The sequence below is a fragment of the Hymenobacter coalescens genome, from assembly GCF_054783195.1.
On sequence record NZ_BAAGRA010000001.1, the window covers coordinates 112001 to 224007 of the forward strand.

A 112007-nucleotide genomic window follows, 5' to 3' on the forward strand; every position below is an offset into this window, starting at 1 on the left:
GTCTTGAGCCCGCCGAAGAGCACTTCGGCGGTTTTGCCCTTCAGGCTCACCAACTCGCCGTAGCCTTCCTGCCCGATCAGGGCCACCTTATCGCCGGGCCGCAGGGCCTTCGGGTCGATGGTTTCGCGCTGGCCACGGGGCTTCGGCAGCTCTTCCTTCAGCTCGCGCTGCACGAAGGCGTCGAGCTGCTGGCGAGCCGCTTTGGTTTGCTCCTTTTCGGCGCCGGCCGTGCGAATCTGGCTGATGGTGGCCTCGATCTGCGCGTTGGTGTCCTTGAGCAGCAGCTTGGCTTTCTGCTTGGCCTCGCGCAGCACGTCCTGCTTGGTTTCCTCCAGGTGATTTTTCAGGTCCTGGTACTCCTGCGCCACCTTTTTCATGCGCCGCTCGTTCTTTTCGGCTTCGGCGGTGCGCTTTTCAAGCTGGGCCTTTTCGGCTTCCAGCTCTTCGAGTAGGCGGTCGTAGCGCACTTTTTCCTTGCCCACGAGCTGGGAAGCGCGCTCCACGATGTTCTTCGGCAGGCCGATCTTGCGGGCAATTTCCAGCGCGAACGAGGAGCCAGGCTTGCCTGTTTCGAGGCGGTAGAGCGGCTGCAGGTGCTTCGGGTCGTAGCGCATGGCGCCGTTGACGAGGCCCGGCGTACGCTCGGCAAGGTTTTTCAGGTTGGTGTAGTGCGTGGTGATGACGCCGAAGGCCCGCACGCGGTTCAGCTCCGACAGCACAGCCTCGGCAATGGCGCCGCCCAGCGCGGGCTCGGTACCGGTGCCGAATTCGTCGATGAGCACGAGGCTGCGCTTGTTGGCCAAGAGCAGGAACTGCTTCATGTGCGTCAGGTGCGAGGAATACGTGCTCAGGTCGTTTTCCAGGCTCTGCTCGTCGCCGATGTCCAGGAAAATATCGTCGAACACGCCCGCTTCGGAGTCGTCGCGCACGGGAATGAGCAGGCCGCACTGCAGCATGTACTGCACCAGGCCCACCGTCTTCATGGCCACCGACTTACCGCCGGCGTTTGGCCCCGAAATGACCAGGATGCGCTGCTCGGCGTGCAAGACCACGTCAAGGGGCACCACCTCGCGGCCCTGCTCCTTGAAGTTCAGGTACAGCAGCGGGTGGCGGGCCTGCGTCCACTGAATGAGCGGACGAGCCAGGAGCTTGGGCATCACCGCTTCCATCTGCCGGGCAAACCGGGCCTTGGCGCGGATAAAGTCGAGCAGGCCCAGGAACTGGTAGGCGCGGCGCAAATCCGGGATGTGCGGGCGCAGCTGATCGGTCAGGCTGATCAGGATGCGCACCAGCTCGCGGTGCCAGGCGTTTTCGAGGTCCTTGATGTCGTTGTTGAGCTCGAACACGGCCTCCGGCTCGATGTACACCGTCTGGCCCGTAGCCGATTCGTCGTGGATCAGGCCCTTGATGCGGCGCTTGTGCTCGGCCACGATGGGCAGCACCAGGCGGCCGCCGCGGATGGTGGGCTCGGCGCCCTCGGGCGTCCAGCCCTCGGAGCGCGCCTTGCGCAGCACATCGGCAATCTGCCGGCGCAGGATGCCCTGGCGGTTGATCAGCTCCTGGCGCAGCTGCCGCAGCAAGGGCGAGGCGTCGTCGCGCACGTGGCCGTCGTCGTCCACCAGCTTGTCCAGGCCGGCCAGCAGGTTGCGGTCGGCCTGCACGCCGATGCCGAGCAGGCGCAGCGTGGGGTACAGGCCCTCGGGGGCCTGGGTGAAAAAGGTCAGCGCCTCGCGGATAGTGCGCAAGGACATCTTGATTTCGTAGAAGGCGGCCACTTCCAGGTACGCGCCCGGCAGCTGCGCCCGCAGCAGGTGCGGGTGCACGTCGTGGTAGTACTGGCTGGGGAAGTCGGCGCCGGAGTTGAGCAGCTGGCTGAACTCGTCGGTCTGCTGCAGCAGCTTGCGCAGCTCGTCGGCGCGGGGCTGAAACTGCATTTTCTGCACGTAATGGCGGCCCAGCTGGCTCAGGCACAGCTCAGCCAGCCGCTCACGCACTTGCTGGAAGCCGATTTTCTGCTCGAAGGTGTTGGGGTAAATCAAAAGGGTATCGGGGACTGAAGTAATCGGGAGTGGGAACAAGGGCGGGCCCCGGAGGGCTGCGTCAGCCTTCTTTAACAGCCGCTCGGGCCGAAAGATTCAGGCAAAGCTATACGCGGGCGGATGAAGGCCGAAAAAATGCTGGTGGGCCGGCGGCTGCATATTGCTATACAAATATGCCTCATTACTTTTGGCGGTGTTAGACAAATCCCATTGCATGAGAAAACTTCTACCACTATCTTCTTTCGACCTATTTCCTGCGCCGCGCCCGTGGCCGGCCCTTATTCCCTAACTACCCGGCGGCCCCTGTTACCAGCCCGGGCGCCCCGCTAGTCCGCATCCTATCCCCGGCCTCCGGCCTTTCCTTACATGATTTCCAGATTCTGGTTGACCGCGGCCCTGCTGGCCGTTGGGCCGCTGGCCGCGCACGCGCAGGTCAGCAAGTTTAGCTACACCTTCGGCGTCGGCGCGAAGCTGTTTCGGGCGGCGCCCTCGCTTTCCACCACCCAGCCCAGCCCCGGGCGCCAAAACATTCCCCTCTTCTCCCTGGGCCTGAGCTTCGACGCGCCGCTGCGCAGCTTCGGCCCGGAACGGGCCCTGGGCCTCGTGGTGAACCCCCAGGGCGGCATTTTCACCGACCAGAGCGTGCAGAACGGGCAGGAGGGCTTCACGGCCGACGTGCCGCTGTACCTGACCTGGCGCTACGGGGCCAAGGCCACCAAGAAATCCGCCAAAACCTGCGGCGTGGGCCTGGGCGGCGGGCTGCGGTCGGGCTTTGTGTTCTGGGGGGCCGCCGACCACCCCATGCAGCAGTTCTACGCCTCGCCCAGCCTGATGCTGGAGGGCGTGTACAGCACTGCGCGCCGCGACTACTACCTGCGCCTGAGCGGCGACGTGGTCAAGCACCGCTTCTCCGATTTCCGCTACGTCGACAGCGACGTGGCGCAGCCGGCTTCGCTGCAGACGGTGCAGCTGCAAGCCGGCCTGAGCCTGTAGCGCCCCGCTTTTGTATTCCGCTTCCCCTGTACTCTTATCCCGCATGAAAGCTTCCCTCTTCCTGGCCCTGCTCGGGTTGGGCACCTCCCTGCTGGGCTCGGCCCCGGCCCCCGACAAGCCCGCGCAGACACTGCAGCTCAGCAAATCGGAAAAACTCGACGGTACCATCACGCTGGCCAACCGCCACACCCTGCTTTTCATCCCCGACGGGGCGTCGAAGAACGTGCGGGTGGTGGCCGTGAGCCCCAGCGGGCAAACCGCCTGGCAGGCCACCGTGGAACGCCAGCAATACAAAGATTCCGGCCTGAATCTGTGGAAGTCTTTGGCCGATAAAGCCGACGTGGAGCTGAGCAGCCGCCTGTACCCGCTGCAGGTGTTCAGCGCCGGCAACACGGTGTACCTCTACGAGGTCATCCGCGAAACCGACAACAAGCTCGGCGTGGAGGCCAACCAGGTGCTGGTGCAGCAGATCGACGCGCAGGGCAAGGTGCGGCGCCACACGTTCGCGGCGCCCGAGCTGAGCAAGAAAGTAGAACGCGGCGTGCTCGGCGCTTACGCCGACGAGGACGCGCTCTACCTGGTGACCAAGCTCACCAACCCGCGCGAGGAAACCGAGAAGTACTTTTTGGAGCGCTATGACCCGGCCGGCAAGAAAATGCAGCAGCAGCCGCTGGATCTGCCCCAACCCTACGCGACCAAGCAGGAAGACGTGTCGTACCACGACTGGGTGCTGGCCGGGCGCCGCGCGGGCAAGACCTACTTCTACCGCGCCCTGCGCGGCACCAGCAAGAAGGACAACCCCAACAAGGTGCCGGTGGAATACGAATTCCGCCTCTACAACAGCGCCGGCCGGCCCGCGGGCCAGTTCACCACCGACCTGCACCAGAAGCTCGACAACACCTTCGTGAACTACTCCGGGCCGATGTCGCACTTCCCCTCGCAGGGTCACGTGGCGCGCCTGGTGACCAAGACCAGCTCCAGCGGCCGCTCGACCCGCAGCTACACCTACGACACCTACGACGTGTCGACTTCCGGCCTGGGCGAAATCTACCTCGACCCCACCTCGGAGGACTGCTTCATCGCCGGCGAGTACGGCGGGCGCACCTACGACCCGACCGGCGCCCAGGACATCCGCGGCACGTTTATCTACAAGGTAAAGGCCGATGGCACGGGCAGCACCCTGGTGAAGAACGCCTACCCGGCCGAGGTGAAGAACGACTACAAGTTTCTGGTTTCGCTCTACGGCGACAACCGCCTGGCCGGGCTGTTCGTCAACCCGGTCACGCGCGAAATGGGGCTGCAATTCGAGCAGCACAACCGCAACGTGGTGGTGACCTACGACGCCAACCTGAAGCTGGTGAGCCAGCAAAACCTGGCGTACAAGGAGCAGGCAACCCACCTGTTCTGGCAGATCGGCGACTCCTACACTTCGTCCGGCTCCTTCGGGGCCTCCCAGATGGAGCTGCCGCGGCAGTACGTGGCCCGCGCCCAGGATGGCTACTGCCAAAAGCTGCAGGGCGTGATGGAGCGCTCCAAGCCGGCCGCCAAAGCCAAGCCCGAAGACCAGCCGTACTACGAGTACGCGCCTCAGCCGGACGGCAGTGTGCTGGTGGTACGCCACTACAATAAGCTCGGCAGCCCGGTGTACATCTACGCCCTGTAAGCCGGCGCGTCCCGTTCGCCCAACTCTTATTCCTAATGCCGATGCGTCGGCCCTAAACATGGTCGAGGGGCGCATTTTGCTCCCTTTGCCGTATTACCCTGCTGCATGAACATTCTGACTACCGGGCTGCTCAGCACCTTGCTGGCTACCACCGCGCTGGCCCAGGCGCCCGTCCAATCCATTCCGCTGGCCAAAGAAGAGGCCCTCATAGGCACCGTTACGCTGCCTAACCACCACACCCTGCTGCTGCTAGGCACTGACAACAACCCGCAAATGCGGGTACTCAGCCTGACGCCCACGGGCCAGACGGCTTGGACATCGAAGGTTGCCCATCCAGCCGAGTACGTTTCCTCGCAGCTGTACCAGCGCTTTTTCAGCAACAGCGACGGCAACAGCCTGCTGCTCGGGGCGCTGTTTGCCGACGACAACGCCGCCCTCGGTATGAAGAAGAACCAGCTGATGGTGCAGCGCGTGGACGAGCAGGGCCAAGTGACGCGCGCCAACTTTTCGCTAAACCTTTCTGACGACAAGAAAATGGAGCACACGTCCTTCGGCTCGTTTGCCGACCAGGGCGCCCTGTATCTGGTAACTAAGGAAACCAATCACCGCTTAGAAACGGTCGCATTTCTGCTGGAACGCTATGACCCGCAAACCAAGAAGGCCCAGCAGCTGCCCCTGGCCTTGCCCAAGGCGCCGGAAGTGAAGGCCAAGCCAGCGGAGTTGTTCACCGACTGGGTGTACGCTGGCTTCCGCCGCGGCAAGGTGTACTTCTACCGCCCTATCAAGGGCCAGAGCCGGGAGGACGTGCCCGAGAAAGTCCCGACCGAATACGAAGTGCGGGTGTTCGACGTGACGGGCCAGGCGGCTGGCGGCTTCACCACGGCCCTTCACCAGCAGTTCCAGCCCAGCACCTACGTGTATTCGTCGGGTTCCCTGCCGCACTATGGCCAGGGGCACGTGCCCTACGCGATGAACCAGTACAGCAGTCAGGGCAACGTTACCATTGACCCGTTCGACCAAACATCGGGCTCGACTGGCGCCCTGTACCTGGACCCCAACTCCGAGGATTGCATCTTCCTGGGCGAGTACAACAATGTCATCTTCGGGCGCCTGGCAGGCGGGCAACCACTGCTGGGTGGCTTTGTGGCCCGCTACAGCTCCAGCGGCCAGCTGCTGAAGCTGGTACAGGAGCCCTACGGCCCCGAATTGAAATCCGAGAAGCTGCTGATGAGCGCCGCCGGCCGCCGCACCGCCACCTACCTGTTCGACCCCTATTCCGGCCACCTGCTGTGGGAAGGCAACTGCGACCTGACGGCCCGCGGCCAGGAGGGCCCTTCGGCTCACCTGCGCTTCGAGTATGACGAGCAGTGGAAGGTGCTCCGGCAATCGGCCTGGACGCTCACGCCCAAGAGCACCCCGGCCGCTCAGCGGGCCCGCGTGTACTACAGCGGCCCGGATACCCAGCTGCCCGGCCGGCTAATCAGCACCCTGATTAGCTACTCAGGGCTGCTTCAGCCCAATTTCTACTTGCCCACCCTGGCCCTGACGCAGGCCCCGGTGTACACCAAGCTGGAGCAGCTGGCCGGCCAAGAAAAGAACCCGGAAGCCAAGTACGTGCTCAGCCCCAGCGGCAGCGGTACGGCTACGGTTATCAAGTATGGCACCGGCGGACCGCTGACCGTTTACGCCCTGTAGCAGCCGCGCTTACGCGCGGTCCGGAATATCGGGGCGGCCAACCGGGTTCGGCCGGGTTTAGCTTCGGCCGAACCCGGCCGTTTTTGTACCTATCTTGGTCGGACGCTCACCACTTCTCGTCGATGCCCAGCCCGAACAGGGCAAAGTCGTACTTCACCGGATCGTGCGAGTCGAACTGGCGCAGCTTGTCGGTCAGCTCCGTGGCGGCCTGCCAGTCGGTTTGCTTGCGGGTAAGCAAGCCCAGGCGCCGGGCCACGCGCTCCACGTGCACGTCGAGGGGGCATACGAGGTCGGCAGGCGAGAGGCGCTGCCACAGGCCGAAATCGACGCCGTGCGCGTCGCGGCGTACCATCCAGCGCAGGTACATGTTTACGCGCTTGCAGGCCGAGTTGCGCGCGGGCGTGGCCACGTGCTTGCGGGTGCGCTCGGGGGCGTCGGGCAGGCTGAAAAACAGGTGGTGAAAGTTCTCAAGTCGCTCGCGCTGGGTCTGGCCGTTCAGAAAGGCGTCTTCCAGCGTGTCGTGCTGCTCGTAGTACCAGCGCAGCCAGTGCACGAAGTACAGCAGGTCGGTGTCGCAAAAGGTGCGGTGGCAGAAGCGCTCCAGGCGGCGCAGGTCGTCGTCTTGGTGGTGCAGGATGAACTCGTGCGGGGCGTTGTCCATGCGCGCGAGCAGTTCGTCCATCTTCTTGAGGATGATGCTGCGCTTGCCCCAGGCCAGCAGGGCCGCGAACAGGCCGCTGATTTCGATGTCGGCGCGCTGCGTGAAGCGGTGCGGCAGGCTGATGGGGTCCGGGGCAATAAAGGCGGGCTGGTCGTAGCGGCGGTACCGGTCGTCGAGCAGGACCTGGATTTCGGCGTGGGTCACTGGATGTGAGCGTGCTTAGCCAAATTATGCCGAGCACAGAGCAGTTGAATGTTATCAGCCGTTAAAGAAGAACCGCCTTTCGAGAATGGGATAACGTGGTCGAAATGCAAGTTATCGGTGCTCCCGCACGATACGCAACGCCCTTTGTCGCGCTTCCAAACGGCTTGTTTTACTACAGCCGGAATTAATCGATTATGCGTCAGATCCGGTAATACCTCTTGAGCCGGGTGCTCTTCGTCGCTTAGCAAGTGTAGCTCAAATTTGAAGACCTGGCGCAGACCATCTGATTGCCGCCAAGCATCGACCAGCGCAAAGACGCCATTATACACCCATATGCCGTCCTTGATCTTTTCATACACCCGGATATGGTCAGGAGCCAAAGTGCCGGCCTTTGCCGCCAAAGCTGCTTGGAGAAACTTCCCATTCTCCGTAGGCTTGCCGCTGGGCAGAAATTCAGGCTGATCTACAATTTTCGGGTTGGAAGCGAGGTTGCGAGCTGCATCATGCCCTTCGTAAATAAGCACACGGCCGGCATTACGCAACTCGTCCGCATAAGGGGCTCCGGGGCGCACCGACATCAAAATGACCGAGTGCCGCCCGTGCAAGCGGAAGTTCATTCCGCGCTGCAAGCTAGTATTCTCCACCCAGCACGTTTCCGCGTGGGTCAGCACGTCACCGGCCTGAATATCAGCTCGTGGCGTTACTCTCATTACTCCGGCAGGTAGGAAGTTTCGACGCGGAAGCGCTGATCGGGCGTGTTCAACTTGGCCACGGCCTTTTTGGACAAGCGAATGAGCACCGCGGCGTTGTCGCCGGTGTCGGGCAGCTTGCCGATGACGCGCACGTACACCACCTGCCCGTTCATGATGTTGCGCACCATCATGATGGTGCCCACCGGCGCGGTTTTGTGCAGGGCGAGGTACTTCTCGGAGTTGCCACCCTCGATGACGGCCGCGAGGCCGCTTTCCGTCACTTTGCGTACCACTTCACTGGCGCGCGTCGGCTCCTTTTCCTCTTCGGCGGGGCTGGCCGGCGTGGAGGTGCCCGCTACCGGGCTGCTGGCGGCCGGCGTTTCGCGGATGGCTTCGCGCTCCGCTTCCCGCTCTTTGGCCCGCTCCTTTTCGGCTTCGTCGTCGCGCTCGGGCCGGGCGGTGGGCGGGGCAGCGGGCTTGGGCGCGGCAGCCACCGGCTCGGAGGCCGGGCTAGCGGCAGCTCCGGCAGCGGGCACGATGATGAGCGTCTGGCCCACGCGCACGCCGCCGCCGGCGGGCAGCTTGTTGTAGCGCTGCAGGTTGGCCGGGCTCACGCCAAACTTGCGCGAAATGGCAAACAGCGTCTGGCCGGCCTGCACTTTGTACACCTTGTTGCCGGCCGCGTCGGTGGCGAGGCCGCGGGCAGTGGCCGAAGCCGGAGCGGCCGCGGCTTTCGGGGTGGCCGCAGCGCCGGAAGTGGCGGGCAGCACGGCGCGTACCCGCGGAATCAGCACTTCCTGGCCCGACACGAGCGCGCCTTTGATGCTGGGGTTGGCTTCCATGATCTGCTCCACCGAGACGCGGTAGCGCCGGGCCAGCCCGTAGAGGGTTTCGCCGGGCGCTACGCGGTGGCGCACGAAGGTTTTGTTTTGCCGCACCACCACGCCCACCGAATCGGGCGGGGCGGGCAACTTATGAGCTGCAGCGGCAAGGGGCAGCAGGAAAAGGCAGAGGGCGGAGAGAGTCAGCGGAATTCGGGGCATACGAAGGGGAGCGTACGGCGCAGGGCGCGGCGTCGTTCGACGCAGGTTGGGACAACACCGCCGCCGCGCTACATCGGCGAAAGATACGGAAAGTTGCCTGCGGCGCAGGATTTTGACTAGTATCGTGCCAATTTTGCCCGGCTTAGTCCAACCACTCCGCAACGGCTCTGCCCAGTCGACCTGTTCCGGATTTTCCCTTTTCCGCCTCATGCTCAGCATCGGTATCATCCCCGCCCGCTACGCCTCTACCCGCCTGCCAGGCAAGCCGCTCATCGACCTCGGCGGCAAAACCATGATCCAGCGCGTGGTGGAACAGGCCCGGCAGGCCGCGCTCAGCCGCGTGGTGGTGGCCACCGACGACGAGCGGATTCTGCGCCACGTGCAGGACTTCGGCGGCGAGGCCGTCATGACCCGCCCCGAGCACCCCAGCGGCACCGACCGGGTGTGGGAGGCCTACGACCAGCTCGGCGTGACGGCCGACTGCGTGGTGAACATCCAGGGCGACGAGCCTTTCGTGCAGCCGGCCCAGATCGACGCGCTGCTGGCCCTTTTTGCCGACGCCGGCACGCAGATCGGCACATTGGTCAAGCCGGTGGTGAGCCAGGAAGAGCTGCTCAGCCCGCACTTGCCCAAGGTAGTGCTCGGTGCGCAGGGCGAAGCACTGTACTTCAGCCGCCAACCCATCCCCTACCTGCGCCAGTACCCCGAAGTAGAGTGGCTGCAGCACCACTGTTACCTGCGCCACCTCGGGCTGTACGCCTACCGTCCCGCCGTGCTCGAACAGCTCACGCGCCTGGCCCCGGCCCCGCTGGAGCTGGCCGAGTCGCTGGAGCAGCTCCGCTGGCTCACCCACGGCTACCAGATCCGCACGGCCGAAACCGAGCTGGCCACCATCGGCATCGACACCCCGGAAGATGTGACGCGGGCATTGCGGGAACTCGACGCGCGGGCCGGGCGCTAACGAAAGCCGATCAGGGAAGCAGCGCGCCCCTCGTCAGGCCGGGCGGTTAGGCCCTTCGCCATCTGCTTTGGCTTGCACGGCCTCTTCGGCCATGGAGGCCTGCTCCTCCTTCATTTCCCGCGAGAGAAAGAAGTTCAGGGCCGTGCGGATTACGGCAATAGCGCCGAGCTGCCCGATCTGGGCCCAGCTGGGCGCTATGGCGGTCGAGAGGATATCGGCGCCGAGCTGAAACTCCAGCGCCAGGGCTAGGTAGCGGGCCAGCGAGAGGCGCACGGCGGTGAAGTTGGCGGGCTTGCGGCGCAGCAGCATGGGCAGTAGCTGTACCAGGGCCGTCAGAATGCCCACCCCGATGACACCCGCGCCCACGGCTTCTACGCCCAGCTTCAGCCACTGCACCAGCCCCCGCACCGAGCCTTCCACGAGCTCAAATCGGCTAATCATTTCGGCGGGTTGAACAGTGGGCATGGCAAGGAATGTGGCCGGTATACGGCCGAAGCTGCCTCTTTGGCTGAGGTGTTCCGCACCGCGTAAAATTCCGCGTTAGCCCCCCGCCTTTTTGGCTTTGTAGCCCAGCTTGAGCAGCTCCGCCAGCACTTTTTCGCGGAAGTCGCCCTGGATCAGGATTTCCCCGTCTTTGGCGTTGCCGCCCACGCCGCACTTGGTTTTGAGGGTTTTGCCCAACGCCTGCAGGTCTTCGTCGCGGCCCACGAAGCCGGTTATCAGCGTCACCTGCTTGCCGCCGCGCTGCTTTTTATCGAGCTGCACGCGCAGCTGCTGCTGCTGCGGGGGCAGCGTGGCGGCGGTGGGCTCGTCGTTGTTTTGGTATTCGAAGTCGGGATTGGTGGAGTACACCACCCCGGTACGGTTCTGCTTGCTCATCTAGGGGAATGGTTAAATTATCTGATGATTAAAGGGTTGATTGTTCTGGCAGGTCGATTCGCTTACGTTGGCGGATTCGGCAGCAGGTCGCCGGCGCCAAGCCGGCCGCCTACCCGTCGACCACCGCTACAGGCGGGCTCCGCACCCGTCAACGGCCCTGGTTCGGGCTACTAGAACGACCAGCCATTTAGCCATGCAGCCCTTTAGCAATCAAACTTACTTAAACGCCGCGCCGACCACCACGGGCAGGGCTAGGGGCTCTACGTCGACCGTTACTTCGCGGGCCTCCCCGGCAAAGTCGCCGTCGAGGTGAAAGCCCAGCGGCTCGGGCGTGCTCACACGCACGCTCCGGGCCGTGTGGTACACCACCGCCCCGGAGGTCGGCAAGTCGCCTACGGCCAAGCCGTAGGCCACGCGCAGCGCCCGCGCCAGCGGCAGCTGGTCGATCAGGCACACGTCGAGCAACCCGTCGCGGATGTCGGCCAGCGGGGCGATGTAGGCGTTGTTGCCGTACTGGGCGGCGTTGGCGAAGGCCAGCACGTAGCAGTGCGAGCTAAACCGGTGCTCCCCGCCCAATTCGATTTCCACCGGCGTGGGCTGGTAGCGGCCGTACTCGCGCAGCGCCACGCGCACATAAGTGGCCAGTCCGCGGGTACCCGCTTCGGCAAAGCAGCGGCTCACGTGGGCATCGAAGCCCAAGCCCGCCGTGCAGAAAAATGGCCGCCCGTTCAGCCGCCCCACGTCGATGGGCACCACCCGCGGCTGCCGCAGCAGGGCCACGGCCGCGGCCGGCGCCAGCGGAATGCTTAGGTGGCGGGCCAGGCCGTTGCCGGAGCCGCGCGGCAGTACTGCCAGCGCTGCGCCGGTGCCTAGCAGCCCGCGCCCCACCTCGTTTACCGTGCCGTCGCCGCCCACCGCCACCACGATGCCGAAGCCCTCGGCCGCGGCCGCGCGGGCCAGCTCCTCGGCGTGGCCGGCGTACTGGGTGGCGCGCACTTCGTAGTGCAGAGCGTAGCTTTTGCCCAGTTCGCGGTGCAGCAGGCCGGGCAGGTCGAAGCGCCGGTTGGTACCCGAAATCGGGTTAAAGATGAAGCACAGGCGCGACAGGTTGGCGGGCATAGGGCGGCAAAGATAGATTGGCGACGAGAACGGATAGCTAACGGGTGGCATCGGATGCGGCCCGGCCGATGGTCCGGACAAGCAACACGAGGCCACAACGGCCAGAGCGGCCGTTGTGGCCGATTACGCGCAATAAAAAAGCCAGCCCCGCCGAAACGGAACTGGCTTTTCTATGGAATCAGCCGCAGCTTACTTCACCATGTTGCCGAGCTTCTCGATCAGGTCGGCGGTGCGGGTGGAGTAGCCGGTTTCGTTGTCGTACCAGCCCACTACTTTCACCAGCGTACCGTTGGCCGAGGTCAGCTCCGAGTCGAAGATGCAGGAGTGCGGGTTGCCCACGATGTCGATGCTCACCAGCGGGTCGGTCGAGTACTCCAGGATGCCTTTCAGCTCGCCTTCGGCGGCTTTCTTCACGGCCTCGTTGATCTGCTCCTTGGTTACTTCCTTTTTCAGGACCACGGTCAGGTCGGTCGTCGAGCCATCCGGAATGGGCACGCGCATGGCCACGCCGTCGAGCTTGCCCTTCAGGTGGGGCAGCACCAGGCCCACGGCCTTGGCGGCACCCGTCGAGGTCGGGATGATGCTGTAGGCAGCGGCGCGGGCGCGACGCAGGTCCTTGTGGGGCGCATCCTGCAGGTTCTGGTCGGAGGTGTAGGCGTGCACCGTGGTGATGTAGCCTTTCTCGATGCCGAACGCGTCATCCAGCACCTTGGCCATCGGGGCCAGGCAGTTGGTGGTGCACGAGGCGTTGGAGAGGATGGTCTCGTCGCCGGTCAGGATGTTTTCGTTCACGCCCAGTACTACCGTGGGAATGTTGCCGGTAGCCGGAGCCGAAATCACGACCTTTTTGGCACCGGCGGTCAGGTGCTGGCCTGCGCCGGCTTCGTCGGTGAAGCGGCCGGTCGATTCGAGCACCACGTCCACGCCCATGTCGCCCCAAGGCAGCAGCTTCGGGTCGCGCTCGGCGAGAGCGGCGATGCGCTGGCCGTTCACGGTCAGGCTGTTCTCGTCGTAGGTCACGGTGCCGTCGAAGCGGCCGTGCACGGAGTCATACTTGAGCAGGTGCGCCAGCGTCTTGTTATCCGTCAGGTCGTTGATGGCGACAACCTCCACGTTGGGGCGGCTCAGCAGCGACTTGAACGTCAGGCGGCCAATGCGGCCGAAGCCGTTGATGGCAACTTTGATTTTAGCCATAAGGGGAAAGGAAACTGTTAGGGCCCCAAGCTCCGGGCCGATGGAGAGAATGCGCGGCGAAGGTACACGCCTCTGGGAGAAATGCCAACACGGCGCCCGGGCGGCGCGAGTTGGCGGCCCGTTTGCCGTCGGGCGGTACAACTGCCCGGCAGGGTGGAAGGTTGCCCGGGGCGGCCGCATCAAGACTAACAAATGTTTGTTAGAAGCTAAAAAGGCGGTAAATTAGCCCCGCGCGCCCTTCCTCCCATGTTCCCCACCCGCAAGCCCAACCGCCGTCAGCTCATCCTCGACGAAGCCGCCAAGCTGTTCAAACAGAAGGGCTTCGGCGGCACGTCCATGCGCGATTTGGCGCGCGAGGTAGGTATGGAAGCGGCCAGCATGTACAACCACATCAAGTCAAAGGACGAAATCCTGGATCTGATCTGCACGCGCATCGCCGGCATCTACATTTCGCAGCTGGCCGACATCGAGCAGACCGAGGCTTTGTACGCCGACAAGGTGAAGGCGCTGATTCGGCTGCACATCCGCCTGATGGTGGAGGACGGCGCGGCCGTTTCGGTGGCCAACAACGACTGGAAGTACCTGCCGGAGCCGCAGCTGACGGCTTTCAAGGAGGCGCGTAACAGCTACGAGAAGGGCTTTGCGCGCCTGATCGAGCAGGGCATTGCCGCCGGCGAGTTTCAGCCGGTCAACGTGTCGGTGGCCCTGTTCACCATTCTCTCGGCCGTGCGCTGGGTGGAGCTGTGGTACCGCCCGGGGCGTGAGCTGTCGGCCGAAGAGCTCGAAGACCACATCATCACCATGCTGCTGACCGGATTAGCCAAATGAGTGGTTGCTGATTGTTGATTGCTGGTTGTTGGACGTTCAGACGCGCCAAAACCAACTAACAATCAACCATTAACAATCAACAATTAAACACACATGAGCCGTTTTCATAAAGTCCGCATCAAGAGCATCGTCCGCGAAACGCCGGACTGCGTGAGCGTAGCCCTGGACGTGCCCGCCGACCTGCAGGACGCGTTTCGCTTTACCCAGGGCCAGTACCTCACGTTTCGCCGCGAGCTGAACGGCGAGGAGCTGCGCCGCTCCTACTCCATCTGCTCCTCGCCCCTCGACGGCGAGTGGCGCGTGGCCATCAAGCAGGTACCCGAGGGCCGTTTTTCTTCGCACGCCGTGCAGCAGTTGCGCGTGGGCGAAGAGCTGGAGGTGATGCCGCCCATGGGCCGCTTTTACACCGAGCTGCACCCCGCGCACCAGAAGCTGTACGTGGCCTTCGCGGCCGGCTCGGGCATCACGCCGGTTATGTCCATCGTGAAGACGGTGCTACTGACGGAGCCCAACAGCCAGGTGTACCTGATTTACGGCAACCGCGGGCGCAACTCCATCATCTTCAAGGAGCAGATTGAGGCGCTCAAGAACAAGTTCGTGGACCGTTTGAGCGTGTACCACATCCTGAGCCGGGAACACGGCGACGCGGACCTGTTTTTCGGCCGTATCGACAAGCAGAAAACCCAGCAGTTCCTCTCCAAGATCATCCCGCCGCAGGAAATCGACGAGGCCTTCATCTGCGGCCCGGAGGAAATGATTCTGGGCGTGAAAGAGGCTCTGACCGAGGCCGGCGTGGCCGCGGAGAAGATTCATTTCGAGATGTTTACGGCGGCCGACGGGGGCAAGCGTGCCGCGGAGCGGCAGGCCCAGCGCCCGGCGGGCGAAGACGACAAGCACAGCCGCGTGACGGTGCAGCTAGAAGGCACGAAGCACCCGCTGGAAATGTCGTACTACGGCGACACGATTCTGGACGCGCTGCTGGAGCGCGGCATTGACGCGCCGTATTCGTGCAAGAACGGCATGTGCAGCACCTGCCGCTGCCGCGTAACGGAAGGCACGGTGGAAATGGACGTAAACTATTCCCTCTCCGAAACCGAAATAGCCAAGGGCTACGTGCTCAGCTGCCAGGCCCGCCCGACGTCGGAAAAGGTCAGCGTGGATTTCGACCAGTAAGCGCCGCGCGGGCTGGCGGCCCCGGTGATGACCAAAAGCGACCTGCCCGGCGGCTCGTCTCGACCCGACATGGCGCGCAAGGAGCCCGAAGGCGTCCCGCCCGCAAAATTTTTCTACTTTCAACTAACGCCTGTTAGTTACTCTTTGTTAAGGAGGCATGGAAACCCTGGAAGTCAACCTCGAAGAACAGTTTCAGACCCGCATCGACGCCGACGTGCGCATCGAGCCCAAGGACTGGATGCCCGAAGCCTACCGCAAGACGCTGATCCGGCAGATTTCGCAGCACGCGCACTCCGAGCTGGTGGGCATGCTGCCGGAGGGCAACTGGATTACGCGGGCTCCTTCGCTGAAGCGCAAGGCCATCTTGCTGGCCAAGGTGCAGGACGAAGCCGGCCACGGCCTCTACTTGTACTCGGCCGCCGAAACGCTGGGTGCCTCCCGCGACCAGATGCTGGCCGACCTGCACTCGGGCAAAGCCAAGTACTCGAGCATCTTCAACTACCCCACGCTGAGCTGGGCCGACATGGGCACCATCGGCTGGCTGGTGGACGGGGCGGCTATCCTGAACCAGGTGCCGCTGTGCCGCACCTCCTACGGCCCCTACGCCCGCGCCATGGTGCGCGTGTGCAAGGAGGAGAGCTTCCACCAGCGCCAGGGCTTCGAAATCATGCAGACCCTGTGCGAAGGCGCGCCCGAGCAGAAAGCCATGGCCCAGGATGCCCTGAACCGCTGGTGGTGGCCCACGCTGATGATGTTCGGCCCCAAGGACGCTGACTCGCCCAACACCGAGCAGTCGATGAAGTGGCGCATCAAGCGCTTCACCAACGACGAGCTGCGCCAGAAGTTCGTGGACATGATGGTGCCCCAGGCCGAGTTTCTGGGCCTGACCGTGCCCGACCCCGAGTTGAAATGGAACGAAGCCAAGCAGGGCTACGACTTCGGCGACGTGAACTGGCAGGAGTTCTGGGACGTGGTGAAGGGCAACGGCCCCTGCAACCGGGAGCGGCTGCAGGCCCGCGTGCAGGCCCACGAAGCCGGCGCCTGGGTGCGCGATGCTGCCCTGGCCCACGCCGAGAAGCGCGCCCAACGCGAACAATCGGCCAAGGCAGTAGCCTAACGCCAACGGGCGTTCCAGCGGAGCTTGCTGAAGCTTCGCTGGAACGCCGCCATTACCCAACGATTCTGCATTCCCCCTCTCAACATGACTCAGAAAGAATGGCCCCTGTGGGAAGTATTCATCCGCAGCAAGCAGGGCCTCGACCATAAGCACGTGGGCAGCCTGCACGCCGCCGACGCCGAAATGGCCATCCAGAACGCCCGCGACGTGTACACGCGCCGTTTGGAGGGCGTGAGCATCTGGGTGGTAGAAAGCAAGCACGTGCACGCTTCCAATCCCGATGATTCGGCGGCTTTCTACGAGCCGGCCAACGACAAAATCTACCGCCACCCCACGTTCTACACGGTGCCGGACTCCATCAAGCACATGTAACCCGGCGCCGCCATGTACGCATCCACCGATAGCATTACCCTGCCCGACGTGACGCCGGAACTGCGCCAGCAGCTGTTTCAGTACGTGCTGCAGCTGGCCGACACCAGCCTGATCCTGGCCCACCGCCTGTCGGAGTGGTGCGGGCACGGGCCCATCTTGGAGCAGGACCTGGCCATGGCCAACATCTCGCTCGATTTGCTGGGCGAGGCACGCAGCTACTTTCAGTACGCCGCCGAGCTTGAGGGCCAGGGCCGTACCGAGGACGACCTGGCGTACCTGCGCGCGGCCGTGGAGTACAAAAACCCGCTGCTGGTGGAGCAGCCCAACGGCGACTTTGCCCACACCATCGTGCGGCAGTTTCTCTACGACTGCTTCCACTACCACCTGCTGCTGCATTTGCAGCAAGGCCCCGACCGTCACTTGGCCGCCATTGCCGAAAAATCGGTAAAGGAAGCGGCCTACCACCTCAAGTGGAGCTCCGAGTGGGTGATTCGCCTCGGCGACGGCACCGACGAGAGCCGCCGCCGCCTCGAAAAGGCCTTGGACGGCCTCTGGCGCTACCGCGGCGAGCTGACCGCGCCTACCGCCACCGAGCAGGCCCTGCAGGCCGCCGGTTTCGTGCCCGATTACGCGGCCATCGGGCAGCAGGTCGAGGCGCACGTGGCGCGGGTGTTTGAGGAGGCTACGCTGGCGGTGCCGCAGGGCGTGTTCATGCAGAAGGGCGGCAAAGACGGCCGGCACTCCGAGCACTTGGGCTACCTGCTGGCCGAGCTCCAGTACGTGCAGCGCGCATACCCCGGCATGAAATGGTAGAACCGGCCACGGCCCCGACTGAGGAGCGCATCTGGCAGCTGCTGGAGGAGGTTTCCGACCCTGAGGTGCCGGTGCTCAGCATCCTGGACCTGGGCATCGTGCGCGGGGTGCGGGTGGAGGACCAGCAGGTCCACGTCACCATCACGCCCACCTACGCCGGCTGCCCGGCCATGAACACCATTGCCACCGACATCCGGCTGCGGCTGCTGGCCGAGGGCATCACCCAGGTGCAGATTCACAACCAGCTCAGCCCGGCCTGGACCACGGCCTGGATGTCGGAAGCCGGCAAGCGCAAGCTGGAGGCCTACGGCATTGCCCCGCCCCTGGAAGCGACTGGCCACGTGCTGAACCTGTTTGGGCAGGCCGAGGCCATCCGGTGCCCGCATTGCCGCTCCGCCCACACCAAGCTCGTCAGCCAGTTCGGCTCCACCGCCTGCAAGGCCCATTACCAGTGCCTCGACTGCTTGGAGCCGTTTGATTACTTTAAGTGTCACTAACTCCCCGCATGGACAAGATTACCATCGGCATCATCGGCAGCGGCGCCATGGGCGCGGGCATTGCCCAGGTGGTGGCCCAGGCCGGCCACCCCGTCTGCCTGTTTGATCTGAACGCCGCCGCCCTGCAGCGCGCCACCGCCGGCCTGAGCACCAACCTGCGCAAGCTGGCCGAGAAGGGCAAGCTTGCTCCGAGCGAGTGCGAAGCCGCCATTGGCCGCGTGCGCTACTGCAACGACTTGCGCACCTTTGCCGACTGCGGCCTGGTTATCGAAGCCATTGTGGAGGACCTGGCCGTGAAGCAGGCCGTGTTCCGCGACGTGGAAGCCATCGTGTCGGCCGACTGCGTGCTGGCCAGCAACACTTCGTCGCTTTCTATTGCCTCCATTGCCGCCGCCTGCCAGCGGCCGGAGCGCTTTATCGGCATTCACTTCTTCAACCCGGCCCCGCTGATGCAGCTGGTGGAAGTCATTTCGGCGGTGCAAACGCGCGCCGGCTTGGCCGAGCAAACGCGTGAACTGGTGCAGAGCTGGGGCAAGCTGCCGGTACTGGCCAAGGACACGCCGGGCTTTATCGTCAACCGCGTGGCCCGCCCCTACTACGGCGAGGCCCTGCGCCTCTACGAAGAAGGCGTGGCCGACCTGGCCACCATCGACTGGGCCATGACCGAGCTGGGCAGCTTCCGCATGGGTCCGTTCGCGCTGATGGACTTTATCGGCCACGACGTGAACTACCGCGTGACCGAGTCAGTGTTCACCTCGTTTTTCTTCGACCCGCGCTACAAGCCGTCCTTTACCCAGAAGCGGCTGTTCGAGGCCGGCTACTACGGCCGCAAATCGGGCCGCGGCTTCTACGATTACCGCGAAGGCGCCGAGCTGCCCGAGCCCACCCGCGACGCCGCGCTGGGCCAGCAGATTCTGCGCCGCATCCTGGCGATGCTCATCAACGAGGCCGTGGACGCGCTGGCGCTGAACGTGGCCTCCCGGGAGGACCTAGAGCTGGCCATGACCAAGGGCGTTAACTACCCCAAAGGCCTGTTGGCCTGGGCCGATGAGCTGGGCCTGCCTGCGGTGCTCGAAACGCTTGACGCGCTCTACGAGGAATACCACGAGGACCGGTACCGCGCCAGCCCGCTGCTGCGCCGCCTCGTGAAAGCCAACCAGACCTTTTTCCCGCGCGAAACACCCGCCGCTGCCGTCCACTAAAGCCCGCCCCGGCCGGGTCGCAACTATTGATCTGAGGCTGCGGACAGGTTTCGGCGCGTGTTGCTCCTGGACTGAATGGGCCCTACCTCGGCTGCTACCTGATTCGTTCGGCTCGGTGATTTCTCATTTGGCTGCGTCCGCAGGCTGCAGTCAGGCGCTGCCGGAAAGTCAGGACGCGAGCCTACGTCAGTTGCTTCGCGGCTACGTGCTTTCATCGTCCTGAACCCACCTTATTTCTCCTTCCATTTCTCCTCCCATGAACCAAGCATACCTGGTCGACGGCATTCGCACTCCCATTGGCAACTTCGGCGGCTCGCTCGCCCCCGTCCGCCCCGACGACATGGCCGCGCTGGTCATCGAGGAACTGCTGCGGCGCAATGCCTCGGTGGACCCGGCCGCCATTGCCGACGTGATTCTGGGCTGCGCCAACCAGGCCGGCGAGGACAACCGCAACGTGGCCCGCATGGCCCTGCTGTTGGCCGGCCTGCCGGTATCGGTGCCCGGCGAAACGGTGAACCGCCTGTGTGCATCGGGGCTCTCGGCCGCCATTGCCGCCGCCCGCGGCATTCAGTCCGGCGACGGCGACCTGTTCGTGGCCGGCGGGGTGGAAAACATGACCCGCGGGCCGCTGGTCATCAGCAAGGCCAGCACCGCCTTCGGCCGCGACTCCGAAATGGTGGATTCCAGCTTCGGCTGGCGCTTCGTCAACCCCCGCATGAAGCTGCAGTACGGCATCGACGCCATGGGCGAGACGGCCGAAAACCTGGCCGAATGCGACCAGATCAGCCGCGAAGACCAGGACCGGTTTGCTTACACCTCACACCAGCGCGCCACCCAGGCTCGCGACAACGGCCGCTTTGCCGCGGAAATCGTGCCGGTGCCCATTCCGCAGCGCAAGGGCGAGCCGCTGCTCTTCGCGCAGGACGAGTTCATCAAGTCCAATACCACGCTCGAAGGGCTGGCCAAGCTGCGCCCGGCCTTTCGCCCGGGCGGCACCGTCACGGCCGGCAACTCGTCGGGCCTGAACGACGGCGCGGCGGCCCTGCTGCTCGCTTCCGAAGACGGCCTGAAGCGCCACGGCCTCACCCCGCGGGCCCGCATCGTAGCCATGGGCGTGGCCGGCGTCGAGCCGCGCTACATGGGCATCGGGCCGGTGCCAGCCTCGCAGCAGGCGCTGAAGAAAGCCGGCCTGACGCTGGACCAGATGGAGCTGATCGAGTTCAACGAAGCCTTTGCCGCGCAGGTGCTGGCCTGCACGCGGGCCCTGGGCCTGGCCGACGACGACCCGCGCATCAACCCCAACGGCGGCGCCATTTCGCTGGGCCACCCGCTGGGCATGAGCGGCGCGCGCATCCTGAACACGGCCGCGCTGGAGCTGCACCGCCAGCACAAGCGCTACGCCCTCGTGACGATGTGCATCGGGGTGGGCCAGGGCTACGCCGCCATCATCGAACGGGTATGATCTACGCGTTCAACGGCTTTATCCCGGTCGTGCACGAATCGGCCTTCGTGCACCCGCAGGCCACCGTGACGGGCAACGTCATCATCGGCCGCCACGTGTACATCGGGCCCGGGGCCGCCATCCGCGGCGACTGGGGGCAGATCATCATTGAGGACAACTGCAACGTGCAGGAAAACTGCACCCTGCACATGTTTCCGGGCACCACCGTGCGGCTGCGGGAAATGGCCCACATCGGCCACGGCGCCATCATCCACGGGGCCACCGTGGGCCGCAACGTGCTGGTGGGCATGAACGCCGTCATCATGGACCGGGTGGACATCGGCGACGAGTGCATCATCGGCGCGTTGAGCTTCATCAAAGCCGATGAGGTGATTCCGCCGCGCAGCCTGGTGGTGGGCAACCCGCACAAGATCATCCGGCAGGTGAGCGACGAAATGCTGGCTTGGAAAACCGAGGGCACCCGCGTGTACATGCAGCTGCCCGCCGACCTGCACGCCACGCTGCAGCCCTGCGAGCCGCTGCGCGAAGTGCCCGCCGACCGGGCCGTGCAGCCGGGCAGCTACCGCACCTGGGCCGAGCAGAAAGGCACGTAAACCAGCCGGCAAAATCGAGGCTAAAACAAAAGGCCGCCCAGCTAAGCTGAGCGGCCTTGTTGTAGTCCGTAGGGGAATCGAACCCCTGTTGGCAGAATGAAAATCTGCAGTCCTAACCCCTAGACGAACGGACCAGGTACAAACGGCATCGGAGTAGTCCGTAGGGGAATCGAACCCCTGTTGGCAGAATGAAAATCTGCAGTCCTAACCCCTAGACGAACGGACCAGATTACGAGGCCGTTGCCGTTTGATGGTGCAAAGATAGTAGGCGCAGCTTTCAGCGCAATGCCTGGGGCCGAAAAAAAGGCCACTCCGCGAAAATACGGCTGATTTTCAGGCTAAAAATTTTCAAACGCCGCCAGAATCCCCGGTTTTGCACGGCGCCGGCCCTGGCCCTGCAGGCGAAGCCTAATCCTTTTGCCAGCCGCCTGCGTAGTGCTTTGGCCCGGAACTGCCTGCGTGGTTTCGGCCCGTTCCTGCTCTTCACGCTCTGCCCCTTCCCACCCCATGGACGTTTACCACGAAATCCTGCCCGACCGCTACGTGCTGCTCCTGGCCGACAGCCCCACGCCGGCTCCCGGCACGGCGGCCGACACGCTGGCCCGCTGCCTGTTGCAGGCCTGCCGCAGCGGCAAAACCAGCGTGTGGATCGACTGCAGCCGCCTGCACCACCTGCCCACCGCCGCCCGCGACCTGCTGCTGCGCTACCAGAAGCGCCTGGGGCGGCGCGCCGTGCGCCTGGTGCTGAGCCCGGCGTCGGCCGCCGTGCACGCCGCTTTCGCCGACGTAGCGCCGGAGGCTCGGCCGGAAATGGCCAGCGAAGAGCCCGCCTAGCCCCGCCGGTGGCGCGGCAAAACTTCTTGCGGAGCGCGCGGTTGTTCGGGGTCCTTCCTCCCCTACCTTCCCTCCATGAAATTGCTGTTCGGTTACCTGCGCCAGTACTGGGGCCTATTGGCGTTGGCCTTGCTGCTGGCGGCCATCAACCAAGTCTTTTCCCTGCTGGACCCTTACATCTTCCGGCAGATCATCGACCGGTACGTGGCGCCCGCGCTGCGCAGCCCGGAGCGGCCGGGCCTGACGGCTTTTCTGACGGGCGGCGCGGGCCTGCTCATTCTGCAGGCCATGGGCGTGGCCATGGTGTCGCGCATCGCCAAAAACTTCCAGGATTACTACGTTAACGTCATCACGCAGCGCCTGGGGGCCCAGCTGTATTCCGACGGGCTCAGCCACTCGCTCGACCTGCCTTACCAAGTGTTTGAGGATCAGCGCTCCGGCGAAACACTCGGCAAGCTGCAGAAGGTGCGCTCCGACGTGGAGAAGCTGATCCAGAACTTCGTCAACGTACTGTTTACCTCGCTGGTCGGCATCATCTTCGTGATGTGGTACGCGGCGTCGGTGTACTGGCCCATTGCGCCCGCGTACTTCCTGACGATTCCGCTGCTGGGCTTCGTCAGCTCGCTGCTCAGCAAGAAGATCAAGACGGTTCAGAAAACCATCGTGGCCGAAACCACGGCCCTGGCGGGCGCCACCACCGAGAGCCTGCGCAACATCGAGCTGGTGAAAAGCCTGGGGCTGGCCCAGCAGGAAACCCAGCGCCTGAACGGCACCACCGACCGCATTCTGAAGCTGGAGCTCAAGAAGGTGCGCTACATCCGCTCCCTCTCGTTTGTGCAGGGCACCTTCGTGAACCTGCTGCGCAACGCCATCCTGCTGATGATGCTGTTTCTGGTAGTGCAGCACAAGATTACCATGGGCGAGTTTTTCTCGCTGTTCATTTACTCCTTCGCCATCTTCGGCCCGCTGCAGGAACTGGGCAACATCATCAACATCTACCGCGAAACGGAAGCCTCGCTGGCCAACTTCCAGCAGATCCTTGATACCCCGCGCGACGTGAAGCCCGCCGCGCCCAAGGCCATCGGGGAGCTGCAGACGCTGGCCTTTGACGACGTACACTTTCGCCACCTCACGGCCAACACGGCGGCGCTGGACGGCATTTCGTTCCGCACCGAGCTGGGCCAGACGGTTGCCTTCGTGGGCCCCTCGGGCTCGGGCAAAACGACCCTGGTCAAGCTGCTGGTGGGCCTGTACCCGCCAGCCCAGGGCCGTATTCTGTACAACGACGTGCCCGGCGACCAACTGGACCTCGACGCGCTGCGCGAGCAGATCGGCTTCGTGACCCAGGACCCGCAGCTGTTTGCCGGCACCATCCGCGACAACCTGCTCTTCGTAGCGCCCCAGGCCACCGACGAGGAATGCCTGCGCGCCCTGCACGAAGCGGCCGCCGACTCGCTGCTGCGCCGCGCCCCGCTGGGCCTGGACACGGTTATCGGCGAAGGCGGCGTGAAGGTATCGGGCGGCGAAAAGCAGCGCCTGAGCATTGCCCGTGCCCTGCTGCGGCGCCCCACCCTGCTGGTCTTCGACGAGGCTACCTCCGCGCTGGATTCGCTTACGGAAGAGGAAATCAGCCGCACGGTGCGGGATTTGTCGGCCACGCGGCGCCACCTCACCATCCTGATTGCCCACCGCCTGAGCACCATTCTGCACGCCGACTGCATCTACGTGCTGGAGCGCGGCCGCATTGTGGAGGCCGGCCGGCACCAGGAGCTGCTGGAGCGCAAAGGCCTGTACTACGCCATGTGGCGCCAGCAGATCGGCGAGCGGCAGCGCCCGACGGCCTTAGCTGCGGCGCCAAACGGCGCGCCGCAACACGCCGGGCAGCCGGCATAGGCCGCGCAACCTCGGCGGTAGGTAATACAATGTAAACTCCCCTCAATGAAAACGTCCTGCCCGGATAATTCCAGACAGGACGTTTTCGACGTTGCTAACTGCGCTTCTGGCTGCAGCGCACCTTGAACTTCAACCCGTTTGGTGCTTCCGCTTAGTGCTGCACCAAGACGCGCTGGCGCAGCACGCTACCGTTGCCAGCCTGCCACTGCACCAGGTACACGCCGTTACGCAAATCGGCGACGGGCACTTCGACGACGGATGTCGCGGCGGGCAGCGGCAGCGTACGCACGACGCGCCCCGCCGCATCCAGCAGCCGCACCTGCCCCGGCGCGCCGTTGTCCACCACCGGACCGCGCAGCCGCAGCACGTCATTGGCCGGGTTGGGAAAAGCCTGTAACTCGGTCTCGGCAGCCGAACCGCTCACGGCGACAGGTTCGGAAAAGTGCTCCGGCCCGTCGATGTCCACCTGGCGCAGCCGGTAATAGCGCACCTGAGCGGCCGCGAGGGCCCGGGCGTCGGTGGCGGTGTATTGACGGCGCACAGTGCTCTGGCCGGCGGCGGCTACGCGGGCTACTTCCCGCCAGCGGCCAGCCGTGGTGGGGTCATCCGAGGCTTCCACCGCAAAATAGGCGCTGCGCTGCTCACTGGCCGTTTCCCAGCGCAGTTGCACGCCCGGCAGCGCCGGTTCGTAGCGCCCCGCGAAGCTCAGCAGCTCAACCGGGAGCACCGTGCTCGGCAGCAACTGCAGCAACGACGCCCCGCAAGGATTGGTACTATTCAAACTGAAGTCAATCACGGCCAAGCCGGCGGCCACGTCGCTTTCGAGGCTCAGCGTGCGCGACTGTTGGCCGTTGGCAATGGCGTAGTGCATCACGGCGCCGGGCCGGATGATGTGGCCCAGTTGATGCGCGTGGCCTTGCTCGTGCAGCGCCACGCTCTCAAAATCGTACTGCCCGGATGCCGGGGCCGCCGCCGCGAAGTTCCAGTTGGTGGTGTTGCTGAAGATGTAGTCCATTTCGACCACCGACCAATACGTGACGCCGCCGGTGATGCAGCCGCGGTAGCGCGAAGTGGTGCGCCCCAGCACGTTGGCCGGCAGCTCGCTACCGGTGTCGAAGCGCACAATGTTCACCTCGTCGTCGGCCACGGTGCTGGTGCTGGCCGTGGCCCCCACACGCAAGTTCAGCCGGGTGGTGCCCTTCCAGGTGGTCAGGGCCCGCTCAAACGCGCCCCGCGCGGCCGTGTTAGCTGCGAAGTTGGCGTCGTATTGCAGGGTGTAGCCGCCTTGCGCGTCGTCGTTGACGAGGCGGGCCCGCACCGCCGGCGTGCCGATGTTGGAGTACGAATACACCACGCTCAGCGCGGCGGGGCTACTCGCGGTCAGGCCGTTGGCATCGGTTACCCGAAACACGCCGGAGCCGGCGCCGCCGCCGGTGGCTTTGGAGGGCACCCGCACCTGAATCTGGGTGTCGCTCCAGAGCACGTAGTCAACCGCGTTGGCGGCCACGTAGGATTGCCCGCCCTGGTCGGCATTCAGAAACTCCACCTTGCTGCTGCCCCCCTGCGTGCCGAACCCCGAGCCGGTGATGGTGAGCACGCTGCCGGTTCCGGCGCTTATCGTGGCGGGCAGAAATGCACTGATGATCGGAGCATTGCCGCGCGCGGCGGTGGCTTTGGCGGCGCTGGCGACGGCCTCCAGCTGCGCGTTGGTCTTTACCTGACGCAGCCGCTGCCCGGTGCTGCGCTCCACGGCCGGGTACAGCTCTTCTTCGATGGAACGGTAGCGAGCAAAAGGCTCGGCAGCCGTCAGCGAACCGGCTTCGTAACGCACAAACCCCTGCGGGCCGGCTACCAGTCGGTAAGCCTGTCGGTCGGGCCCGGCGGGATTGGGCTCCAGGAAAAACACCCCCTGCTGCCCCACACTCAGCTCCGCAGTGCCTGTTACTTCTTCGCGGCGCAACCCGAGGGTGCCGCCGGGCTCGGCCAGCCGCACCCCCGCAGCGGGCAACTGGCCCGCAAACACTTTGTACACCTCCAGCTCGCTCAGGGTAAAGATATTGCCGCGGGCATCAGCTACGGCCTGTTGTCCGGCCACGCGGGCTTCCACCACCACGGCGGCAGCGGCAGCGCGCTGGCTCAGCGACGCCGGCACCAGCATGCAGGAAGCATCCTGCGCATGAGCTGAAGTAGCCACAAGGGCCCGCAGGCAAAGGAACGCGGCGAAAAGTTGGCGCTTAATCATGGGCTCGGCTTTGTACTTGTCCGGGAACAGGCCCGCTCGTTACTGGGGCTTGGCGTTGAACAACTACGCGCCAAAGAGAATTCAAATTAACAGTTATTCTACGAAACAGTAAACGAAAACACCAGCTCCTTGCGTTATACCCCTGATGCCCGTACGCGCCCAGCGTGCGTATTTCTGGCAGCATAATTGCAAATACAGCATTCAAACCAAAAGGATTTTTTCATGAACCACGCCCGCACTTTCCGCCGCCTGCTGGCCAGCTCGCTCCTCGCGTTGGGGCTGCTGACGGGCGGCTCGGCTTCGGCCGCTCAGCCGGCTCCGCAGCGCGATGTGCTGCGTGAAATTACCGATGTCGTAGGCCTGAAGCCCCGTTTTCAGCTCCGCGCCACCACTCAAGTCGAAAACGCGGCGGCCGTGGTGTACGGCGGCCAGCGCTTTCTGCTCTACAACCCCAACTTTGTGGCGGCCGTGAACCGCGCCAGCCGTACCGACTGGGCCGGCGTGAGCATTCTGGCGCACGAAATGGGCCACCACCTGAACGGCCACACCCTGCAGGGCGGCGGTTCCAATCCCTCGGACGAGCTGGAAGCCGATGAGTTTTCGGGCTTCGTGCTCCGCAAGATGGGCGCCAGCCTGGCGGAGTCGCAGAAGGCCATGGCCCTCGTGTCGCAGGACTACGACTCGCCCACGCACCCGGGCCGCCCGTCCCGCCTCGCCGCCATCGGCCGGGGCTGGCAGCAGGCCAATGGGCAAATCGTGGCCAGCGCCCGCACCAGCGCTCCGTCGGCCCAGCCGGTCGCCATTGCGCCGCGCCCGGTGGCCCAGCCCGCCGCTTCCAACATCAGCTTTGTGGGCAAGCTCACCTTCCGCGACAATCCCGCCGAGCCGCTGTACGTGACCAAAGGCCTGAACGTGGTGCGCCTCGACCGCGACGACCGCACCGCCGCCGTGGTGGGCCGCCTGACCCGCTCCAGCAGCTCGGACTTTCCCTTCGTGCTCATCGACGGGCAGCAGCGCCGCCTGTTTGTCAGCGCCCAGGGCGGCATTTACACGCCGCAGGGCCAGCAGGTCGGCCGCTTGTCGGATCCTTCGTAACGATTCAGGCTTCCGCCGCCATGGAACGCCCGCTGCCGCATTTGGCAGCGGGCGTTTTGGCTTAGTAGGAGGTGCTTATGCGGCCGGCCGGCCCGGGCCGGTGCATGCTTGGGCGCCGATGCCTTTATTTGCCGACCGATACTCCCGTTTTCATGCCTACTACCTACCCTTTCCTGCTGGTCGACGCTTTCACGCAGCAGCCGCTGGGCGGCAACCCCTGCGCCGTGGTGCTCGATGCCGAAGACCTGACAGACGAGCAGATGCAGCGCCTCGCGCGCGAGTTCAACCAGTCGGAAACCGTGTTTGTGCGCCGCCCGGCCCAGGGCGGCGACGTGGCCGTGCGCTACTTCACGCCCGCCGAAGAAATCCCTCTGGCTGGTCACCCCACCATTGCCACCGCCGTTGCGCTGGTGCACGCCGGTCGGGTGTCGGTCAGCAACGGGCCACGGGAGCTGCAGTTTGAGCTGCGCGAAGGGCCCATTCGCGTGGGCATCGAGCCGGCCACGGCCACCGCGCCGCTGCAGGTGACCATGACGCAGCGCCAGCCCGTGTTCGGCACCGTGCACGACGCAGCGGCGGTGATGCCCCTTTTCGGCCTTACGCCCGACGACGTGCTGCCCGGCGCGCCTATCCAGACGGTGAGCACCGGCACGCCCCAGCTGATGGTGCTGCTGCGCGACCATGACGCGCTGCGCCGCGCCCGCACGCCCGAGGTAGCCGCCTACAGCCGTTACCGCGCCGCCAGCGACTTTTTCAGCCCGCACCTCTTCTGCCTCGGTGGCGCCACCGCGGCGGGCAGCACCTTTGCCCGGCACTTCGGTACGCCGCCCGACATCATGGAAGACCCCGTTACGGGCTCGGCCACGGGCGCCATGGCGGCTTACCTGCACCAGCACGGCTACCTCACTCAGCCCGAATACGTGGCGGAGCAGGGCCACTGGCTGGGCCGCCCGGGCACCGTGCAGGTGCGCGTGGCCGCAGCCGCCGGCGCCATTCACACCGTGCAGATCGGCGGTACGGGCGTGGTGCTGGTGGAAGGCGCCCTGACGCTCTGAGCCGCCAACAGAGGCCGAGCGCCGGGCGGGGCCGGCAGGCAACTCTAAGCTCGGCAATGGGGTTATGAAGAGCGTCGCGGGAGAGCCTGCGGCGCTCTTCACTTTTCTACTGCTTTAGCCGTGCCCGAATTACCCGAAGTCGAAACCTACCGCCGCTTTCTCGACGACCTGCTGCTCCAGCAGACCATTGCGCACTTCGAAGTGCTCGACGCGCACGTGCTGGCCGCGCCCGAAGCGGTCCTGCGCGCAGCCACGGTGGGCGCGACCGTCACTGGGACGCGCCGGCTGGGCAAGAACTGCTTTCTGGAGCTTTCCACCGGGCAGGTTCTAGCCCTACACTTCGGCATGACCGGCGACGTGGGCGCCTACCGCGACGACCACGACCGCCCGCGCTTTACCCGGGTGGCGCTGCACCTGGCCGACGGACTGCGCATCGCCTTCATCGATCCGCGCAAGTTTGGGCGCATCCGCCTGGCGGGCAGCGTGGCGGAGTACCAGCGCCTCAAGAAGCTGGGCCCCGACGCCCTCGAGCTGACAGCGGCCGAGTTGAGCGCTGCGCTGGCCCGCAAGAAAACGCTGCTCAAACCCTTGCTGCTCGATCAGCGCCTCACGGCCGGGCTCGGCAACTGGATTGTGGACGAGGTACTGTTCCAAGCCGGGCTGCACCCCGAGCGCGTGGCCGGCTCCCTCACACCTTCCGAAGTGCAGGCGCTGCACGCCGCCATTGCTTTGGTGCTCACGACGGCTATCGAGCAGGAAGCCAACTACCGCCAGTTTCCCACAACCTTTCTGATCCACGCCCGCGAGTGGGACGCCTACCCGGTGCCCGGATCGGACTCTTATAAGTATTGCCCCAAAGACCAGGAGGCAATTGTAAAAAAGTATGTCGGTGGGCGTGCTACTTACTACTGCCCTACTTGCCAGAAAGAACAATAAGCAGTAGCTTTCCTAATTAACACTAAGCAAAAGCCGCTCTGCGAGTTACGCAGGCGGCTTTTGCATTCTACCTACATTCGAAAGTACAATTGCAAATTGCATTGAATTTTACAGATATAATGTTTGAATTATTGACTTTTTCCGCGAAAAGCCGAACCATATCTAGTAGCTTAGCATTGTGACGCCAACGCAAGGCCAGCCACCGTGGCCTTTGGCGTGAAGTTGGAATGTGTAATGAAAGGCAAAAACGCCGAGTGAGCCGCAAGGCTCAAACTTCTTCACCAAACCCCTTACCTGTTTTCATGAAGAAACTGCCCGTTTACCTGAGCCTGGCGCTGGCCGTAGTTGGTCTGGCATCGTGTGAGAAAGAACTAGAGGAAGTAGCCCAGCCGTCGATCAAGACGGAGGCCGCAGCTCAGCAAACCCCGCAGCAACTCCTGGCCGCCGGCCAGTGGCACATGACGGAGCTGACGACGACCAGCCAGCCCGCTGACGCCGCCCAACCCATCACCACCAGCATCTACGGTCAGCTGAAGTCGTCGATGCGCGACAACCTGACCCAGTTTACCGCCGATGGCCGCTACGTGCAGGACGAAGGCGCGACCAAAATCAACCCGGCCATGCCTCAGCAGAAGTCGGGCTCCTTTCAGCTGAGCGAAGACGCCAAAACGCTGACCGTGAAGCTGCCCGACAGCGAGCGGACGTTCTCGGTGGAAGAAATTTCGGCCAGCACGCTGCGCCTGAAGACGACCTCCGGCGAAGGCGCAGCTGCCGTGACCTACGTGAGCACCTTTAAGCACTAAGCGGCTCTCCAATTTCCAAAGTCCCGCTGGCTCCACCCAGTGGGTACGCCCGGCCGCCCTGCGGTCGGGCGTTTTGGCGTTGGGGCCCGCGCGGCAGCCGGGCGCAAGCGGCCCAACGCCAAAACGCCCGTCCGCCTCACCAGAAACGTAGGTGAGGCGGACGGTGCGTTGTTGACCAGAAGGAAATCAGCAGCAGGCTATCAGAGGGCAGCCGCGGCAATGCCTGCTCGCAGCCGGCGCTGTACCTGCGGCAGGGCGCCGTGAAGCTGATCCAGGGAATCAATGACGAAGTAATCGGTCTGGAACACATCCTTGCGGAAGGCCATGTCTAGGACCGCCTCGGTGCTGAAGGCGTGGCGGCGGGGCTCCGTGCTCAGGCTGTAGCGCGTTTCGCCAGCCGAGGAGAGGATGCCGGCACCGTAGATGCGCGCCTGCTGGCTGCCGGCGTCGCGGATCAGGCCGAACTCTACCGTGAACCAGTACAGGCGGGCCAGCAGCTCCACGGCGGCCGGGTCGGAGGCGTGCAGGGTGCCGATGTGACCGAGCTGGTGCAGGAAGCGGCAAAAGGCCGCGTTGGTGAGCAGCGGCACGTGGCCAAAGACGTCGTGGAACATGTCGGGCTCCTCCAGGTAATCCAGTTCCGAGAGCTTGCGCAGCCACGTGGTGGCGGGAAACTTGCGGGCGGCCAGCAGGCCGAAAAACACCGCGTCGTCGACGATGCCGGGCACGGCCACTAGTTCCCAGCCGGTGAGGCGGCGCAGCACCTGGTTGGTGTGGCGAAAGTCCGGAATGCAGTCGGCGGTGAAGCCGATGCGGGCCAGGCCTTCCATGAATTCCGGCGCGGCGCGGCCGGGCAAAGCTTGGAGCTGGCGCTCGAAGAGCAGCTGCCACACGTGGCGGTCTTCGGCGGTGTACTGGTCGTAGTGCTGTTGGAGGGGAGTCGTCATGGCTGACAAAAAGTAGAAAGGGGTGAAAACAAAAAGCCCCTCTCCGGCTATCGGAGAGGGGCGGGTATGAAGCGGTTCCTGGGGAGACGTTACGTCGTCTGCTCGGGTGCCGTCGCGCATACACGACCACTGCCGAAGCCGGTGGGCTGGCAGGTCGGGTAATAATAATACGGCGACGCGAGGCGGGTGAGCATAGGGCAAAGATGCGAAAGTTTCGGCAAGAAGCAACGGCCGGGGCAGGGCTGCCGGGATTATCAGGCTGGGTACGGCGGGTGGTTTTGCTCCTGGTTGTTTTCGCGCTCGGCCTTGCGGGTAAGCGTAGTAATCCACGACTCGGTCACGGCCGATTCGCTTTCGAAGCCGCGGCGGCGGGCGTCGCCGGCCGGGCCGGTGGCGTCGGGCAGGGCGCGGTTGACCCAGCTCATCAGGTTGGCCACGGTACCGGGCGCCACGCCGTGCAGCAGGGCAATCAGCTTGGCCGGCACCCCCAGAATCAGCTCGGCGTCGCCGCGACGGGCGGCATTCCATATCTGCCGGGCGGCGTAGCCGGCACTGACGGTGAGGGCCGGTAGCGAATCGGACACCATAAACCAGGCAAACTCGAGCACGTGCTGCCCTTTCACCACCGCGTGGCGGGCCGAGCCGGTGCGCATCAGGCCCGGGCACACGGTGGTCACGTACACGCCGTAGCGCAGCAGCTCGGCCCGGAAGCCCTCGGAAAGGCCCACCAGGGCAAATTTGCTGGCGCAGTAGGGCGCCAGGTGCGGCACCGATACCTTGCCGCCAATGGAGGCGATGTTGATGATGCGGCCCTCACGGCGTTTTTTCATCTCGGGCAGCACCGCGTACATGGCGTGCAGCGCGGCCCAGAAGTGGATGTCCATCGTCTCCTGGTAGTCGCGCACGTCCATGTGCTCCAGCGGGCCGCCGGTGATGATGCCCGCGTTGTTGATGAGCACGTCGATGGGGCCCAGCTGCTGGCGCACTTCGGCCACCAGGGTGCGCACGGTGGTTTCGTCGCTCAGGTCGCGCGCGAAGGTGAGCACGGTGCCGTCGGCGGCCAGCTCCTGGCGCGCGCGCTCCAGCTCGTCGGCGTCGCGGGCGCAAATAGCCACTTTGGCGCCTTCGGCCACGGCCTGCCGGGCCAGCACCAGACCCAGGCCGCGCGAGCCGCCGGTGATGAGGACCACGCGGCCGCGCAGGTCGTAGGAGCCGCGGCGGTTGGCCCAGAGCGCGGCGGCGGCCACGGCGGCGCCGATGCCGGCGGCCTTCAGCCAAGTAGTTCGGGAGGAGGGCTGCTTCATGCCTTCTTCTATTGCGGCCGGGCCGGAAAGGTTACACGCATTCCGCGAAATGCCGGGCGGCCGGGGAATATTCCCGCTTCCGGCGGCGTTAGGGCACCACGGAGCAGACTGGCACGCTATTTTCGTGCGGCCGCTGACCGGCGCTGCCCCGCGGGCGGCGCTTTCGCTGAATTCCCCGACATGAACACTCTTCCCAAAACCTTTGTGCTGGCCGGCTTGCTGCTGGCCGCGCCCGCTGCCTGGGCCCAGACGACCACCGTCAAAACCAAAATCAAGACGAATGCGCCCGCCGCTGCGGGCAAACCCCAGGCGGCCGCGCCCGAAGTAAAAATCGACGAGGCCAAGATTCAGGCCCAGGCCGTGAGCTTGACCCAGAACCTGAAGCAGGCCCTGGGCCTGACGCCCCAGCAGGAGGTGAAAGTCCTGGAAATCAACCAGCGCAGCATCCGGCAGGTAGAAGTGGCCCGCCAGCAGCACCGCACCGATCTGCGCAAGCTCAACGGCATCGTGGAGGAAATCGGCCAGGCCCGCCTCACGTTCCTCAAGGATGTACTGTCGCCGGCCCAGTTCAACAAGTACCAGCAGGCCCGCGAGAAGAAGATGGGCGTGCCGAATGTGCAGGGCAATCAGGGCAACGCCGTGCCCGGCCTGCCGCCCGGCCGCGGCGAGGAATAAGCTGGGAGGCAGTGCTGCCGGGGGCGGCGGGCCAACTGACCGTCTCAAAACGCGAACCAGTTCGGGTCGGGCCCGAACTGGTTCGCGTTTTTGGGTACTGAGGTAGCTGGTCCGGCCACCGGGTTCGGCCCGTCGGCAGCCGCGTGGGCCGGGCCGGCTACTGGGTTCAGCGCGGAGGCTGCCGCGCCAGCCACCCTGGTCATCTGGTTTGGTGGGGTGGTCCGGCCGGCGGGTACCACAGCGGCCCCGCCGGCCGGACCACCCCGCCGCTCATGCCCGCAGCGTCTCGTAGCCCAGCTTCAGGATGATGCCGCCGACCACCACCAGAAACAGCCCCCGCACAAAGCCCACGCCCTGCTTTAGGGCCAGGCGGGCGCCTAGCGTGGAGCCGACCATGTTGCAGGCGGCCATGGGCAGGGCCACCTGCCAGAGAATGTGGCCGGTGTAGGCGAAATAGGCCAGCGCCGTCAGGTTGGTAGCCACGTTGACCACCTTGGCCGAGGCCGAGGCGCTCAGGAAGTCGTAGCCGAACAGCCCCACGAAGGCGAAGAGCAGAAACGAGCCGGTGCCGGGCCCGAAAAAGCCGTCGTAGAAACCGATGATCAGGCCGATAAGCGCGCCGTAGACGGGTTCCTTCTGCTCGGAAAGGCGCGGGGCGTGCAGGGAGCCGAAATCCTTGCGCCAGAACGTGTAGATGGCAATGACCACCAGCAGCCCGAGCACCAGCGGCCGCAGCAGCTCGGCGGGCAGCAGGCTGACCACCCGGGCCCCCAGAAACGAAAATACCCCGGCCGTGACGGCCGCCGCGCCCACAGCCGGCCAGCGGATGGGCACCTGCCCCAGGTAGCGCCGCAGCGCCGCGGCCGTGCCCGCCACCGAGGACACCTTGCCCGTGCCGAGCACCGTGGGCACCGGCACGCCCTTGAGCAGCAGCAGCATGGCCGGCAGCTGAATCAGCCCGCCGCCGCCCACGATGGCGTCCACAAAACCGGCCAGAAAAGCAAAGGCGCAGAGCAGCGCCAGCGTCGCGTCGAGAAACTCCATAAGCACCGCAAAGCTACCCCGCCGCGACCAATACGGGATAACCTTCGAGGCGCAGGCCCGCGGCCGGGCGCAACTTTGGCTGCTTATTTTTCCGCCGCCCGGGCCCGCTTCTGCGTTAGCGGGTAGCGCGGCTGCGCCGTTTTGCCCCGGTCCCTTATCTGCCTCGATGACGCCCCCCCTCACCCACCGCGAACGACTGCTCACCCTGGCCGGCGTGCTGCTGGCCATGTTTCTCGGCGCCCTCGACCAAACCATCGTCTCCACCGCGCTGCCGCGCATCGTGCGCGATTTGCAGGGGCTGGAGCGCTTCACCTGGGTGGCCACGGCCTACCTGGCGGCCAGCACGGCGCTGGTGCCCATCTACGGCAAGCTGGCCGATACTTACCCGCGGCGCAGCATCGAAATCGGGGCCGTATCGGTATTTCTGCTCGGCTCGGTGCTGTGCGGGCTGGCCGGCGAGTTTGGCCCGCTGCCGCTGCTCGGCGACGGGATGAGCCAGCTCATCATTTTCCGGGCCGTGCAGGGAGTGGGCGGCGCGGGCCTCTTTGCCCTGGCCTTCATCATCATTGCTGATTTATTTCCGCCCGCCGAGCGCGGCCGCTACCAGGGCTTCGTGGGGGCGGTGTTCGGCATATCCTCGGTGCTCGGGCCCTTCCTGGGCGGCCTGCTCACCGACCTGGGCGACAACCTGATTCCGGGCGTGGCGGGCTGGCGGCTGGTGTTTTACGTGAACGTGCCGCTGGGCGCGCTGGCCCTGTGGTTTATCCTCACCAGCATGCCGCCGCTGCGCCCCGCCACCCGCGGCGCCCGCCTCGACTGGCTTTCGGCCGCGCTGCTGGTGGGCGGCGTGGGGGCGCTGGTGGTAGCCCTGCAGCTCAACAAAACCGCCTACCCCTGGACCTCCGCCCCCACCCTGGGGCTGCTGGCTGGGGCGCTGGCGCTGCTGGGCCTGTTCGTGCACCGCTCCCTGCGCATCGAGCACCCCGTCCTGGACTTTGCGCTGTTCCGCAACCCCGTGTTTCGGGCCGCCAACGCCGCGCTGTTTCTGCTCGGCGGCACCTTCCTGAGCCTGATCATCTTCGAGCCGTTGTTCATGGTGAACGTGCTCGGCACCTCGGCCACCCGCGCCGGCATGAGCCTGATTCCGCTGTCCTTGGGCGTGGTGGCGGGCTCCAACGTGGCCGGACAGCTCGTGTCGCGGCGGGGCGGGCGCTACCGCCGCTGGATGCTGCTGGGCGGGGCCGTGCTGCTGCTGGGCCTGGGGCTGATGACCACGCTCTCGGCCACCACCTCCTACGGGCAGGTGCTGCTGTACCTGTTTGTGTGCGGGCTGGGGCTGGGGCCCAGCATGCCGCTCTACACCCTGGCCGTGCAGAACGCCACCGAGCCGCGGCTGCTGGGGCAGGCCACCTCGGCCAGTCAGTTTTTCCGGCAGGTGGGCGGCGTGGTGGCCGCGGCCCTGCTTGGGACCATTCTTACCCTGAGCCTGGCGCGGGCCCTGCCCACGACCGGGCCGGCGGCCGCGCCGGCGGTAGTGGGCGAAGGCCCGGCGCTGCCGGCCGCCGTGGCGGCCGGCGGCCGGCCCAGCCCGGCGGTGCAGCAGGCCTTTATCAGCGCCATCACGCGCATTTACCTGCTGACCATGGGGCTGGTGGTGCTCGGGCTGGGGGCCACCGCACTCATTCCGGAGCTGCCGCTGCGCAAAACCAACGCCGCGGGCCCACCCGTACTGGCCGAGTAAGCTGATGTCACGCTGACCGGGGCGCCCTCGAAGCATAGCGAATCAGGCAAAAATCAGGTAAGATGCCTCCAGCGCTACTCCACCAGCAGACGCTGGGTGCGGCCGGCGGCGCGCACCAGGTACACGCCGGCGGGCAAGGTAGCGGGCAGCGCCAAGCGCAGCACCCCGCCGCCGGCCGGTGCCGCGCCCGCGGCCACGGCCCGGCCCAGCGCGTCGTACACTTGCACGGTCGAGCCCGGCGGCAAGCCGCTGAGGTCCACGTAGGCGCGGGCCGGGTTGGGGAATACGGCAAAGGCGCGGGCACGCGTGGCGCCGGCCGCGGCCAGCGCCGCCGGGCCCAGCCGGGCCAGAAAGCCCGTGCCGATGGCCAGGCTGCCGCTGGCCCGCGGGTTGCCCGGCAGGTTGAACGGACCGAAGTCGGCCGTGGCCTCGGTGAAGGTGCCGCCCAGGTAGAGGCGCTCCGCCCCGTCGTCCAGCAGGGCGTTGGCACTGCCCCCGGCGCGCAGCACCCACTGCCAGGCGCCGTTAGTGTCGAAGCGGACCAGGGCCGTGTTGCGCCCGCCGGCGCTGCTCAGGCTGGTGGGGCCGAACGCGGCCGTGCGCTCGAAGGTGACGGCCGCCGTGACATGGCCGAAGCCGTCGACGGCCAGCGCGCCGGCCCCGTCGTTGCCCGGGCCGCTGCTTTGGTGGGCCCAGCGCCAGGCGCCGAGCGAGTCGAGCTGGGCCACGAACCCGTCGCCGGGCAGGTAGCCGTCCAGGTCGGCCGGGCCGGTGGCACCCAGCGAGGCCACGGCGCCGAAGCGCAGGTCGGGGCTAACAAAAGTTCCGGCGATGGTCACGCGTCCCTGCCCGTCCACGACGATGGCGCCGCCACTGGCCCCGCCGCGAATGTTGCGACCGGCGTCGCCCGCCGTGGCCCAGCGCCAGGTGCGGTTCGGCGCCAGCTTGGCCACGAAAGGCTTGCTCATGCTACCCGGTGCCGACAGCGTGAGGGAACCGAATGCGCTGGAAGTGCCATCGTACATTCCGGTCAAATAAAGGGCTCCTTGTGAGTCACACGTCATGTCAGACACGTTGTCGTTGCCCAGTCCACCCGCTTTCATGACGTCCAGCCAAGCCCCCGTAGATGCGTCAATGCGGGCTAGGAATATGTCGGTCAGAAAGTCACTTCGGGTGTAGTAGTTGGTCAGCGTCGCGGGGCCGAAGTCGGCCGTGACGCTGGCGAACGTGCCGGCGGCGTGCAGCGTGGTGCCCACCAGGGCCAGGCCCGTCACGTACTCGCCGCCGGTGCCGCCGGCGCGGCGGGCCCAGAGCCAGTTTCCATTGGCGTCGAGCTTGGCCACGAAGGCCTCGGGCTGGTTGCTGGAGTTGTTGAGCGTGCGCGGGCCCAGCTGCAGCTGCGCGCTGCGGAACCAGCCGCCCACGTACGCGTGGCCGGCCGCGTCCACCTGCAGGCTCAGCGCCCCGTCCTCGCCCGCGCCGCCGGCCGGCGCCGCCCACAGCCAGGTGCCGTTGGCGTCGAGGCAGCCCACATACGCGTCCTGGCCGCCGGCGCTGGTGAGCGTCGTGGGGCCGAACTGCACGGTGCCGCTGAACGTGCCGGCCACGTACTGCCGGCCCTGCGCGCCCAGCACCAGGGCGCGCACGCTGCTGTTGCCCAGCCCCGCCGGGGCCGCCCCGATGACCTGCGCCCGCTCAAACACGGGCGGCGCCTGCCCTTGCGCGACCAGCGGCAGCCCGCCCAGCAGCGGCGCGGCCAGAAAACGGATAGCAAGCCGGCGAAAACGCGGGTACAGAATTGGGGTACGCATAGCAGCCGTTCTAGAATTCAATACGGAGTTGTGTGGCGCGGCCGGTAAGTCACTGTTCAGGCCAGGCACGGGGTATGGGCCCAAGGGCATCAGGCCGCCTATTGACCGCCGACGGCGGTTTCCAGCTTCTGCAGGCGCTGCCGCAGCTGCTCCTTGTCTTTTTCCAGCGCAATCAGGTGCAGGGTCAGCTCTTCCACCTTCTGCAGCAGCACCGCGTTCAGGCTGGCCAGCTCCACGCCGTGCTGCTGCACCTGCGCGGCCGAGGGCACGCCCGGCAGGTGGCGGTAGCGGCGCACAAACTGCTCGGTGTCGCGTAGGGAGGGCAGCCGGTAGCCCGGCGCAAACACGTAATCGGGCCAGGGAGCGGCCTGGGCGCGCACCCACACGCCCCGGGCGCCGATGTCGCCTTCCACGGCCAGCTTCAGGGCCCCCATCTCGCCCAGCGGCACCCCGATGGCCAGCCGGCTGGGCACGCGCAGGGTGCCGTTGTGGGTAAACTGGAAGCTTTGCGTAAAATCCCAAGGGTTGCCGTTCAAGCTCGACTGCGCCACCGGAACCGTCAGGACTTGGTAGGCGGGGGCCAAGTAGAGTGTGCGGCGCTGCTCCTGGGTGGCAGCGTCGGGGTCATCGGGGGTGTGCAGAATCCAGGCGTTTTCGCCGGGGCTCACCACGTCGCCGTGGGTGGTGCCTGCCGCGCCTTTGTTGGGATTCGGCGGACTCAGGGGCGGCAACGGCGTTTGGGCCCGCGCGGCGGCAGTCCAACAGAGCAATGCGGATAGTAGGAGTTTTTGCATAAAGACAGCACGGATTGGAATAGGGCTGGAAGCTAGCTGATTCCTGCACCATTCCAAAAAAGCATTTGGCCAGCAGCCCGGCGCCCAACGACGGCCCGGGCCCACGGCCGCCGTCGGGCGGGTTTGTGCGTATGCGGAGCGTTTGCGTTGTTTACGCCGCCCTATGCCGCCCTCCTCCCCCGCTTCCTCCGGCCGCCTCGCGGCCCTGCTCGGCCGCGCCGGCCTCGACTGGTTTTTCTTCGGCCTGCTGGGCGTGGTGGCCTTGGCCTACCTCGCCCCCGGCCTCGGCAGCGACGCCAGCCCCGTGCCCTGGGGCCCGATAACCACCCTGGGCGTGGCCCTGATTTTCTTTCTCTACGGCCTGCGCCTAAGCCCCGACAAGCTGAAGGCCGGCCTGCGCAACTGGCGCCTGCACGCCCTGGTGCAGCTCACCACCTTCGGGGTATTTCCGCTGCTGGCCCTGGCCGTGCGGCCCTGGTTTCAGGGCGCGGCCCACGACACGCTCTGGGCCAGCGTGTTCTTTTTGTGCGTGCTGCCGAGCACGGTGTCCACCTCGGTGGTGATGGTGAGCATGGCGGGCGGCAACCTGCCCGCGGCCATCTTCAACGCCAGCATCTCCAGCTTGCTGGGCATCGTGCTCACGCCGCTGTGGGTGAGCGTGGTGCTGCACACGGGCGGCAGCGGGCGCCTCGGCGGGCTGGCCGTGGATCTGGCGCTGCAGGTGTTGCTGCCGGTGGTGCTGGGGGTGCTGCTGCACCGGCGCTTCGGGGCCTGGGCCGAGCGCCACAAGGCCGGCCTGCGGGTGTTCGACCAAAGCATCATCCTGCTGATGGTGTACGCCTCGTTCTGCGAGTCGTTTGCGCAGGGCGTGTTCCGGGGCTACGGCGCCGGCACGCTGGCCGTGCTGGCGCTGGGCATGGTGGCGCTGTTCGCGGTGATTTACGGGGTCATCCTCCTGAGCAGCCGCCTGCTCGGTTTCGGCCCCGAAGACCAGATTACGGCCCTGTTCTGCGGGTCGAAAAAGTCGCTGGTGCACGGCACCGTCATGGCCAAGCTGCTCTTCGCGGGCGCGGCGGCCTCGGGCGTGCTGCTGCTGCCTACTATGCTTTACCACGCGCTGCAGATTCTGCTGGCCAGCATCATTGCCCAGGCCATCGGCCGGCGCCGGCCGGTGGGCGCCCCGGCGGCTCGGGGCTGAGCCGGCGCGGGCCCGTGGCCGGCATCGGGCCGGGGTCACATGTACATGCTATTTGGCGGGACAGCGGGCGGCGGTAGGTTTGCGCAATCAAACCCCTGACCTACAATGCCACTCACCTCACATCTTTGCCGGCCCGCAGCGCTCCGGCTCGGCTGGCTACTGCTGCTGCTGGCCCTGGCCCCGGCGGCGCCGGCCCAGCGCTTCTGGCTGACCACCCCGGCCTACCCCGGCGGCCCCAAAGCCGGGCTCCTCGCCTCGGGCGACTCCACACTGCTCACAACCGTAGCGGCGGGCCTGCTGCACTCCACCAACCGGGGCCGCAGCTGGCGCCTGGCCCTGCGTACGCGCTCGGCCCAGCAGCTCTTCGGCACCCGCGCCGGCCTGCTGCTGGCGGGGGGGCGCGGCCAGGTGTTCCGCAGCGCCGACGGCGGCCTGAGCTGGGACTCCGTCGCCCTGCCCACCGTCCACCCCGTAGTGGCCTTCACCGAAACGGGCGGCGGCGGGCTGCTGGCGGGCACAGGCGAGTACGTGGGACCGGGCCAGGAGGTGGGCGACGGGGTGTTCTTTTCGGCCGACCAGGGCCGCACCTGGACGGCACGCAGCAACGGCTTCGGCGCGGGCCGCTTCGTGAACCAGCTGGCCGCCGACCGGCACGGGCGCCTCTACGCCGCCGTGGCCAGCGAAGATCTCGGCCACCAGGCGGGCCTGTACACTTCCGACGACGCGGGCCTGAGCTGGCAGTGGAAGCCCATGCGCATCAACGGCCGCGGGCAGATTTACGATGACATCCTCACCTACGAAGTGTCTACCCTCAGCCTCACACCCCAGGATTCGCTGCTGTGCACCGTCGTCGGCTCGTCGGCGCGGCAGGGCGTGATACTGCGCCTGACCAAGCACCTGCGCGACGTGCCCGACGCCACCCGGCGCTGGACGGTGCGCAAGACCACCGCCGGCGCCATCTGGTGGTACGGCCCAATCACCGGTCCCGTGCACTTCGCCCGCAACGGCGACTGGTACAGCTCGCGCTTCGGCTCGCCCGCCTCGGGCGGCACCCTGCTCTCGCGCGACCAGGGCAGCACCTGGCAGCTCGTGCGCGATGGGCTGGGCCTGAGCGACCAGAACCTGCGCGAGTTCCAGCACTTCGCGGAGTTTGCCGACGGGCGCGTGTTCATGGTACAGTTCATGGATGAGCGCGTGTACCGCACCGAGGCCAGCGTGGTGACGGCCGCCCGGACGGGCCGCCGCCCCGGTGACCCGGTGCTGCAGGTATACCCCAATCCCGCTACCCATATGGTGCAACTGCTCAGCCTCGGCGGGGCCGCCATCCGCGCCGTCCAGGTTACCGACCCGCGCGGCCGCCTCGTGCACGCGTCGGCTCCGCGTGGCACGCCGGGCGAGGCCACTACCCTGAGTCTGGCAGGTGCGGCCGCCGGGGTGTACCTGGTCCACGTCACGCTGGCCGACGGAAGCGTGCTGCGGCAGCGCTTACTGAAGCACTAAGTACCCCGACTGAGCAGACGGCCAGCCACCGTTCACTGCCGACGGCAGCTCAGACCAAGTGACGGACCCGGGCAAAGGTTTCTACTGAAAACAAGGCAGTTACCCAACCACACCGCCCGCCTACTTGCCGACGTCGGCGCTGTTTGGTATTTTTACGGTCCTACCCTTGGCTACTTTCGGTTGCAGATGAAAAAATACCTTCTCCTGTTCGCCCTGCTTCTGGGCCTGGCCGGCGCGGCCGCGGCGCAGGCCCCGAACAAGGATTTGTTTAAGGCCGTGATGAAAAACGACGCCGCAGCCGTGGAAACCCTGCTCGGCGGCGGGGCCGACGCCAACGCCCCCATCGAGGTGATGCCCGGCTTCCGGACGACCTACCTCATCACGGCGGCCACCAACGGCAATTTGAACATTGTCAAGTCGCTGGTGCAGCACAAGGCCCAGGTAAACGCCAAAGACGCCGGCCAGGAAACTGCTCTGGTAGCGGCCGCCACCCAGGGCCACAAGGCCATCGTGGAGTTTCTGCTGCAGAGCGGCGCCGACGTAAAAGCCGCCGACGGCCAGGGCGCCACGCTGCTGGCCGCCGCCAAAGCCAGCGGCAACAAGGAAATCGTTGCCCTGATCGAGCAGAAGCTGAAAGGCTGATCCTCTACGGCAGCAAATCAACCGCGAACGGCCGGGCCAGCAGCCCGGCCGTTTTAGTGGGCCGATACCGCTGCCTGCCGGGATTGGCGGGCAGTACCCCCAAAGCAACCAGCGTTGGCCAACGCTACGGGCAACTGCCGGGCCTCTGCCTGCTACACTTTTCCGCGCTGAACAAAAAAATGTAGCATGACGGACCGCTACAACATTCTGCCTGCTGCAAAACAATGTAGCATTCCGCCATGCTACAAAACCGAGGAACTATGCTAAACTTGTAGCAAGCGCATGGGTCACTAACGGCCGGTGGGCCGGTGGCGTGTCCGACTTTATTCGTAACCACTTTGGAATAACGCAGGAGCGGTTGGCTTCGTGGCTGGGCGTCAACCGGGTGGCGGTGGCGCAGGCCGAAAGCGGGCAGCGCTCCTTGCCGCTGAAACACGGCCTGCAGGAAGCCCGCCTTGCCCTGGCCGCGATGGGGCAGCTGCTGAACCCCGACGGCACCGCCCAGCCCGCCCCGCCCGCGCTGCCGCCCCCGGCCCCCGACCCGGAGCCGCTGCAGCGCCGCCTCGCCGAGTGCCGCTACCAGGCCCGGCGCCTGGAGCGGGAGCTGGCCGGCATGCGGCAGCGGGCCACCCGCCTGGAGCACCGCCTGGCAGCCCTGCCCGCGCTGCGGGCCTACACCGGCACCGTCCGGAACCCCGCCCGCGAGGCCGGCTGGCTGGCCCTGTTCGAAGGCGAAGCCGTGGACGGTCTGCGCGACGACTGCGGCGCGGGCCCCCAGCGCCTGCTGGCGGCGCGCCTGGCCGGCCTGCAGCGGGAAGCCGAACTCCTGCAGGAACTGCTCGACGCGCCGCCACAGCCGTAGCGGGCCGCCACCCAGGGCTTGCCGGCGCCGCCGCGCGGCGCCTTCCGCTTGGGCAAGGTGCTGCTCAGGAAGCCCGCGGTCCGGCCCTTTACCGCCGCAGGTACTGCCCCAGCTCCGAGAGCGAGCGGATGCGCAGGGCCTCGGCCTGCTGGCGGCGCATCAGCAGCGCGTAGGTGTTGTTGAAGCCCAGCGGCGGCAGCCACTGCAGCCCGTAGCGACGCCGGAACTCGCGCTGCACGTACTGAAAGACTGCCGCGGGCCGCCCGCCCAGCGAATCCACGGCGGCGGGCGCGGGCTGCAACAGCACCTGCAGGCCCGTGCCGGTGTACTCCGGGTACATGTCGATGGCACCCGAACGCAGCGCCTCAAAGCAGATGGTGGTGCCGCCCAGGCCCGTCTTGGTTTGCACCGCCAGCGGGGTAGCGCCGCGAATCAGGGCCGCGTACATCTCCACCAGAATGTACTGCTCGGCGAAGATCTTGGAGCCCAGGCGCACCGTGGCGGCCCCGGGCGCTACCGGGCGCGGCGCCCGCCACAGGCCGCGCCGCCGCAAGAAGGCCTCCGCCACGGCGCGGGGCTCCTGGTGCAGGTAGTCCACGCGGTAGTTCAGCTCGGTCATGGCCGAATCGGAAAGCTGGCCGGCCAGCTGATTGAACACCGCCAGCAGCTCGGGGTGGGCCCGCAGCAGCGCCGGCCGCACCACCGGGGCCGCGTAGTAGGGCGGAAACACGCGCCGGTCGTCGCGCAGCACCTGCAGGCCGTAGGCCCGAATGCGCCCGTCGGTGGAGTACCCGTCGATGACGTCCACGTCGCCGTGGCGGGCGGCCTCGTAGACCAGCGCCGGGGCCAGCACCACGCTGGGCAGGCGGCGCAGGCCGTAAGCGCGCTGCAGGCCGGGCAGGCCGTCGGCGCGGCCCACAAACTCGGGGCTGAAGCCGGCCCGCAGCCGCCCGGCCGCCCGCGGCAGCAGGTAGAGGGCCCCCAGCAGCGGCAAGGCCAGCAGCAGGGCCGCCCCCACCCGCTGCAGCCGCCGGGCGCTCAGCCGCTGCAGCCCGGCCAGCATGGCATCGAAGGCCAAGGCCAGCGCAGCGGTGGGCAACGCCCCGGCCAGAATCATGGCGGGGTTGTTCAGGGCAATGCCGCCGAAGATGAACTCGCCCAACCCGCCCGCGGCCACATAGGCCGCCAACGTGGCCACCCCCACCCCGATAACGGTGGCCGTGCGGATGCCGGCAAACAGCACCGGCAGCGCCAGCGGCAGCTCCACGCGGCGCAGCACCTGCCCGTCGGTGAGGCCCAGGCCGCGGGCGGCTTCCACCACGGCCGGGCTCACGCCCTGAATGCCCGCCACGGTGTTGCGGATGATGGGCAGCAGCGAATACAGCAGCAGAGCCACGATGGCCGGCACCGGGCCAATGCCGAGCACGGGAATCAGGAAGCCGAGCAGGGCAATGCTGGGCACCGTTTGCAGCGCCCCGGCCACGCCCAGCACGGCGGGCGCCCAGCGCGGGCGCCGCGTCAGCCACAGGCCCAGCGGCACGCCGAGCAGCACGGCCAGCAAGAGCGCGGCGGCCGTCAGCCCGATGTGCTGCAGGGTTTGCTCGGCCAGCTTACCGGCCTGCAGCTCCCAGAAGGCCCATAGTTCGCTCAGTGTCTTCATCATATGACCAGGTGGTGCAGGACCTGCGCGAAGGCAGTCATCAACAGGCCCGCGTCCTTGCTTTCGTCGGATACGCGTCCGGCGGTGAGGCTTTCCAGCACCTGCTGCACCGGCGTGCCGGCCGGCAGCGTCCCAAAGGCACCGGGTGCGGGCAGAAACGGGCGCAGGTCGGCCAGCGTGAGGGTGCGCAGCTGCAGGGCCAGGCGCTCGGCCGCGAAAAAGTCGCGCACAAACTCGTTGGTGGGCCGAAACAGCAATTCCCGGGGGGTGCCCAGCTGCTGCACGCGGCCGGCGTGGAGCAGCAGGACGCGGTCGGCCAGTTCGAAGGCTTCCGCCACGTCGTGGGTAACGAGCACCACGGTTTTGCCGCGCAGCTCCTCCAGCTCGCGGAACTCGCGGCGGATGCCGGCGCGAATGACGGGGTCGAGGGCGCCGAAGGGTTCGTCGAGCAGCACGATGGGCGGATCGGCGGCCAGGGCGCGGGCCAGCCCCACGCGCTGCTGCTGCCCGCCCGACAATTCGTGCGGAAAGCGCGCCGCGTACTGGGCCGGCGGCAGGTGCAGGCGCTCCAGCAGCTGCCGGGTGCGGGCCTCGACGGTGGCGGGCGCGTGGCCGAGCAGGCGCGGCACCACAGCCACGTTGTCGGCCACGGAGTAGTGCGGCAGCAGGCCCACCTGCTGAATCACGTAGCCCATGCCGCGGCGCAGCGCCTCGGGCCGCTGCCGGCGCACGTCCTGTCCGTTGACTTCCACCCGCCCGGCGTCGGGCTCCACCAAGCGGTTGAGCATCTTGAGCAGGGTGGTTTTGCCGCAGCCGCTCGGGCCCAGCAGCACCAGTGTGTCGCCGACCGGCAGCTCGAAGGACACGTCGTGCACCACGGCGTGGGCGCCGTAGCGCTTCGTCAGGCCGCTGACGCGGATGGCCGGTGGGGAATCAAGGGTAGGCATAGGGCAGGCGGCAAGGTACGGGCGCGGCGGCACTCGCCCGCCATCGAATCCGGTGGGCTTCGGGCCACCCTCCCAGCCCGAAGCGCACCTGTTTCCGCGGCGGTTGGGTAGTATTGCACCTCGCCGCCTATGAGCGTCCACCGGCCTCAACCCTGGAGAGACGCTCTTAGCCCGGCCCCTATCCACCCCAGCTGTTCTTTCGTCTGATGCCCGTTCTTATTCGTTTTGCCTGGCTTCCGCTGCTGCTGCCGGCCCTGGGCAGCTTGCCTTTCCACGACGCCGGCAGCCCGGCTTCCCGCCAAGCACCGGCCGCCAACGGCAACAACATTACCCTGCTGGCCCTGAACCAGCCGCCCTGCGCCACGCCGTCGCGGCAGGCGGTGCTGGTGGCGAAGCTGGCGTACCGCATTGCCGCCGCCGAGCAATCGGAGCAGGGCTTTGCCGTTTCCATCAAGTTTCAGACGACTGAGGCTGGCCGCACGTTCTCCTCGGGGCCGCAGGGGCATGTTTTCGTGGCCCAGGGCAGCGACACGCTCACGCTGCGCTACCCGGTGGCGGCCGTGTGGAACCACCCGCGGCTGAAGCGCCCCCTCACCTGCTACTTCTACCTGCACCGCTACACGGCACCCGGCCGCAGCACCGTCATTGCGCAAACGCCGGCCGTCGTATTCGCCGAGTGCCAGTAGCCCGCGCCATCCCGCCTTACCCAGGCGGGCATTCGGGGTGGCCTAGCCGCCACTCCGGACACGGCCACCGTCGGCCGTACCGGGTACTGCGCTAGGTTTCACGCGGCCGCCTGCTTCAAATACCTAAGCGACAAAGCCATTACCGCGGCTGCGCCCCTGAAACGGCCCTACTATGCCCACCGCCCTGCAGAGCGCGCCCGCCCGATGGAAACAACGGTGAGCGGGTAGAGCGGTAGCGTGGCTGAACTGGCCCCAGCCGGCTTCACGCGGCAGCGAACTACTCCACCACCTGGTTTTCCAGCTTGCGGCTCACCGCGCCGCCGATGGGTAGCAAGGGCTGCATCAGGCGGATGACGAGGCCCGTCCAGCCGGTCTGGTGGCTGGCGCCGAGGCCGTGGCCGTCGTCGCCGTGAAAGTACTCGTGGAAGAGCAGGTAGTCGCGGAAGTGCGGGTCGCGCTGCAGCAGCTCGTACTGGCCGAAGGCGGGCCGGCGGCCGGCTGCGTCGCGGCGGAAGATGGCAGTGAGGCGCCCGGCCAAGGCATTGGCCACTTCGTTCAGCGTCAGGCGCTTGCCTGAGCCGGTGGGGTATTCTATCGTGAACGAGTCGCCGTAGTAGTTGTGGAAGCGCTGCAACGACTCGATGATGAGGTAGTTGATGGGAAACCACACCGGGCCGCGCCAGTTGCTGTTGCCGCCGAACAGGTCCGACTCCGACTCGCCCGGCTCGTAGCGCACCGTGAAATCCGCCTCGGGCGTGTTGTACACGTAAGGGTGCTCCAGGTGGTGGCGCGAGAGGGCGCGGATGCCGTAATCGGAAAGGAATTCCGATTCGTCGAGCATGCGGCTGAGCAGTTTTTCCAGGCGGTGGCGGCGCAGCAGGCTCAGCAGGTGCCGCTCGCCCTTGCCCGGCTCCTGCCAGCGCGACACCAGGGCCGCCAGGTGCGGGCGGTGCTCCAGAAACCAGCGCAGCCGGCGCGAAAAGTCGGGCATGGCCGCCAGCAGCTCGTCGTCGAGCACTTCCACGGCGAAGAGGGGAATCAGGCCCACGATGGAACGTACCTTGAGCATGATGCGCTCATCGTCGGGCAAGTGGAGCACGTCGTAGAAGAACTGATCTTCTTCGTCCCAGAGGTTGAACGACCCGTCGCCGGCCTTGGTCATGGCCTCCACGATGTAGAGGAAGTGTTCGAAAAACTTGCCGGCAATGTCCTGGTACACCGGGTTGGTTTTGGCCAGCTCCAGGGCCATGCGCATCAGGTTCAGCGCGTACATGGCCATCCAGCTCGTGCCGTCGGCCTGCTCGATGTAGCCGCCGGTGGGCAGCGGCGAGGAGCGGTCGAACACGCCGATGTTGTCCAGGCCCAGGAAGCCGCCCTCGAAGATGTTGTGGTTGTTGCGGTCCTTGCGGTTCACCCACCAGGTGAAGTTCAGCATCAGCCGGTGAAACACGGATTCCAAAAAGGCCGTGTCGCCCTGCCCGCCCTGCAGCTTTTTGTCCATCTGGAACACGCGCCAGGTGGCCCAGGCGTGCACGGGCGGGTTCACGTCGGAGAAGTTCCACTCGTAGGCCGGCAGCTGCCCGTTCGGGTGCATGTAGGAGTCGCGGGTAAGCAGCCGGAGCTGGTTTTTGGCGAATTCCGCGTCCACCACGGCCAGCGGCACGCAGTGGAAGGCTAGGTCCCAGGCCGCGTACCAGGGGTACTCCCACTTGTCCGGCATCGAAACGATGTCGGCGTTGTGCAGGTGGCGCCAGTGGGCGTTGCGCGCCTGCCGGCGCTCGGCCGGCGGCGTAAACACGCCCGGGTCGCCCTGCAGCCACTGGGCCACGTCGTAGTGGTAGAACTGCTTGCTCCAAAGCATGCCCGCCAGCGCCTGCCGGTGAATGTTGCGCGTGTCGGCATCGGGCAGTTGGTCCTGCAGGCAGTCGTAGAAGTCGTCGGCTTCGGCCAAGCGCCGGGCAAACACTTCGTCGAAGTCGGCGAAGGGCTCGGCCAGCTCGGCCAGGCTCAGGCGCAGGCACACCTGCTGCGCGGCGCCGGGGGCCAGCGCCAGGGCGTAGCGGGCGGCGGCCTTGGTGCCGCGCTGGGCGGGGTTCACGGCCTGGCGGTCATCCAGCACCACGCAATCATTGATGCCGTCCTTGAAAAACTGGTCCGGGGCGGCCTCGAGCTCGTAGAGCACGGTGCCGTTGGTGTCGTTGTCGCAGAAGAGCAGCTCCGGGTTGTCGGCGCAGTACAGGTGGTAGCGGCCCAGGTCGCGGTGCTCGGCCTGCACCACGCCGGGCGCGGCGGCGCGCAGCTCGGGGCGGTAGGCGTCGTAGCCCCAGCTCCAAGTGTTGCGAAACCACAGCTGCGGCAGCAGCTGCAGGCGCGCCGTTTTGGGCCCGCGGTTGTGCACCGTGATGCGGATCAGCAGGTCGTCGGGGCCGGCCTTGGCGTATTCCATGAACACGTCGAAGTAGCGGCCCTGGTTGAAAATGCCCGTGTCCAGCAGCTCGTACTCCGGCTCCTGCCGGGTGCGCTTGGCGCTTTCCTGCACCAGCCGCTGGTACGGAAACGCCCGCTGAGGGTACTTGTAGAGCATTTTCATGTACGAGTGCGTGGGCGTGCTGTCCAGGTAGTAGTAGCACTCCTTCACGTCCTCGCCGTGGTTGCCCTGCCCGTTGGTGAGGCCGAACAGGCGCTCCTTCAGGAAGGGGTCGTTGCCGTTCCAGAGGGCCACGCCGAAGCACAGCAGCTGCCGGTCGTCGGAGATGCCGCCCAGGCCTTCCTCGCCCCAGCGGTAGGCGTAGCTGCGGGCCATGTGGTGCGAGACGAAATTCCAGGCGTCGCCGCCAGCGCTGTAGTCTTCGCGCACGGTGCCCCACTGGCGTTCGGTGAGGTAAGGGCCGAATTTCTGCCAAGCCGCGGTTTGTGCTTTGGTTTCAGCCAGGCGTAATTGTTCCTGCGTCATGTATGGTATGGCAAAGCACCGGCCGGCGCCGGCGCCGAAGCATCGAAGTGAAGAAAAGTGACGCGCCGCGGTAGTAGTTGTGAAATCCCATTTTCAGAGTCCCGGAATTTTTTCCGCTTGCGCGCCTGTGAAGGCCTTATACGAGAGCCACCACCCAGATTGTTAGGCCACTACGTGGCCCCGACTACCCCGCCGAGTTGCGCAAACGTTTGCAACGCGCAGCTTTCCGGAGTACCAAGGCGCCACCAAAACCGGGCCAGCCCCTTGCCCCCGCCGGCCAGCCCCCCGGTCAAACCGCTAATAGGCAAAGCGTAAGCCCCGGGAGGCGTGCCCGAGGTGCGCGAGTGGGTGGCCCGCGCACCGGGGGCGAACCACCGTAATGGCCGAAACGAATAATTAAGTATTTACCGCGCTGAAACTTTTGGAACTATAGCACGATAAAATATGCTTGTTCAGCCAAACATTCTTGTACTACTATGCTTGATGTGCAGTTGGCCAACGCAGGGTTCTACGAAATTTCCTGGCCCGAAGCACCCGGAGTCACCTATGTGCGGCCCGGCGTCCGCGAATCGGTGCGGGTGTTCCTGCCCGAGGATTCGCCGGAGGTAGAAGTGTACGCCGGCGACCTGAAAAACGGCCGCCTCGTGTACCGCGGCCCCGCCGACCGCGCCACCCAGCTTCGCTGGCTGGCCGAGCGCCAAAACTAACTGCCCTACCCACCCCTCTCTTCCACAACCAACCCGCTTACCCTCTCCACAAGAAAGCCCGCGCAGGTATCCTGCGCGGGCTCTTTGCTACATACACCGGCGGGTGTTGTTTCCGGCCGTAGCGGTTGCGGCGGCCGGTTACGCGTTGGCCGCTGTAAGAGCCGCTGGTTGAGTGGCGCCCTCGGGCAGCATTTCGGCCACGGGCGCCACCGTCACCACCACCCACTTGGAAGTTGGCTGGTTGCTCACGTCGGCCACGCTGGCCACGGGCACCAGCACGTTCATCTCGGGGAAGTAGGCGGCGCAGTTGCCGCGCGGCACATCGTAGGGCACGGCAATGAAGCGCTCAGCGTAGCGCTGCTGCCCCTCGAAGTAACTGGTGATGTTCACCAGCTGCCGCTCCCGGATGCCGCGCGCCTGCATGTCCTCGGGGTTCAGGAAGATGACGCGCCGCTCGCCGTACACGCCGCGGTACCGGTCGTTGTAGTCGTAGATGATGGTGTTGAACTGGTCGTGGCTGCGCAGGCTGAAGAGCACCAGCTGCCCCGGCTGCAGCTCGTGCTTCTTGAACTCGGTGACGGTGAAGTTGGCCTTGCCGTTCGAGGTGGTGAATTTTCGTTCGCGCGGGCCGTTGGGCAGGTAGAAGCCGCCGGGGTGGCGCACTTTCTGGTTGAAGTGCTCGAAGCCCGGAATGGTGCGCGCGATATGGTCGCGGACGATGTCGTAGTTTTCCAGCATGGCCACCCAGTCGGTGCGGGTCCGCTCGCCCAGGGTGGCAATGGCCATGCCGCACACGATGGCCGTTTCGCTGAGCATCTGGCCCACCAGCGGCGGCAGCACGCCCTTCGACATCTCCACCACGCCCATGCTGTTTTCGCAGGTCACGAACTGCGGCCCCGCGCGCTGCACGTCCACTTCGGCCCGCACCAGGCAGGGCAGCAGCAGCGAGGTCTGGCCCGTGACGAGGTGGCCGCGGTTGAGCTTGGGCGCCACGAACACCGTCAGGCGCTGCCGACGCATGCCTTCGGCAATGAACTCCGTGTCGGGCATGGCCGAGAGGAAGTTGCCGCCCATGCTCACGAATACCTTGATGCGCCCGTCGTGCATGGCCTTGGCCGTTTCCACCGAGTCGAGGCCGTGCGCGTAGGGCGGCGTGAAGCCGAACTCGGCGCGGAGCGCGTCCAGAAACTGTTTGTGCGGCCGCTCCCAGATGCCCATGGTCCGGTCGCCCTGCACGTTCGAGTGCCCGCGCACCGGGCACAGGCCCGCCCCCGGAATGCCGATGGCGCCTTTCATCAGGTGCAGGTTCACGATTTCGCCGATGCTGTACACGGCGTTTTTCTGCTGCGTGAGGCCCATGGCCCAGCAGGTGATGATTTTCTTGTTGGAGCCGATGAGGTTGGCCGCTTCCAGCAGCTGCGCGCGCGGCACCCCGCTCATCTGCTCGATGTCCTCCCAGCTGGTGTTGTGCAGCTCGGTGAGCACCTCCTCGTAGTGGGCGGTATACTGGCGGATGAAGTCGTGGTCGATGACCATGCCGGGGTTGCGCTCCTCGGCCTCCAGCAGGTACTTCATGATGCCGCGCAGCACAGCCATGTCGCCGTTCACTTTCACCTGCAGCCACAGGTCAGTTATCGGCGTGCCGTCGCCGAGCAGGGCCCCAGCCGCCCGCAGCGGGTTCAGAAAGTCCTGCGGGTTGCGGAAGTGATTCAGGCCCGCCTCCAGCAGCGGGTTCACGCTGATGATGCGGGCGCCGTTGCGCTTGGCTTTCTGCAGGGCCGTGAGCATGCGCGGGTGGTTGGTGCCCGGATTTTGGCCCATGATGAGGATGACCTCGGCCTCGTACAGGTCGTTGAGCGTCACGGAGCCCTTGCCCAGCCCCACGGTGTTGGTCAGGGCCGAGCCGCTCGACTCGTGGCACATGTTGGAGCAGTCAGGCAGGTTGTTGGTGCCGAACTCGCGCACGAACAGCTGGTAGCAGTAGGCCGGCTCGTTGGGCACCTTGCCGGAGGTGTAAAACGCCGCCTCGTCGGGCGAGCCGAGCGCGTTCAGCTCCGCCCCGATCAGCTGAAAGGCCTCCGCCCAGCCGATGGGCGCGTAGTGCGTGGCGCCAGGCCGGAGCACCAGCGGGTGCGTGATGCGGCCGGCGCTGTTCAGGTCGCGGTCGGTCAGGCGCGAGAGGTCGGCCAGGCTGTGCCGGGCGAAGAATTCGGGGTCGATGGTCTGGTGGTCGGTGTCGGAGGCCGTGGCCTTGGCGCCGTTTTCGCAGAACTCGGCCACCGAGCGGTGCTCGTCGGGGTCGGGCCAGGCGCAGCTGCTGCAGTCGAAGCCGTCCTTCTGGTTGAGCTTGAGCAGGGCCTGGGTGCCGCGCTTCAGCCCGGCTTCGCCCCAGCTGAACTCCAGGGACTTGAGGACGGCCGTCAGGCCCGCGGCCACCTTGCTGGGCTGGCCGAGCCGCAGGCCGGTGAAGTCTGCGGGGGGTTGGGCCAGCACCGGGAATTTGTGCTTGGCGCCGAGCGTATCGGGGGCTTGCATGGGGCGGGTATCGGCGTCGGGCTTGCCGCCGTTGTCGTAGTGGTCGTGGGTGGGCGCCGCGCCCTGGCTGGGCCGCTCGCCGCTGCGCGGCACGTTGGAAGCGGCCGTCTGCTCGTGGGTTTTGCCGGCCTGGCTCGGGTCTTGGGCGGGTGATTTTTCCATCGGTAGGTCCTGCTCGGCGGGTGGGCGGCGGGGCGGGCTTTGGCAAGCCAGAGCCCGGCGACGAAGGCAAGCCCGCGGGAGGTTGCGGTTAGGTGGGTGGAATCGGTTGGGAGCCGGGCAGCGCTTAGTGGCGGCAGCCCAGGTCTTTCTCGACTAGTATACGCAGGTGCTGCCCATCGGCCACGTCGACGGTGCCTACCAAGCTCACCTGGTCGGGCTGCAGCCAGGCCTGGGCCAGCGTGGCGGGCACCAGCACCGACAAGGCCCCGGGGCTGTAGGCGACGCGCAGGGTCTGTGCGGCGGCCGTCGAGTCGTCGTCGGTTTGCTGCAGGGCGTAGGTGAGCTGGCCTTCGGGCCCGGGGGCCAAGGGCACGGCGGTGGCCAGCCGGCCGGCGGCGGCAAACCGGGCCACTTCTTCCTCGGAGAGGCGCAGGCGCAGGGAGTTGTCTTCGATGCGGAGTTTCATGAGGGCTGGGGCGCAGACGTTCACACGCCGTTAGGCTATACGCCAGGGGTGCGAGTAGATGTTGTAGCGCTGCTGGCGCACGAAGCCGAGCAGCGTCATGCCGAAGTTTTCGGCCGCCTGCACGGCCAGGGAGCTGGGCGCGCCCACGGCGGCCAGTACGGCAATGCCGGCCACCGCGGCCTTTTGCACCAGCTCGAAGGAGGCGCGGCCGCTCACCAGCAGCACGTGCCGGTGCAGCGGCAGCTGCTCGTCGAGCAGGGCCGCGCCGATGAGCTTGTCCAGGGCGTTGTGGCGGCCCACGTCTTCGCGCAGCAGCAGCAGCTCGCCCTCGTGTGAAAACAGGGCCGCCGCGTGCAGCCCGCCGGTTTGCTCGAACACGGCTTGCGCGGCGCGCTGCCGCTCGGGCAGCGCATGAATCACCTGCGCGGCCACCAGCGGCCCGTCGGCGGGAAGCACCGGGCAGGCCGCGGCGTGCACGGCTTCGATGCTGGTTTTGCCGCACACGCCGCAGCTGCTGCTGGTGTAAAAGTGTCGCTCCAGCCGAGGCAAATCCAGCGCCACGGAATCGGCCAGCTCGGCGCGCACCACGTTGCCCTGCTCCTCGGGCTTCTGCACGTCGGGGCAGTGCAGCAGGCCCAGCAAGTCCGGGCGCTGGCGGATGAGCCCTTCAGTCAGCAGGAAGCCGGCGGCCAGCTCCAGGTCGTGGCCGGGCGTGCGCATGGTCACGGCCAGGGTGCGGTGCGTGCGCTGCCCGGCCGGGCCGTACCCAATGCGGATTTCGAGCGGCTCCTCGGCGGCCAGCACATCGGAAGCTTCGCGGCGCGCGTCGCCACTCACCTTGTGCACGGTGGCGTATTCGTAGCTGGTCGGGGGCAAAAAAACGGGAGCGGGCATGGGCGTGGAGCAAACGGGTGCTGGTATAACCCCGGCGACGGAAGCCGGGTTTGGCCGCCGTCCGCGAAATACGACGCGGCGGGCGGCACGCAGGCGCAGCAACCGGCCTCCAGAAAATCGGAATGCACCTTATCCAGCAGCCGAAAAAACAGCGCGGGCCGGGCCGCGGTGGGACCTTTCCGAAGCGCGGCGCTAGTGCAAGTTCGGCGTCGGCCCCAACTTTTCTTCGGGGCCGGCAGTTTGAGGAGACGGCCGGCCCCGTCGGCGGCCTCCCCTGCTGCTCATTCCACGCCTTCACCTGCCGTGCTTACCCCCGCCGAACGCCAGCGCTACCGCCGCCATTTGCAGCTTGCCGAAATCGGCGAAGAAGGCCAGCTGAAGCTGCGCCGGGCCCGCGTGCTGGTGGTGGGCGCCGGCGGCCTGGGCTGCCCGGTGCTGCAGTACCTGGCCGCCGCCGGCGTGGGCACCCTCGGCATTGCCGATGCCGACCAGGTGGAGCTGAGCAACCTGCAGCGCCAGATTCTCTACGGCCCCGCCGACCTGGGCCAGCCCAAAGCCGCCACCGCCGCCCGGCAGGTGCAGCGCCTCAACCCGCTGGTGACCTGCCAGGTGCACGCCGTGCGCGTGGGCCCGGCCAACGTGCGGGAGCTGGTGGAGGCTTATGACGTGGTGGTGGACGGCACCGACAACTTCGCCACCCGCTACCTGCTCAACGACGCTTGTGTGCTGCTCGGCAAGCCGCTGGTATCGGGGGCCATCCACAAGTTTGAGGGACAGGTGTCGGTGTTCAACTACCGCGGCGGCCCCACGTACCGCTGCCTGTTTCCGACGCCGCCCGGCCCGGCCGAAGCGCCCAATTGCGACGCCACCGGCGTGCTGGGCGTGCTGCCCGGCCTGGTGGGCACGGCCCAGGCCACCGAGGCGCTCAAGGTGGTGCTGGGCCTGGGCGAGGTGCTCAGCGGCCGCCTCTGGCTGCTCGACGCGCTGACGTTTCAGACGCGCACGCTGCGCTTTCCGCGCCACCCCGAGCGCAGCCAGGTGACGCTGCTGACCGCCGACCCCGCCGATTACCGCGACCCTGGCTGCGAGGCCGCGCCGCGCAGCATCACGGCCGCGGAGCTGCGGCGGCAGCTGCAGTCGGCCGCGCCGCCCTTCCTGCTCGACGTGCGCGAGCCGGCCGAGTTTGCCGCCGAGCACCTGCCCGGCGCGACCCTGCTGCCGCTGGGCCAGCTGGCCGAACAGGCCACGCTGATTCCCCGGCACGCGCCCGTAGTGGTGTACTGCCGCTCCGGCGCCCGCAGTGCCCGCGCCGTGCAGCAGCTCGAAACGACGCTGGGTTTCACCAACCTGCTGAACCTGGAAGGCGGCATCCTGGCCTGGACCGCGTAACCCCTGGCCGCTGCGTAGCTCGCCCCGCACTTTTCTCTTCCAGCCGCGGCCGCCGTTTTGCCGGACCTCGCGCTACTTTCGCCCCGTATGCCCCAAACCAGTACGCCCCCGGCTCCCCCACGCCTTCGCTTCGACCGCAACGAGCTGGCCGGCGCCTTCGGGGACTTGGGTACCGACCTGCCCCTGCTCATCGGCATCATTGCCGCTTCCGGCGCCGACAGCGCGAGCATTCTGGTCATGTTCGGGCTGATGCAGGTGTTTTCGGGGCTGTGGTACGGGCTGCCGATGCCGGTGCAGCCGCTCAAGGCCTTCGCCGCGCTGGTCATCGCGCAGAAGCTTCCCGGGCGCATCATTTTCGGCGGCGGCCTGGCCATCGGCGTGAGCATGCTCGTGCTGACGGCCACCGGGCTGATCGACGCGCTGGCCCGGCTGGTGCCCAAGCCGGTGGTGCGCGGCATTCAGTTCGGGCTGGCCCTGCAGCTTACTACCCTGGCCCTGAAGGAGTACGTGCCCGCCGACGGCCTCGGCGGCTACGCGCTGGCCGCCGCCGGCTTTCTGATTACGGTGGTGCTGCTCGGCAACCGCCGCGTGCCGGCGGCCCTGCTCGTCATTGCGCTCGGGGTGGTCTACGGGCTGGTGTTCAAGCTCGACCTGGCCACCGCGCAGCGCGCCCTCGGCCTGCGCCTGCCCGCCTGGCACGTGCCCGCCCCGGCCGACGTGCTGACCGGCGCCGTGCTGCTGGCCCTGCCGCAAATTCCACTTTCCCTCGGCAACTCCATCCTGGCCACCCGGCAGGTGCTCCACGACCACTTTCCGGCCCGGGGCATCACCGTGCGCCAGATCAGCCTGACCTACGCCTTGATGAACCTCGTAAACCCCTTCCTGGGCGGCTTCCCGGTGTGTCACGGCTCGGGCGGGCTGGTGGGCCACTACGCGTTTGGGGCGCGCACGGGCGGGTCGGTGGTGCTGTACGGGGCCCTGTTTCTCACGCTGGGGCTGTTCTTCAGCCAGGGTTTTCAGCAGGTCGTGCACATCTTTCCGCTGCCCATTCTGGGCGTGCTGCTGCTATTCGAGGCCCTCACGCTGGCCGCCCTGCTGCGCGACACCGCCGACTCACGGGCGGGCCTGCTGTTGGCGCTGCTGGTGAGTTTGCTGTGCTGGGGGCTGCCCTACGGCTACCTGATCGGGCTGCTCACGGGCACGGGCCTGCACTACGCCATGCAGCGCGGCTGGGTGGGCCTGGGCCGCTGATGGCAGTTCCGTACAGCCGGCCCCGCACCCGGTTCCAAGCCTCTGCCGCCGTAAAACCGTAATTTGCCGTTTATCTACCCCGGCTTCGCCCGCGGAAGGCCGCGTGCGCTTGGCGCTTCGCGGCTCCTGCGGGCAGGCTTCACCCACCGCCGCATGCTTTCACACATCATTTACATGAGCCGGGCCGTACGCCCCTTATCCGACACCGACCTACAGGAGCTGTTGGTACAGTGCCGCCGCGACAATGCCCGCCTGCACGTCACGGGCGTGCTGTTCTACAGTCACGGCAACATTGCCCAGTTGATCGAAGGCGAATCGGAGGTGCTGGAAGCCCTATACGCCAAAATCTCCCAGGACCTGCGGCACTCCAACGTGACCAAAATGTCGGACAAAAGCATCAGCCGGCGCAGCTTTGCCGATTGGTCGATGGCCTTCCAGCCACTCGACCCGTCGGCTTTTTCCACCTTGGAAGGCTTCTTCCGCCCCGAACAGCTGCGCGCCGTGCCGGCTGGCCTGGACGCGGCCGATGCCTTGCTGCTCAACCTCGTACGTGAGGCGGTGGTAAATCCCAAAAGCTAATTTACCACCGCCCTATTTCCCACGCTACGAAGCGCTTGGCCGGCCGTTCGGTTACACCCGGAACTACTAGGGCCGCCCAGGACCTTTAGCTTTGTTCATCCGTCTGTTCACTGCATGCCCGACCGCCCGGATTTTGCTTTCCTGTTTGCGGCCCAGCCACACCCGGCGCTGGCGCTTAGCGCCGACGGGGCTATTCTGGCCGTTTCCGACGCCCTGCTCGCCCTGAGCGGGGCCGATGCCGCGCAGCTCGTCGGGCAACCGCTGACCACGGTCCCACTAGCGTCGCTGGGGGCGGCCTGGGCCGCCGGCGCGCAGGCCGCGCTGCGGGCGTACCCGGCCTCGCCGCCGCCGGCTACCCCGGTCTTTTACCCACTGCCGCCCGGCTACGGAGCCGAGCACTTACCGTGGTGGCAGGTCCAGTTTCGGGTGGCTCCGGATGGCAGCAGCGTGCTGTGCAGCGCACTGCCGGTGCTCGCCGAGCCCGCGTCCTCGGCCTTGGTGTCGCCGCTGGCCCCGCGGCTGGCTCAGCTGCAGTTTCTGCTGGATCAGCTGCCGGGCTACTTGGCGGCCTTCTTCGGGCCCGTGCACATTCCGGCCTACATCGGTACCGCACTGGCACGCCTCCTGCCGGAGCAGTTGCGCCTAGACCTGCCGGTAGCCGAAACGCTGACCCAGCCGCACCCGCTTACCGAAGCCCTGGTGCAGCGCCTCGACGACGTGTACCGCTCTGGCCAGCCGCTAGCCCTGCCCGACGTGGCCGTGCCTGCCCCTGACGACGACGCCGTAGTCCGTTATTTCGACCTCTATTTCAGCCCTCTGCGCGAGGGCACCGACCGGGCCGCCGGCGTGCTGCTTTACGCCACCGACGTAACCGAGCGGGCACGGGCCAGCCAGCGCGCCGCTACCCTGGGCGTGGCCGTCCGGCAGCGCGACCAACAGGTGCGCATGCTCACCGAGAGCTTGCCGCTTATCACGTACAGCAACGACGCGGCGGGCCGTGCCACCTACCTCTCGCCGCAGTGGTACGCTTACACCGGGCAGGCAGAGGAGGATGCCCTGGGCATGGGCTACCTGCAAGCGCTGCACCCCGACGACCAACCCGCCTTCCTCGAGGCCCTGGCCGCGGCAGCCGCCTCCGGCCGCAGTTGGGAACAGGAGTACCGCCTGCGCCGCCTCGACGGACAGTACCGCTGGCACCAAGCCCGCCTCGTGCCGGTGCACGACGCGCAGGGACAGCTGCAGCAGTGGTACGGCTCCACCACCGACATCCACGCGGCCCGGCTGCTGGATGAGCAGCTGCGCGCCACCGACCGGCAGCTGCAGGAAATCCTGAGCGAAGTACCGGCCTGCATTGCTACCCTGCTGGGCCCCGAGCTGCGCTACGAGTTCGTGAATGAGCCCATGCAGGCGCTGCTGGGCGGGCACGCGCCGTCGGGGCAGCCCGCGGCCGACTACCTCGACTTCCACGCCCACGACCTGCTGGCCGTGATGCACGAGGTATACCGCTCCGACCGCACTTTCGTGGCCAAGGCCTACCGCCTGCTGCTGCCCCAGGCCGGCGCCGCCGAGCCCTCCACGCTGTACTTCGACATGACGCTGCGCCCCCTGCACGACGTGCAGGGCCGGGTGCGGGGCCTGCTGGTCTTTGCCGTGGACGTGACGCGGCAGGAGGAAGCCCGGCAGCGCGCCAACGAGCTGGCCTTTGAGACGCGTCGCCAGGACGCCCGCCTGCGGGTGCTCACCGAAACGGTACCCCAAATCACCTTTACCATCGACGCGCACGGCACGGTGCAGTACGTGAGCCCGCAATGGTTTCACTTTACCGGCCTAGCCCCCAACGCCGACGTGGGCGCCATGTGGCCCGCGCTCATTCACCCCGACGACCGCCTGCGCGTGCAAGCCCAATCAGAGGCGGCGCGTGCCTCGGGCGTGGGCTGGAACTACGAGTACCGCCTGCGCCGCTACGACGGGGAATACCGCTGGATGCTGAGCCGCGCTGTACCCGAGTTGGACTTGGCCGGACGCCCGGGCTGCTGGCACGGCGCCATCACCGAGGTGCACGACCAGCGCGAGCTGGCCAACACGCTGCGGCGCGGCGAGGCCGAGTTGCGCTTCCTGGCCGAGAGCATTCCGCAGCTGATCTGGACGGCCACCGCCGACGGCTTCATCGACTACTATAACCAGCGGGCCGCCGATTACACTGGCCTTTCGGCGGCGGAGCTGGGTCCCACGGGGTGGATTGCCCTGCTGGAGCCCGACGAGCAAGTGGCGGCGGCACGCCGCTGGGTGCATTGCGTGCGCACCGGCGACAGCTACGACGGTACGTTCCGCCTGCGCCGCCACGACGGGCAGTACCGCTGGCACCTGATCCGGGCCCGCCGCCGCAGCGACGCGCGTGGTCCGCGCTGGTTCGGCTCCTGCACCGACGTGCACAACCAGTACCGCCTGCAGCAGGTGCTGCAGGGCCAGTACGACGAGCTGGCCCGCACCAACCGTAACTTGGACACCTTCGTGTACACGGCGGCCCACGACCTGCACCAGCCGCTCAACAACCTCATTGGGCTGTTCGGGGAACTGCGCCGCGCCGCCACGTTCGACGACCCGGAGCACGAGCTCATGCTGGGCATGGTCGACGACTCCTTCCAGCAGCTCGACACGACGCTACGCGACCTGGCGGCCACCGTGCAGGAGCAGCGCCAGGAGGAAAACGACGGGGAGCTGCACCTGCAAACCATTGCCGACGAGGTGCTGCTGGGCCTGCAGGCGCAGATCGAACAGGCCCATGCGAGTGTACAGCTGGACTTTTCCGCCGCCCCTACCCTGGCCTACAACCGCGCCAACCTGCGTTCGGTGCTCCACAACCTGCTTAGCAACGCGCTGAAGTACGCGCACCCGGAGCGCCCCCCGCAAGTGCGGATAGCCAGCCAACTGTCGGCAACTGGCCAGACCATGCTCGTAGTGCAGGACAACGGCCTGGGCATGAGCCTGCACGCCGGCCCCGAATCCGAGTTTCAGCTGTTCGAGCGGCAGCACACGCACGTCAACGGAGCCGGCGTGGGCCTGTACCTGGTACAGCGCATTGTACGCGGCCACGGCGGCCGCTTGGAGGTGGCCAGCTCCCCGGGCGAGGGCACCACCTTTACTATTTACTGGTTTGCCTAAGCCGGGCGCGTTGGTTTAATTTTCCGTGGTCTGGTGGCCAGAAGCAGCTCCGGCGTCCGGCGCCGGGCTGGTTGCCTGTTCCGGGGTGCGCTTGATGTGGCGCCCCAGGCACAGCGACACGGCCGTGGCCAGGTGGTCGGGATTGGAGCTGACCGCGTACACAAGCTGGCCGGCACGACGCAGCGTAAGCTGGGCCGGGGACCCCTGCGCCGGGGGCAGCCGCGTCGCAACCACCAAGGCGTGGGTATCGGCCCAGGTGGCTTCGAAAGCCAACGCCGCGCCGCCCCAGGGCGGGCTGGCCGGCCGGATGGTGAGCGGCCGGTAGGGCTTTACAGCCTCGAAAGCCGTGAGCAGCTGAGCCGTCAGCTCATCGAGATGCTCGGGCGCGATGCCATCGGGCGAATGGTCGCGCAGGGCGGCCGCAAATTCGGGGGGAGTCTGGATTGGATACATGGCATTCGGACGGGGTGGCGCCGCCGCAAAATGAGGATTTTTTTCCTTACGGCTGGGTTGACGCTATGGTCGAGCCGGCCGGCAGCCGTTCGCGGTAATCACCAGAGCTTCCGGATGTAGAATTCTTTGCGCCGCTGCCCGCCGCTCCTGCACCCGGCTTCAGTCCTGCGCCAGCAGGTCGCGCAGCACGCGCTGGTAGTCCGGGTGGTCCGTCATGCCGTTGTGTCCGGCGCCGGGCAGCAGCACCAGCCGGTCCGTCGGCTTGAGCAGGGCCCGAAGCTTCCGCGAGGAGCCGGGGTAGATAACCTCATCCTGCTCCCCGTGAAAGAGCACAACCGGGGCTGCTACGCGCGGCAGCACCGCGTAGGTGCGCAGCGGATAGCGCACCAGGAAGCCCGGCACCCACGGATAGTGGCTGCGGGCCATGTCCTTCATGCTGTAGTAGGGTGCCTGCAGGATGAGCATACGCGGCTGGTGCCGGGCCGCCAGCCAAGCGGCCACGCCGGTGCCCAGGGAATAGCCCAGTACCACGGTGCGCGCCTCGGGGTAGTCAGCGGCCAGCTGCTGATAGGCGGCTTCCGCGTCGCGGAGGAGTTGTTCTTCGCTGCTGATGCGGCCCTGGCTTTTGCCGTAACCGCGGTAATCGAGCAGAAATACGTCGTAGCCCAGCCGTGTGTAGGTGGGCGCTACCTGGCCCCAGCTGTCGAGGGCGCCGCCGTTGCCGTGCAGGTAAAACACCAAGCCGCGGGCTACCGAGTCGGTGCGAAACAGCAGGCCGTGCAGGCGCGTGCCGTCGGCCGCCGTTACCCAGCGCTCCGCGAAGCGGCCGGGAAAGCGAAACCGATGCTCGGGCGGAAGTTTATCGGGAAAGAACAGCAGGCGCTCCTGCTGGAAGTACAGCAGCAGGCAGATCAGGCCGTAAAGGGCGCCGGCCGCGCCGAGCAGAAGGGCTAGCAGTTTCATCGAAAGGCCAAGCTACGGCCGCCGCAGGGTGAAAACCAGCCTTTGGGCGCCGAAATCAGCCGCCGATGGTAGACATCGACTCGAAGCTGAGCTGGTGCAGGGGCCGGCGCTGCTCGGCCTCGAAGCCGTTGGCCGCGCGGTGGCGAAACGCCTGGGTCAGCGCCACGCGGATGGCGTCGTCGGTGGCGCCGCCGCGCAGCAGGGCGCGCAGGTCGAGCACGCCCTGGTCGTAGAGGCAGGTCTTGACGCCGCCCTCGGCCGTGAGGCGGATGCGGTTGCAGGAGCCGCAAAAGGTGCGCGAATAGGCGGCGATGATGCCCAGCCGGCCCGCGTGGCCCGCCACGGCGTAGTGCGTGGCCGTGTCGCCGGGGCGGGCGGCCTCGGGCAGCAACGCCCCGAAATGCTGTTCGAGGTGCTCCCGGATGCGGCGGTGGTGCCAAGGCAGGGTGGCCGGCGTGGCCTCGTGGCTGCCGCCGTTGAAGGGCATTTCCTCGATGAAGCGCACGTCGACGGGCAGCTCGCGGGTCAGCTCGGCCAGCGGCAGGATGTCTTGGGTATTCTGCCCGTCCATCACCACCGCGTTGATTTTGACGCGGATACCGACCGCCAGCAAGGCGTACAAGGTCTCCAGCACGCGCGGCAGCTCGTCGCGGCGCGTGATGCGCTCGAAGCGGCCGCGGTCCAACGTATCGAGGCTCAGGTTAACGGTGCGTACGCCCAGCCGGGCCAGCTCCGGCACGTGCGGGGCCGTGAGCACTCCGTTGGTGGTCAGGGTCAGCTCCTCGATGCCGGGCAGCGCGGCCAAGCGGGCCATGAAGGGCACCAGGTCGCGGCGCACAAACGGTTCGCCGCCCGTAAGGCGCACTTTGCGCACGCCCAGCCCGGCCAGGATGCCCACCAGCCGCTCCATCTCCTCGTAGCGCAGCAGCTCGCCCTTGGGCAGGTACCGGATTCCCTCCTCGGGCATGCAGTAGAAGCAGCGCAGGTTGCACCGATCCGTCACGGCCAGCCGCACGTACTGCAGCGGGCGGCCGTGGCTATCGAAGAGGGCAGACGGGGTAAAATCAGACATAGGGAAACAGCTCCGGGCAGCGGCCGCGGCGGCCGGCTTGCTTCCTGCAACAACGGCTAAACAAAGTTTGTGTTTGAAATCGGCAATTTTCGCAACCCCAAGCCGGGGTTATCCGGTTTACCTGCCATGAAGCTTTCCATTGCCCTGTTCGGCATCACCCGCGAAATCGTGGGCCACCCCACCCTGGAGCTGACGGCCCCCGCGGGCCAGTCGGTGCAGCAGCTGCTGGCCCAGCTCCAAGAGGCGTACCCGGCCCTGGCCGAACTGCGCAGCCTGGCCGTGGCCGTCAACAACGAGTACGCCCAGCCCGACGCCCGCCTGCAGGAGCGCGACGAAATAGCCCTGATTCCGCCCGTCAGCGGCGGGTAAATTTTAATGAGGAAGGCAGAAGGAAGAGTGAAGCCCGGCAGCACAATGCATCCTGTATTCTTCCTTTTTTCATTCCTCATTCTTCCTTGGCCCTTATGCTTATTGAACTCACCGACCAGCCCATCAACGTAGCGGCCGTGCTCGACGCCGTGCAGGCCGACGGGGCCGGCGCGGTCAACTCGTTTATCGGCACCATCCGCAACCGCAGCACCGGCCGGCGCGTGGTGCGCCTGCACTACGAAGCCTACGACCAGATGGCTGTGCACCAGCTGCGCAAGGTGGCCGAGCAGGCCGTGGAGCGCTGGCCCATGCTGCAGAAAGTAGCCGTGGTACACCGCAAGGGCACCCTGGAAATCGGCGACGTGGCCGTGGTCGTAGCCGTGTCGACGCCGCACCGCGCCGAGTCGTTTGCCGCCTGCCAGTACATCATCGACACGCTCAAGGAAGTGGTGCCGATCTGGAAAAAAGAAGAGTACGAAGACGGCACGGTGTGGGTGGCCGCCCACCCCTGAGCTACAGCCCGCAGCTGGGCTCCGTCACCACCACGTGGCGGTGGTGCGGCGCGGCGGCCGTATCCGGGGTCGTTACATCCGTCGGGCGGGCGTGGATGGGGTCTGGGGAATGGCGCAGCATCCCGCCGCCACGCCCCTGGCGCACGGCCTGGATTTCGGCGGTAATGGAGAGGGCAATTTCCTCGGGCGTCTCGGCGCCCAGGTTCAGGCCGATGGGGCTGTACAGGCGGCCTTGCAGCAGTCGTTCGGCCTCGGGCACTTCCTGGCACAGCTCCTCGAGCAGGCGGGCGGCTTTCTGGCGCGGGCCGAGCAGGCCGATGTAGGCCGTAGGAGCCGTTAAGAGGCGCTGCAGCACGGCCAGGTCGTAGGCGTAGTTGTGGCTGAGCAGCACGGCGTAATCGGCGGTGAGCGGCAGCGCGGGCACCTCGCCCAGCGGCACCACGCGCACGGCGGCCGCCTCGGGAAAACGCTCCGACGCCGCCTGCCGGGGCCGCCCATCCACCACGGTCACCTCCCAGCCGAGCGAGGCGGCCAGGCGCACCAGGGGCTGGGCGTCGTTGCCGGCGCCGTACACCGTCAGGCGCAGCGGCGGGCGCAGCACTTCCAGAAACACGCGCACGGTGCCGCTCTGCGCCGCCGGGTATTCGCGAATCAGCGACTGATCCTGCGCCAGGGCCTGCTCGGCGTCGCGGCGGACTTGGGCGGTCAGGTCAAGGTTGTCGAGGGCCGAACCGCGCACCTGCCCCCCGGGCATGAGCAGCAGGCGCTGGCCGAGGTCGGCGACGGCCTGCCCGGCGGCGAGGCGAAACACGGTGGCCAGCACGGCCGGCTCGGGGTGTCGGGCAAAGCCGCGCAACAGCTCCAGCGGGTTGTCCGGGTCCTGAAAGTCCAGGGGCTCCAGCAGGATGCGCACCACGCCCTGGCAGCCGGGGCCGAGGCCGTGGCGGGGGTCGTCTTCGTCGGAGGTGTCGTAGGTGACCAGGGCGGGCTGGCGGCGCTGCAGGGCCTGGCGGGCACGCTGGCGGGCGTCGCCTTCGAGGCAGCCGCCGCTGATGGCGCCGGTAAGCTGGCCGTCGTCGGTGACGAGCATGCGGGCGCCGGGGCGGCGGTAGGCCGAGCCTTCCACTTCTACCACCGTGGCCAGGGCGCAGGCGCGGCCGGCGGCGCGGTTCTCATCGTAGGCCCGGAGCAGGCGTTGGAGTTCGGTCATGGGTGCGTAGTGGGCCCGTGGGCTGGCCTACCAACAAACAACGGTGGCGCGGCATCTTCCCGGCGGCCCGAAAAACAAAGGGTCAGCAGCAAGTACGCCCGGCCGCCGGCGCTGGTTGTGGCATTTAGGCCCTGGCAGCGTCCCGGCTGCTATATTGCTGTGCCGGTGTTGCTTCAGGCACCCTCGCACGGCGTAGTACCGGCAGTACTTCCGACCTCATACCTGTCCTTATCCGATGAAGCCTATCCTGTTGCTGGCCACCGGCCTACTGCTCAGCGCCCCCGCCATAGCCCAGAACGATCAGTACGAATACGGCACGCTGCTGCAGACCTACGCCACGCGGAAAGACCCCGAGCTGGTGGCCAAGACCATCACGTTTATCAACACTACCGACGCGCCCTCCCAGCGGCTCACACCCGCGCTCCACGGCTTTTTCGGGGCCTTGTTTCTGCAGGATGCCGCGACCAAGCAAGCCTTCTACGCCCGCATCGACGACATCAGCAAGCCGGAGTTCAAGCAGCTGTTTTACACCCTGAAAAACGCCAACATCGACAGCCTGTACGCTCAGAGCAAGCCTTCGCCGGTGGTCAACGACATGAACTGGTCGTCGTATTTCGCCACCGGCGACGCCAAGTACCTTGACCACCTCATCCGCAACACCCAGTACTACGGCGAGCGGAAAAACCTGAACCTGTTCGTGACGGCCAGCTCGGCCATGTGGTCCCTGGCTTCCAATGCCGGCCAGTATCCGGCCGTGCGCGCGTATCTGGCCACGGTTAAAAACAAGAACGTCAGCCTGCTGCTGAAAAAAGACCCCGCCTACTTCCAGCAGCAGATGGCCGAGATTGTGCGCGAGCAGCAGGCCAAAGGCGGCTGGGACACCAGCAGCTACCAGCCGCAATAGGCGGCTGGCGTTTGGCCCGCTGTTATATTCTATAATTAAGATTTTTAACTTACCTTCTATCTTCCTGCAACGGTGCTGCTCAGGACGTTGGCAGTGGTCTGGCCCGTGCCCGGCGGGCGGTAATTCGGTGCCTGTTCCCCTCTACAGGCCTGCCCTAGCCCATCCGGCGGCTGGGGCGCTCCTAGTCCTTTTCGACTCCCACCCCTGCCCTCGCCCACCGGCTGGCTGACGCGTTTCGACTACCCGAGCACCCAAGCCGGCGCCGGCGGGCCCCTTCCTCCTTACCGCTATGGAAACCCAGCTCGAACAGATTCGCGAACTGCAAAAAGCCACCTGGAACAAGTTTTCGGCCGGCTGGCGCAAGTGGGACGATTTTACCATGGAGTGGCTGAAACCCATGGGCGACGAAATCATCCGCGCCCTGCACATCAAGCCCACCGACCTCGTGCTCGACGTGGCCGCCGGCACCGGGGAACCGGGCCTGAGCATCGCTACCCTGGCCAAGGACGGCAAAGTCATCATCACCGACCTGGCCGAGGACATGCTGGCCGTGGCCCGCGACAAGGCCCGCGCCAAGGGCATCCGCAACTACGAAACCGTGGCCTGCGACGTGTGCGCACTGCCTTTCTCCGACGACACCTTCGACGCGGTCAGCTGCCGTTTCGGCTTCATGTTTTTTCCGGATATGCTGCTGGCCGCCCGCGAAATGCACCGCGTGCTCAAGCCCGGCGGCCGCTTGGCCGCCGCCGTGTGGGGCGTGCCCGCCCAAAACACCTGGATTACCGCCATCATGGGCACCATCAGCCAGCACCTGGCGCTGCCCGCGCCGCCGCCCGGTGCGCCCGGCATGTTTCGCTGCGCCGGCCCGGGCTTTCTCGCCGAGCTGCTGCGGCAGGCCGGCTTTCAGCACGTGACCGATCAGGAAGTGACGGGCAAGCTGCGCTGCGGCAGCAACGATACGTACTGGCAGTTCATGAACGAGGTGGCCGCGCCGGTGGTCGCGGCCCTGGGCCAGACCGACGACGCGACGCGGGAAAAGATCAAGCGGGCGGTGTTTGCGCTGGTCGACGAGAAATACCCCGACCAGCAGGCGGCGCTGGATTACGGGACGGTGGTCGTGGTGGGACAGAAATGACGCCGGTCCGAGCCTTGCGGCTGAGCGCGGCCCCTTCTGCGGCCGGCCTGGCCAATGCCAACACCATGATGCGCACACGGCCAGCCGCCCGCGCCCTGCTCCTGGGCATGCTCCTGCTTCTGGCTGGGGCCTGCCATGATACCAGCCGCACCCCGTCGGCGGCCGAAATCAGCGCCATCGACCTGAAACGGGGCAACCTGACGCTGTGCGGCCCCGCCGACCAGCAGCTGGGCGCCGCCACCTTCGAGACATCCTGCGGGGCCGGCGTCCGCAAGGACTTCAACCTGGGCTTGGCGCTGCTGCACTCCTTCGAGTACGACGAAGCGGAAAAGGTTTTTGCGGGCATCATTGCCCGGGAGCCCGGCTGCGCCATGGCCTACTGGGGCGTGGCCATGTGCCACTACCACCCGCTCTGGACGCCCCCGACCCCAACGGAGCTGGCCAAAGGCACCCAAGCCATGGCCCTGGCGCAGCGCCTGCCGCGGAAATCGGCCCAGGAGGCGGCGTATATCGGCGCCACTGCCGCCTTTTACGCCGATTGGAAGCAGCACGACCACCGCACCCGCACGCTCTGGTTTGAGCAGGCCATGGCGCGCGTGCACGCCGATTTCCCCCAAGACCGCGAGGCCACCATCTTCTATGCCCTGGCCCTGAATGCCGCCGCCGATCCGGCCGACAAGTCGTTTCGCAAGCAGAAGCAGGCCGGTGCCCTGCTGCAGGCCTTGTACCCCAACGAGCCGAACCACCCGGGCATCGTGCATTACCTCATTCACACCTACGACTACCCCGAGCTAGCCGCGCTGGGCCTGCCGGCCGCGCGTCGGTACGCGGCCGTGGCCCCGTCGTCGGCGCACGCGCTGCACATGCCCTCGCACATCTTTACCCGGCTGGGGCTGTGGTCCGACTGCATTGCCTCCAACCTGGCCGCCACGTCTGCGGCCCGCTGCTACGCCGAAAGCGCCGGCCTGAAGGGGCACTGGGACGAGGAGCTGCACGGGCTGGATTACCTCACCTATGCCTACCTGCAGCAAGGCGACAACCAACAGGCCCTGGCCCAGTGGCGCTACCTCGACACCCTACGCGCGGTAACGCCGGTGAACTTCAAGGTGGCCTACGCGTACGCGGCGATTCCCGCGCGCTACGTGCTCGAAAACAAACAATGGGCCCAGGCCACCCGGCTGGCGCCGCACCCGCCCGGCCTCGACTGGGAGCAGTATCCCTGGCAGGCCGCCATCGTGCATTTCGCCCGCGCCCTCGGCTTCGCCCGCCTCGGCCAGCCCGATTCGGCCGGGCGGGAGCTGGCGGAGCTAAGCCGCTTGCACAGAGTCCTGCTCGCGCAGGAGGACACCTACAAAGCCAATCAGGTGCAGATTCAGCTGCTGGCGGCCACCGCCTGGCAGCGCCTCGCCGAGGGCCAGCCCGCCGCGGCGCTGCCGCTCATGGAGCAAGCTGCCGAGTTGGAAGCGCGCACCGAGAAGCACCCCGTTACGCCCTGCGAGGTGCTGCCCGCCCGGGAGCTGCTGGCCGATATGCTGCTGGAACTGAACCGCCCCGACGAAGCCCTGCAATCCTACCAAGCCGACCTGCGCCATCACCCCAACCGCTTCAACGGGCTGTACGGCGCGGCGCTAGCGGCCGAGCGGACCGGCCAGCCGGACCAGGCGCGCCGCTACTACCAACAATTGACCGAGGTAGCCAACGCACCCGGCGCCAACCGCCCGGAGCTGGCGGCGGCGCGGGCGTTTCTGGCGAAGCGGCGGGCGCCGGTTATCTGAAGTGCTTTTGAAGTGAGCGGCAACTCCATACCTTTCGGCAAGCATCCCGAATCGGCATGCTTGCCGAAAGTCAGTTTCGCTTTTAAGACCGGTTTACGAAACCTGGTAGTGAGGGCACTTTCGTAAACCTGGATGTTGTGTGCCATTTCAACCATCACTAATGCAAAAAAGAATATCACCTACAGAGGTCGAAAAGGAGTATAAAAATTTCTTACAGACAGCCCTCGACGGGGGTAAAGAGCTAAATGCTGACCTATTAATTGATGTCTCCTCACAGATTTTTCAGGAAACTACAATAACAGGTGTCACTACCGCTGATGACGAGGATAAAGACATGCTGCTGTTTCAATATGGGGTTTACAACTGGGGTGACGAAAAAGGAGAACATTTTAGCTTTGAAATAGCAAGACAATTCATTTTGGATAAAGACGACGAGTTTTACCAGCTTCATTTCAGTTTAATATTCGATCCTAAAGACTTCAAAGAATGCGACAGTTATAACCGTTGGAGCAGCGAATTCCAGAGTTTAGAAGATTGGATGAAAGACATCAAGGCAAGCCAAGGTTACAAATTAGCTCAAACAGTAAAGCCGATAGATTATTCAATTTCGCTGGACAAGATATAACGGCACACAACATCAGCTTTAAAAAATAAGGGCTGAGGAATACGTGTTGAACGAATTATCTTTATTAAACAGCATGAAGTGAATGAAGCTGAAGTAATTCAAATACCCTTACTTCTTAAAGCTGTTAAACGTTGGCAGAAATTATGAATGACCGCAAACTGAAATATATCTTCGGACTGATTTCAACGCTTTTACTTTTTGGACTGCTCTACAAAATCATCAAACTACCCGGCGGACTAATTCTTCCCGGCTACTTTATGGGAGGAATGCTCCTGATTGCTGTTTTAATAGGCTGCTTGATAATTACTGCTATTTTAAGACTGATTTTTAAACGCAAATCGTTTTTGACTTTATTTGCAATCGTTACGGCAGTTGCATTTGTTGTTTCACACTACTATCTGTATTCACCGACCCTTAAGATAGTGGTGCCCAAAGGCTACACTGGAGAGGTTAATCTCGTTCTTTCAAATGTTGATAAAAACATTTTAGCCCTTGACAGCAACGGCATCGGCTACCTCAACAAATGGACATTTGAAAAAACTTATACACCACCAATGGTTGTTGACGATGAAGGCAAGCAACTGAACGACCAATGCGTAGGTTTCAATCCATCAACATTTTGGGGTAGCGGGTATCATACATCAACGAAACATCCGGAAAAAATTTATACTCTCTCGTTTGAGATTGTTCCCAAAGACAAAGCCGGACAAAAGCAGCATTACAATAATATTGAGTTCACGGAGTTGGTTGACACGACTAAATTGTTGACAACGAAATAACTTCTGCCAACAGGGGGTTTGCTGCTATGGCGGGGCGACGGATTAAACTTCGGCTATGTGCAGGCATCGGCAGCAGCTCCAGCGTGACGAATACCATTCGGCTGTAGTTCTTATCATCAACATCATTAACTTTATTCAGCAGCGGTTTGGGGCTGGACGTTCAATGAATGCCCCACCATCGCAAAGCCCCGAAACGTTGAGGTAAATAACAACGCAAACGCCCCGGAACCGCTACGGTTTCGGGGCGTTGCTGTTTGCTGCAGCGTCGGTTATTACAGCAGCTTATCGATGTAAATCGGCAGCTGGCGCACGCGCTTGCCGGTGGCGTGGTACACGGCGTTGGTAATGGCGGCGGCCACGCCCAGCAGGCCCACTTCGCCGATACCTTTCACGCCCAGCGGGTTCACGTGCGGGTCTTCCTCCTCCACGAAGTGCACCTCGATGTCGCGAATGTCGGCATTGGTGGGCACGTGGTACTCGGCGTAGTTGTGGTTCATGAAGCGCCCGTAGCGGTGGTCCATCACGGTTTCCTCCATCAGGGCCATGCTGATGCCCCAGACCACCGAGCCGAGCACCTGGGAGCGGGCGGTTTTCTGATTGAGGATGCGCCCGGCGGCCACCACATTTACCACGCGCGTGACGTGCACCGTGCCTAGCTCCTCGTCCACCTTCACCTCGGCGAAGACCACGTTGTGGGAGTGCATGGAATACTGCTGCATATTCAGCGGGTTGGGCATGGCCGAGCTGTCGGCCTCGATTTCCCGCTCCCCGCTGGTTTGCAGCACGTCGCGCAGGATAACCGACTGCTCCGGCTCCTTGCGCAGCCGGATGTGGCCGTTGACGAACTCCACGTCCTCAAACTTGGCGCCCTTGAGCGGAGAGTCGTCCATTTTCTGGGCCAGCTTCAGCAGCTTCTCGCCCAGCGCCTCGCAGGCGTTTTTCACCGCGGTGCCCACCGAAGCGGCCGTCCAGGAGCCGCCCTGCACGGGGGCTTCGGGCAGCGTGGTGTCGCCGAGCTTGAACGTGACGGCCTCCATGGGCAAGCCCATGGTTTCGGCCGCAATCTGGGTCATGATGGTGTAAGTACCGGTGCCGTTTTCGCCGGCGGCGCTGGCCACGGTCAACTGGCCATCGGCCGTGATGGTGGCCTTGGCGGCGGCTTTCTGCATGGAGGCATCCCACACCCCGCCGGCCACCCCCCAGCCCACCAGCTGATTGCCTTCGCGCATGGAGCGCGGGGCCATGGGGCGCTTGTCCCAGCCGAAGCGGCGGGCGCCCTCGTCGTAGGCTTCGCGCAGCTTCTTGCTGCTGAAGGGGGCCTTCTTGTTCTGGTCGTGCTCGGCGTAGTTGCGGCGGCGGAATTCCAGCGGGTCCAGGCCGGCTTCGTAGGCCATTTCGTCCATGGCCACTTCCAGGGCGAAGGAGCCGGTGGCGGCGCCGGGGGCGCGCATATCCAGTGGGGTGTACACGTCGAGCGGGGCCACCTCGTAGCTGAGGTAGGTGCGCGGGCACTGGTAGAGCATACCCGACCAGTTCACCACGTTTTCGGTGTACTCTTCGAAGCGCGAGGTTTCGTGCAGGGCGTAGTGCTTCAGGCCCACCAGGGCGCCGTCGGGGCCGGTGCCCATTTCCAGCGTCTGCAGGGTGTGCGGGCGGTGGCCAAACGAGAACATCTGCTGGCGCGTGAGCGAGAGGCGCACCGAGCGTTTCAGCTCCAGCGCGGCCAGCACGCTCAGAAACAGCTCGTACTGCGGGCGCAGGCCCGAGCCAAAGCCGCCGCCCATGTACAGGTTCACCACCCGGGCCTCGTCCTTGCTCAGACCGAAGATTTTGGTGATGTACTGCTGGCAGTTGTACACGCCCTGGGTCTTGTCGTAGATGGTCAGCTTGCCGTCGGGGTGGTAGTGCACCGTGGCCCCGAACATTTCCATCGGGTTGTGGTGCTGCGCGCCGTGGATGTACTCGTGGCGGATGCGGTGCGCGGCGTCCTTCAGGCCTTCGTCGGCGTCTTCGCGGCGCTGCGGGGGCATGTAGCCGGTTTTGCCGCGGCCGGGTTCCGAACCGTCGTCGCGCTTGCTCTCAATGTCGGTTTCGTGCTTGTGCTGCTCGTACTCGACGTCGAGAATGGCGGCCGCGTAACGGGCCAGCTCAAACGTCTCGGCCACCACCAGCGCCACCGGCTGCATGCTGAATTTGATTTCGTCGTCGTGCAGCGGGCGGAAGGGCGAGCCGCCGGGGGCCACGTCGTCCTTGTAGTTGCGGTCGAACCAAGCCAGCGACGGCACGTTTTCGTGCGAAAACACGTGCAGTACGCCCGGCAGGCCGAGCACTTTGTCGGCGTGGATTCGTTTGATTTTGCCCTTCGCAATGGGGCTGCTCACGACGTAGCCGTACGCCAGGTTGGGCACGTCGAACTCGGCCGCGTACTTGGCGGCACCCGTCACTTTCTTGGGTCCTTCGACGCGGCTCGGGGCCTTGCCGACGTAAGTGGTGTTGCTATCGGTGCTCATGGATTGCTGTTGGTAAAGATGTCGGCGGCTTGGTGTTGCCCGGCGGCGGCCTGCTTGAGCGCCCGCACGATGGCGCGCTTGGCCAGCTCGATCTTGAAATCGTTGATGCCCTGCCCTTTCGCGTCTTTTACCACCGCTTCGGCAGCTTTTTGAAAGGTGGCTTCGGTGGCCGGCTGGCCTTCCAGCAGGGCCTCGGCGTCCGGGTCGCGCCAGGGCTTGTGGGCCACGCCGCCCAGGGCCAGGCGGGCCGTCTTGATGGTCGAGCCTTCCAGCTCCATCCCCACGGCCACCGACACCAACGCAAAGGCGTAGCTCTGCCGGTCGCGCAGCTTGAGGTAGCTGAAGTGCTTGGCAAAACCTTGCGGAGGCAGCTCCAGGGCCACAATCAGTTCACCCGGTTCCAGGGTGTTGTCGCGCTGGGGCTCGTCGCCGGGCAGGCGGTGGAAGTCCTCGAACTTGATTTGCCGCTCGCCGTCCTTGCTCTTCACGTGCACCACGGCTTCCAGCGCGGCCAGGGCCACGCACATGTCGGAGGGGTGGGTGGCAATGCATTTGTCCGAAGCCCCCAGAATGGCGTGGATGCGGTTGTAGCCGCCGATGGCCGCGCAGCCCGAGCCCGGCTCCCGCTTGTTGCAGGGCGTGGCCGTGTCGTAGAAGTAGTAGCAACGGGTGCGCTGCATCAGGTTACCGCCGTTAGTGGCCATGTTGCGCAGCTGTGGCGAGGCCCCGGCCAGAATGGCCTGGCTCAGCAGCGGGTAGCGCCGTTGCACCTCGGGGTGCCAGGCGGTGTCGGCGTTGGTAGCGGTGGCGCCCAGGCGCAGCCCGCCGCCGGCCGTGGCTTCAATCTTGGTAAGCGGCAGCTTGTTCAGGCCGATGAGGTGCGTGGGCTCGGCCACGTTCTCTTTCATCAGATCCAGAATATTGGTGCCGCCGCCGATGTAGGCGGCCTCGTGGTAGCCGGTGAAGTCGCGCACGGCGGCGTCCACCGATTCGGCGCGGGTGAGGGTGAAGGGCTTCATTGCTTGCTCGCGGATTTAGCGTCTACCACTTCCTTCACGGCCGCCAGGATGCCCACGTAGGCGCCGCAGCGGCAGATGTTGCCGCTCATCAGCTCCCGGATTTCGTCCTCGGAGTGTGCTTTGCCCTCGTTGATGAGCCCCTGGGCCGAGCAGATCTGGCCCGGCGTGCAGTAGCCGCACTGAAACGCGTCGTGGTCGATGAAGGCCTGCTGCAACGGATGCAGCGCGTGCTCCGAGCCCAGGCCCTCGATGGTGGTGATGTCGGCGCCTTCCTGCAGGGCGGCCAGCGTCAGGCAGGAGTTGATGCGCTTGCCGTCGACGAGCACGGTGCAGGCGCCGCACTGGCCGTGGTCACAGCCCTTCTTGGTGCCCGTCAGGCCGGCGTACTCGCGCAGGGCATCAAGCAGGCTGGTCCAGGGCGCCAGTTCCAGGGTGTGGTCCTGCCCGTTGATGCGCAGCGTGATGGGCGAGGTGGGTGGCGGAGGCAATGGCGCGCGGCCGCCGGTGTTTGGTGTGGTAGGGTTGCTCATAGAAACGCGGACTGGAATGAGAAAACGAGCAGGATGCCGGCCGCAGCAAGGGCAAGCGAACGGCAATCCGCTAGCAGAACCTTACGCGTTTATCCCGCTTGCGTTGGCCCCGGCGCTCCGCCGAAAGCACCGCACCCCGCCCACCACGTTGCGCGTCTCATCTCCGCGGTGCCCGCCAAACCACCAGCGCCGCCCTGAAAAGCTCAGCGGCGGGTGGGCCGGCTGGTTTCATGAAAGAAACCGGCCGGCCCACCCGCCGTTCACGCAACCAGTCCGTTGCGGTTGGCCTACTGGGGCCGCGCACCTAGTTCCCGCTGGGCCGCGTCGCGCTCCGCCGGCGTATTTACGTTGCGCAGCTCCGCCGGCGCGGGCGCGGGCAGCACTTCCGCATCGGCATTGATGAGCACCTTGCGCGGGCACGAATACCCCAGCCCCAAAAACTGCAGCAGCACCGGATAGCTGCGCGGCTCCCAGATGGTAATGAGCGGCTCGGGAAACTCGTTGTCGGGGCTTTGGAAGGCCGTGGCCGCGCGGCCCGCGTGCCGGTGCGCCACCAGGTGCCGCAGCGTCTGTTCGGTGAGAAACGGCAGGTCGCAGGCTACCACCAGCCAGGCGGCGTTGGGGTCGTGGCGAAAAGCGGTGAGCAGGCCGCTGAGCGGCCCCAGGTCCAGGAACTGATCGGGCAGCGCGGCCAGGCCGGCGGGTAGATCCGCCGCTTGGCCGGGGCGGCAACTGATGAATACGTCCTGGCAAAACGGGGCCAGCAGGGCGGCGGCGTGCTCCTGCTGTTCACGGCCATGGTAACGCAGGCGGCCTTTGTCCTCCTGCATACGCTGGCTGCGGCCGCCCGTCAGCACCAGGCCGCGCAGCGGGGGCTGGTGCCGTTGCAGCCACTGCCCTACCCAGGCGGCAATGGCCCCGGTATCGGCCAGCGGCAGCACGGGTACGGCAGCGGCGCCCAGGTGCTGCCGCAGCACCTCGGGCAGCCCCGTCTGGCCTTCCGATAGCAGCACCAGCCGCACGTCGGTCAGGCGGTCCAGCTTCTTGTCCAGCGGCTTGCGCGGGTCGATGATGACCACCTGCTGCCGGGCGCGGAAGTGGTTGCCGTTGACGAGCACCAAGCTCTGCTCATTGAGCCACTGGGGCTGGATGAACTTATCCATCCCCCGGCGCACGTCGAGGCGGCGGAAGTGAATTTTGTCGGTCAGCTCGGCCGCGGCGCCGGCGTGCAAGATGGCGTCGGCACCGCCCGGGCCACCGGCGTCGGCCGCGTCGCCGGCGGCGTGGTCGGCGTCCACGTAGGCCACGCGCAGGGCGGGCGTAAGCAGCGGCAGCAGCCGCGCCGCCAGGTCCTTGATGACGCCGCAGGGCGCGCCCAGAATGCCCAACTCGTGGCGGCCGAACTCGCCGATGTCCGGCCGGGCCAGGGCCGCGTGTTTCTGGTGTTTGGGTTCCATAGGGGCTTACTCCGGCTTATCCACGTGCTGAAAGTCGCTTTTGCCGCCGGTTTTCGACAGCAGCCGCGTTTCCTGAATCACGATGTCGTGCGACAGCGCCTTGCACATGTCGTAGATGGTCAGCGCGGCCACGGAAGCGCCCGTGAGGGCCTCCATTTCCACGCCGGTTTTGCCCGTTACGGTGGCCGTGCACTCGATGACAACGGCCGCGGGCGGGGCCACGGTCACCGTTACCTGGCAGTCGTCGAGGCCCAGCGGGTGGCACAGCGGAATCAGGTCGGCGGTTTTCTTGGCGGCCATGATGCCGGCCAGAATGGCCGTCTGAAACACCGGCCCCTTGCGGGTGGGCAAGTCGCCCTGCTGCACCAGGGCCAGGATGTCGGCCCCGAGCAGCACGCGGCTGCGGGCGCGGGCCACGCGGCGCGTCGCGGCTTTCTGGCCGACGTCGACCATGGCCGGCTGGCCGGCGGCGTTGAGGTGGGTGAGTTGCTTGTCGGAAAGGTCGGCCATGGCAAAAGCGGTCTGCGGAGGTTCAGGTGGGGCAACAAAGTACGCGCCGGAAAGATTTGCGGCCGGAAATGGCCCCGCACGGCGCTGCTCTGCCCGCGGCGGGCGAACTTGCGGCCTCACCTCCGTCGTTGCGCATGATTTCCGTCGAAGAAGCTACCCGCGCGGTGCAGGCCACGGCCGCGCCCCTGCCCCCCGAACGCGTGTTGCTCACCGAAGCCGCCGGCCGCGTGCTGCGCGAGCCGGTGCACGCCGACCGCGACTTTCCGCCCTTCGACCGGGTGACCATGGACGGCATTGCGCTGCGCTACGCCGCCAGCGCCGCCGGGCAGACGGCCTTTGTCATCGAACGCACGCAGCTAGCCGGCCAGCCCCCCGCGCCCTTGGCCGATGAGCGGGCCGCCGTCGAAATCATGACCGGGGCGGTGCTGCCGCCCGGCTGCGACGCGGTGGTCCGCTACGAAGACCTGCTGATCGAGGAGCAGCCCGACGGCCGCCGCGTCGCCACGGTGCGGGTGCCGCCCGCGGCCGCGGGCCACAACGTGCACCGCCGCGGCTCCGACCGTCGCCAGGGCGAACTGCTGCTGCCCGCCGGCACCGTGCTCGGCCCCGCCGAAATTGCCGTAGCCGCCACCGTCGGGGCCGCGACGCTGGAAGTCAGCCGCCAGCCCCGCGTGGCCGTCGTCAGCACCGGCGACGAGCTGGTGGACATCAGCGAGGAGCCCGCCGCGCACCAGATCCGGCGCTCCAACGCCTACATGCTGCTGGCCGCGGCGCGGCAGGCCGGGGCCGAGGCCAGTATCTTCCACTTCGACGACGACCCAGCGGCCCTGGCTGCGGGCCTGCCCCCGCTGCTCACGGGCTACGACGCGGTGCTGCTCAGCGGCGGCGTGTCGAAGGGCAAGGCCGACTACCTGCCGCAGGCCCTGCAGCAGGCCGGCGCCGCGCAGCTGTTCCACGAGGTGCAGCAGCGGCCGGGCAAGCCCTTCTGGTTTGGCCGCCACCCGCAGGGCGCGGTGGTATTTGCCCTGCCCGGCAACCCCGTTTCGACGTTCATCAACTACTACCGCTACGCCGCGCCCTGGCTGCGGGCCGTGCAGCTGCCCGCCCCTACTTTCCCGGCACCGGCACGCGCCGCGCTGACGGCCGACGTACTCTTCCGCCCGCCGCTCACGCATTTCCTGCTCGTAAGCCTGCGCCCCGGGCCCGACGGCCGCCTGATGGCCCATCCCGAGCGCGCCCACGGCTCCGGCGACCTGGCCAGCCTGCTGCCCAGCGACGGGTTCGTGGAGCTGCCGGCCGAACGCAGCGAGTTCCGGGCCGGCGAGGTGCTGCCGGTGTGGCGGTTCCGCTTCGGCTAAGCGCAAAAAAGCGCCGGCCCAAGTCGGGCCGGCGCTTTTTTGCGCCTGATAAGCGGTGGCCGGCTTACCCAATGGCCACCGTGCGCATGCTCAGCCCGCCGAAGCTGACTTCCTCGAAGGCGTGGGTGATGGGTTCGTCCCGGTCAGCCAGGGCCAAGGTGTAAAGCAGCGGCCAGTAGTGGTCGGGCGTGGGCACCGCCAAGGGGCCGCTGGCCCCGGCCTTCTGCACGTCGAACAGGGCCTGGAAGTCGCGTTGGTCGATGCGCTGTTTCACCCACTCGTCGAACTCCACGGCCCAGTCGTAGGCCGAGGCGTCGCCGGCCATCAGCTTCTGCATGCTCAGGCGCAGGTTGTGCACCACGTTGCCCGAGCCGATGATGAGCACGCCGCGCTGGCGAAGCTGCTGCAGCTGCTGGGCCAGGGCAAAGTGCTGGGCGGGCGTCTTGTAGAAGTCGAGGCTGAGCTGAAACACGGGCACGTCGGCGGCCGGGAACAGGTGGTGCAGCACCGTCCAGGTGCCGTGGTCCAGGCCCCACTCGTCGGAGCCGTGCAGGTCGGGCACTAGGGCCATGGTCTGGCGGGCGTACTCCGGGGCGCCGGGCGCGGGGTACTGCATGGCAAACAGCTCCTGCGGGAAGCCGCCGAAGTCGTGGATGGTTTCGGGCCGCTCGTTCAGGGTCACGAAGGAGCCGCGCGTGAGCCAGTGCGCCGACACCACGAGGATGGCGTTGGGCTTTTGTTTCTGGCGAATGTCCTCGCCCATTTTCTTCAGGGCGCGGGTAAAGGTGTTGTCCTCCAGCGCGTTCATCGGCGAGCCGTGCCCGATGAAGAGCACCGGCATCTTGGCGCTTTTCTGAAAGCCGGAAGAAACGGTATGCAGGTCTTGCAGGTTCATAGCAGCTGAAGCTAAAGGAAGCAGGGCCAGGGCTTTGAGAAAGGCTTTGCGGTCCATGGGCGGGCTTCCGGTGCGTACAGCACAAAGGTACCGCCGCGGGCAGGGGCCGCGCCTTGATGTATGGTAAGAAATCCGGCCGCATATTCGGGCCTCGCTAGCCCCGCGCGGCCCCGATGAAGTGCGGCCGGCGCATCGTCACTGCTGATTTTCCACTCATTCGTGCCCTGCCAGCCGCGGCGCGCTTTACCTCCGCCCCATGAACGCTCAGGACATCATTCAGGCCCTGCAACTGCTGGCGCATCCCGAAGGCGGGTATTACCGCGAAACCTACCGCTCCCCGCAGCGCCTGAGCACCGCGCAGGGTACCAGCCGCAACGTCAGCACGGGCATTTACTACCTGCTGGAAAACGAGGACAAGTCCCACTTTCACCGCATCCAGTCGGATGAGCTGTGGTTTTTTCACCAGGGCCAGCCCCTGGAAATCGTGCTGCTGCAGGACGGGCAGGCTGTGAGCGTGGTGCTCGGCAACGACCTGCTGCGCGGCGAAGTACCACAGGCCGTCATTCCGGCCGGCACCTGGTTTGGCGCCCGGCTATTAGGCGGAGTGGGCTACGCCCTGGTAAGCTGCACCGTAGCTCCCGGCTTTGATTTCGCCGATTTCGAGCTGGCCACGCGCGCTGAGCTTACGCGGCAGTTTCCCGCCCAGCGCGAGCTGATCGAAACGTTTACCCCGGCGGCTGGCTAGGCTTGCTGCGGTCCGAGGGTGCTGGTGCACTTCACCCGCCCTCAGTGCCCGGCCAATTCCCGTCGGATGCGGCTCAACGACTCCGGCGTGACGCCCAGGTACGCGGCAATCTGCTTTTGCGGCAGCCGGCGGGCCAGCGTCGGGTAGGTCTGCTGAAAATCCACGTACCGCTCTTCGGCCGAGGCGCTGAGGGTGAGCACCAGCCGCCGCTGCAGCGTGCGCACGTTGTTTTGCAGCAGGCGGTGGAAAAACTCGGGGAAAGCGGGCGTGACCAGGCTGAGCTTGCGGAAAAAGGTGGCGTCGAAGAGCAGTACCTCCGACTCTTCCACGGCCTCGATGCTGAACATAGCCGGCTCCTGGGTAATGAGGCTGTTCTGGTCGCTGATCCACCAGTTTTCGGGCGCAAACTGGATGATGTGCTCCTTGCCCCTGGCATCGACCACAAAGGAACGCAGGCACCCGCGCGCCACAAACGCACCCACGCGCGCGACCTCGCCCGCCCGCGTGAGCACCTCGTGCCGGGCCAGGTGGCGCGGCTCAAACAGCGCCTCGATGGCCACCAGCTGCTCGTCGGTAACCGGAGGCAGGCGCTGACGGAAGTAGGCACGCAGTACGTCGAGGGGTGCGGAGTTCATGCCTGCAATATCGGGCCGGCGCTGGCTCGCCACCACGCCACGGCAAGTCGTTCAGGAAACCGTGCAGCGGGTCCACCGCCTTGGGTATACCCACTTCTGGGTTTGGGAGCACCGCATCAGGCCGGTTTTGGCCGGCGCCATCCCGGAAATGCGCCATGGTCCACCTCCGCTGGCTAAGCGGAGCGCACCCGCGTGGGCCCGGGTGGCGTGCTGCCGCCCCACTGCTTGGCGCTGAAGGTGGCCGCGACCTTCCGCTTGCTCGTCCCGCTGTTCCCCGGTGGCCTCGTCCGGACGCCGAGCGCCGACCGGTTAATTGCCTGTTGAACGAACCCTGTTGCCTCGTTTAGCTACGAAACACTTGCCCAGCAGCTGCACAACATAAACACCTATTGCCCGGCAGCGACGAAAATAACCCACTGATAGCAAGCGTCTTCGGCATAAGCTGCCGACGTTATTTAGATAGATTTCAAATTAACCTTGTCCGCTGTTTGGATAGAATCTAAACAGTGGCTTGCTTTGCATAACTTTTGAATCAGTCTAAATAACTGAATGCGCCGTTCTTTACCTTTCCTGCTCCTCGCTGTGGCCCCGGTGGCCGTCAACGCCCAAAGCCTGCTTGCCTTTAACCACCAGCCCGGCGACGGGCCCACGGCTCCGCAGCCGGCGCACGGCCAGGTAGTAGGCCGCGTGGTACTGGCCGACGGCCAGGCCGCCGAGCAGGTATCGGTGATGGTAAAAGGCACGACCATCGGCACGAGCACCGAAGCGGATGGCTCTTTCCGCCTCCGCCTGCCCGTGGGCAAGCAGATTCTGGCCGTGGCCTACCTGGGCTACGTGACGCAGGAAATCGAGGTAGACGTGCCCAACCGCAGCACCGTGAACCTGCCGACGGTGACGCTGGCCAAGAGCACCAACCAGCTGACGGAGGTAAAAATCACCGAGACGCGCACCATCAACCAGCGCCCCACGGGCGTGAGCAAGATGCCGGTGCGCCCCTTCGACCTGCCGCAGAGCGTGGTAACGGTGAGCCAGCAGACGCTGGAGCAGCAGCAGGTGCTGCGCCTGAGCGACGCCATTGTGAACGTGTCGGGCATTTACGTGACCAGCGCCACCGGCGGCACGCAGGAAGAGCTCGGCAGCCGCGGCTTCGCCTACGGCTCGAACAACACCTTCAAGAACGGGGTGCGCTTCAACAACGGGGTGATGCCCGAGGCCTCCTCGCTGGAAAGCATGGAAGTGCTCAAGGGCAGCGCGGCCATTCTCTACGGCAACGTAGCCGCCGGCGGCGTGCTGAACCTGGTGACCAAGAAGCCCAAATTTGAGCAGGGCGGCTCGGTGGGCCTGCGCGTGGGCTCCTTCGGCTTCTGGAAGCCGATGGTGGACGTGTACGGCGCCGTGGGCCAGAGCGAGAAAGTGGCTTTCCGCCTGAACACAACCTACGAGCAGGGGAACAGCTTCCGCGACCGGGTGGAGTCGGACCGCTTCTACGTGAATCCCTCGCTGCTCTTCAAGCTCAGCCCCAAGACCACGCTGGTGGTGGAGGGCGACTACCTACGCGACAACCGCACGCCGGACTTCGGCGTGGGCGCCATCGACTACAAGATCCTGGAGTCGCGCACGCGCTTTCTGAACGTGGCCGGCGCTAACAACGCCACCCAGCAAACCAGCACCACCGCCACGCTCAGCAGCCAGCTCTCGGACGTGTGGCAGGTGCGCGGGGTGGTGGGCTTCCAGCGCTACGACAACGAGCAGCGCAGCGCTGCCCGCCCCGTGGCCACCGTCATTGCCCAGGGCCCGAACTACGGCAACTGGAACCGCAACCTGCAGCGCAGCCGCACCCGCGAAAACTACTACCTGGCTCAACTCGACTTCACGGCCAACTTCCACACCGGTTTCCTGGGCCACACCCTGCTGGCGGGCACCGACGTGGACCAGTACCAGACCAACAACCTGGGTTACACCGCCCGGCCCTACAACGCCATTAACCTGCTCGACCCCACCAAGAAGGTGTCGCTGCCGGCCGGCACCGTGCCGGTCACGGGCTTCGACGACCTGGCCCTGAACACCCGCACGCGGGGCAACACCCGCCGCGCCGGCTTCTACGTGCAGGACATGCTCACCTTCACCGAGCAGTTCAAAGCTCTGATCGGCATGCGTTGGAGCTACCAGGAGACGCCCAGCGACGTGTACACCTACACGGCGCCTACGGCCCCGATCCAGCAGGTAACGGTGCGCGAAACCCGACGCTACGACAACGCCTGGACCCCGCGCCTGGGCCTGGTGTACCAGCCCATCAAGACCCTCTCGCTGTTTGCTTCCTACTCCAACTCGTTTGCCCCGAACTCGGGCGTCGACAACACCGGCACGAACCTGGCCCCGTCGATGCTTCAGCAGTACGAGGTGGGCGTGAAGAATGAGCTGTTCAACGGCATGCTGTCGGCCAACGTGACGGCCTACCAGATTGTCAACGACAACCAGGCGCAGACCATTCAGCAGTACTTCAGCAACGGCACCCCGAACCCGGCCTGGAACCAGAATATTCCCGCCGCGCAGGAGTTGGCGGGTGAGGTGACCAGCAAAGGCGTGGAAGTAGACGTGCACAGCAAGCCGTACCTGGGCTGGACGTTCATCGCCGGCTACAGCTACAACAACACGGCTTACACGAAGAGCAACATCTACGACAACGGCAGCCGCCTGCGCTACAACCCCGCCCACACGGCCAACCTGAGCGCCTACTACACCTTCAACAGCCTGTTTGCCGACCACACCTTCCTGCGCGGCCTGAACGCCGGCATCACCTCCTACTACGTGGGCGACAAGGTGGCGGGCCGCAACCCGCGCAAGCAGTACGACAAGGACGGCAACCTGATTCCGGACGCCAACAAGTTCATCACGGTGCCCAACTACCTGCTGTTCGACGCCTCGGTGGGCTACACCTACGAGCGGTTCTCGCTGCGGGTGAAGGCAGCCAACCTGCTCGACGTGCTCAGCTACAACATGCACGACGACAACAGCGTGAACCCCATTGCCCCGCGCAACTACTCGGCTACCTTCGCCTACAAGTTCCGGTAAGTTTACCCCCGATTTCCGCTGCCGCCAACCCATCGGACCCCAATCAGTTGCGGGGTCCGGTGGGTTCGGCATACCTAGCCCCCGCTCACTGCCATGAAGATCTTTTTCCGCAACATCCACCTCTACCTCAGCCTGGCTTCGGGGCTGATCATTGCCATCGTGTGCTTTACCGGCGCCGTGCTCGTCTTCGAGAAGGAGCTGGAGCAGGCCCTGCACCCGGAGCGCTACTTTGTGGTGCAGGCCGGCGCGCAGCGCCTCTCGCCCGAGCAACTGGTGGCCGCCGTGCGCGCCCAGGTACCCAAGGCCAAAGTGGCCAGCCTGAAAATCCACGCTGACCCGCTGCGCACCGCTGAGATTAGCCTTGCGGGCGGTCCGGGCGGCCCCGGTGGCAAGGAAGCCAAAGCAGGCGGCGGCGAAGGTAGCCGCAAAGGCCCGGGCAGCCCCGAGGGCAAAGCCGGCAAGGGCGAGAAAGGCGGCAAGGGCGGCGGCGAAGGCGGCCGCGGCCCGCAGTACTTCGTGAACCCCTACACCGGCGCCGTGGTGGGCCCCTACGTGTACCGCGACTCGTTTTTCTTCACCATGATGGCCCTGCACCGCGGCATGGTGGGCGGCCCCGTGGGCAAGATGGTGGTGGGCGTGAGCACCCTGCTGTTCCTCTTCATCATCGGCACCGGCATTGTGCTGTGGTGGCCGGCCACAGGCAAAATCCTGAAGCAGCGCCTGACGGTGAAGTGGGACGCGAGCTTTAAGCGCCTCAACCACGACCTGCACATCGTGCTGGGTTTTTACTCGGCCCTGTTCCTCTTCGTTTTCGCCTTCACCGGCCTGGCGTGGTCGTTTGAGTGGTTCAACAACGGCATCTTCGCCGTGACAAAATCGGACCCCAAAGGCCCCGAGGCTCCCAAATCAGAGCTCGTGCTGGGCGCCGGCAAGCTGGGCTTCGACCAAGCCTACGCCGTGGCGCAGCAGCAGGTACCCGGCGCCCTCTCCTACGCCATTTCGCTGCCCAAGGACTCCACCGAGGCCGTGCGCGTGATGACTACCTCGACGGGCGCGGCCTACGAAGGCGCCACCGACGAGCTGTACCTCGACCAGTACACCGGCAAGCCGCTGGGCAAGCTGGCGTTCGAAGACCGCAACCTCGGCCAGCGCGTACGCCGCACCTTCAAGCCGGTGCACACCGGCGCCATCTTCGGTATGCCCTCCAAAATCATTGCCCTGGTGGTGTGCGTGCTCGGCGTGACCTTCCCCATTACCGGCGTGATCATGTGGCTGAACCGCCTGAAAAAGGAAAAGAAGAAGGCCCGCAAGCAGGTAGCCCCGGTGGCGGCCTAATCCAAATTTAAGTTCTCGGCCCCGGCCCGCTCCCGCAGCGGGCCGGGCCGGCGTGCGTTCGGGCAGTCCAGGTTTCGTGGCCGACTCCGCGGCAGGGGCAAACTTTTCGGCCCGCGGTGGGTTGCCTTGACTTGAATCTTACAAGCTACCTGCTGCCATGACCACCGCCACGCTGACTGCCCTCTACCAGGAAATGGCCCCCTGCACCGGCCTCGACCTGAGCACGCTGCTACCCGGTGGCATTCAGCGCGAAGTGGGCCACTTCAACGTGTTCGACCTGGCCGACCTGCGCGAATCGACCCAGCTGCGGCCGGGTACGCCTTATCCGTGTCGCTCCTTCTACAAGATCAGCCTGTTGCGTAGCCGCAGCCGCACCGAGTTTGCCGACCAGACCATCCTCATTGAGCCCGATTCTCTGGTGTTTTCGACGCCCAAGGTGCCGTTTCAGTGGCAGCCCGACGAGCCTCAGCAGGGGCATTTCTGCCTGTTCACCGCCGAGTTCCTGCTGCCCGTCCTCGGCGGCCTCACCCCCGACGAGCTGCCCCTGTTCCGCACCGACGGCTACCCCGTATTCCGGCTCACGCCGGCCGAGGCGGCGCGGGCAGCGGCTATTTTCGAGTGCATGCACGAGGAGTTGGTTTCCAACTACGTCCACAAGTACGACCTGCTGCGGGCCTACGTGCTGGAGCTGCTGCACCTGGGCCAGAAGCGGCAGCCCGCCAGCACTTTGCACCCCGCCCACACGGCGGCGGCCCGGCTCGCCTCGCGCTTCGTGGAGCTGCTGGAGCGGCAATTTCCGCTCACCTCGCCCCAGCAGCGCCTGCCGCTGCGCTCGGCCAAGGACTTTGCCGACCACCTGGCCGTGCACGTGAACCACCTCAACAAGGCGCTCAAGGACAGCACCGGCCGCACCACCACCGACCTCATCGGCGGGCGCATCGCGCAGGAAGCCAAGGCCCTGCTGCGCCAGACCGACTGGACGCTCTGGGAAATTGCCGACAGCCTGGGCTTCGTCGACGTGGCGCACTTCTCCCACTTCTTCCGCCGCTACGCCGCCCTGAGCCCCGGCGCCTTCCGCACGCAGGAAGTCCAGCCGGTTTGATTTCTACAATAAGCTGATTGGCCGGTACAACGCTGCCCCCGGCCGGGCGCGGGACCTTTGTCGTGTTCCATTCAACGCGACAAAATCACTCGTATGAGCACTTCCAAAATCGCCCTGCTGACCGGCGGCAGCCGGGGCCTGGGCAAGGACATGGCCCTGAAACTGGCCCAGCAGGGCATCGACGTCATCCTGACTTACCGCAGCCAGCAGGCCGAAGCTCAGGCCGTGGTAACCGAAATCCAGGCCCTGGGCCGCCGGGCCGTGGCCCTGCCCCTGAACGCGGCCGACCTGAGCACCTTCGAGGCCTTCTTCGCCCGGGTAACCGAGGCCCTGACCGATACCTTCGGCACCAACCGCTTCGACTTCCTGATCAACAACGCCGGCACCAGCCTCAACGCGCCCATTGCCGAGACCACCGAGGCGCAGTTCGACGAGATGCTGAACGTGCACTTCAAGGGCGTGTACTTCCTTACCCAACGCGCCCTACCCCTGCTGCGCGACGGCGGCCGCATCGTCAACGTGTCGTCGGCCACGACGCGCAGCTCCTTCCACGGCGTCTCGGCCTACGCCACCATGAAAGCGGCCGTGGAAGTCTTCACGCGCTACCTGGCCCTGGAGTTGGGCCCGCGGGGCATCGCGGCCAACGTGGTAGCCCCCGGGGCCGTATTCGGCGGCGGCACTATGCCTGACTCGCCCGAAATGCGCGCCTTCGTGGCCCAAAGCACCGCCCTGGGCCGCACCGCTGAGCCCGACGACATCGGCGGCATCGTTGCCTTCCTCTGCTCCGACGCCGGCCGCTGGCTCAACGGCCAACGCCTGGAGGCCACAGGCGGCATGATGCTGTAAGCCGGACCGTAGCCCGACACGCCGGCTGAGCCGGAAAAAAAGCCCCGTTGCTGGCAGATCCGGCAGCGGGGCTTTTTTGGATTTTCGGCCGCGGGCCGTTGGGCAGTCGTTTGGGACTGAAGGCCCGCGACTGGCAACGGCTTAAAATGGAGGGTCCTCGTTGCCGAAGTTGCTCTTGGGGAAAGGCTGCGGCGAGGGTGCCGAGTCGTTCATGCGCGAGCCGAGGCGAATGGTGTTCGGCGCGGGCGCAAAGCCGGGGTCGGGCTCGTCGAAGGTACTGGCGGGCAGCTGGCCGGTGTTGTAGCTGGCCGCTTCGGGCGCGAAGCCCTGCCCGTCGAGGTCCATGAACTTGGTGAAGCGGCCGATAAACTTCAGCGGCACGTTGTCGAGGCCGCCGTTACGGTGCTTGGCGATGATAACTTCGCCCACCCCCTGGGTGGGGTTGCCCATTTCGTCCTCGGTAATGCCGTAGTACTCGGGACGGTAGAGGAACATTACCATGTCGGCGTCCTGCTCGATGGAGCCGGATTCGCGCAGGTCACTGAGCTGCGGGCGCTTGTCGCCGCCGCGGGTTTCCACCGAGCGCGACAGCTGCGAGAGGGCAATAACCGGGATGTTCAGCTCTTTGGCAATGCCCTTGAGTGCCCGCGAAATCGAGGCAATTTCCTGTTCGCGGTTGCCACCGGGCTTGCCGTCGCCGTTGCCGGTCATCAGCTGCAGGTAGTCGATGATGATCATCTGAATGTCGTGGTGCGACTTCAGACGGCGGGCCTTGGTGCGCAGCTCGCGGATGCTCAGGCCCGGGGTATCGTCGATGAAGATGGGCGCGTTCGAGAGCGTGGCAATCTTGTGGTTGAGCTGCTGCCACTCGTAGTCCGCGAGGTTGCCCTTCTTGATTTTCTCGGAGTCCAGCTCGGCCTCGGCCGAAATCAAACGGTTCACGAGCTGAATCGAAGACATTTCCAGCGAGAAGAAGGCCACCGCTTTCTTGTCGAGCACCGCCGCGTTGCGCATGCACGACAGCACAAAAGCCGTTTTGCCCATGGCCGGGCGGGCGGCAATAATCACCAGGTCCGACTTCTGCCAGCCCGAGGTGACGCGGTCCAGGGCCATCATGCCCGAGGTCACGCCGGTGAGGCCGCCGGTCTGCTTGCTCTTTTCTTCCAGCTCCTTGATGGCCTTGCCCATCAGGCTGCGCATGTCGTCGAAGTTCTTGCGGATGTTCGATTCCGACACTTCAAACAGCGCCTGCTCGGTCTGGTCGAGCAGGTTGAACACGTCCTGGGTGTCCTCGTAGGCGTCGCGGTGCACGTTCGAGGCAATGGCAATCAGCTCGCGCTTGATGGCGTGCTCGGTGATGATGCGCGCGTGCGTCTCGATGTTGGCGGCCGACTGGATGCGGTAGGTGAGCTGGGCCACGTACTGCGGGCCGCCGGCCATTTCCAGGGTGCCCATGGAGCGCAGCTCCTGGGTCACCGTGAGAATGTCGATGGGCTCGGTTTTATCGAACAGGCTCAGGATGGCCTGAAAAATCTGTTGGTGGGCTTCCTTGTAGAAGCTCTTGGGTTTCAGGATGTCGATGACGCTCGTCAGCGCGTCTTTTTCCAGCATCAGCGCGCCCAGCACGGCGGCCTCCAGATCGAGGGCCTGCGGGGGCAGCTTGCCGGTTGGGCTGGCGGGCATCACCGGACGGTTCCAGGCTTTGTGGGCCCTGGCGGCCAGTTGTTTAACGCGGCTATTGCTCTCGTCCATCATCGTACGGCTGCTCCTCTCGGTCCGAAAATACGGAAAGGGGGTCCAAAAATACGGCCGAGCCGCTGATTTATTGGCGTTGGTTGGGCAGGTAGTTTTCGCTACTTTCCCAATTGCCGCGGCTTCAGTGCCTTGGCCCGCCCGGGCTTATTACCTTTGCCGCCCGGCTTTCTACGGCCGGGCCGGCTTTATGGCCGGTGACCTTCCTTTAAAGTAGCGTACCCCGACTGCCCGCATGGCTCACCCCACGTACCGGCGCGTCCACCTCATTGCGGTGGGCGGCAGCATCATGCACAACCTGGCCCTGGCCCTGCACCGCCAAGGCGTGCACGTCACCGGCTCCGACGACGAAATCTTCGACCCGGCGCGCACCCGGCTCCAGCAGGCCGGCCTGCTCCCTGAACACCTGGGTTGGGACGCGGCGCGCATCACTCCCGACCTCGACGCGGTCATCGTGGGCATGCACGCCCGCCCCGACAACCCCGAACTGCACCGCGCCCAAGCGCTGGGCCTGCGCATCTTCTCCTTTCCCGAGTTCATTTACGAGGCCTCGAAGGACAAGCAGCGCATCGTCATCGGCGGCTCGCACGGCAAAACCAGCATTACCTCGTTGATTCTGCACGTGCTCCGCTACCACGGCCTGAAGTTCGACTACGCCGTGGGCGCGCAGCTGGAGGGCTTCGACCTGATGGTGCAGCTCTCGGACGACGCGCCCCTCATCGTCATCGAGGGCGACGAGTACCTCTCCTCGCCGGTGGACCGCCGCCCCAAGTTTCACCTCTACCAGCACCACATCGGGGTGATTTCCGGCATCAGCTGGGACCACATCAACGTGTTTCCCACGGAGGAAATCTACCGCGAGCAGTTTGCCATCTTCGCCCAGATGACGCCCAAGGCCGGCGTGCTCATCTTCGACCAGGACGACGAGCAGGCGCAACTGGTGAGCGTGCCCTCGAACCCGGATGTGAAGTACGTGGGCTACGGCCCGCACGAAAACGTCATCAAAAACGGCCAGACCTTCCTCGTCACGAAGAAGGACGGGCAGGTCCCGATTCAGGTGTTTGGGGAGCATAACCTGCGCAACATCTCGGCCGCCCGCGAAGTGTGCAAACAACTGGGTATCAAGGGCAAGGATTTCTACGAGGCCATTGCCTCGTTTAAGGGCGCCGCGCGCCGCCTGGAGCTGGTGAAGCAAGGCCCTACCTCCGTGGTCTACAAGGACTTCGCCCATGCCCCGAGCAAGCTCAAGGCCACCTCGGCGGCCCTGAAGAGGCAGTTTCCGGAGCGCCGGCTGGTGGCTTGCCTGGAGCTGCACACGTTCAGCTCGCTCAACCCGGACTTCCTGCCCCAGTACGAGGGCACGTTCGACGCGCCCGATGTGGCCGTGGTGTACTTCAACCCGCAGGTGCTGGCCCACAAGCGCCTGCCGCCGCTGAGCGACGTGCAGGTAGCCGAAGCCTTCCGCCGCCCCGACCTGCGCGTGTTTACCGACTCGCGCAAGCTGGCTGAGTTCCTCCGCGAGCAGAACTGGCACCACGCCAACCTGCTGATGATGAGCTCCGGCACCTTCGACAGGCTGGACCTGGTGCAGTTGGCCGGCGAGGTCACGGGCGGGTAGTCCGACCACGGCGCATGTAGCGCGGGCTTGGCTACGCCTTCCTTCGGTTCAGCCCGCGTCTGCCTGAACGGTGTCGTTCGGACGGATGCGGGCTTCAGCCCGCGCTGCATTTGTTCTGGTAGCCCAACAGGTGCTTTGCGCTACATTTAGCCCGCTATGAAACCACATCTGCTCCTTCTCCACGGCGCACTGGCTTCGGCCGGGCAGCTGCAGCCCCTGGCCGAGCGCCTGGCGGCCGATTTCGACGTGCACACGTTCTCCTTCGGAGGCCACGGCGGGCAGCCCCTCGACGCGGCGCGTTTCACGATGACGCACTTCGCGGCCGAAGTCACCTACTATTTGGCCGAGCACCAGCTGGAGGCCGTGCACGTGTTCGGCTACAGCATGGGCGGCTACGCGGCCGTGCTCAGCGCCGCCACCGACCCGGGCCGCATTCGCAGCATCACCACCCTGGGAACCAAGTTTGACTGGTCGCCGGAAACGGCCGCCGCGGAGGTGCGGATGCTCGACGCGGCCAAAATGCAGGCCAAGATTCCGCAGTTCGTGGAGCACTTGCAGCGCACCCACTCCCCCACCGGCTGGGATGCCGTGGTGGAGGCCACCGCCGCCATGATGCGGGAATTGGGCCAAGAGCCACCCCTGCACGAGCTGAATCTGGCCGACCTGACCGTGCCCGTGCAGGTGTTGGTGGGCGAGCAGGACCAGACGGCGGGCGTGGAGGCCTCGCGTCGGTTTGCCGCTTACCTGCCCAATGCCACGTTTGAGGTGCTGCCCAACACCCCGCACCCGCTGGACCGGGTGGACGTGGCCGCGCTGGCCCTGCGAATCCGGGAATTTGCCGGGGCAGTAGCCAGCTAAGGAGCTGGCAGCACCTGCCGCCATAAACCAACCGCGGCCCGCCTCAGATGAGGCGGGCCGCGGTTTTACTTTTCCTGGGCTTCGTTGTCGGCCGGTTTCGGCGGCGCGGGCGCCGACCGGCGACGCCGGTCGGTGGTCACCAGCAGGGCCAGGGCCGTCAGCCCGAGGCGCAGCAGCCACTTGCGGTTCATCGTTTCGGGGGGAAGAAAGTATTGCCGTTCACCACCGTCAGCGTGCAGGTGCCGCCCCCGGAGTTGTCGTCGCAGAGCGTGCCGTTGATTTTGTCGCCTTCGAAATTGAAGTAACACATCTGGCAGCCCCGGCCTTCCAGCATGTACCGTTCGGCGGTGGTGCTCAGGTACAGCTCGTTGTCGGTGCTCAGTTCCAGCGGCAGGGCCATGGCCCGGAACATGCCGTTGCGCAGGCCCATGCCGACGAGGTAGTACACTGGCTTTTCCTTGGCGTTGGCTTTGCTTTGCACCTGTCGCACCAGCGCCTTGTCGACCACGGTGCCGTCGGCGAACTGCCGCCCGAACTGCTGCATCAGGATTTCGCGCGGCACTTTGTACTGCACCTTGCTTTCCACCACGGCCGCTACCAAGCGGTTGGGCGAGTCCAGGATGCGTAGCTCGTCGGTTTCTTTGCGCTGGCTGCGGCTCATCTTCTCGCCGCGGCCACTGGTTTCGGTATTTTCTCTTTCCTCGCCGGGGGTACTGGCTTCGGGAAAGCCTCGCTTGCTGGTTTCGCAGGCGCCGAGCAGCGTGGCCGCGGCAATGAAAGCCGGTAGCAACCGGCGGAGGGGTGTGGTAATGGGCACGGGATGCGGCTTAGCGGGCGGTGTAGTACTTGCGCGCCTCGGGCACTTCGCGCTGAATGTCGGCAATGCGCGTGCTGCTGGAGGGGTGCGTGGAGAGGAATTCGATGTTGCCGCCCTGGTCGTTGGCGGCCATGCGCTGCCAGAAGCTCACGGCCCCGTCGGGGTTGTAGCCGGCCAGGGCCATAAACACCAGCCCGAGGCGGTCGGCTTCCGTTTCCTGGGTACGGCTGAACTTGAGCAGGCCCACCTGCGAGCCAACGCCGACGGCCTGCAGGAACACGTTCTGCGTGGCCGAGGGGTTTTGCCCCACCGCCGCCGACAAGGCCGTGCCCAGGCCCTGGGCGGCCATCTGCTGGCTCATGCGCTCGGTGCTGTGCTTGGCCACGGCGTGGGCAATTTCGTGCCCCATCACCACGGCCAGGCCGTTTTCGTCCTGGGTGATGGGCAAAATGCCGGTGTACACGGCCACCTTGCCGCCAGGCATGCACCAGGCGTTTTCCTGCTTGTCTTCGATGAGGTTGAACTCCCAGTTGTAGCCCTCGATCTGGGCCTGCTGGTTTTGCTGACGGAAGTACGTTTCCACCGCCTGCTGAATGCGCTGGCCCACGCGGCGCACCATGGCCGTCTGCCCGGCGTCGCTGGAGAGGCGGCTGGTGGCCAGCACCTTCTGGTACTCGTCGGCGGCCATGGTGTTCATTTCCTGGTCCGATACCAAGCTGAGCTGGGAGCGGCCGGTGATGGGAACGGTGGAGCAGCCGGCAGCGGCCGACAGGGCGACGGCCAATAGGAATTTTCTGAACATGGGGAGTAAGGGTGTCTGCGGGTGAAATGGGGTTGATTCCGCTTTCGGGGGCGAGAATAAGCATTTCCTGCCGCGCCGGCCCGGTGCGTGCTATACGACGCGAGCGGGGCAAAATGTTGTGCCGGGGCCTAACGCCCCCGGGCGCTTCCGCGTAAGGGGCGCGAAACGCCGAAGCGTTTTTCCGGCCCGGCCAATCCTGTACTTTTGCTTACCCCGGGTTCGTGCCTGGCTCCCGCCCTCTGATTCGCCCCTCCATGAAAATACTCTGCATCGGCCGCAACTACGCCGAGCACATCGCCGAGCTCCAGAACGAAGTGCCCGACGCGCCCGTCATCTTCGCCAAACCCGACACGGCCCTGCTGCAGCGCAACCAGCCCTTCTTCTACCCCGATTTCACCCAGGACATCCACCACGAAATCGAGCTGGTGCTCCGCATCAGCAAGAACGGCCGCCACATCGAGGAGCAGTTTGCCCACACGTACTACGACGCCATCGGCCTGGGCCTGGACCTGACCGCCCGCGACCTGCAGAGCAAGCTCAAGAGCAAGGGCCTGCCCTGGGAGCTGGCCAAGGGCTTCGACGGCTCGGCCCCGCTGGGCACCGTTTTCAAGCCCGTCGGGGAGTTTAGCGACCTGAAAAACATCAACTTCCGCCTGGAAGTCAACGGCGAAGTGCGCCAGCAGGGCAACTCTTCGATGATGCTCCACGACTTCAACAAAATCATCAGCTACATCTCGCAGTTCATCACCCTGAAAATGGGCGACCTGATTTTCACCGGCACGCCCAGCGGCGTGGGCCCCATCCGGGTCGGCGACCAGCTGGTGGGTTACCTCGAGGACGAAAAGGTGCTCGACGTGAGCGTGAAGTAGCAAGCGGCGGTAAGCCTTGCCCGAACGCCCAATCGAGCTTGTCGGGGCATTTCGCGCGCCGCCGGCAGTCATTCTCCAGTCAGACGCGGCCGGAATGCTTCGGCAAGCTCAGCCGGTCGTACTGGAATGGTCGTGCATCGCGGCCCGCGGGCTGTCCCGGCCCCCGTCCTGATGTGCAGCACGCTCGCCCTAGCGGGGGTTCAGGCTTCCCATTGCTTTCGTGCGTAAGAGCGAGCAGCCGGTCAACTGGCCGGCGGCCGCTTGATTTCCCTTTCCGCGGCCATACCGGTGGCCGCCCAAAGCCCGTTGTTGCCCCTGTGTTGTTGAATCACGTCCTCCTGTTCAAGCTGCTGGTGCTGGCCCTGGCCGCGCTGCCGCCGGCCTGCTCCGCCGATTCGGGGCCCCAAACCGAAAAGCGGGCCGCCGCCCGGCCCACCGCCGCGCCGCCCGATACGGCCAGCCGCCTCAAGGGCTATTTCCTCTTCCCCATCAAGCCCGGCCAGCCCAACCTGCTGGCCGCCAGCATGGGCGAGCTGCGCCCCAACCACTTCCACGGCGGCCTCGACATCAAGACCGATGGCCGGGTGGATTTGCCGGTATACGCCGCGGCCGATGGTTACGTCTCGCGCATGAAGCAGAGCAGCTTCGGTTACGGCAACGTGCTGTACATCACCCACCCCAACGGGCTGGTGACGGTGTACGGGCACCTGAACCGCTTCAAGGGGGCCGTAGCCCAGGAGCTGCTGCGGCGCCAGTACGAGAAGCGCAGCTACGAGCTGGAGCTGCACTTCCAGCCCGGGCAGTTTCCGGTGAAAAAGGGCGAGGTGGTGGCCCTGTCGGGCAATACCGGCGGCTCGGCCGGCCCGCACCTGCACTGGGAAGTGCGCGACGCCAAGGACCAGCAGCTGAACCCGCTGCAATGGGGTGGCTTCGCCGAAATTCAGGACCACGTGGCGCCCACCGTCGTGGGGGCAGCCGTGGAGCCGCTGAGCATCGACGGGCGGGTGCAGGGCCGCTTCGAGAAGCGCCTGTTTACGCCCACCGGCGCGCCGGGCACGGGCTTCAGCGTGGCCGATACCATTCCGGTGTCAGGCACGGTGGGGCTGCTGCTGCAGGCCTTCGACCGCTTCGACAACGCCTGGAACAAGAACGGGCTGTACCGGGTGGAAGTGCGCGTGAACGGCCAGCCGCTGTACGCGCACGTCATCAACGGCATCGGTTTCCCGGACGAGACGCGGGAGGTCAACCAGCACATCGACTACGAGTACTTGATGAACACCCGCCGCACCTTCGAGAAGCTGTGGGTGGACGACGGCAACCGCCTGCCCATCTACCAGACTGGCCCCACCAAGGGCAAGCTGCGGGTGGAAGCCGGCCAGATCTACGACGTGGAAATGCGCCTGCACGACGCCTACGGCAACACCACGCCCCTGCGCATGGTGCTGCGCGGCGAAGCCCCGGACTACTGGCAGACGCGCGCGGCCGCCGTGCGCAAGCCCGCCCTGCGCTACGACGTGCTGCGCAACATCCTGCGCGTGACGGCCGACGACACCGCCCGGCAAGCGCCCAACCTAGCCCTGCTGCGCAGCGGCCGCCAGCTGCAGCTGCGCCCCAGCTACACCGACCAGGGCCGCACGGTATACCTCTTCGACCTGCGCGCCGGCCTGCCCGACTCGCTGCGCCTACCCGGCCTGCCTCGCGCCGTGCGCTTCGACCGGGTGGCGGCCATTCCGTCGGGCACCGAGCAGCTGTTTGCCACTCCGTATGCCAACCTGGTCTTCGGCCCGCGCACGACTTACGACACGCTGTACCTGCAAACCGGCTACAAAGCCGGCCTGTGGCGGGTACAAAGCGCCGTGACGCCCATTCACGAGGCTATGCGCGTGACGCTGAAGCCCGAAACGCCGGTGCCCGACAAAACCCGCGCGGCGGCTTACCTCATCCGCGGCGCCAACGGCCGCATCTGGCAGGGCGGCAAGTGGGAAGGCGAGCAGCTCACGTTCAGCACCCGCCTGTTTGGCCAGTACCGCATCCTCACCGACACGATTCCGCCCTCGGCCCGCCTCATCAGCCGGGGCGCGGCCGGGCTGGTGTTCAAGGTAGGCGACGACCTTTCCGGCCTCGCCAGCTACGAGCTGGAAATCGGCGGGCGCTTCCGCCTGCTGCGCTACGAGCACAAGAACTCGACGCTATTTACGGAGCGTTCCGACACGCTCGGCCCGGCTTTGCGCGGCCCCGCCACCCTGCGCATCACCGACCAGGCCGGTAACGAGAAGGTGATTTCGCTGAATTTGTAGCCCGACCACCCGCCTCGGCCCTACCACCCGCGGCGGGTGCGGGCAGCGGCGCCCAACCGGCACCGCGCGGGGGGGGGGCGCCCAGCGGAGCGGGCCCGCCGCGGCCCGTAACCAGCAGCGTCGACGCGCCCACGGCGGGGCCAGCGGCTCGCCCGGCAATCATAAATAAACAACGCAACTTATTAGGACGCCAACCGGTGGACCCGCCTTGGCTGCGAAACTGCATAAATCTTGGTTATCAAGTATTTGCTTGATAACTGACGGCAGCACCTGGGGAAAACTCCCCGGTCAGACCCGCGGTTTCCGAAAGGAGGTGCATTTTTACCCCGCCGCTGCCGTGGTTTGGGCTGCGTTTCGGGCCGTGGGCGGCGCCATCCCGACGTCATACCTCTTTCTACTTCTTACCCCGATGGGAGAAACACAACAACCCGTGGCCGTACCGGCCGCCGAGCTGCACCTGGGCCCGTACCAGGCCGCCGTCGACGCCAAAATCGCCGAGTTCAACGCCAAGAACTTCACCGCCGGCTTCTGGCAGAAAGACGCCGCGCTGTGGGTGCATGACCCGCAGGCCCAGGCCGAACTGCGCGCCTTCATGGGCTGGCTGCGCGTGGCCGAAACCATGCAGGAGCGCGTGCCCGAAATCAACGCCTTCGTGCAGGAAGTGAAAGCCGCCGGCTTCACCCACGTCATCGTGATGGGCATGGGCGGCTCCTCCATGGCCCCGATTGTGTTCGAGAAATCCTTCCCCAAGACTGAAGGCGGCCTGGAAATGCTGGTGCTCGACACCACCGACCCGGGCACCGTGCGGCAAATTGAGCAGCAGGTGCCGCTCGAAACCACGCTGTGCATCGTGGCCAGCAAATCGGGCACCACGGCCGAGCCGCTGGCCTTCGGCGACTACTTCTACGACCGGCTCAAGGCGCTGAAAGGCGAGCAGGCCGGCGACAATTTCGTGGCCATCACCGACCCCGGCTCCAAGTTTATTGCCACGGCCGAAAGCCTGGGCTACCGCCGCGTGTTCCTGAACTTCACCGAGGTGGGCGGCCGGTTCTCGGCCCTCTCCTACTTCGGCTTGGTGCCCGCCGCCCTCTACGGCATCGACATCGAGGAGCTGCTGCGCCGCTCGGTGGGCATGATGCAGGCCACCGGCTCGGCTGGCGCCGTGGACCACAACCCCGGCCTGGAGCTGGGCGTGGCCCTGGGCGTGCTGGCCCAGCAGGGCCGCGACAAGCTCACGCTCATCACACCGGCCGGCCTGAGCGACCTGGGCCTGTGGCTGGAGCAGCTGGTGGCCGAAAGCACCGGCAAGCACGGCGTGGGCATCCTGCCCGTGGCGGGCGAGCCGCTGGCCGACGTGTCGCTGTACGGCCCGGACCGCGTGTTCGTGTACGTAGGCTACGCCGACCAGCCCGACGCACAGAACCTGTCGCAGCTGCAGGCGCTGGAGGCGGCCGGTCACCCGGTCATCCGCATCTTGATGCACGACGCGCTGGACCTGGGCCAGGAGTTTTTCCGCTGGGAAGTGGCCACGGCCGTGGCCAGCGCCGTGCTGCAGATCAACCCCTTCGACCAGCCCAACGTGCAGGCGGCCAAAACCGCTACCGACAAGCTGATGAAGGAGGTAGCCGAGAAAGGCAGCCTGCCCCAGGAAGAGAAAACGCTCACGGCTGATGGCCTGAGCTACTACGGCGGCACGGCCACCACCGACGCCAAAGCCCTGCTCAGCAGCTTCTTCCAAGCCCAGCCCGGTGACTACGTTTCCATTCAGGCGTACCTGACCGAGACGCCCGAGCTGAATGCGGCCATCGACGAGCTGCGCGCCACGCTGCAGCGTCGCCTGCACGCAGCTACCACCTTCGGCTACGGCCCGCGCTTTCTGCACAGTACCGGCCAGTACCACAAGGGCGGCCCTAACACCGGCCTGTTCCTGCAGTTCACGGCCGACAACCAGCCCGACCTGCCCCTGCCCGGCCGCTCCTACACCTTCGGTACGCTGAAAAACGCCCAGGCCCAGGGCGACCTGGAGGCCCTGCGCAGCTACGACCGCCGCACCCTGCGCGTGCACCTCGGCGCCGACGCCCTGCAAGGCGTACGGACACTGACGGCTGCCCTGCAAGGCTAACCCAGCCGCGCTTCAAGCGCAAAAAGGCCGCTGCTCTGGGAGCAGCGGCCTTTTTGCGTTACATCGGCCCGTGGCTTCTAGCGCCCGAAGTCGTCCTGCACGCGCACAATGTCGTCCTCGTCGGAGGGCTGCTGGGCGTCGGTGTGCTGCCAGATTTCGGCCAGAATGCCCCACTGCCCGAGGCCCACGAGGCGGTGCCGCTCGCCCTGCTTCAGCGTGATTTGCTCGCCCACCTGGTAGGTTTTCAGCTCGCCTTCGGCGTCGGTGTCGCTGGTGATGACGCCCACGGGCCCCTGCACCACACGCCAGATTTCGGCGCGGCGGTGGTGGTACTGCCACGACAGGCGCTGGCCCGGGGCCACAATCAGAATCTTGGGGCTGAGCTTGCCCGAAATGCGCAGCTCATCGACCGACAGGCCATCGAAATAGGTGTCGGCGAACTGCTGGGCTTGGCCCTCGTCGATGACGAAGAAGCCGCCCCAGGGGCGCGTCTGGTCCTGGCGCTCAATGCCGAAGCCCTGCTGGCGGAGCTGCTGCTCGGTGAGTTGAAAAAGGTGTGCTTTCGCGGAGTCGGTGCTCATATCAACAAAGGTGTGGAATGCTAGAAAAGCGGACGGCGCCGGGCCCCGTCAGCTCCAACAAGCCGGCAAATTACGAAGTCCCGGTTAATCAGCTCCGCTGAACGCGCGCCAACCCATCAGTATTGCCCGGCGGCAGTGCGCCGCCGGATTGCTGGCGCCGGCAGGTGCGCTGCCTGGGTCCAGCTGCTTCGGCAGCATAGCCAGCACTATTCGGGTATTCCATCGGAGTGCCTGAACGCCCGCGCCCCGCCTGCGTACACGCATACCGCACTTCCACACCTGACCATGTCTACCCCCAACATCCGCAAACCCAGCCTTTGGACGGCCGTGGCCGCTGCTGCTGCCACCGGCGCAGCCGTGTACGCCCTCACGCGCCGCCGCCATCCCGAATTGATTACGGTGCCGCACGTCGACCTGCACCGCTACGCGGGCCTGTGGTACGAAATTGCCCGCCTGCCGCAGCGCTACGAGCGCGGCTGCACCCACGTCACGGCCGAGTACCGCCCGCTGGCCGACGGTCGCCTGGAAGTGCACAACACCTGCCACAAGGGTTCGGTGTACGGGCCGGCTGAGACCGTGCGCGGCATAGCCCGGGTAGTCGACACCGATACCAACGCCAAGCTGAAGGTGCAGTTTCAGTGGCCCTTCGAGGGCGACTACTGGGTACTGGCCCTCGACCCGGAATACCAGTTTGCCTTGGTTGGCACCCCTGACCGCAAAGCGCTCTGGATTCTGAGCCGCACGGCGCACCTCTCTCATCCCACCGTGCACAACCTCCTTGGGGTGGCACGGCAGAAAGGCTTCCACGTGGAAAAGCTGTTGTACACGCAGCAGCCCGAACCCGAAGAAGCGTAGCGAGGTGGCGGGTGCCGTTTGGAGACGGAGCCGGGCTCCGTACCTTTGAGCCCGATGATTACGCTCAACCCCGGCGACGCCGCCCCCGACTTCACCGCTCCGGACCAGCACGGCCAGCCCATCCGCCTCGCAGATTACCGCGACCGGCGCGTGGCGCTGTATTTCTACCCCAAGGACGACACGCCCGGCTGCACGGCCCAGGCCTGCTCCCTGCGCGACGGCGAAGCGCAGCTGAAAGCCGCCGGCATCCAGGTGCTCGGCGTGAGCACCGACGACGTGGCCTCGCACGAGCGTTTCGCCCAGAAATACGAGCTGCCCTTCCCGCTGCTGGCCGACCCCGACAAGCAGCTGGTGGAGGCCTACGGCGTGTGGCAGGAAAAGAAAAACTACGGCCGCACCTACTGGGGCGTGGCCCGTACCACCTTTCTGATCGACGCGGAGGGCCGCGTGGAACGCATCATCCGCCGCCCCGACACGAAAAACCACGCCGAGCAGCTGCTCAAGTGACCTGACCGCCGGCGGACCCTTCCCAGGGCCCGCCGGTTTCGTTTTCGGTAGGATTCGGCGGGCCGCCGCTTGCTGAAACCACCGGCCCGGCCGAACTTAGCCGGCTGCCGTACCGCTGCTTTCGGCCTTGACCGGCCCGTTTGGCTGGTTTAGGCTTTCCCTAAAACCCGACTTTTTCACCCTTCCCCATATGTCCGCTTCTTCTTCTCCCGTCGCCGCGCCGGCGACCCGCTCCATCACCGACCTGAAACAGATTGCCTCGCAGGTGCGCCGCGACATCGTGCGCATGGTGCACGCCGTCAACTCTGGCCACCCCGGCGGCTCGCTCGGCTGCACCGACCTGCTGGTAGCCCTGTACTTCAAGCTGATGAAGCACAGCCCCGAGCCCTTCGACATGAACGGCGTCGGCCAGGACCTGTTTTTCCTCTCCAACGGCCACATCTCGCCGGTATTCTACTCGGTGCTGGCCCGCTCGGGCTACTTCCCGGTCAGCGAGCTGAGCACCTTCCGCAAGCTGAACTCGCGCCTGCAGGGTCACCCGGCCACCCACGAGCACCTGCCCGGCGTACGCGTGGCCTCGGGCTCGTTGGGCCAGGGCCTGAGCGTAGCCATCGGAGCGGCGCAGGCCAAAAAGCTCAACAAAGACAACCGCAACGTGTTCGTGCTGATGGGCGACGGGGAGCTGGAAGAAGGCCAGGTGTGGGAAGCGGCCATGTACGCCCCGCACCACAAGGTGGACAACCTGGTGGCCATCGTGGACCGCAACGGCCAGCAGATCGACGGCCCGACCGACAAGATCGGCGGCCTGGGCGACCTGCGCGCCAAGTTCGAGGCTTTTGGCTGGCGCGTGCTCGAGGCCGACGGCAACCAGTTCGAAACCCTGCTGCCGGCGCTGGAAGAAGCCATCGGCTTGCTGGGCCAGGGCACGCCGGTTATGCTGCTGATGGACACGCAGATGGGCTTCGGCGTGGACTACATGATGGGCTCCCACAAGTGGCACGGCGTGGCCCCGAACGACGAGCAGCTGGAAAAAGCCCTGCAGCAGCTCATCGTGGAGGAAAACTCGGACTACTAGGCTCTCTTCTAGTGCAAAAGCTGCTGGAACCCCAGACGTATAGCACCGTCATGGTTGTGATTTGGGCGGTGATGTTGCCTATGATAGTCAAAGACTCCTACGGCTTTGTACCTAGCTTGATTGCGGCAATGTTGGCTGGGCTGGTCGGCTTTGGCCTAGCTCATATCGCCGTGAATCGATCAGCTAGAGTGAAATGGGCAACCATGATCGGCTCTCTTCTTGTAATCGTCATTTTGATGGTGATTTTCGTCGAACCAGCTTCAGCACCGAATTCGGTTCACCAAGCCGAAGCAACGAAGTAGGATGCGAAACAGCGCGTGGTTTAGGGTTTGGCTGGTACTGATGACCTTTTGGTTTATCAGCGGGCCGCTGCGTGCCCAGCAGGGTGCCCCGTCCACCCAGCCCCGGACCACGCGCATCCTCTTCGTGCTCGACGCCTCCGGCTCGATGAACGCGCCCTGGGAAGGGCAGCCGCGCTGGAACGTGGCCAAGTCCTTGCTGGCCAAGATGGTGGACTCGCTCAACGCCTACCCCAACCTGGAGCTGGCGTTGCGCGCCTACGGCCACCAGCACCCCAACACCGAGAACAACTGCGAGGACTCGCGGCTGGAGGTGCCGTTTGCGCGCAAAAACGCCGGGGCCATCAAGCAGAAGCTGCAGGCGCTGACGCCGCAGGGCAACACGCCCATCACCTACTCCCTGCTGCAGTCGGCCAACGACTTTCCGGCCGACCGCAACGCGCGCAACGTGCTCATCCTGATTACCGATGGCCTCGAATCGTGCAAGGGCGACCCGTGCGCCACGGCTGTGGCGCTGCAGCGCAAGCGGGTGTTTCTGAAGCCCTTCGTCATTGGCATCGGGGCCGAGCGGGAGTTTGGCGAGCAGCTCAAGTGCCTGGGCCAGTACTACAACGCGGCCGACGTGAAGACCTTCCGCAACATCCTCAACGACGTGGTGGCCCAGACGCTGGCCAAAACGACGGTGGCGGTGAATCTGACGGACGAAACGGGCCGGCCGGTGGAGTCGAACGTGAACCTGACCTTCATCAACAACGTGACCGATGCGCCGGAGTACAACTACGTGCACTGGCGCGACGCGAAGGGCCAGCCCGACGTGCTCGACATCGACGCGTTGCAGAGCTACGATCTGATTATCAACACGGTGCCACCGGTGCGCCAAGCTAACCTGGCCATCCGGCCCGGCAAGGCCAACGTGCTGACCTTCAAAACGCCGCAGGGTACGCTGAACCTGCAAAGCCCCTCCACCTCGCCCAACCCCTACGGCGTGGTGCAGGCGGTGGTGCGCGCGCAGGCCAGCCCCGCCACGGTGGTGGCCCGCAACTTCGGCGCGAAGCAGAAGCTGCTGGCCGGCAACTACGAGGTGGAAATCCTCACGTTGCCGCGCATCATCCGGCGCGTCACGGTGAAGCAGGGCCAGGAAACCACCGTGACCTACGAGGCGCCCGGCACGCTGAACATCATCAGCGACCTGAAAGGCTACGGCAGCCTGTACCGCGTCAACCAGGACGACTCGCAGACCTGGGTGTACAACCTGCCCGAAGGCGGCTCGTCGAAAATCAACCTGCCGATGCAGCCGGGCACCTACCGCCTCGTGTACCGCACCAGCAACGCCACCGGCAGCAAGTTCACCGACGTGCGGCCCTTCACCATCCGCAGCGGGCAAACCACCTCGGTCAGCATCTTCGGTAAATGATTCAGACAGCGCAAGACACCTTACTGGACTACCAGCGCGACGGGTTTGCCGTGGTGGAACAGATGTATGACCCGACCGAAATCAGGGCTATGCTAGCCGTCATCGAACAAGCCGGCGCGGCGGGCGGCAACTTCCGCCGCTCGTCCGATCTGTTTGCCATCCGCAACCTGCTCGCGGAGCTGCCCGCGCTGCGTCGGCTCATCTGGAACGAGCGGTTTTCGGCGCTGCTGCAGCAGCTCTTGCCCGCGCCACAGCACCTGGTCAAGGCCATCTACTTCGACAAGCCCGCCGGCTCAAACTGGGTCGTGGCCTGGCACCAGGATCTGATGGTGGCCGTCGACCAGCGCGCCGACCTGCCGGGTTTTGGTCCCTGGAACGTGCGGCCCGAGGGCGTGAACGTGCAGCCCCCGCGCGACTACCTCGAAGGCATCTGCACCTTGCGCTTCCATCTCGACGCGTGCGACGCCCACAACGGCGCCCTGCGCATGGTGCCTCGTTCACACCAGCACGGAGTCATCCACGCTTCTACCATTCCGCACTTCACGTCAGACGCCACGGTTTGCCCGGTGCCAGCCGGCGGCGTGATGCTGATGAAGCCGCTCACCCTGCACGCCTCTCACCGCAGCCGCGACGAGCGGCCGCGGCGCGTGATTCACTTGGAATTTTCACCCCACCAGCTGCCCGCCGGCCTGCGCTGGCGCGAAGACGCCGCCGTGGCGTCGTAGCAGCTTTTCTCATCGAAACCTCTCCCTCTTATTATATGAAAGACTTCCCCTACACCGAGAAAAAAGACACCCGCTCGGGCTTCGGCGCCGGCTTGCACCAGCTCGGCCAAACCAACCCCAACGTGGTGGCCCTCTGCGCCGACCTGATCGGCTCCCTGAAGATGGACGCCTTCGTGAAGGACTTCCCGGAGCGCTTTTTCCAGGTGGGCATTGCCGAGGCCAACATGATGGGCCTGGCCGCCGGCCTGACCATCGGCGGCAAGATTCCCTTCACGGGCACCTTCGCCAACTTCTCGACCGGCCGCGTCTACGACCAGATCCGCCAGAGCATTGCCTACTCGGGCAAGAACGTGAAGATCTGCGCCTCGCACGCCGGCGTGACCCTGGGCGAAGACGGCGCCACCCACCAGATTCTGGAGGACGTGGGCATGATGAAGATGCTGCCCCACATGTGCGTCATCAACCCTTGCGACTACAACCAGACCAAGGCCGCTACGCTGGCCATTGCCGACTACGAGGGCCCGGTGTACCTGCGCTTCGGCCGCCCGGTGGTGCCCAACTTCACCCCCGCCGACCAAAAGTTTGAAATCGGCAAGGCCGTGATGCTGAACGAAGGCACCGACGTGAGCATCTTCGCCACCGGCCACCTGGTGTGGAAGGCCATCCTGGCCGGGCACCTGCTGGCCGAAAAGGGCATCAACGCCGAAATCATCAACATCCACACCATCAAGCCGCTGGACGCGGAAGCCGTGCTGGCCTCGGCCCGCAAGACGCGCTGCGTGGTGACGGCCGAGGAACACCAGATGCACGGGGGCCTGGGCGACTCCATTGCCCAGCTGCTGGTGCGCGAGGAGCCGCTGCCGCTGGAAATGGTAGCCGTGAACGACTCCTTCGGCGAATCGGGCACGCCCGACCAGCTGATGGAAAAGTACGGCCTCAACGAGCAGGCCATCGTGGCGGCCGTGGAGAAGGTAATGGCCCGCCGGAAGTAATTCCGGCTGCTTCTCTGACGCGAAAAGCCCCCGCAGCCACTGGCTGCGGGGGCTTTTATTGATTTTCAACGGTTAAGTGTTTATAAAGTTGGTATCTGCACTTCGTCCGCAAGGAAGTAGCGGGTAGCATTCCATAAGGGCGTATTACCCGCTATTACTGGACTACAGGCCGAGGCTGTCGAGAGGAGAAGCGGGACGGTTCTTTTGCGCCACATGGGTGTAAATCTCGGTGGTTTTGATGCTGCTATGGCCCAGCAGGTCCTGAATGATGCGAATGTCGGCACCGGCTTCCAACAGGTGGGTGACGTAGGAGTGCCGCAGCATGTGCAGGGTCACTGGGCGGGCAATACCCGCATGGGCCGCGGCCTGCTTGATGACCAATTGCAAACTGCGCCCGCCGTACGGCTCACCCGGCCGGTAGCCCTCGAAGAGAAACGTGACCGGCCGAAACTGCCGGTACTGTTCGCGCAGCTGCAGCTGGCCGGCTTTGTCGCGCCAGGTTTCGGTGGTGGCCAGCGCAAACCGGGAGACCGGCAGGTGGCCGTCGAGCACGCTGATGTCCGGGTCTTTGCCCAGGTTGCCGATGAGGGTAACTTTGTTGAGGCTGCGCATAGATATCTGAAAAGGTATATATCTTCCTTTTACATGCCACCCCCGGTGCCGTGCGTGCGGCCCGTTGCAGCGCGAAAATCCGCGCTACGGCGCCACCGCACGCCGGCTAATCGCGGCCGCCGGCGCCGTCGGGCGCGGCGGCGGGGGCGGCCGCGTCGCGCTTCAGCTCCCAGAACAGGCCCACTAGCAGGAAGTCGCGGCCGGTTTCGTCGTTGATGCGGTAGTCGAGCTGGCGCAGGTAGCCCAGCTGCAGGGCGGCGGGGCCGGGCGCGTCCCAGGTGGCAGCCAGCAGCAGGCGGTTGCGCTCGAAGTAGGGCCCGCGGTCGGTCAGAAACAGCTCGTTGCTGGCGCTTAGCTGCCAGGGCGCGCGGCCCTGCCCGTTGGCCGGCAGCGTGTAGGCCACGCCCAACCGATAGCGGAAGCGGTTGCGGTAGCCCGTGGTGAGAAAGCGCAGCTCGGCCCGGTAGCGGTGCTCCATCTTAAAGGGACCCACGTTTTGGGTGAGCAGCAGTTGGGGCCAGAGGCGCACCTCGTCGCTGTTCTTGGGCCGCCGGAAGTTGCCGCCCTCGCGGTACGTGTCGTACTTGCCCACGCCCAGAGCCAGCCGCGCCGCCGGGTGCACGCGGAAGTCCAGCCCGCCCTTGTACTCGTGGTAGTGAAACTGGCGGTAAAAGCCGAGCGAGCGTACTTGGGCTTCGACGAAAAGGCTGAGGCGCGGCGTGTGGCTGTAACGCAGGCTGAGGATGTTCCAACTGCCGAGCGCGTCGCGAAGCTGCCCGCGGCCGGTGCGGGGCGCGGCGGCCAGCAAAGCCACCAGGGGCAACACGCCCGCCCAGCGGCAGGCAGACGGCAGGAGCGACGGAAACCAGGGTGTGGGCACGGCGAAGATCGGGCAGAAGCAGGTAATGGAAACTGGCGCCGCCCAGCCGGGGCCAGCGGGCCCCAAAATACGGCCGGGCACGGCTACGGACGGCGCCGGACCGGGGGCGCCGGGCGGCGGGCGGCGGGCCGCGCCGGGGGCCGCACCGGGCGGACCGCTGGCTTGGGCGGCGCTTCGGGCAGCCAGGTGGCTTTGAAGCCGTAGTCCGGGGCGTAGGGCGCGGCGCCCAGTGGCCGCAGCGGCGGCACGGTGAAGGTGAGGCGGCCGTCGGCGGCGCGCACTTCGGTAGTGAACTGCGGAATGACGCCGCCGTGGTCGTTTTTCCGGTCCCGGTTCACATCGTAGAAGGGGTAGGTGCTAAAAAACTCCACCCGGTAGCGCCCGGGGCGCACGTCCGTCAGGATGGTCACCTGCTGGCCCACGAGCGGCGGGATGCTGTCGGGCGAGGCGGGCTGGTTGTCGTTGAGCGTTTCGCAGAAGGCCGCGTTGGTGCCCGAGCCGGCGCGGTGCGGCAGCCGGTACCAGTAGTTTTCGCGGTGGTGCACCCAGCCCACCACCCGAGCCGGACTGCGCAGGGCAAACACTTCCAGGCTGGTGTGCGAAGTGCTGGCGCCATTGGGCAGGAAATCGGGATTCGCGGCGTCCTCGTTGCCCACGGCCCAGCGCGGAATGCAGTTGCCTTCCGTGGCGGGGTTGTGCTTGATGTCTTTGGGGCCGGGCACGGCGGTGCAGGGGCTGGCCACCGGTTCGTATTTTTCGCTGAAAATCGGGCAGTCGGCCAAAAACCGTTGCAAGGGCCGGAAGTAATGCTCCTGCCCGCCGTAGCAGAGCCCGAACACTTGGTTGGCCCACCAGTACAGGGCCGTGCCGCCCGACCCGTTGAAGGTCGAGGACCAGAGCGTGTTGTGCAGCTCGTTCAGGTCGTGGTAGAGCAGGCCGCGCGGGTAGCGCTTGGCCGTGAAGCTGGAGGCGCCGTACCAGCAGTCGTTTTCCAGGGCCATGCCGAACTCCCCGACCTGGTAGGGCTTGCGCGGAAACAGCCGGGCGGCGCGCCGGGCCATGAAGGCGCGCTGGTATTCCACGTTCTGGTCGGAGCCGTAGTAGTGGTCCTGCACAAAATCCACCTGCGGCGAGCTGTAGAGGGCCACGGTGGTATCGTGGCGGGGGTAATTGGCGCTGAAGGCGTAGGCCACGTTGATGGTGTAGAGGTGCTGCGGGGCCAGCCGGCGGGCGTAGCCCAGCATTTCATCGGTCCAGCGGCGCACGTGGCGCGGGTTCTCCCGGTCCCAGTACTTGTTGTCGGAGGTGCCGCCGAAGTTGTCGACTTCCCCCATCAGCTCCACCCCGAACAGGGCCGGCGAGTAGCCCCAGCGGGCCATGATGTAGCGGATGCGCTGGCGCAGCAGCTGCCGGCTCACCGAATCGGTAAAAAAGCTGGTATTGGGGGCGTTGGGCGGCAGCAGCGGGTAGTACGGGTGCGTCTGCCAGCGGTGGCCGAACCCCTTGGAATCGAACAGCTCGTCGGGGGTGATGAGCGTCATCTGCAGGTACACGCGGCGGCGGGCGGCCAGCTCCAGCACTTCGTCCAGATCGTAGGCGCGGTTCTGGCGGGCGTCGTAGCGGCCGGCGGGCCCGTCGGGGCCTTCGATGCCGAACTGCGCAGGAATCAGCAGCACGCGGGCGAAGTTGCCGCCCTGCGCGGCGATGCGCGTGATGCCCACGCGCGCGTCACGGAAGGGCAGGCGGTTGTAGGGGCCGTGGTTCCAGTAGTTGGTCACGTTCATGCCGATGGGAAAGAACACCTGCCCGCTCTCAAAGGCGAAGTTCCGCCCGTTGGGGTGCACCCGCACGAAGCCGGGGTTGGTGGAGGCGGCCACCGTCAGCGCGACGGGCTCGGTGCTGATGGTCGTGTCGGCGTGGGCCACCACGAGGCGGTAGCGCCAGCGCCCGGCCGTGGGCGGCGCGAAGCGGATGCGCCAGGGCAGCGGCGTGGGCTGGGGCGTGAGGTAGCGCGGGTCTTCGGGGCAGTCGTTGCAGTAGTAGCAGCTGTCCTGCGGCAGGCGCTGGGGCGGCCCGCAGGTGGTGCAACGCTTGAAGTCCTGGTACCAGAAGCCCTGCACCCAGTACGCCTGGCCGGCGGGCGAGATGAACTCGGCCGTCACCCGGACTTCGGCCGAGTCGTAGGGGTTGCGAAACCGGGCGGGGTCCAGGGCCAGGGCCAGTTCCAGCTTCTGGTAGCGGGCCGGAGTCGCCGTCAGCACGCGCACCTCGCGCACGCGCAGGGCCCAGGCCGGGCCGCTGGCGGCTACCAGCAGCAAGCCACCCAGCAGCAGGAGAAATAAGCAGTAACGCATTCGGTTAAACGGGTTCGAAAGCGTAAGCAACGAAGAAATTGGCGGCGGCGGTACTCCGGGTCGGCCTGTGCCCGCCTAGCTACGGCCAACCGACAATAGCTTCAGGCACCTATAGGCAAAGTAGGAAACGCAAAAAGGCTTGACCACCCGTTGCACACCCCGCCGCCCTGCCCGCCGCAACCCGCCAGGGCTACTCCAGCCGGCCGTTTCGGCTTAGTTTCGCCCCCGAACCGGCCCCGTGTCCCTTTCCCCGCATGCGCTTCCCCTATTTTGCGGCATTGTGCTCCGCTGTTTTCTTGCTGCTGCCGGCGGCGGCCCGCGCCCAGCGGCCCGATACCACCATCATTCGCTACACCGGCGCGCTGACCGGCGCCCTCTCGGCGGGCGGCGTGTACCGCACGCTGCTCACCACCACCCACGCGGCCACGTTCACGCGCGGCCTGCACTTCGGCCTGCCGCTGAACGGCAGCTTCACCTACGGCAAGCAGGACCGCCGCCTGCGCGAGCGGGAGCTGACGGCCAATGCCACGCCCTACTACTGGAAGGGCCGCTTCCGCGCCTACGGCCTCGGGGGCTACGAGCGCAGCAACCTGCGCGGCATTCAGGACCGCGTGCAGGTGGGCGCCGGGCCGGGCTGGGCCCTGTACTCCGATTCATTGGGCACGCGCGAGGTGGCCCTGAGCAACTTGCTCATTCGCGAGGCCACGTATTTCGTTGACGGCAGCCGGCGCGTGGTGACGCGCAGTTCCCTGCGCCTGAAGCTGCTGTACACCCACCGCCTGTTCACGCTCAGCGCCTATACGTATTACCAACCTTCGCTACCCACCGCGTCGGATTATCGCGTCAGCCAGCTGACCACGCTGGCTCTGCGCCTCACGCGGCGCCTGGCCGTGCAGGCCACCAGCAACTACACCCACGAAAGCCGGGTGCTGGCCGGCAAAAACCCCGATAACTACAACCTGACGCTGGGCCTTTCTTATACCAACACGAAGTAAGGCCCGGGCAGGCAAAAGCCCGATTGCCTGGCGGCAATCGGGCTTTTTCTCAAGTCAACGGCCCCTACTGCTTGCTGCCGCACTCGGCGCAGAAGCGCTGCTCGGGCTTCATCGTGGCGCCGCAGTCGCCGCAGAACTTGTCCTTGGCCTGCGCCTGGGCCGCCGGGTTGGCGGTGCCGCAACTGGGGCAGAACTTCTGGCCCGGCGCCAGCTTGGTCTGGCAGTTGGGGCACTGCTGCAGACCGCCCTTGTTGAGGAAATCCAGCTCCTTGGTGTAGTCCTGCTCGCGGGTTTTGGTGTAAATCTGCTCGCGCGTGGCCTGGGCCTGCTGGGCCGCCAGCTCTTCGTGCTCGTCCGGGGCGCAGTCCTCGCACAGGCCGGCCTTGCTGTTCCAGCACACATCCGGGCACACCCAGTGGCCGCAGCGCGTACACTGCTTGAAGTAATGTTTGCCCTCCTGCACGGCTTTTTCCATGGCCTCGTCGTGGGCCTTGCCGCCGATGGCGCGCTGCACGTGGTAGGCCGCGTTGCCGGCGTCGGAGAAGAAGCCGCCGAACATGCTGCCGGCGGCGCGCATCAGCTCCCCGGCAATGCCCACGCTGTTGGGCTGAAACCGCGACATGTGACCGTTACGGCACTTGTCGCAGTAGAACTTAAACTGAAAGCCCTTGTCGGTGCTCAGGTCGTCGTGGTTGGCCACGAACTGGATAAGTTTGCTCACGGTGGTTGGTCTGCGGAAGGTTGACGGGTAAAAATACAGTGCGGCAGGGCCGCCGCGCTACTGCCTTTTCGGGTAGTTGTACTTTGTCGGGTCGCAAGCTAAGCCATACTTCACTATTCGAAGAGCAATAACATGTACATGTGATAATCAAGGGTCAGACGGCTTCTCCAAGGCCGTTATCTTACAGCGCCAGCCCGCTAGCGTCCGGCTCGGCGGGCAGGGCCCGCTCCGCGCGCAGCTGCCGGGCGCCCTGGCTGCCGCGGTAGAGCATCAGGCCCAGAAAAAAGCGCATAAACATGCCCGAGGTAGCTCCCGATCCGCCCGGCCCCGCGAGGAGTACGGCCACGAAATCGAGCACCAGCAGGCCGATGGCCGCGTAAAATGCCGCCGGCGCCAGCCGCGTTTTGGCCCACCACCACAGGCCCAGATACACCAGCCCGGTGGCGGCCGACGCGTAGCCCAGCCCCAGCTGCAGCAGCACCTCCACCTGGCCGATTTCGGCCAGCAGCCCCAGGGCCACGTTCAGCACCGCCAGAAACAGCAGCACGCCCAGGCCCTGCCGCAGCAGCTCACCGGGGTGGGTAGCGCTGCCGGGCAGCGGCTGCCCTTCCAGCAGCAGCTCCAGCTGCTGGCTGCCCACTTTCTCACGCAGGCGGGCCGTGAGCTGCCGGCCGTCGGCTAGGGTGAAGGCCGCGCCCTGCTTGAGTTCGTTGGCCGTGCGCAGCTGGCCGACCACCTGCTCGCCCTGCGATACGGTAAAGTTGCGCCAGAACCAGCCCCAGCGTACGGTCACGAGGCCGGTCTGGGACGAATCGAGGTAATAGGTTTTCGTAGGCATTCAAAGGGTAGCTGGTCCGCCAGTGACAGTTTCACGGATCCTGCAATATGCGCGCTGCCGGCTCGCAAACCACGCTTTGTCGCCCTCCACGCGCAAAAAAAAGCGGCAGGATTAAACCAGCGGCCCGGCCGCGCGTCTAACTTCCACGCCTACCGCCTCCACCCTTCCCTCCTCCGCCTGCTTGGAAGATCAGGACATCCTCCTCAAGTTCCGCGACCCGGCCTCCCGCAACGTGGCCTTCAACCAGCTGGTGCGCAAGTACCAAAGCAAGGTGTACTGGCACGTGCGCAAGATGGTGGTGGACCACGACGACGCCGACGACCTGACGCAGGACGTGTTCATCAAGGTGTGGAACCACCTGGAGAACTTCCGCCAGGATGCCTCGCTCTACACCTGGATTTACCGCATTGCCACCAACGAGTGCCTGAACTTCCTCTCCAGCAAGCGGCGGAAATTCTTCCTGCCCCTCAACGACGTGGGCGCCGAGCTCACGCAGAAGCTGGAGGCCGACGAGTCCTTGGCCGGCGACGAGGTGGAAAAGAAACTGCAGAAGGCCATTCTGCGCCTTCCGGATAAGCAGCGCCTGGTGTTCAACCTGCGCTACTACGACGAGATGCCCTACGAGCAAATGGCCGAGGTGACGGGCACGAGCGTAGGCGCCCTGAAGGCTTCTTACCACCACGCCGTGAAGAAGATCGAGCAGTACGTAAACGAGTCCACTGATTAAACTTCCGCCCGTTCCGGGCTTCCAACCGATATGAAAACGCCTTTTCGCCTCGATGAGCACCCCCGGCGCCCGCAGCCCCCGCTGGCCCCGCCGCCCGTCGACTACTTCGAGAAGCTGCCGCGGCGCGTGCAGCAGCGGGTGCAGCCCGCGCCCGCGGCGCCGCTGCTGGGCTGGCTCGCGGCCCTGAGCGCGCCCCTGCGCACAGCCTTGGCTTCGGCCGTGCTGCTGCTGGGCTTCGCAGCCGCGTTCTGGTTCACGGCGCGCCCCGCGGCTTCGCCCGAGCTGGCCACGGCTCCCGCGGGCTTCACCGCGCCCTCGACTTCGCTGGCGCTGGCGGCCGTACCCCGCGCCGAGGCCGTGCAGTACCTGCTTTCCGATGCCGCGCCCGGCCTTTCGCTGGCCGAGCTGGCCGACACGCCCGTGGCCGACCGTGACCTGACCGCTGATTTTCTGCCCGGCACCGACGCCGAAGTTCAGGCCGTGCTCGACGAGCAGCCGAGCCTGGATGTGTATTTGTAGTGTTATTTCGCCCGATGTTTCCCCTTCCCCTGATGAAACGCCTCCTCGCCCACCCCGTCTTGCTGCTGGCATTCTTGCTGCTTGGCAGCGCCGACGCCTGGGCCCAAGTACAGCCCCCGCGTGGCAGCGCCGGCCGGCCGCGCATGGAGCGCCTCGAAAACGCCCGCATTGCCTACATCACCGACAAGCTGGCCCTGACGCCGGAGCAGGCCCAGCGCTTCTGGCCGCTGTTCAACGAGTTTACGGCCAAGCGCCGGGAACTGCGCAAGCAGGCGCGCTTCAACCTGCGCAACCAGGACTTCTCGGCCATGAGCGACAAGGACATCCGCGCGGCCCTGGACGATCAGTTCAAGCTGCGCCAGAACGAAATCAACCTGGAACGCGAGTACGTAGATAAATTTCAGAAGGTCATCACGCTGCGCCAGATAGCCCAGCTGCTGCAGGCGGAGCGCGACTTTACGAAGGAGCTGATCAAGACCCTCGACAACGGCCGCGCTGGCGGCCCCCCGCGCGGCCAGGACTAGGCCGCATTTACATAGATGAACCGAGGCTGCCCCGCAAGGCAGCCTCGGTTGTTTCAGAAGTCCCGGGTCGGGCTGTCAACACCGTATCTACCGCTGAGGTAGAAGCCGTTGGGGGGGTGCCTGCTGAAGCAAGAGCGTCGTCGGTTAGGCCCCGGCCGCAACTCGCCAGCATCCGTTTTCGCCTTCAAGCTGTTGGCCGGTCCGGCGCCTCTTACCCGCCGGCGCGGTACTTTTGCGGCTGATTTCAGCCCTTGTTACTTATGCTCACGCCCCGCCAGCTGTTCTTGCGCCACCAGGCCCAAACGTCCGACTTTCCCTTGCTGCTTGAAATCGAGCGGGCCGAAGGCGTGTGGATGTACGGCCCCGCGGGCCAGCGCTACCTGGATTTGATTTCGGGCATTGGCGTGAGCAACGTCGGCCACCGCCACCCGCGGGTGCTGCAGGCCATTCAGGGTCAGCTCGATAAATACCTGCAC

General features: G+C 65.9%; 102 protein-coding genes and 2 tRNA genes (2 of these 104 running past the window's edge). 61 read left to right on the top strand and 43 right to left on the bottom strand.

Annotated elements, in window-relative coordinates:
• Window positions 1-2039 carry the 5' portion of an endonuclease MutS2 gene (locus ACYVKQ_RS00500; RefSeq protein WP_460574516.1) on the bottom strand. It extends 376 nt beyond the left edge of the window, so 2039 of the gene's 2415 nt are visible here — the first part of the coding sequence; the start codon lies at window positions 2037-2039; its stop codon lies beyond the left edge, outside the window.
• 366 nt (window positions 2040-2405) lie between these two features.
• Between ACYVKQ_RS00500 and ACYVKQ_RS00505 the strand changes: the two genes are divergently transcribed.
• The 3 genes from ACYVKQ_RS00505 (at window position 2406) to ACYVKQ_RS00515 (ending at window position 6390) form a co-directional block, all read left to right on the top strand.
• Window positions 2406-3032: a hypothetical protein gene (locus tag ACYVKQ_RS00505; RefSeq protein ID WP_460574517.1), complete on the top strand. Its 627-nt coding sequence runs from the start codon at window positions 2406-2408 to the stop codon at window positions 3030-3032.
• A 43-nt stretch (window positions 3033-3075) separates the two neighbouring features.
• A complete protein-coding gene (locus ACYVKQ_RS00510) occupies window positions 3076-4695 on the top strand; it encodes a hypothetical protein (RefSeq protein WP_460574519.1) in 1620 nt (539 codons plus the stop codon).
• A gap of 105 nt (window positions 4696-4800) precedes the next feature.
• Window positions 4801-6390 (top strand): hypothetical protein, encoded by a 1590-nt coding sequence (locus ACYVKQ_RS00515; RefSeq protein WP_460574521.1) that lies wholly within the window; start codon window positions 4801-4803, stop codon window positions 6388-6390.
• A gap of 106 nt (window positions 6391-6496) precedes the next feature.
• Here ACYVKQ_RS00515 and ACYVKQ_RS00520 read toward each other — a convergent pair whose 3' ends face one another.
• Genes ACYVKQ_RS00520 through ACYVKQ_RS00530 form a run of 3 tightly spaced genes read right to left on the bottom strand, consistent with a single transcriptional unit; the run spans window position 6497 to window position 8990 of the window.
• On the bottom strand, window positions 6497-7255 hold the full coding sequence (locus tag ACYVKQ_RS00520; RefSeq protein ID WP_460574523.1) for a DUF2400 domain-containing protein: 759 nt from the start codon (window positions 7253-7255) through the stop codon (window positions 6497-6499).
• Window positions 7252-7965 (bottom strand): HNH endonuclease, encoded by a 714-nt coding sequence (locus ACYVKQ_RS00525; RefSeq protein ID WP_460574525.1) that lies wholly within the window; start codon window positions 7963-7965, stop codon window positions 7252-7254. The genes ACYVKQ_RS00520 and ACYVKQ_RS00525 overlap by 4 nt, the downstream gene beginning before the upstream one ends.
• Window positions 7965-8990, bottom strand: a complete 1026-nt coding sequence (locus ACYVKQ_RS00530) for a LysM peptidoglycan-binding domain-containing protein (RefSeq protein ID WP_460574527.1) — start codon at window positions 8988-8990, stop codon at window positions 7965-7967. Before ACYVKQ_RS00530 ends, ACYVKQ_RS00525 begins: the two co-directional genes overlap by 1 nt.
• 208 nt (window positions 8991-9198) lie before the next feature.
• On the opposite strand from ACYVKQ_RS00530, the gene kdsB reads away from it, so the two are divergent.
• Window positions 9199-9951 carry a 3-deoxy-manno-octulosonate cytidylyltransferase gene (gene kdsB, locus ACYVKQ_RS00535; protein WP_460574529.1) on the top strand — a complete coding sequence of 251 codons (753 nt, stop codon included), beginning with the start codon at window positions 9199-9201 and terminating at the stop codon, window positions 9949-9951.
• A gap of 33 nt (window positions 9952-9984) precedes the next feature.
• Here the strand turns inward: kdsB and ACYVKQ_RS00540 are convergent, their stop codons facing one another.
• The 4 genes from ACYVKQ_RS00540 to gap all read right to left on the bottom strand — a co-directional run bounded on the left by ACYVKQ_RS00540 (window position 9985) and on the right by gap (window position 13143).
• Window positions 9985-10416: a DUF1622 domain-containing protein gene (locus tag ACYVKQ_RS00540; protein ID WP_460574531.1), complete on the bottom strand. Its 432-nt coding sequence runs from the start codon at window positions 10414-10416 to the stop codon at window positions 9985-9987.
• Window positions 10417-10491: 75 nt separating this feature from the next.
• Window positions 10492-10830 (bottom strand): translation initiation factor, encoded by a 339-nt coding sequence (locus tag ACYVKQ_RS00545; RefSeq protein ID WP_460574532.1) that lies wholly within the window; start codon window positions 10828-10830, stop codon window positions 10492-10494.
• Between the two features lie 216 nt (window positions 10831-11046).
• Complete coding sequence (locus ACYVKQ_RS00550) at window positions 11047-11949, bottom strand: diacylglycerol/lipid kinase family protein (protein ID WP_460574534.1); 903 nt, start codon at window positions 11947-11949, stop codon at window positions 11047-11049.
• A gap of 189 nt (window positions 11950-12138) precedes the next feature.
• Window positions 12139-13143: a type I glyceraldehyde-3-phosphate dehydrogenase gene (gap, locus tag ACYVKQ_RS00555; RefSeq protein ID WP_460574536.1), complete on the bottom strand. Its 1005-nt coding sequence runs from the start codon at window positions 13141-13143 to the stop codon at window positions 12139-12141.
• A 246-nt stretch (window positions 13144-13389) separates the two neighbouring features.
• Between gap and ACYVKQ_RS00560 the strand changes: the two genes are divergently transcribed.
• The 9 genes from ACYVKQ_RS00560 to ACYVKQ_RS00600 all read left to right on the top strand — a co-directional run bounded on the left by ACYVKQ_RS00560 (window position 13390) and on the right by ACYVKQ_RS00600 (window position 21200).
• Window positions 13390-13971 carry a TetR/AcrR family transcriptional regulator gene (locus tag ACYVKQ_RS00560; RefSeq protein WP_460574538.1) on the top strand — a complete coding sequence of 194 codons (582 nt, stop codon included), beginning with the start codon at window positions 13390-13392 and terminating at the stop codon, window positions 13969-13971.
• Between the two features lie 93 nt (window positions 13972-14064).
• On the top strand, window positions 14065-15144 hold the full coding sequence (paaE, locus tag ACYVKQ_RS00565; RefSeq protein WP_460574540.1) for a 1,2-phenylacetyl-CoA epoxidase subunit PaaE: 1080 nt from the start codon (window positions 14065-14067) through the stop codon (window positions 15142-15144).
• A 157-nt stretch (window positions 15145-15301) separates the two neighbouring features.
• The gene (paaA, locus tag ACYVKQ_RS00570; RefSeq protein ID WP_460574542.1) at window positions 15302-16261 is read left to right on the top strand and encodes a 1,2-phenylacetyl-CoA epoxidase subunit PaaA; all 960 of its coding nucleotides are present in this window, start codon (window positions 15302-15304) and stop codon (window positions 16259-16261) included.
• Between the two features lie 84 nt (window positions 16262-16345).
• A complete protein-coding gene (gene paaB, locus ACYVKQ_RS00575; RefSeq protein ID WP_460574544.1) occupies window positions 16346-16633 on the top strand; it encodes a 1,2-phenylacetyl-CoA epoxidase subunit PaaB in 288 nt (95 codons plus the stop codon).
• Window positions 16634-16645: 12 nt separating this feature from the next.
• Window positions 16646-17446 (top strand): 1,2-phenylacetyl-CoA epoxidase subunit PaaC, encoded by an 801-nt coding sequence (gene paaC / locus ACYVKQ_RS00580; protein ID WP_460574546.1) that lies wholly within the window; start codon window positions 16646-16648, stop codon window positions 17444-17446.
• Complete coding sequence (gene paaD / locus ACYVKQ_RS00585) at window positions 17440-17943, top strand: PaaD family protein (protein WP_460574548.1); 504 nt, start codon at window positions 17440-17442, stop codon at window positions 17941-17943. The genes paaC and paaD overlap by 7 nt, the downstream gene beginning before the upstream one ends.
• A gap of 8 nt (window positions 17944-17951) precedes the next feature.
• Complete coding sequence (locus ACYVKQ_RS00590; protein ID WP_460574550.1) at window positions 17952-19145, top strand: 3-hydroxyacyl-CoA dehydrogenase NAD-binding domain-containing protein; 1194 nt, start codon at window positions 17952-17954, stop codon at window positions 19143-19145.
• 256 nt (window positions 19146-19401) lie between these two features.
• A complete protein-coding gene (gene pcaF / locus ACYVKQ_RS00595; protein WP_460574552.1) occupies window positions 19402-20607 on the top strand; it encodes a thiolase family protein in 1206 nt (401 codons plus the stop codon).
• A complete protein-coding gene (locus ACYVKQ_RS00600; RefSeq protein WP_460574554.1) occupies window positions 20604-21200 on the top strand; it encodes an acyltransferase in 597 nt (198 codons plus the stop codon). The genes pcaF and ACYVKQ_RS00600 overlap by 4 nt, the downstream gene beginning before the upstream one ends.
• Window positions 21201-21262: 62 nt before the next feature.
• Here ACYVKQ_RS00600 and ACYVKQ_RS00605 read toward each other — a convergent pair.
• Together ACYVKQ_RS00605 and ACYVKQ_RS00610 are read right to left on the bottom strand one after the other, a co-directional pair.
• Window positions 21263-21334, bottom strand: a tRNA-Glu gene (locus tag ACYVKQ_RS00605).
• 20 nt (window positions 21335-21354) lie between these two features.
• Window positions 21355-21426, bottom strand: a tRNA-Glu gene (locus ACYVKQ_RS00610).
• A 281-nt stretch (window positions 21427-21707) separates the two neighbouring features.
• On the opposite strand from ACYVKQ_RS00610, the gene ACYVKQ_RS00615 reads away from it, so the two are divergent.
• Together ACYVKQ_RS00615 and ACYVKQ_RS00620 are read left to right on the top strand one after the other, a co-directional pair.
• A complete protein-coding gene (locus ACYVKQ_RS00615) occupies window positions 21708-22034 on the top strand; it encodes an STAS domain-containing protein (RefSeq protein ID WP_460574556.1) in 327 nt (108 codons plus the stop codon).
• 75 nt (window positions 22035-22109) lie between these two features.
• A complete protein-coding gene (locus ACYVKQ_RS00620; protein ID WP_460574558.1) occupies window positions 22110-23927 on the top strand; it encodes an ABC transporter ATP-binding protein in 1818 nt (605 codons plus the stop codon).
• A gap of 151 nt (window positions 23928-24078) precedes the next feature.
• Here ACYVKQ_RS00620 and ACYVKQ_RS00625 read toward each other — a convergent pair whose 3' ends face one another.
• Window positions 24079-26121: an IPT/TIG domain-containing protein gene (locus ACYVKQ_RS00625; protein WP_460574560.1), complete on the bottom strand. Its 2043-nt coding sequence runs from the start codon at window positions 26119-26121 to the stop codon at window positions 24079-24081.
• A 270-nt stretch (window positions 26122-26391) separates the two neighbouring features.
• Between ACYVKQ_RS00625 and ACYVKQ_RS00630 the strand changes: the two genes are divergently transcribed.
• The 4 genes from ACYVKQ_RS00630 to ACYVKQ_RS00645 all read left to right on the top strand — a co-directional run bounded on the left by ACYVKQ_RS00630 (window position 26392) and on the right by ACYVKQ_RS00645 (window position 30058).
• Window positions 26392-27264, top strand: coding sequence for a M48 family metalloprotease (locus ACYVKQ_RS00630; protein ID WP_460574562.1), 873 nt, complete (start codon window positions 26392-26394; stop codon window positions 27262-27264).
• Window positions 27265-27416: 152 nt separating this feature from the next.
• The gene (locus ACYVKQ_RS00635) at window positions 27417-28319 is read left to right on the top strand and encodes a PhzF family phenazine biosynthesis protein (RefSeq protein ID WP_460574563.1); all 903 of its coding nucleotides are present in this window, start codon (window positions 27417-27419) and stop codon (window positions 28317-28319) included.
• Between the two features lie 120 nt (window positions 28320-28439).
• Window positions 28440-29255, top strand: coding sequence for an Fpg/Nei family DNA glycosylase (mutM, locus tag ACYVKQ_RS00640; protein ID WP_460574565.1), 816 nt, complete (start codon window positions 28440-28442; stop codon window positions 29253-29255).
• A 302-nt stretch (window positions 29256-29557) separates the two neighbouring features.
• Window positions 29558-30058 (top strand): hypothetical protein, encoded by a 501-nt coding sequence (locus ACYVKQ_RS00645; RefSeq protein WP_460574567.1) that lies wholly within the window; start codon window positions 29558-29560, stop codon window positions 30056-30058.
• Window positions 30059-30258: 200 nt separating this feature from the next.
• Here the strand turns inward: ACYVKQ_RS00645 and phhA are convergent, their stop codons facing one another.
• A complete protein-coding gene (phhA, locus tag ACYVKQ_RS00650; RefSeq protein ID WP_460574569.1) occupies window positions 30259-31005 on the bottom strand; it encodes a phenylalanine 4-monooxygenase in 747 nt (248 codons plus the stop codon).
• A gap of 254 nt (window positions 31006-31259) precedes the next feature.
• Window positions 31260-32309: an SDR family NAD(P)-dependent oxidoreductase gene (locus ACYVKQ_RS00655; RefSeq protein ID WP_460574571.1), complete on the bottom strand. Its 1050-nt coding sequence runs from the start codon at window positions 32307-32309 to the stop codon at window positions 31260-31262.
• A gap of 180 nt (window positions 32310-32489) precedes the next feature.
• Between ACYVKQ_RS00655 and ACYVKQ_RS00660 the strand changes: the two genes are divergently transcribed.
• The gene (locus ACYVKQ_RS00660; protein WP_460574573.1) at window positions 32490-32984 is read left to right on the top strand and encodes a hypothetical protein; all 495 of its coding nucleotides are present in this window, start codon (window positions 32490-32492) and stop codon (window positions 32982-32984) included.
• A gap of 270 nt (window positions 32985-33254) precedes the next feature.
• On the opposite strand, the gene ACYVKQ_RS00665 is transcribed toward ACYVKQ_RS00660, so the two are convergent.
• Complete coding sequence (locus ACYVKQ_RS00665; protein WP_460574575.1) at window positions 33255-34028, bottom strand: sulfite exporter TauE/SafE family protein; 774 nt, start codon at window positions 34026-34028, stop codon at window positions 33255-33257.
• A 166-nt stretch (window positions 34029-34194) separates the two neighbouring features.
• Between ACYVKQ_RS00665 and ACYVKQ_RS00670 the strand changes: the two genes are divergently transcribed.
• Window positions 34195-35769: an MDR family MFS transporter gene (locus ACYVKQ_RS00670; RefSeq protein WP_460574577.1), complete on the top strand. Its 1575-nt coding sequence runs from the start codon at window positions 34195-34197 to the stop codon at window positions 35767-35769.
• Window positions 35770-35843: 74 nt separating this feature from the next.
• Here ACYVKQ_RS00670 and ACYVKQ_RS00675 read toward each other — a convergent pair whose 3' ends face one another.
• Both ACYVKQ_RS00675 and ACYVKQ_RS00680 read right to left on the bottom strand, forming a co-directional pair.
• Window positions 35844-37580 (bottom strand): T9SS type A sorting domain-containing protein, encoded by a 1737-nt coding sequence (locus ACYVKQ_RS00675; RefSeq protein WP_460574579.1) that lies wholly within the window; start codon window positions 37578-37580, stop codon window positions 35844-35846.
• A gap of 98 nt (window positions 37581-37678) precedes the next feature.
• A complete protein-coding gene (locus tag ACYVKQ_RS00680) occupies window positions 37679-38374 on the bottom strand; it encodes a hypothetical protein (RefSeq protein WP_460574581.1) in 696 nt (231 codons plus the stop codon).
• A 163-nt stretch (window positions 38375-38537) separates the two neighbouring features.
• On the opposite strand from ACYVKQ_RS00680, the gene ACYVKQ_RS00685 reads away from it, so the two are divergent.
• The 4 genes from ACYVKQ_RS00685 (at window position 38538) to ACYVKQ_RS00700 (ending at window position 42576) form a co-directional block, all read left to right on the top strand.
• Window positions 38538-39572, top strand: a complete 1035-nt coding sequence (locus tag ACYVKQ_RS00685) for a bile acid:sodium symporter family protein (protein WP_460574583.1) — start codon at window positions 38538-38540, stop codon at window positions 39570-39572.
• Between the two features lie 105 nt (window positions 39573-39677).
• Entirely contained in the window at window positions 39678-41072 is a 1395-nt protein-coding gene (locus ACYVKQ_RS00690; RefSeq protein WP_460574585.1) for a T9SS type A sorting domain-containing protein, read from the top strand.
• 186 nt (window positions 41073-41258) lie between these two features.
• A complete protein-coding gene (locus ACYVKQ_RS00695; RefSeq protein WP_460574587.1) occupies window positions 41259-41714 on the top strand; it encodes an ankyrin repeat domain-containing protein in 456 nt (151 codons plus the stop codon).
• 313 nt (window positions 41715-42027) lie between these two features.
• Window positions 42028-42576: a hypothetical protein gene (locus ACYVKQ_RS00700; protein WP_460574589.1), complete on the top strand. Its 549-nt coding sequence runs from the start codon at window positions 42028-42030 to the stop codon at window positions 42574-42576.
• 88 nt (window positions 42577-42664) lie between these two features.
• Here ACYVKQ_RS00700 and ACYVKQ_RS00705 read toward each other — a convergent pair whose 3' ends face one another.
• A complete protein-coding gene (locus ACYVKQ_RS00705) occupies window positions 42665-44236 on the bottom strand; it encodes an ABC transporter permease/substrate-binding protein (protein WP_460574753.1) in 1572 nt (523 codons plus the stop codon).
• Window positions 44236-45183 carry an ABC transporter ATP-binding protein gene (locus ACYVKQ_RS00710; protein WP_460574590.1) on the bottom strand — a complete coding sequence of 316 codons (948 nt, stop codon included), beginning with the start codon at window positions 45181-45183 and terminating at the stop codon, window positions 44236-44238. Before ACYVKQ_RS00710 ends, ACYVKQ_RS00705 begins: the two co-directional genes overlap by 1 nt.
• A gap of 206 nt (window positions 45184-45389) precedes the next feature.
• On the opposite strand from ACYVKQ_RS00710, the gene ACYVKQ_RS00715 reads away from it, so the two are divergent.
• Entirely contained in the window at window positions 45390-45869 is a 480-nt protein-coding gene (locus ACYVKQ_RS00715; protein WP_460574591.1) for a hypothetical protein, read from the top strand.
• A 277-nt stretch (window positions 45870-46146) separates the two neighbouring features.
• Here ACYVKQ_RS00715 and ACYVKQ_RS00720 read toward each other — a convergent pair whose 3' ends face one another.
• Entirely contained in the window at window positions 46147-48822 is a 2676-nt protein-coding gene (locus ACYVKQ_RS00720; protein ID WP_460574593.1) for a glucosidase family protein, read from the bottom strand.
• Between the two features lie 476 nt (window positions 48823-49298).
• On the opposite strand from ACYVKQ_RS00720, the gene ACYVKQ_RS00725 reads away from it, so the two are divergent.
• The gene (locus ACYVKQ_RS00725; protein WP_460574595.1) at window positions 49299-49529 is read left to right on the top strand and encodes a hypothetical protein; all 231 of its coding nucleotides are present in this window, start codon (window positions 49299-49301) and stop codon (window positions 49527-49529) included.
• A gap of 138 nt (window positions 49530-49667) precedes the next feature.
• On the opposite strand, the gene ACYVKQ_RS00730 is transcribed toward ACYVKQ_RS00725, so the two are convergent.
• From ACYVKQ_RS00730 to fdhD, 3 genes are all read right to left on the bottom strand, one after another.
• Window positions 49668-52226, bottom strand: a complete 2559-nt coding sequence (locus ACYVKQ_RS00730) for an FdhF/YdeP family oxidoreductase (RefSeq protein WP_460574596.1) — start codon at window positions 52224-52226, stop codon at window positions 49668-49670.
• A 124-nt stretch (window positions 52227-52350) separates the two neighbouring features.
• Window positions 52351-52692, bottom strand: a complete 342-nt coding sequence (locus tag ACYVKQ_RS00735; protein WP_460574598.1) for a DUF7009 family protein — start codon at window positions 52690-52692, stop codon at window positions 52351-52353.
• Between the two features lie 30 nt (window positions 52693-52722).
• Entirely contained in the window at window positions 52723-53586 is an 864-nt protein-coding gene (gene fdhD, locus ACYVKQ_RS00740; RefSeq protein ID WP_460574599.1) for a formate dehydrogenase accessory sulfurtransferase FdhD, read from the bottom strand.
• Window positions 53587-53889: 303 nt separating this feature from the next.
• On the opposite strand from fdhD, the gene moeB reads away from it, so the two are divergent.
• The 4 genes from moeB (at window position 53890) to ACYVKQ_RS00760 (ending at window position 59967) form a co-directional block, all read left to right on the top strand.
• Window positions 53890-54975 (top strand): molybdopterin-synthase adenylyltransferase MoeB, encoded by a 1086-nt coding sequence (moeB, locus tag ACYVKQ_RS00745; RefSeq protein ID WP_460574601.1) that lies wholly within the window; start codon window positions 53890-53892, stop codon window positions 54973-54975.
• An 87-nt stretch (window positions 54976-55062) separates the two neighbouring features.
• Complete coding sequence (locus tag ACYVKQ_RS00750; protein WP_460574603.1) at window positions 55063-56226, top strand: putative sulfate/molybdate transporter; 1164 nt, start codon at window positions 55063-55065, stop codon at window positions 56224-56226.
• A gap of 153 nt (window positions 56227-56379) precedes the next feature.
• Window positions 56380-56805: a BLUF domain-containing protein gene (locus ACYVKQ_RS00755; RefSeq protein WP_460574605.1), complete on the top strand. Its 426-nt coding sequence runs from the start codon at window positions 56380-56382 to the stop codon at window positions 56803-56805.
• A gap of 114 nt (window positions 56806-56919) precedes the next feature.
• Entirely contained in the window at window positions 56920-59967 is a 3048-nt protein-coding gene (locus tag ACYVKQ_RS00760; protein WP_460574607.1) for a PAS domain-containing sensor histidine kinase, read from the top strand.
• Between the two features lie 15 nt (window positions 59968-59982).
• Here ACYVKQ_RS00760 and ACYVKQ_RS00765 read toward each other — a convergent pair whose 3' ends face one another.
• The 3 genes from ACYVKQ_RS00765 to moaA all read right to left on the bottom strand — a co-directional run bounded on the left by ACYVKQ_RS00765 (window position 59983) and on the right by moaA (window position 62455).
• Window positions 59983-60420 (bottom strand): hypothetical protein, encoded by a 438-nt coding sequence (locus tag ACYVKQ_RS00765; RefSeq protein ID WP_460574609.1) that lies wholly within the window; start codon window positions 60418-60420, stop codon window positions 59983-59985.
• Window positions 60421-60579: 159 nt separating this feature from the next.
• On the bottom strand, window positions 60580-61383 hold the full coding sequence (locus ACYVKQ_RS00770; RefSeq protein ID WP_460574611.1) for an alpha/beta hydrolase: 804 nt from the start codon (window positions 61381-61383) through the stop codon (window positions 60580-60582).
• Window positions 61384-61438: 55 nt separating this feature from the next.
• Window positions 61439-62455, bottom strand: coding sequence for a GTP 3',8-cyclase MoaA (gene moaA, locus ACYVKQ_RS00775; protein WP_460574613.1), 1017 nt, complete (start codon window positions 62453-62455; stop codon window positions 61439-61441).
• Between the two features lie 126 nt (window positions 62456-62581).
• On the opposite strand from moaA, the gene moaD reads away from it, so the two are divergent.
• Both moaD and ACYVKQ_RS00785 read left to right on the top strand, forming a co-directional pair.
• A complete protein-coding gene (moaD, locus tag ACYVKQ_RS00780) occupies window positions 62582-62824 on the top strand; it encodes a molybdopterin converting factor subunit 1 (protein WP_460574615.1) in 243 nt (80 codons plus the stop codon).
• Between the two features lie 95 nt (window positions 62825-62919).
• Window positions 62920-63336 (top strand): molybdenum cofactor biosynthesis protein MoaE, encoded by a 417-nt coding sequence (locus ACYVKQ_RS00785; protein ID WP_460574617.1) that lies wholly within the window; start codon window positions 62920-62922, stop codon window positions 63334-63336.
• A 1-nt stretch (window position 63337) separates the two neighbouring features.
• Here ACYVKQ_RS00785 and ACYVKQ_RS00790 read toward each other — a convergent pair whose 3' ends face one another.
• Complete coding sequence (locus ACYVKQ_RS00790; protein WP_460574619.1) at window positions 63338-64546, bottom strand: XdhC family protein; 1209 nt, start codon at window positions 64544-64546, stop codon at window positions 63338-63340.
• A 235-nt stretch (window positions 64547-64781) separates the two neighbouring features.
• Between ACYVKQ_RS00790 and ACYVKQ_RS00795 the strand changes: the two genes are divergently transcribed.
• The 5 genes from ACYVKQ_RS00795 (at window position 64782) to ACYVKQ_RS00815 (ending at window position 69764) form a co-directional block, all read left to right on the top strand.
• On the top strand, window positions 64782-65450 hold the full coding sequence (locus ACYVKQ_RS00795) for a hypothetical protein (protein WP_460574621.1): 669 nt from the start codon (window positions 64782-64784) through the stop codon (window positions 65448-65450).
• 289 nt (window positions 65451-65739) lie between these two features.
• A complete protein-coding gene (locus tag ACYVKQ_RS00800) occupies window positions 65740-66585 on the top strand; it encodes a class I SAM-dependent methyltransferase (protein WP_460574623.1) in 846 nt (281 codons plus the stop codon).
• A 107-nt stretch (window positions 66586-66692) separates the two neighbouring features.
• Complete coding sequence (locus ACYVKQ_RS00805) at window positions 66693-68360, top strand: tetratricopeptide repeat protein (protein ID WP_460574625.1); 1668 nt, start codon at window positions 66693-66695, stop codon at window positions 68358-68360.
• 160 nt (window positions 68361-68520) lie between these two features.
• Window positions 68521-68985 (top strand): hypothetical protein, encoded by a 465-nt coding sequence (locus ACYVKQ_RS00810; protein ID WP_460574627.1) that lies wholly within the window; start codon window positions 68521-68523, stop codon window positions 68983-68985.
• Between the two features lie 143 nt (window positions 68986-69128).
• Window positions 69129-69764 carry a hypothetical protein gene (locus ACYVKQ_RS00815; RefSeq protein ID WP_460574629.1) on the top strand — a complete coding sequence of 212 codons (636 nt, stop codon included), beginning with the start codon at window positions 69129-69131 and terminating at the stop codon, window positions 69762-69764.
• A gap of 272 nt (window positions 69765-70036) precedes the next feature.
• Here ACYVKQ_RS00815 and ACYVKQ_RS00820 read toward each other — a convergent pair whose 3' ends face one another.
• The 5 genes from ACYVKQ_RS00820 to moaC all read right to left on the bottom strand — a co-directional run bounded on the left by ACYVKQ_RS00820 (window position 70037) and on the right by moaC (window position 75790).
• Entirely contained in the window at window positions 70037-72274 is a 2238-nt protein-coding gene (locus tag ACYVKQ_RS00820; RefSeq protein ID WP_460574631.1) for a xanthine dehydrogenase family protein molybdopterin-binding subunit, read from the bottom strand.
• Complete coding sequence (locus ACYVKQ_RS00825) at window positions 72271-73293, bottom strand: FAD binding domain-containing protein (protein ID WP_460574633.1); 1023 nt, start codon at window positions 73291-73293, stop codon at window positions 72271-72273. The genes ACYVKQ_RS00820 and ACYVKQ_RS00825 overlap by 4 nt, the downstream gene beginning before the upstream one ends.
• Window positions 73290-73823 (bottom strand): (2Fe-2S)-binding protein, encoded by a 534-nt coding sequence (locus tag ACYVKQ_RS00830; RefSeq protein WP_460574635.1) that lies wholly within the window; start codon window positions 73821-73823, stop codon window positions 73290-73292. The genes ACYVKQ_RS00825 and ACYVKQ_RS00830 overlap by 4 nt, the downstream gene beginning before the upstream one ends.
• A 287-nt stretch (window positions 73824-74110) precedes the next feature.
• Entirely contained in the window at window positions 74111-75280 is a 1170-nt protein-coding gene (locus ACYVKQ_RS00835) for an NTP transferase domain-containing protein (protein WP_460574637.1), read from the bottom strand.
• Window positions 75281-75286: 6 nt separating this feature from the next.
• Entirely contained in the window at window positions 75287-75790 is a 504-nt protein-coding gene (moaC, locus tag ACYVKQ_RS00840; RefSeq protein WP_460574639.1) for a cyclic pyranopterin monophosphate synthase, read from the bottom strand.
• Between the two features lie 134 nt (window positions 75791-75924).
• Here moaC and ACYVKQ_RS00845 point away from each other — a divergent pair, with 134 nt between their 5' ends.
• Entirely contained in the window at window positions 75925-77148 is a 1224-nt protein-coding gene (locus ACYVKQ_RS00845; RefSeq protein WP_460574641.1) for a molybdopterin molybdotransferase MoeA, read from the top strand.
• 64 nt (window positions 77149-77212) lie between these two features.
• On the opposite strand, the gene ygiD is transcribed toward ACYVKQ_RS00845, so the two are convergent.
• Window positions 77213-78043, bottom strand: coding sequence for a 4,5-DOPA-extradiol-dioxygenase (gene ygiD / locus ACYVKQ_RS00850; protein WP_460574643.1), 831 nt, complete (start codon window positions 78041-78043; stop codon window positions 77213-77215).
• Between the two features lie 256 nt (window positions 78044-78299).
• Here ygiD and ACYVKQ_RS00855 point away from each other — a divergent pair, with 256 nt between their 5' ends.
• Entirely contained in the window at window positions 78300-78788 is a 489-nt protein-coding gene (locus tag ACYVKQ_RS00855; protein WP_460574645.1) for a cupin domain-containing protein, read from the top strand.
• 41 nt (window positions 78789-78829) lie between these two features.
• Here ACYVKQ_RS00855 and ACYVKQ_RS00860 read toward each other — a convergent pair whose 3' ends face one another.
• Window positions 78830-79423, bottom strand: coding sequence for a Crp/Fnr family transcriptional regulator (locus ACYVKQ_RS00860; RefSeq protein ID WP_460574647.1), 594 nt, complete (start codon window positions 79421-79423; stop codon window positions 78830-78832).
• Window positions 79424-79972: 549 nt separating this feature from the next.
• Between ACYVKQ_RS00860 and ACYVKQ_RS00865 the strand changes: the two genes are divergently transcribed.
• The 4 genes from ACYVKQ_RS00865 (at window position 79973) to ACYVKQ_RS00880 (ending at window position 85778) form a co-directional block, all read left to right on the top strand.
• On the top strand, window positions 79973-82495 hold the full coding sequence (locus tag ACYVKQ_RS00865; RefSeq protein ID WP_460574649.1) for a TonB-dependent siderophore receptor: 2523 nt from the start codon (window positions 79973-79975) through the stop codon (window positions 82493-82495).
• A gap of 93 nt (window positions 82496-82588) precedes the next feature.
• A complete protein-coding gene (locus ACYVKQ_RS00870) occupies window positions 82589-83830 on the top strand; it encodes a PepSY-associated TM helix domain-containing protein (protein WP_460574651.1) in 1242 nt (413 codons plus the stop codon).
• A 157-nt stretch (window positions 83831-83987) separates the two neighbouring features.
• Window positions 83988-84932, top strand: coding sequence for a helix-turn-helix domain-containing protein (locus tag ACYVKQ_RS00875; protein ID WP_460574653.1), 945 nt, complete (start codon window positions 83988-83990; stop codon window positions 84930-84932).
• 93 nt (window positions 84933-85025) lie between these two features.
• The gene (locus tag ACYVKQ_RS00880) at window positions 85026-85778 is read left to right on the top strand and encodes an SDR family NAD(P)-dependent oxidoreductase (protein ID WP_460574655.1); all 753 of its coding nucleotides are present in this window, start codon (window positions 85026-85028) and stop codon (window positions 85776-85778) included.
• Window positions 85779-85919: 141 nt separating this feature from the next.
• On the opposite strand, the gene dnaB is transcribed toward ACYVKQ_RS00880, so the two are convergent.
• Window positions 85920-87461 carry a replicative DNA helicase gene (gene dnaB / locus ACYVKQ_RS00885; protein ID WP_460574657.1) on the bottom strand — a complete coding sequence of 514 codons (1542 nt, stop codon included), beginning with the start codon at window positions 87459-87461 and terminating at the stop codon, window positions 85920-85922.
• 304 nt (window positions 87462-87765) lie between these two features.
• On the opposite strand from dnaB, the gene ACYVKQ_RS00890 reads away from it, so the two are divergent.
• Window positions 87766-89148, top strand: a complete 1383-nt coding sequence (locus ACYVKQ_RS00890; RefSeq protein ID WP_460574659.1) for a UDP-N-acetylmuramate--L-alanine ligase — start codon at window positions 87766-87768, stop codon at window positions 89146-89148.
• 156 nt (window positions 89149-89304) lie between these two features.
• On the top strand, window positions 89305-90006 hold the full coding sequence (locus tag ACYVKQ_RS00895; RefSeq protein WP_460574661.1) for an alpha/beta fold hydrolase: 702 nt from the start codon (window positions 89305-89307) through the stop codon (window positions 90004-90006).
• Between the two features lie 65 nt (window positions 90007-90071).
• Here the strand turns inward: ACYVKQ_RS00895 and ACYVKQ_RS00900 are convergent, their stop codons facing one another.
• From ACYVKQ_RS00900 to ACYVKQ_RS00910, 3 genes are read right to left on the bottom strand one after another with little or no spacing between them, the layout of a single operon-like run.
• Window positions 90072-90197: a hypothetical protein gene (locus ACYVKQ_RS00900; protein ID WP_460574662.1), complete on the bottom strand. Its 126-nt coding sequence runs from the start codon at window positions 90195-90197 to the stop codon at window positions 90072-90074.
• Entirely contained in the window at window positions 90194-90796 is a 603-nt protein-coding gene (locus ACYVKQ_RS00905; RefSeq protein ID WP_460574664.1) for a hypothetical protein, read from the bottom strand. Before ACYVKQ_RS00905 ends, ACYVKQ_RS00900 begins: the two co-directional genes overlap by 4 nt.
• Window positions 90797-90833: 37 nt before the next feature.
• Entirely contained in the window at window positions 90834-91625 is a 792-nt protein-coding gene (locus tag ACYVKQ_RS00910) for a M48 family metallopeptidase (protein WP_460574666.1), read from the bottom strand.
• Window positions 91626-91879: 254 nt separating this feature from the next.
• On the opposite strand from ACYVKQ_RS00910, the gene ACYVKQ_RS00915 reads away from it, so the two are divergent.
• The 3 genes from ACYVKQ_RS00915 to ACYVKQ_RS00925 all read left to right on the top strand — a co-directional run bounded on the left by ACYVKQ_RS00915 (window position 91880) and on the right by ACYVKQ_RS00925 (window position 96913).
• On the top strand, window positions 91880-92494 hold the full coding sequence (locus tag ACYVKQ_RS00915; RefSeq protein WP_460574668.1) for a fumarylacetoacetate hydrolase family protein: 615 nt from the start codon (window positions 91880-91882) through the stop codon (window positions 92492-92494).
• Between the two features lie 323 nt (window positions 92495-92817).
• The gene (locus tag ACYVKQ_RS00920; RefSeq protein WP_460574670.1) at window positions 92818-94791 is read left to right on the top strand and encodes a M23 family metallopeptidase; all 1974 of its coding nucleotides are present in this window, start codon (window positions 92818-92820) and stop codon (window positions 94789-94791) included.
• 409 nt (window positions 94792-95200) lie between these two features.
• On the top strand, window positions 95201-96913 hold the full coding sequence (locus ACYVKQ_RS00925) for a hypothetical protein (protein WP_460574671.1): 1713 nt from the start codon (window positions 95201-95203) through the stop codon (window positions 96911-96913).
• Window positions 96914-96990: 77 nt separating this feature from the next.
• On the opposite strand, the gene ACYVKQ_RS00930 is transcribed toward ACYVKQ_RS00925, so the two are convergent.
• Window positions 96991-97494: a cupin domain-containing protein gene (locus tag ACYVKQ_RS00930; RefSeq protein WP_460574673.1), complete on the bottom strand. Its 504-nt coding sequence runs from the start codon at window positions 97492-97494 to the stop codon at window positions 96991-96993.
• Between the two features lie 285 nt (window positions 97495-97779).
• Between ACYVKQ_RS00930 and ACYVKQ_RS00935 the strand changes: the two genes are divergently transcribed.
• From ACYVKQ_RS00935 to ACYVKQ_RS00965, 7 genes are all read left to right on the top strand, one after another.
• Window positions 97780-98349 (top strand): lipocalin family protein, encoded by a 570-nt coding sequence (locus ACYVKQ_RS00935; RefSeq protein ID WP_460574675.1) that lies wholly within the window; start codon window positions 97780-97782, stop codon window positions 98347-98349.
• Between the two features lie 57 nt (window positions 98350-98406).
• On the top strand, window positions 98407-98856 hold the full coding sequence (gene bcp / locus ACYVKQ_RS00940; RefSeq protein WP_460574755.1) for a thioredoxin-dependent thiol peroxidase: 450 nt from the start codon (window positions 98407-98409) through the stop codon (window positions 98854-98856).
• A gap of 190 nt (window positions 98857-99046) precedes the next feature.
• Window positions 99047-99931: a transketolase gene (locus tag ACYVKQ_RS00945; RefSeq protein WP_460574677.1), complete on the top strand. Its 885-nt coding sequence runs from the start codon at window positions 99047-99049 to the stop codon at window positions 99929-99931.
• 11 nt (window positions 99932-99942) lie between these two features.
• Window positions 99943-100233 carry a hypothetical protein gene (locus tag ACYVKQ_RS00950; protein ID WP_460574679.1) on the top strand — a complete coding sequence of 97 codons (291 nt, stop codon included), beginning with the start codon at window positions 99943-99945 and terminating at the stop codon, window positions 100231-100233.
• A gap of 40 nt (window positions 100234-100273) precedes the next feature.
• Window positions 100274-101644 (top strand): vWA domain-containing protein, encoded by a 1371-nt coding sequence (locus ACYVKQ_RS00955; protein ID WP_460574680.1) that lies wholly within the window; start codon window positions 100274-100276, stop codon window positions 101642-101644.
• Window positions 101641-102369, top strand: coding sequence for a phytanoyl-CoA dioxygenase family protein (locus ACYVKQ_RS00960; RefSeq protein WP_460574682.1), 729 nt, complete (start codon window positions 101641-101643; stop codon window positions 102367-102369). The genes ACYVKQ_RS00955 and ACYVKQ_RS00960 overlap by 4 nt, the downstream gene beginning before the upstream one ends.
• Window positions 102370-102404: 35 nt before the next feature.
• The gene (locus ACYVKQ_RS00965; protein ID WP_460574684.1) at window positions 102405-103361 is read left to right on the top strand and encodes a transketolase family protein; all 957 of its coding nucleotides are present in this window, start codon (window positions 102405-102407) and stop codon (window positions 103359-103361) included.
• Between the two features lie 162 nt (window positions 103362-103523).
• Here ACYVKQ_RS00965 and ACYVKQ_RS00970 read toward each other — a convergent pair whose 3' ends face one another.
• From ACYVKQ_RS00970 to ACYVKQ_RS00980, 3 genes are all read right to left on the bottom strand, one after another.
• A complete protein-coding gene (locus ACYVKQ_RS00970) occupies window positions 103524-103973 on the bottom strand; it encodes a tyrosine-type recombinase/integrase (protein ID WP_460574686.1) in 450 nt (149 codons plus the stop codon).
• A gap of 106 nt (window positions 103974-104079) precedes the next feature.
• On the bottom strand, window positions 104080-104853 hold the full coding sequence (locus tag ACYVKQ_RS00975) for a DUF2490 domain-containing protein (RefSeq protein WP_460574687.1): 774 nt from the start codon (window positions 104851-104853) through the stop codon (window positions 104080-104082).
• A gap of 83 nt (window positions 104854-104936) precedes the next feature.
• The gene (locus ACYVKQ_RS00980; protein WP_460574689.1) at window positions 104937-107207 is read right to left on the bottom strand and encodes a DUF5060 domain-containing protein; all 2271 of its coding nucleotides are present in this window, start codon (window positions 107205-107207) and stop codon (window positions 104937-104939) included.
• Between the two features lie 254 nt (window positions 107208-107461).
• Between ACYVKQ_RS00980 and ACYVKQ_RS00985 the strand changes: the two genes are divergently transcribed.
• A complete protein-coding gene (locus ACYVKQ_RS00985) occupies window positions 107462-108202 on the top strand; it encodes a DUF481 domain-containing protein (protein ID WP_460574691.1) in 741 nt (246 codons plus the stop codon).
• Between the two features lie 64 nt (window positions 108203-108266).
• Here the strand turns inward: ACYVKQ_RS00985 and ACYVKQ_RS00990 are convergent, their stop codons facing one another.
• Entirely contained in the window at window positions 108267-108923 is a 657-nt protein-coding gene (locus tag ACYVKQ_RS00990; RefSeq protein WP_460574693.1) for a zinc ribbon domain-containing protein, read from the bottom strand.
• A gap of 181 nt (window positions 108924-109104) precedes the next feature.
• Complete coding sequence (locus ACYVKQ_RS00995) at window positions 109105-109761, bottom strand: hypothetical protein (protein WP_460574695.1); 657 nt, start codon at window positions 109759-109761, stop codon at window positions 109105-109107.
• 181 nt (window positions 109762-109942) lie between these two features.
• Here ACYVKQ_RS00995 and ACYVKQ_RS01000 point away from each other — a divergent pair, with 181 nt between their 5' ends.
• From ACYVKQ_RS01000 to ACYVKQ_RS01015, 4 genes are all read left to right on the top strand, one after another.
• Window positions 109943-110488, top strand: a complete 546-nt coding sequence (locus ACYVKQ_RS01000; RefSeq protein WP_460574697.1) for an RNA polymerase sigma factor — start codon at window positions 109943-109945, stop codon at window positions 110486-110488.
• Between the two features lie 30 nt (window positions 110489-110518).
• Window positions 110519-111007, top strand: coding sequence for a hypothetical protein (locus ACYVKQ_RS01005; protein ID WP_460574699.1), 489 nt, complete (start codon window positions 110519-110521; stop codon window positions 111005-111007).
• Window positions 111008-111039: 32 nt separating this feature from the next.
• Window positions 111040-111531 (top strand): hypothetical protein, encoded by a 492-nt coding sequence (locus tag ACYVKQ_RS01010; RefSeq protein ID WP_460574701.1) that lies wholly within the window; start codon window positions 111040-111042, stop codon window positions 111529-111531.
• Between the two features lie 260 nt (window positions 111532-111791).
• Window positions 111792-112007, top strand: the 5' portion of a protein-coding gene (locus ACYVKQ_RS01015) for an aspartate aminotransferase family protein (protein WP_460574703.1). Its footprint extends 981 nt past the window's final position; the window shows 216 of its 1197 coding nt (coding positions 1-216); its start codon is at window positions 111792-111794; the stop codon falls past the right edge of the window.

Coding starts and splice junctions, on each gene's coding strand:
- ACYVKQ_RS00510 (WP_460574519.1), top strand. CDS start 3,076: ATGAAAGCTTCCCTCTTCCTGGCCCTGCTCGGGTTGGGCACCTCCCTG.
- ACYVKQ_RS00945 (WP_460574677.1), top strand. CDS start 99,047: ATGTCCGCTTCTTCTTCTCCCGTCGCCGCGCCGGCGACCCGCTCCATC.
- ACYVKQ_RS00720 (WP_460574593.1), bottom strand. CDS start 48,822: ATGACGCAGGAACAATTACGCCTGGCTGAAACCAAAGCACAAACCGCG.
- ACYVKQ_RS00860 (WP_460574647.1), bottom strand. CDS start 79,423: ATGAACTCCGCACCCCTCGACGTACTGCGTGCCTACTTCCGTCAGCGC.
- ACYVKQ_RS00695 (WP_460574587.1), top strand. CDS start 41,259: ATGAAAAAATACCTTCTCCTGTTCGCCCTGCTTCTGGGCCTGGCCGGC.
- ACYVKQ_RS00645 (WP_460574567.1), top strand. CDS start 29,558: ATGAAGAAACTGCCCGTTTACCTGAGCCTGGCGCTGGCCGTAGTTGGT.
- ACYVKQ_RS00965 (WP_460574684.1), top strand. CDS start 102,405: ATGAAAGACTTCCCCTACACCGAGAAAAAAGACACCCGCTCGGGCTTC.
- ACYVKQ_RS00925 (WP_460574671.1), top strand. CDS start 95,201: ATGGGAGAAACACAACAACCCGTGGCCGTACCGGCCGCCGAGCTGCAC.
- ACYVKQ_RS00955 (WP_460574680.1), top strand. CDS start 100,274: ATGACCTTTTGGTTTATCAGCGGGCCGCTGCGTGCCCAGCAGGGTGCC.
- ACYVKQ_RS00540 (WP_460574531.1), bottom strand. CDS start 10,416: ATGCCCACTGTTCAACCCGCCGAAATGATTAGCCGATTTGAGCTCGTG.
- ACYVKQ_RS00770 (WP_460574611.1), bottom strand. CDS start 61,383: ATGAAACTGCTAGCCCTTCTGCTCGGCGCGGCCGGCGCCCTTTACGGC.
- ACYVKQ_RS00930 (WP_460574673.1), bottom strand. CDS start 97,494: ATGAGCACCGACTCCGCGAAAGCACACCTTTTTCAACTCACCGAGCAG.
- ACYVKQ_RS00725 (WP_460574595.1), top strand. CDS start 49,299: ATGCTTGATGTGCAGTTGGCCAACGCAGGGTTCTACGAAATTTCCTGG.
- ACYVKQ_RS00995 (WP_460574695.1), bottom strand. CDS start 109,761: ATGCCTACGAAAACCTATTACCTCGATTCGTCCCAGACCGGCCTCGTG.
- ACYVKQ_RS00655 (WP_460574571.1), bottom strand. CDS start 32,309: ATGAAGCAGCCCTCCTCCCGAACTACTTGGCTGAAGGCCGCCGGCATC.
- ACYVKQ_RS00870 (WP_460574651.1), top strand. CDS start 82,589: ATGAAGATCTTTTTCCGCAACATCCACCTCTACCTCAGCCTGGCTTCG.
- ACYVKQ_RS00670 (WP_460574577.1), top strand. CDS start 34,195: ATGACGCCCCCCCTCACCCACCGCGAACGACTGCTCACCCTGGCCGGC.
- ACYVKQ_RS00525 (WP_460574525.1), bottom strand. CDS start 7,965: ATGAGAGTAACGCCACGAGCTGATATTCAGGCCGGTGACGTGCTGACC.
- ACYVKQ_RS00630 (WP_460574562.1), top strand. CDS start 26,392: ATGAACCACGCCCGCACTTTCCGCCGCCTGCTGGCCAGCTCGCTCCTC.
- ACYVKQ_RS01010 (WP_460574701.1), top strand. CDS start 111,040: ATGAAACGCCTCCTCGCCCACCCCGTCTTGCTGCTGGCATTCTTGCTG.
- ACYVKQ_RS00530 (WP_460574527.1), bottom strand. CDS start 8,990: ATGCCCCGAATTCCGCTGACTCTCTCCGCCCTCTGCCTTTTCCTGCTG.
- ACYVKQ_RS00755 (WP_460574605.1), top strand. CDS start 56,380: ATGCTTTCACACATCATTTACATGAGCCGGGCCGTACGCCCCTTATCC.
- ACYVKQ_RS00705 (WP_460574753.1), bottom strand. CDS start 44,236: ATGAAGACACTGAGCGAACTATGGGCCTTCTGGGAGCTGCAGGCCGGT.
- ACYVKQ_RS00785 (WP_460574617.1), top strand. CDS start 62,920: ATGCTTATTGAACTCACCGACCAGCCCATCAACGTAGCGGCCGTGCTC.
- moaA (WP_460574613.1), bottom strand. CDS start 62,455: ATGTCTGATTTTACCCCGTCTGCCCTCTTCGATAGCCACGGCCGCCCG.
- moaC (WP_460574639.1), bottom strand. CDS start 75,790: ATGGCCGACCTTTCCGACAAGCAACTCACCCACCTCAACGCCGCCGGC.
- phhA (WP_460574569.1), bottom strand. CDS start 31,005: ATGACGACTCCCCTCCAACAGCACTACGACCAGTACACCGCCGAAGAC.
- ACYVKQ_RS00735 (WP_460574598.1), bottom strand. CDS start 52,692: ATGAAACTCCGCATCGAAGACAACTCCCTGCGCCTGCGCCTCTCCGAG.
- ygiD (WP_460574643.1), bottom strand. CDS start 78,043: ATGAACCTGCAAGACCTGCATACCGTTTCTTCCGGCTTTCAGAAAAGC.
- pcaF (WP_460574552.1), top strand. CDS start 19,402: ATGAACCAAGCATACCTGGTCGACGGCATTCGCACTCCCATTGGCAAC.
- ACYVKQ_RS00615 (WP_460574556.1), top strand. CDS start 21,708: ATGGACGTTTACCACGAAATCCTGCCCGACCGCTACGTGCTGCTCCTG.
- ACYVKQ_RS00665 (WP_460574575.1), bottom strand. CDS start 34,028: ATGGAGTTTCTCGACGCGACGCTGGCGCTGCTCTGCGCCTTTGCTTTT.
- ACYVKQ_RS00980 (WP_460574689.1), bottom strand. CDS start 107,207: ATGCGTTACTGCTTATTTCTCCTGCTGCTGGGTGGCTTGCTGCTGGTA.
- ACYVKQ_RS00910 (WP_460574666.1), bottom strand. CDS start 91,625: ATGTTCAGAAAATTCCTATTGGCCGTCGCCCTGTCGGCCGCTGCCGGC.
- gap (WP_460574536.1), bottom strand. CDS start 13,143: ATGGCTAAAATCAAAGTTGCCATCAACGGCTTCGGCCGCATTGGCCGC.
- dnaB (WP_460574657.1), bottom strand. CDS start 87,461: ATGCCCGCCAGCCCAACCGGCAAGCTGCCCCCGCAGGCCCTCGATCTG.
- ACYVKQ_RS01005 (WP_460574699.1), top strand. CDS start 110,519: ATGAAAACGCCTTTTCGCCTCGATGAGCACCCCCGGCGCCCGCAGCCC.
- ACYVKQ_RS00890 (WP_460574659.1), top strand. CDS start 87,766: ATGGCTCACCCCACGTACCGGCGCGTCCACCTCATTGCGGTGGGCGGC.
- ACYVKQ_RS00790 (WP_460574619.1), bottom strand. CDS start 64,546: ATGACCGAACTCCAACGCCTGCTCCGGGCCTACGATGAGAACCGCGCC.
- ACYVKQ_RS00900 (WP_460574662.1), bottom strand. CDS start 90,197: ATGAACCGCAAGTGGCTGCTGCGCCTCGGGCTGACGGCCCTGGCCCTG.
- ACYVKQ_RS00680 (WP_460574581.1), bottom strand. CDS start 38,374: ATGCAAAAACTCCTACTATCCGCATTGCTCTGTTGGACTGCCGCCGCG.
- ACYVKQ_RS00830 (WP_460574635.1), bottom strand. CDS start 73,823: ATGAGCAACCCTACCACACCAAACACCGGCGGCCGCGCGCCATTGCCT.
- ACYVKQ_RS00915 (WP_460574668.1), top strand. CDS start 91,880: ATGAAAATACTCTGCATCGGCCGCAACTACGCCGAGCACATCGCCGAG.
- ACYVKQ_RS00835 (WP_460574637.1), bottom strand. CDS start 75,280: ATGGAACCCAAACACCAGAAACACGCGGCCCTGGCCCGGCCGGACATC.
- paaC (WP_460574546.1), top strand. CDS start 16,646: ATGTACGCATCCACCGATAGCATTACCCTGCCCGACGTGACGCCGGAA.
- ACYVKQ_RS00825 (WP_460574633.1), bottom strand. CDS start 73,293: ATGAAGCCCTTCACCCTCACCCGCGCCGAATCGGTGGACGCCGCCGTG.
- ACYVKQ_RS00845 (WP_460574641.1), top strand. CDS start 75,925: ATGATTTCCGTCGAAGAAGCTACCCGCGCGGTGCAGGCCACGGCCGCG.
- ACYVKQ_RS00515 (WP_460574521.1), top strand. CDS start 4,801: ATGAACATTCTGACTACCGGGCTGCTCAGCACCTTGCTGGCTACCACC.
- ACYVKQ_RS00865 (WP_460574649.1), top strand. CDS start 79,973: ATGCGCCGTTCTTTACCTTTCCTGCTCCTCGCTGTGGCCCCGGTGGCC.
- ACYVKQ_RS00710 (WP_460574590.1), bottom strand. CDS start 45,183: ATGCCTACCCTTGATTCCCCACCGGCCATCCGCGTCAGCGGCCTGACG.
- ACYVKQ_RS00760 (WP_460574607.1), top strand. CDS start 56,920: ATGCCCGACCGCCCGGATTTTGCTTTCCTGTTTGCGGCCCAGCCACAC.
- fdhD (WP_460574599.1), bottom strand. CDS start 53,586: ATGCCCGCTCCCGTTTTTTTGCCCCCGACCAGCTACGAATACGCCACC.
- ACYVKQ_RS00880 (WP_460574655.1), top strand. CDS start 85,026: ATGAGCACTTCCAAAATCGCCCTGCTGACCGGCGGCAGCCGGGGCCTG.
- ACYVKQ_RS00560 (WP_460574538.1), top strand. CDS start 13,390: ATGTTCCCCACCCGCAAGCCCAACCGCCGTCAGCTCATCCTCGACGAA.
- ACYVKQ_RS00550 (WP_460574534.1), bottom strand. CDS start 11,949: ATGCCCGCCAACCTGTCGCGCCTGTGCTTCATCTTTAACCCGATTTCG.
- ACYVKQ_RS00820 (WP_460574631.1), bottom strand. CDS start 72,274: ATGAGCACCGATAGCAACACCACTTACGTCGGCAAGGCCCCGAGCCGC.
- paaA (WP_460574542.1), top strand. CDS start 15,302: ATGGAAACCCTGGAAGTCAACCTCGAAGAACAGTTTCAGACCCGCATC.
- ACYVKQ_RS00685 (WP_460574583.1), top strand. CDS start 38,538: ATGCCGCCCTCCTCCCCCGCTTCCTCCGGCCGCCTCGCGGCCCTGCTC.
- ACYVKQ_RS00795 (WP_460574621.1), top strand. CDS start 64,782: ATGAAGCCTATCCTGTTGCTGGCCACCGGCCTACTGCTCAGCGCCCCC.
- ACYVKQ_RS00715 (WP_460574591.1), top strand. CDS start 45,390: ATGCCCGTTCTTATTCGTTTTGCCTGGCTTCCGCTGCTGCTGCCGGCC.
- ACYVKQ_RS00750 (WP_460574603.1), top strand. CDS start 55,063: ATGCCCCAAACCAGTACGCCCCCGGCTCCCCCACGCCTTCGCTTCGAC.
- ACYVKQ_RS00985 (WP_460574691.1), top strand. CDS start 107,462: ATGCGCTTCCCCTATTTTGCGGCATTGTGCTCCGCTGTTTTCTTGCTG.
- ACYVKQ_RS00960 (WP_460574682.1), top strand. CDS start 101,641: ATGATTCAGACAGCGCAAGACACCTTACTGGACTACCAGCGCGACGGG.
- ACYVKQ_RS00590 (WP_460574550.1), top strand. CDS start 17,952: ATGGACAAGATTACCATCGGCATCATCGGCAGCGGCGCCATGGGCGCG.
- ACYVKQ_RS00505 (WP_460574517.1), top strand. CDS start 2,406: ATGATTTCCAGATTCTGGTTGACCGCGGCCCTGCTGGCCGTTGGGCCG.
- moaD (WP_460574615.1), top strand. CDS start 62,582: ATGAAGCTTTCCATTGCCCTGTTCGGCATCACCCGCGAAATCGTGGGC.
- ACYVKQ_RS00765 (WP_460574609.1), bottom strand. CDS start 60,420: ATGTATCCAATCCAGACTCCCCCCGAATTTGCGGCCGCCCTGCGCGAC.
- ACYVKQ_RS00600 (WP_460574554.1), top strand. CDS start 20,604: ATGATCTACGCGTTCAACGGCTTTATCCCGGTCGTGCACGAATCGGCC.
- ACYVKQ_RS00660 (WP_460574573.1), top strand. CDS start 32,490: ATGAACACTCTTCCCAAAACCTTTGTGCTGGCCGGCTTGCTGCTGGCC.
- ACYVKQ_RS00635 (WP_460574563.1), top strand. CDS start 27,417: ATGCCTACTACCTACCCTTTCCTGCTGGTCGACGCTTTCACGCAGCAG.
- ACYVKQ_RS00935 (WP_460574675.1), top strand. CDS start 97,780: ATGTCTACCCCCAACATCCGCAAACCCAGCCTTTGGACGGCCGTGGCC.
- ACYVKQ_RS00675 (WP_460574579.1), bottom strand. CDS start 37,580: ATGCGTACCCCAATTCTGTACCCGCGTTTTCGCCGGCTTGCTATCCGT.
- ACYVKQ_RS00690 (WP_460574585.1), top strand. CDS start 39,678: ATGCCACTCACCTCACATCTTTGCCGGCCCGCAGCGCTCCGGCTCGGC.
- ACYVKQ_RS00855 (WP_460574645.1), top strand. CDS start 78,300: ATGAACGCTCAGGACATCATTCAGGCCCTGCAACTGCTGGCGCATCCC.
- kdsB (WP_460574529.1), top strand. CDS start 9,199: ATGCTCAGCATCGGTATCATCCCCGCCCGCTACGCCTCTACCCGCCTG.
- ACYVKQ_RS00970 (WP_460574686.1), bottom strand. CDS start 103,973: ATGCGCAGCCTCAACAAAGTTACCCTCATCGGCAACCTGGGCAAAGAC.
- ACYVKQ_RS00810 (WP_460574627.1), top strand. CDS start 68,521: ATGCAAAAAAGAATATCACCTACAGAGGTCGAAAAGGAGTATAAAAAT.
- ACYVKQ_RS00620 (WP_460574558.1), top strand. CDS start 22,110: ATGAAATTGCTGTTCGGTTACCTGCGCCAGTACTGGGGCCTATTGGCG.
- ACYVKQ_RS00800 (WP_460574623.1), top strand. CDS start 65,740: ATGGAAACCCAGCTCGAACAGATTCGCGAACTGCAAAAAGCCACCTGG.
- paaD (WP_460574548.1), top strand. CDS start 17,440: ATGGTAGAACCGGCCACGGCCCCGACTGAGGAGCGCATCTGGCAGCTG.
- ACYVKQ_RS00545 (WP_460574532.1), bottom strand. CDS start 10,830: ATGAGCAAGCAGAACCGTACCGGGGTGGTGTACTCCACCAATCCCGAC.
- ACYVKQ_RS00805 (WP_460574625.1), top strand. CDS start 66,693: ATGCTCCTGCTTCTGGCTGGGGCCTGCCATGATACCAGCCGCACCCCG.
- ACYVKQ_RS00875 (WP_460574653.1), top strand. CDS start 83,988: ATGACCACCGCCACGCTGACTGCCCTCTACCAGGAAATGGCCCCCTGC.
- paaE (WP_460574540.1), top strand. CDS start 14,065: ATGAGCCGTTTTCATAAAGTCCGCATCAAGAGCATCGTCCGCGAAACG.
- paaB (WP_460574544.1), top strand. CDS start 16,346: ATGACTCAGAAAGAATGGCCCCTGTGGGAAGTATTCATCCGCAGCAAG.
- ACYVKQ_RS00815 (WP_460574629.1), top strand. CDS start 69,129: ATGAATGACCGCAAACTGAAATATATCTTCGGACTGATTTCAACGCTT.
- ACYVKQ_RS00895 (WP_460574661.1), top strand. CDS start 89,305: ATGAAACCACATCTGCTCCTTCTCCACGGCGCACTGGCTTCGGCCGGG.
- ACYVKQ_RS00730 (WP_460574596.1), bottom strand. CDS start 52,226: ATGGAAAAATCACCCGCCCAAGACCCGAGCCAGGCCGGCAAAACCCAC.